Below are 115,343 nucleotides of genomic sequence, written 5' to 3' on the forward strand. Positions count from 1 at the left end.
ATTTTATGACCGGGAAACTCGTAAAATTAATAAAGTATTATTTTTGAATAATTATTCATTTCAGTCACAATATTTCTCCGGGCCGGTAAATATATAAAACAGTACGAAGCCGGAGCGCAATGACAAGCGCCATTATGCTGACACAGACACATGTGTGGCTGAATCAGAGTTTCAGACATACGGGATGAGATGCACCGGAGAGATTCAGTTGCCGGAATATTTGATAACACAGGAAGTTAACGAAGAAAACTGGAGCGGGCGAAGGGAATCGAACCCTCGTATAGAGCTTGGGAAGCTCTCGTTCTGCCATTGAACTACGCCCGCGTCAGGATGTGTGAGATTATACGCCGGTCATCTTGTTTATCAAGAGGATAGTGAAAAAAAAGCCCCACAAATTTGTGAGGCTCCGTGTTCATTTACTGCAGCAATTATTTGCCCGGACGCATCGCAGGGAACAGGATAACGTCACGGATGGTATGGCTGTCAGTAAACAGCATGACCATGCGGTCGATCCCGATACCCAGACCCGCTGTCGGCGGCAGACCGTGCTCCAGCGCGACAACATAGTCTTCGTCATAGAACATCGCTTCGTCATCACCAGCGTCTTTCTGGCGGACCTGCTCGGCAAAACGTTCTGCCTGATCTTCCGCATCGTTCAGCTCGGAGAAACCGTTACCGATTTCGCGGCCGCCGATAAAGAATTCAAAGCGGTCAGTAATAAACGGATTGTCGTCATTACGACGCGCCAGCGGAGAGACTTCTGCCGGATATTCAATGATGAATGTCGGCTGGATCAGATGGCTTTCTGCCACTTCCTCGAAGATTTCACACTGTACGCGGCCCAGACCCCATGATTTTTCAATTTTGATGTTCAGGGATTTCGCGATAGCAACCGCTTTATCCATATCATCCAGATCAGCCATGTTGGTTTCCGGACGATATTTGCAGATTGCTTCTTTCATGGTGAGTTTGGCAAACGGTTTGCCGAAATCGAATTCCTGGTCACCGTATTTCACGACCGGGTTACCCAGCACATCCTGAGCGATGGTGCGGAACAGCTCTTCGGTCAGTACAATCAGGTCTTTATAATCGGCATATGCCATATAAAGTTCCATCATGGTGAATTCCGGGTTGTGACGCGGGGAAACCCCTTCGTTACGGAAGTTACGGTTGATTTCAAACACGCGCTCAAAACCACCGACCACCAGACGCTTCAGATACAGCTCCGGCGCAATACGCAGATACATATCGATATCCAGCGCATTATGATGGGTAACAAACGGACGCGCACTTGCCCCGCCCGGAATCACCTGCATCATCGGAGTTTCCACTTCCATAAACCCTTTGTTCACCATAAACTTACGGATTTCAGCCAGAATACGTGAACGCACCGCAAAGGTATGACGGGATTCATCGTTGGCGATCAGATCCAGATAACGCTGGCGGTAGCGGGTTTCCTGGTCACTCAGACCGTGGAATTTATCCGGTAACGGACGCAGTGCTTTGGTCAGCAGACGGACTTCAGTGCAGTGGACAGTCAGTTCGCCGGTTTTGGTTTTAAATAACTTACCGCGCGCCGCGAGGATATCGCCCAGATCCCATTTTTTAAAGGATTCGTTGTACACGCCTTCAGCCAGATCATCACGGGAAACGTAAATCTGAATACGGCCCGCAGTGTCCTGTAAGGTGGCAAAAGAGGCTTTACCCATGATACGGCGGGTCATCATACGGCCGGCAATCGCCACTTCGATATTCAGGGCTTCCAGCTCTTCCGCGCTTTTTTCACCATATTTTTCATGCAGCTCACCGGATACCGCGTCACGGCGGAAATCATTCGGGAATGCAACGGCTTCTTTCTCACGCAACTGTGCCAGTTTTTCACGGCGTGTTTTTAATTCGTTATTTAAATCAGGTGCCTGCTCAGCACTGTGTTGATCTTGTGACATTTTTAATCCTTATAAACCCGCTTTTAAGCTGGCCTCAATAAATTTATCCAGATCGCCGTCTAATACAGCCTGCGTATTGCGGGTTTCCACACCGGTACGGAGATCTTTAATACGGGAATCATCAAGTACATAAGAACGGATCTGACTGCCCCAGCCGATGTCGGATTTGTTATCTTCCATTTCTTGTTTATCGGCGTTTTTCTTCTGCATTTCATATTCATAAAGTTTTGCTTTCATCTGACGGAAAGCCTGATCTTTATTCTTATGCTGCGAGCGGTCATTCTGACATTGTGTGACGATACCGGTCGGAATATGGGTAAGACGCACCGCAGATTCCGTTTTGTTCACGTGCTGACCACCGGCACCGGAGGCGCGGTAAACGTCAATACGGATATCCGCCGGATTGATTTCAATATCAATGTCATCGTCCACTTCCGGATAGATAAACGCGGAACTGAACGAGGTATGGCGGCGGCCGCCGGAGTCAAACGGGCTCTTGCGCACCAGGCGGTGAACGCCGGTTTCGGTGCGCAGCCAGCCGTAGGCGTATTCGCCCATGATCTTAACCGTTGCCGATTTCAGACCGGCCACGTCGCCGTCAGATTCTTCAATAATTTCGGTTTTAAAGCCGCGGCTTTCTGCCCAGCGCAGATACATACGCAGCAGCATGCTTGCCCAGTCCTGAGCTTCTGTACCACCGGAACCGGCCTGGAGATCAAGGTAGCAGTCAGCGCTGTCATATTCACCGGAGAACATCCGGCGGAATTCCAGCTGACCGAGTTTGTCTTCCAGTCCCTTCAGCTCTTCAACAGCTTCGTTAAAGGTCTCTTCGTCATCCGCTTCGACGGCGAGTTCCAGCAGACCGCTGACATCCTCAAGCCCCTGGTCAAGGTCATCAATGGTTTCCACGATGGCTTCCAGAGAGGCGCGTTCCTTACCGAGTGCCTGGGCACGTTCAGGTTCGTTCCAGACGTCAGGCTGTTCCAGCTCGGCGTTAACTTCTTCTAAGCGCTCTTTCTTGGCATCGTAGTCAAAGATACCCCCGAAGCACCGAAGTACGCTCAGTCAAATCCTGGATCTGATTTTTTACCGGGTTAATTTCAAACATGTCTTTTTATCTTTTGTTGATTGTCAGGTAATAATGTGAGAACTGCACATTGTAGCGAAAATCCGCTCATCATGACAGCACCGCAACCCCCTTTCGGACTAAAATTAATCCGGCCAGATATGTTCTATCAGTAACTGCACACTGCGCTGTCCACGGAACTCATTCACATCCAGTTTATACGCGAGACGAACCCGCTGCACACTGTTGTCCGGCCAGTAATTTACATCCACATTAAAGGCGATTCCGTCGAGCAGCGGACCGCCGCCTTCCGGTTCAATCATCACTTTCAGATGTTTTTCGCCGACGATGCGCTGTTGCAGCAGCCGGAATGTGCCGTCAAACAACGGCTCCGGGAACCCCTGCCCCCACGGCCCGCCTTCACGCAGCAAACCAGCGGTTTCCAGTGTCATATCCTGCGGTGACAGCACGCCGTCGCTCCAGATAACCCCGTGCAGCAAGCCGGGGTCAATCATATCATCCACCAGCGCGGCAAATTTATGCTGAAAATCAGGGAAATACGATTCCGGCAGAGAAAGCCCGGCCGCCATCGCATGGCCGCCGAATGCGGCCATCATTCCCGGATTGAGCGTATCAAGCCGCTCGAGCACATCCCGCAGATGCAGGCCGCTTACCGAGCGCCCGGAGCCTTTCAGCAGACCATCACCGCAAGGAGCAAAGGCAATCACCGGACGGTGATAACGCTCTTTGATACGCGAGGCGAGAATACCGACCACGCCCTGATGCCATTCAGGGTGATACAGAGCTATCCCTGACGGTATTTCCGTGGTGCTGTGCTCAATTTTGCTGAACAGTGTCAGGGCCTCCTGCTGCATTCCCTGCTCTATTTCGCGCCGGGTCTGGTTCAGGCCATCCAGTTCATGTGCCAGCATGCGTGCTTTCGCCATATCATCCGTCAGCAGCAGTTCAACACCGACTGACATATCATCCAGTCTGCCCGCCGCATTCAGACGCGGTCCGAGCGCAAAACCCAGGTCACTCGCCACCAGTGCGGGAGCCTGCCGTTTGGAGATCTCCAGCAGCGCGGTGATCCCGGCACAGCAGCGTCCGGCACGGATACGGTTCAGCCCCTGATGCACAAGGATACGGTTGTTCTGATCAAGCGGCACCACATCTGCCACTGTGCCCAGTGCGACCAGGTCAAGCAGTTCAGCCAGGTTCGGCTCGGCAATATTCTGTTGTGCGAACCAGTCGTCCGCCCGCAGTGATGCCCGCAGCGCGGACATCAGATAAAAGGTTACGCCGACACCGGCGAGGGATTTGGAGAGAAATCCGCAGTCTGCCAGGTTCGGGTTAATAATCGCTTCCGCCGGCGGCAGAATCTCTCCCGGCAGATGGTGGTCAGTCACAATCACGCGGATCCCGGCAGCATGAGCAGCGGCCACGCCGTCATGAGAGGAAATACCGTTATCCACTGTCATAATCAGCTCCGCCCCTTTGCGGCGGGCCTGCTCTGTCACCTGTGCGCTGAGCCCGTAGCCGTCCTCAAAACGGTTGGGGACAAGAAAATCCACCTGCCGGAATCCCATCCGGCGCAGTGCACGGACCGACAATGCCGTACTGGTCGCGCCGTCAGCATCAAAATCGCCGACAATCACAATCCGCTGATTCTGGTGCAGTGCTTCTTTCAGCAGTACAACGGCCTGGTCAATGCCATTAAGCTGACCGTAATTAAGCAGCCCGCGTGCACCGCGCTCCAGTTGCTCCGCAGAGGTAATTCCTCTGGCAGCATACAGACGGCATAACAGTTCGGGGCGATCGGGAGAAAGCAGTGCTGTGTAATCCGCCGCATCACGGCGGCGGAGTTCTGTTTTTATCATAACAACCTGATTATACTATTAATTATTTATTTACTAATTCAGCAATTTTATCCGCTGACAGGTAACCGGCAATCAGCGTTCCGTCCTCAAGGACAATCGCCGGAGTGCCGGTGATGCCGAATTTCAGGCCGAGATTATAGTGTTTACTGATATCAATGTTACAGCTGTCTATCTGCGGGATAGGTTCATTACGGAACGCGTTATCCAGCGCTTTGGTTTTGAACCCGTTACACCAGACTGACTGCATTTCCCGGCCGACAGCTGAATCCGGCCCTTTGCGCGGAAACGCCAGATAACGGACCGTAATGCCTTTATCATTCAGCGCCTTATTTTCATTATGTAACTTCAGGCAGTACGGACAGGTGATATCCGTAAAGACAGTAATAACGTGGCTGCCGCGCTGAGATTTATAAATGATCATCTCATTTTCCAGGCTGTTCAGCTCATCCAGCAGCACATTATTGGTGATATTTTTCGGGGTTTTGCCGCTCATATCAAACATCGGCCCCTGCAGCAGATAACGGCCGTCATCGCTGATATAAAAAACACCCTGCGGGGTGGCTACCGCCGAGACACCCGGCACCGGTGACGGGCGGATCATGGTGGCGGTCATATCCATTTTGCCCAGTGCCGCTTTGATTTCGCTTTCCCCGGCAACCGCGCCGTGACTGAACACAAGCAGAAGCGCCAGTGCGGATGATACAATTTTCAGCATACTGTTTCCTTATCAGCCGCGCGGATGGTGCTGCTGGTGCAGCGTGCGTAACCGCTCCGTCGCGACATGGGTATAAATTTGTGTGGTGGATAAATCACTGTGCCCCAGCAGCATCTGCACCACCCGCAGATCCGCCCCGTGATTGAGCAGATGCGTGGCAAAGGCATGGCGCAGCACATGGGGCGAGAGTTTTTCAGTCGCAATCCCGGCTACGACCGCATAGTGTTTGATGCGGTGCCAGAATGTCTGCCGCGTCATCTGCCGCCCGAGTTTGCTCGGGAACAGCACGTCCGCAGCCTGTCCGTTCAGCAGTGACGGTCTGGCCTGTGCCAGATAAACCTCCAGCCAGTACACCGCTTCTTCCCCCATCGGCACCAGACGCTCTTTATTACCTTTACCGATCACGCGGATCACGCCCTGGCGCAGACTGACATCCGGCAGCGACAGTGACACCAGCTCTGTCACGCGCAGTCCGCAGGCATAAAGCACTTCCAGCATGGCTTTATCGCGCAGTTCAAGCGGATCGGTAACATCCGGAGCCGCAAGCAGGTCATCCACCTGGCTTTCGCTCAAATCTTTCGGCAGCCGGGCAGGCAGTTTGGGTGCCGCCAGCTGAATAGTCGGGTCATCCGTCCGCAGTTTTTCACGGTAGCAATACTGGAAAAACCGGCGCAGCGAGCTGAGCATCCGCGCCGAACTGGTAGCTTTGTAACCGCGATCCAGCCGGCCGGCCAGAAAAGCCTGCAAATCAAGGGTGGTCAGCGATAACCAGTCCAGATCCTGCGGCGCCAGCCAGTCCGCCAGTGCCTGTAAATCCAGGCGATAGGATGCCAGGGTGTTTTCCGATAAATTCTGTTCCAGCCAGATAGTATCAAGAAACTGCTCTGTCAGTGCATCACTTTCGCTGTGTTGTACGGCGTCCTTCACCGCTGACCTCCCGTTTGAATTCCCGTGTCAGAATTAACTTATCTTCTGTTACAATACCGTAATCCTGTGATGAAAGCAGCGCACAGAGGCGGCGGGCTTTCATTTTTTACCCGATACACAGCAGAATAAACAGATGAAAATTGGTCTTTTTTATGGTTCCAGCACCTGCTATACCGAAATGGCAGCTGAAAAAATCCGTGATATTTTAGGTGATGATCTCGTTGAACTCCATGATGTGAAAGAGACAGATCTGCAACTGATGGAAAGCTACCCGGTGCTGATCCTCGGCATTCCGACCTGGGATTTCGGTGAAATCCAGGAAGACTGGCTGACGGTGTGGGAGCAACTGCCGCAGCTTGATTTATCGGGAAAAATTGTCGCTATGTACGGCATGGGTGATCAGGTGGATTACAGCGACTGGTTCCTGGACGCACTGGGCTATCTGCATCAGCAGCTGCAATCATCCGGGGTAAAATTTGCCGGTTACTGGCCGGTGGACGGTTATACCTTCACCAGCCCGAAAGCCCTGACCCCGGACGGCAAACACTTTGTCGGCCTGGCACTTGATGATGTCAATCAGTATGACGAAAGCGAAGAGCGCATCGCCACATGGTGTATGCAGGTACTTGAGGAAGTTCAGGAACTGCTGTAGGCCGATCAGATATCCGGGTACTGTAAAAGCAGCTGATTAAGGCTGCTCCATGCCTCTTTCGGGACACTGTCAGAGGCTATCCACAGGTATTTCTGCCGCCCGGAGGTCAGTGAGCGCAGATGCAGACGGATACCCAGCCGGGTAATATATGGCGGTTTAGTGATCTCCCACTCGCTTTTACGCCATAAAATCCGGTTTTGATTCTGCAGACTGGCGGGACCGGCGCGTTTGCTGATTTTATACTGTGTCCGCCCCCAGCCTGCGATCAGCAGCAATGTCAGCGGCAGCCAGATAAATGAGGTTCTGCCGGGCCAGGGCGCAAATAATACACTCAGCGCCAGCACACCGTAAATCAGTGTTGAGAAGACCTGAGTATTAAATGAGACACGTAATACTGATTTCCATAAAACCACCGGTCTGCCCCCTCTGTATCCTGACATAATGACAGCACCCGCTGTCCGGCTGAGAACCCGGTTATCCCGCGTCCGTCAGCCGGAAAATATACGGCATTCCTTCCCGGTTTCCTATGAAATAACTGTGACCGGTTATGACTTTTTCTGCCGCTCAGTCCGGATAATACGCTGCGTTCTGTGCTGCCATCCGTGCCTGATTACGTTCCTGAATCAGCCGGATTATCTGATACAGCGCCTCATCATCCGGACGGCCTTTATTCATCAGCCAGTTAAACAGATCCGGGTCCGGGCAGTTCAGCAACTGCACAAAATCCTGTTTCTGAGCATCGGTCAGCGTGTCATATTCATGCTGAAAAAACGGCATAATCGCAATATCCAGCTCCCGCATGCCGCGACGGCAGGCCCAGTGGATGCGGGCTTTATTTTCAATATCTAACACCGGTATATCCTTTTTATAAGAAGCGGTTTATCAGACCGGTAAACATAACTGATGATATCAGCGTAGCCTACCAAGCCCTGACAATAAAGAAAATCGTCTGCCGCACATGCCGGAGAAAAATGCGTCTCAGGCGGAAAAATAAATGAAATCCGCAGCTGAGGATTTCATTGTCACTCCGCACGTACCGCATCACACAAAGGGTCAATAATATTCTCTTGCAATGTCTGTTATCTCTTTTACCATACATTGCACAGCTCTCCGGACAGGTAAAACATCATGAACACAGAAACAAATACATTACTCCCGCAACTGAGTGATTCTCTCCCCCTGACACGCATTTCCCTCAGCGATCTGGCGCTGGTGACCATCACCGGCCCGGATAGTCAGAAGTATCTTCAGGGACAGGTCACCGCTGATATCGACGCTATGGCTGATGATCAGCATGTGCTGTGTGCCCATTGTGATGCCAAAGGGAAGATGTGGAGTGATCTGCGTCTGTTTCATTATAAAGACGGTTACGCCTACCTTATCCGCCGCAGTGCGCTGGATACCCAGCTCGCGGAACTGAAAAAATACGCGGTATTTTCCAAAGTGACGATTGCCGCTGATGATAGTGCTGTCCTGACCGGGATCGCCGGTCACGGTGCGGCAGAAGTCTTACAGGCACATTTCAGCACAGTTCCGGATGCGGACACTCAGGTTGTCAGCAGCGATGACACCACGCTGCTGTATCTGCCGCTGCCGCAGGGGCGTTTTATTCTGATCCAAACCGCTGAACAGGCCGGTGCTTTATCTGATGCCCTGTCTCTGCCGGACGCGTCTGACACTCAGTGGACCGCACTGGATATTGAAGCTGGTTACGCCGTAATTGATGCGGCAACCGTCGGTGAATTTCTGCCGCAGGCAACAAATCTGCAATCCCTTCCCCGGGGTATCTGCTTTAAGAAAGGCTGTTATACCGGCCAGGAAATGGTCGCCCGCGCCAAATTCCGCGGTGCCAACAAACGCGCCATGTTCACACTGATTGGTCACAGCCGCCATGTGCCAGTCGCCGGTGATGATGCTGAACGCCAACTGGGTGAAAACTGGCGCCGCACCGGTACCATTCTCGCGGCTGTCCGCCTGAGCGATGACCGCGTTCTGGTGCAGATTGTGATGAATAATGATACGGAGGAAGATGCTGTCTTCCGTATCCGTGAAGATGAAGAAAGCCGCCTGAGCCTTTTCCCGCTGCCGTACTCCTTTACTGAAGAAGCCTGATTTCCCGTCATCCCCGGGCGCAGAGATACCCTGTCTCTGCGCCCGGAGGTATTCTGTATAAATCCGTATTGAGGTTGTTATGTCATCAGCTGTTCCCGCACAGGAAGTCATTCCTTTTTCTCAGTTAATCACCTTTGTTATGGAGCTGGATAAGCTCAAAAGCGTTTACCGCAAAACCCGCCTGCTGAACAATGAACGTCAGGAAAACTCCGCTGAACACAGCTGGCATTTTGCCATGACAGCAATGGCGTTTGCGCCGTATGTTGAAGATGCGGATATGCTGCGGATCCTGAAAATGGCACTGCTGCATGATGTGGTGGAAATTGACGCCGGGGACGTGCTGGTCTTTGATCTGGCCGCCCGCGAAGCGATTGCGGAAAAAGAAGTGGCTGCCGCAAAACGGATTTTCGGCCTGCTGCCGCAGCCGCAGGCGGATGAGTTTCAGGCGCTGTGGAATGAGTATGACGCCGCAGAGACCCGCGAAGCCCGTATCGCCAATATGATCGACCGCGTGATGCCGGTGCTGATGAATCTGCACAACAACGGTCAGAGTTGGGTGGAAAACAACATTTCACTGGAACAGGTGATTGACCGCACGAAGTTTATTGCCGATGTGCATCCGGCATTCTGGACGTGGTTACGTGCCGAACTGGATACCGCGAAGCAGAAAGGCTGGCTGCACTGATAAAAAAGGCCGGTTGTGTTACCACAACCGGCCTTTTCTTTATCGTTTACCGTTTACTCGTAATCACTCATCGGTGCACAGGAGCACTGAAGGTGACGGTCACCGTAGACATCATCCAGCCGTTTAACCGTCGGCCAGTATTTGTTGTCACGCGTTGCCTGAGTCGGGAATACCGCCACTTCACGGCTGTACGGGTGTGACCACTCCGCTGCCAGTTCAGTCTGGATATGCGGGGCATTGACCAGCGGGTTATCTTCCGCTGTCCACTCGCCGCTGCCGACCCGCTCCATTTCCGTACGGATACCCAGCATCGCATCAATAAAGCGATCCAGCTGCGTCTGGCTTTCGGACTCTGTCGGCTCAACCATCAGTGTGCCGCCGACCGGGAAAGACATAGTCGGTGCATGGAAACCGTAGTCAATCAGACGCTTGGCAATATCCATCTCCGTAATACCAAACTTCGCTTTCAGCGGACGGATATCCAGAATACATTCATGTGCCACATACCCGTTACGGCCGGTATAAAGCACATCGTAAGCGGATTTCAGTCGTGCAGCGATATAGTTGGCATTAAGGATCGCCACCTGGCTGGCCTGACGTAGTCCCTGAGCACCCATCATGCGGATATACATCCAGCTGATCGGCAGAATGGAGGCACTGCCGAACGGTGCGGCGGATACTGCGCCCTGAGAGGTCAGCAGCTCAGAGGTAACGATGGTGTGTCCCGGCACAAACGGTGCGAGGTGTTTTTTCACACCAATCGGCCCCATGCCCGGTCCGCCGCCGCCGTGCGGAATACTGAAGGTTTTGTGCAGGTTAAGGTGAGAAACATCCGCGCCGATGAAGCCCGGTGTAGTCACACCGACCTGTGCGTTCATGTTCGCGCCGTCCAGATACACCTGGCCGCCGAATTCATGAATGATATCACAGACTTCGCGCACACCCTCTTCATACACCCCGTGGGTGGACGGATAAGTGATCATCACACAGGACAGATTCTCACTGTGCTGTTCTGCTTTCGCCCGTAAATCCGCCAGATCAATGTTACCGTCTTCATCACAGGCCACCACCACGACTTCCATCCCCGCCATATTGGCTGAGGCCGGGTTAGTGCCGTGAGCAGACTGCGGGATCAGACAGATAGTGCGGTGCCCTTCACCTTTGCTTTCCTGATAGCGGCGGATAGTCACCAGCCCGGCGTATTCCCCCTGTGCGCCGGAGTTCGGCTGCATACACATGGCGTCATAACCGGTCAGCAACACCAGCCAGCGGGAGAGCTGTTCTATCATCACATGATAGCCCTGAGCCTGCTCCGGCGGGCAGAACGGGTGCATATTACCGAATTCCGGCCAGGTGATCGGAATCATCTCCGCTGCCGCATTCAGTTTCATGGTGCAGGAGCCGAGCGGGATCATCGCCTGATCCAGCGCCAGGTCTTTGCGGGCCAGACTGTGCAGATAGCGCATCATATCCGTTTCGCTGTGATAGCGGCGGAAGTTCGGATGCTTCAGAATCTCCCCTTCGCGGCGCAGCGCGGCAGGAATGGATTCAGAAGAAGCGGCAACCTGTGCATCGAGTGCATCGATATCCCACAGTGCTTCCTGTCCGGTCAGTACCGCATACAGATTTTCCAGGCATTCACGCTGCGTGGTTTCGCTCAGGGTAACCGCAACGGCACCCGGCAGATCGGTACGCAGGTTGATACGCGCCGCTTTGGCACGGGCCAGAACGGCAGCTTTGTCCTGCACTTCAATCGTCAGAGTATCAAACCAGGTGGTGTTACGCAGACGCAGACCTGCATCTGTCAGCGCTTTCGCCAGAATATCGGTCAGGCGGTGAATGCGGCCGGCAATCCGTTTCAAACCTTCCGGCCCGTGGTAGACCGCATACATCCCGGCGATATTTGCCAGCAGAACCTGAGAGGTACAGATATTGGAGTTCGCTTTTTCACGGCGGATATGCTGTTCGCGGGTTTGCAGCGCCAGACGCAGAGCACGGTTACCGGCGGCATCAATGGATACCCCGATAAGACGGCCCGGCATCGCACGTTTGTAAGCATCACGGCAGGCAAAGAAGGCAGCATGAGGGCCGCCGTAGCCCATCGGCACACCAAAACGCTGGGCTGAGCCGAAGACGATATCCGCGCCCTGTTTGCCCGGCGCTTCCAGCAGGACCAGCGCCATAATATCGGCTGCCACACTGGTGATCACCTGACGCTGATGTAACTGTGCCAGTAATTCACGGTAATCATGGATCTGTCCGCCGGTGCCGGTCTGCTGCAACAGCACACCGAACACATCATCGTAATCAAGGGCTTTTTCCGCACTATCGATTATCAGTTCAAAACCGAAATATTCAGCGCGGGTGCGGATCACATCCAGGGTTTGCGGATGCACGTCATCCGCAATGAAAAAGCGGTTGGCATTTTTCTTTTTGCTGACGCGTTTTGCCATCGCCATCGCTTCCGCCGCAGCGGTCGCTTCATCAAGCAGTGAGGCAGATGCCAGCTCCAGACCGGTCAGGTCGATAGTCACCTGCTGGAAATTCAGCAGTGCTTCCAGGCGGCCCTGGGAGATTTCCGGCTGATACGGCGTGTACGCGGTATACCAGCCCGGATTTTCCAGCAGATTGCGTAAAATTACCGGCGGCAGAATGGTCGGTGCATAGCCCTGGCCGATGTAAGAGGTAAATTGCTGATTCAGCCCGGCAATGATTTTCAGTTCTGCCAGCGCATCCTGTTCGGTTGCCCCTTCGCCCACGGCAGGCGGGATATCCAGCTGAATATCATCAGGGACAATATGGCGGGTGAGATCTTCAAGTGATGCCGCACCGACCGTTTTCAGCATATGCTGCTGTTGTTCAGGGGATGCGCCGATATGACGGCGGACAAATTCACCCCGGTTTTCAAGCTGCGTTAAAGTTTGAGTCATTGTTCTCCGGTTCCTGACATTGTCTGATTCAATAAAAACCCGAAAAAAAACCCTGTTTACTTACAAACAGGGTTCCGCAATCCGTCAGTCTTCTTCTTCAGCCTGCAGTTCTGCGTATTTGGCTGCGTCCATCAGACCGGCAAACTCATCCGGATCCGTGATTTTAATACGGATCATCCAGCCGCCTTCATACGGCTCGCTGTTTACCAGTTCCGGGCTGTCTTCCAGTGCTTCGTTCACGGCGATAACGGTGCCGGTCACCGGCGCATACAGGTCAGATGCCGCTTTTACCGACTCAACGGTACCGAATGCCTCACCAAACGTGATTTCATCACCCACTTCCGGTAATTCAACAAAAACCACATCGCCCAGCAGTTCCTGCGCGTAGTCAGTGATCCCTGCCACATACTCATCACCACTCTCATGGCGAACCCACTCGTGATCTTCTGTATATTTCAGATTCTCAGGTATATTACTCATCGCCAACGGCTCCTGTTATCGGGTTTCTCAAAATTTAACAATAAAATACGGATGTTCAGACCAGTGCTTTGCCGTTACGGACAAATCCCGGTTTCACGACCTCAACAGGCACTTCACGGTTGCGCACCTGTACAATAGCGGTATTGCCGATCCCCTGCGGGACGCGGGCCAGCGCGATACTGAATCCCAGTGACGGGGAGAAAGTTCCGCTGGTGATAACGCCGGTCTGTAATTTGCCGAGCTCATCAGTAAAGCGGACTTCCATTCCGGCCCGCAGTACGCCTTTTTCGCGCATCACCAGACCGACCTGTTTTTCAGTGCCGTCACGGCGGAATTTTTCCAGTGCCTCACGGCCGATAAATTTCCGGTCTTCCGGCTGCCAGGCAATAGTCCAGCCCATATTCGCCGCCAGCGGATTGACGGTTTCGTCCATCTCCTGGCTGTAAAGATTCATGCCAGCTTCGAGGCGTAAGGTATCCCGCGCTCCTAACCCGGCAGGTTTCACCCCGGCGGCCAGCAGTTTTTTCCACAGGTCAGCAGCCTGCTCTGCGGGCAGCGCGATTTCATAACCTTCCTCGCCGGTGTACCCGGTAGTGGCAATGAAATAATCGCCGCTCTGCACGCCGTAAAACGGTTTCATCCCGGCGACGGCGGCTTTTTGTTCCGCACTCAGCAGTGTCGCAACTTTTTCTTTGGCATGCGGCCCCTGAACAGCAATCATCGCCAAATCATCACGGACTGTCATCTCAGCCGCAAAGTTTTTGCGATGTTCGTCAATCCACGCCAGATCTTTTTCACGGGTGGCGGAGTTCACCACCAGCCGGTAAAAATCATCCGCAAAGTAATAGACGATAAGATCATCGATCACACCGCCGGACGCATTGAGCATCCCGGTATACAGTGCTTTGCCTTTTTCGGTGAGTTTTGCCACATCGTTGGCGAGAAGATAACGGAGGAACTGCTGACATTGCGGACCATGAAAGTCCACGATTGTCATATGGGAAACATCGAACATACCGGCGTCATTGCGGACATTGTGGTGCTCTTCGATCTGGGAGCCGTAGTGCAGCGGCATCATCCAGCCGTGGAAATCCACCATTTTTGCCCCGCAGGCAACGTGCTCACCGGACAGTGGTGTGTGTTGTGCCATTCTATCCCCTTTCAGTCAGACATAGTGCGCAGCGTGTACCGCGCAAACGATACCCTTTTCCTGACGTTATCACCGAATCACAAACGTAACCATAAGAAAAAATTGTGACCGTGTACGCGGACGGAAAAATACGAGCCGTCAGTATGCAGATTTTTCATCTGCCATTCTGAGCCCTGAGGCGCAAAAAAGCATTAACAGGTGATAGTTTTGAATTAAGCGGCGGGAATGCACTAAAACACCGGCCGGATCGACCGGTTAATTTTTAGTGCATTATGAATAAAACTAATGTGAAAAAAGCCCTTAAATTAGATTTTTTCAGCTGATGCCGGCTTCGGTTCACGCAGCCAGTCCGGCATATCACTCAGTCCGCGGGCATGGCGCAGCAGCGCCGGTTTCACGCCCGGCAGTGTGTCTGCCAGCACCAGACCGACATCACGGACCAGTTTTTTCACCGGATTGCTGCCGTCGAACAGTTCACGGAAACCCTGCATTCCGGCCAGCATCATTGCGGCACTCTGCTTGCGGCGGCGCTCAAAACGGCGCAGCCAGAAATAGTTACCGATATCTTTGCCTTCAGCCGTCAGACGGCGGATTTCGCCAATCAGCTCTGCCACATCCATAAAACCGAGGTTAACACCCTGTCCGGCCAGCGGATGAATGGTGTGAGCCGCATCGCCCAGCAGCGCCAGACGCGGCGCGGCGAACTGACGGGCATAACGTCCGGTCAGCGGGATTGCCCGCCGCTCACTGACCACTTCACACAGCCCGAGGCGCAGATCAAACGCCGCTGCCAGTTTATGGTTAAACGCAGCATCATCCAGATCCAGACAGTGCTGTGCTGTCAGTCCGGGCAGAGACCAGACAATTGAGCAGTGATGTGCATCCGGCAGCGGCAGAAATGCCAGAATGCCGTCGCCGTGGAAAACCTGACGCGCCACATTCTCATGCGGCAGTTCTGTGCGGATGGTGGCGACCAGCGCGTGATGCTCATAATCCCAAAACGAAACCGGGATATCCGCATGCTGACGCAGCCAGGAATTTGCACCGTCTGCCCCGGCCACTAAGCGGGTCGTGAGCATGTCGTCATTTTCCAGGGTGATAAAGGCATCGTTTTCGCCCCACACCACCTGACGGATTTGCGTACCGGTGAGCAGTGTTACATCAGACAGCTTTTGCACCCGCTCCCAGAGCGCGTTGCGGATCACATCGTTCTCAATGATATGACCAAGGTGTTCACAATGGGCTTCCGCCGCGCTGAACGCAATACGGCCAAAGCTGTCGTTATCCCACACTTCCATGCCCTGATACGGTGCCGCGCGTTTTGCCAGAATATCCTGCCAGACACCCAGTCGCCCCAGTAAGCGCTCACTGGCACTGTTGATGGCGGAGACCCGGACAGCAAACGGCGCCTGCGGATCAAAACGGGTATCCGGCGCCTGCTTTTCAATCACGGCGATACGCAGCCCGCAGCCGTGCAGACCACAGGCCAGTGCCAGCCCGACCATGCCGCCACCGGCAATTACCACATCATATGACTGCATTGTTTATCCTCTTTCCGTGGCGGTGTTAAGCGGCTGCGCGACCCAGCCGAGAGTCTGTTTTGCCAGCCGGTTGCGCAGAAACGGCAGCATTTCCATTGCCATCAGACCGGCATTCCGTCCGGCGGCCAGCGGGAAGCAACTGTTGGAGAAAAGGCGCACCAGGCTGTCGGTCAGGGTCATTGTCGCCTGCCGGTCAGCCTCACGGGCGGCATGATATTGCATCAGCACACGGTACTGACCAATATCTTCCTGTGATAAAAACGCCTGACTGATAACCTCCGCCAGTGCCATCACGTCACGCATTCCCAGGTTAAAACCCTGGCCGGCGATCGGATGGAGTGTCTGCGAGGCGTTACCCACCAGCGCCAGGCGGTGGGAAATCTGAGAGTGCGCGGCACTCAGAGTCAGCGGATAACAGTGACGGGCACCGGCAGTGACAATTTTGCCCAGTTGCCAGCCAAAGGCTTTCTGCAATTCGCGGCAGAAAGTCTCATCATCCCATTCACGCACGGCTTCCGCATGCTCTGCACGGTGACACCAGACCAGCGAACTGCGCCCTTCTGTCATCGGCAGCATGGCCAGCGGCCCCTGCGGGGTGAAACGCTCAAACGCCCGCCCCTGCGGATCCAATTCTGTCATCACATTGGCAATCACCGCCACCTGCTCATACGGGGTGTCGCTCCACTGCATACCGCATTGTTGCGCGACCGCAGAGTGACTGCCGTCCGCCGCGATCAGAACCTGACCGTTCAGTGTTTTGCCGCTGTCCAGCTGAACACTGACCGAATCCATTGTACGGGTAATGCTTTTTACGCTGTCCGGACAATACAACGTGACATTTTCGGCTTTTGCCAGTTCGGCAAACAGGGTTTGCCCGGCATCATACAGCTCAATCACCTGTCCGAGCGCATCAATATCATAATCACCGGCGGTAATATTCACACAGCCGGTATGCCCCTGATCAGACACATGCACCCGGGTAATCGGCGCCGCATGCGCTTTCAGGGCGGACCACAGCCCGATTTTCTCCAGCCGCTGACAGGTACCGTATGCCAGGGCAATCGCCCGCGCATCAAACCCCGGATGATGGTCATCCGGTAATCTGGCTTCCGCCAGTGCAACGGGAAGCCTGCCGTGACTGAGGCGGGAAAGTGCCAGCGCCAGTGTTGCGCCGGTCATTCCGCCCCCGGTGATTATCACACTCATTAATTATTCAGCCTGTTTTGCCTGCGCCATCAGCGCCTCAATATCATCTGCGTTTTTGACCACTGATGCGGTCAGGTTTTCGTTGCCGTCCGCTGTGATGACAATATCATCCTCGATACGGACACCAATGCCGCGATATGCTTCCGGCACATCCGCATCCGGCGCAATATACAGCCCCGGTTCGATGGTCAGCACCATACCCGGTTCCAGGATGCGGTCACGTTCTGTGCCGTAATGGCCGACATCATGTACATCCAGTCCTAACCAGTGGCTGAGACTATGCATGAAAAATGCGCGGTATGCTTTGGTCTCGATCAAATGCGGCACATCCCCGGTCAGTAAGCCGAGTTTTACCAGCCCTTCCGTCATGATTTCCACCACGCGCTCTGTCACCTCTGCAATAGAAGTACCGGGGCGGTAGAGTTCGAGGGAGACATCCAGGGTTTCCAGCACCAGATCATAGATTTCGCGCTGCTCTTTGCTGAATTTGCCGTTCACCGGGAAGGTACGGGTGATATCCCCGGCATAACCCTCAATTTCACATCCGGCGTCGATCAGCACCAAATCGCCGTCTTTCATCCGGCATTCGTTTTCGGTGTAGTGCAGAATGCAGCCGTTCTCACCGCTGCCGACAATGGTGTTATAGGACGGGAAACGCGCGCCGTTACTGACAAATTCGTGTTCAATTTCGCCCTGTAACTGGTATTCGTACATACCCGGACGGCATTTTTCCATCGCGCGGGTGTGTGCCAGTGCACTGACTTTCCCGGCACGGCGCATGATGTCCAGCTCCGCCGGGGATTTAAACAGACGCATTTCGTGGACAATCGGCCGCCAGTCAATAATCGTGCCCGGCGCGGAAAGGTTACGGCGGCTGCCGCGGCGCAGTGTATCGAGGGCATTAAAGACAATGGTATCAGCATACGCCATTTCGCCCTGAGCGAAATAGAGGGTGTCGAGGCCGTTAAGCAACTGGCAGAGCTGCTCGTTGATTTCATCAAACGGCAGTGCGCGGTCAATACCCAGTTTTTCCGGCGCAGCATCCTGGCCGAGACGGCGGCCGAACCAGATTTCCGCCGTCAGATCACGAACCCGGTTAAACAGAACACTGTGGTTATGGGTTTCATCACTTTTAATCAGTACCAGTACGGCTTCCGGCTCACTGAAACCGGTCAGGTAGAGAAAATCACTGTGCTGGCGGTAGGGATACTCACTGTCCGCATTGCGCTGTGCCGGAGGTGCCGAAAAGAAAACCGCCGCGCTGGCCGGTGCCATTTTTTCCAGCAATGCCTGACGGCGTGAGATAAATTCTTGTTTATTCATACCCTCTTTCCTTGTACTGTGTGATGATTCAGGAATCTGATGGTTCAGTGTGCCGCAGATTATCTGCTGCGGACAGATTCAGATATATCAGTGTAATGTCGGTTTCTGTTCCGGCGCATCAGCCTTTTGTGCGCTGCGCGGCTTCGCCAGCGAGATATAGCACAGCTGTACCGCAACGCGGACATACTCGATCACTTCTTCCAGCGCGTCATCCAACTCTTCGGCATCTTCTGCCTCATCATAGCCCAGCATGCCGATTTCCCGCAGATCAGTCACAATTTCTTTTACTTCCTTGCGATCACTGAATTTCGGATCCGCCACACCCAGACCTAATAAGAAGTGATTGACCCAGCCGGCCAGCTCATCAGCCCGGGCAAACACACCCGCTTCATCATCCGGCAGCAGTAAATTAAACTGACATTCGGTATCATCAAGCAGTTCAAATGTGGTATTAAAGAGAGCACGCAGCGGCTGTGCCAGAACCTGTGAAAACGCCATGCCTTCGTTGGTCAGGTCGTGGATCAGTGCCAGCCAGCTGTCATCTGTGTTACCGCCGCAGAGCAGACCCGTGATCAGGCCGTGCATCTCTGACGCGGTCATGGCGACGGCCTGCTGACGCAAAAGTTCATCAAGTGTTTTAAAATCGGGCAGTGTTTTATCCGGGGTCATTATTTTGCTCACCAGTCGGGTTTCAGTTCATGATATGCTACCATCAAGAGGCGCCGCTGTACCAGATAAGGGCTGCGGCCTGCTGCTATAACGTACACAATTCACGTCACACAGGATAATATCCTGTTGCAGAACCAAAGGAAGATTTCATGTCTGCACAACCCGTTGATATCCAGATATTCGGGCGTTCCATGCGCGTTAATTGTCCACCGGAACAAAGAGAAGCTCTGCTCGCTTCTGCTGCGGAGCTTGAACAACGGTTACAGGACCTGAAAGAACGCAGCCGGGTGTCCAACACAGAACAGCTCGTTTTTATCGTCGCGTTAAACATCTGTCACGAACTGGCACAAGAAAAATTGAAAACGCGCGATTATGCCTATAACATGGAACAGAAGATAAAACTGTTACAGCAGACTATCGAGCAGGCGCTGCATGACCAAACCCGAATCACTGAGCGCCAGGTAACACCTATTGAATAAAATTGTTTAGAAATCAGTCACTAGACAAAAAAAATTTCGAAATTAGGTTGCAATATCTGCCCGATTTCATACAATGAGTTTAAGAACAACGTTACACGAAGTTCACAAAATTCTCTGAGATGTTTGTCTGCGGGTCAGTCCCCTGAGCCGATATTGATACAGACAGAATGTGGTGATTTGTCACCGGTGAGCATACCTGATTCGTTCAGGCAGCCTAATGGAAGCAACACCGCGTTCACCTTGAACCAAGGGTTCAAGGGTTACAGCCTGCGACGGCATCTTGGAGACCTCTCTCTTCTTTATCTCCTGATATTTCGCTGATTTCACTATGACTCATGACCCGTTGTTACAAGCGCGGCATCATCTGCGTCAGTTAATCCGCAACAAGCGCCGTGCGCTGACACCTCAGCAGCAAAGCACTGCCGCACAAGACCTTGTTCAGCAAATCATTCATCACCCTGATATACACCGCGCCAATAATATTGCCCTGTTTCTCTCTTTTGATGGTGAGATTGATACCCGTCCGCTGACAGAGTGGCTGTGGTCACAGGGAAAACAGGTCTTTTTACCTGTTCTTCACCCGTTCAGCCGCCATCATCTGTTATTCCTTGCTTATCGCCCTGATACACCGCTGATTAAAAACAAGTTTTCAATTTCAGAACCGGCGTTGGATGTCACACAGGTATTACCGCCGCAGGAACTGGATATGATGTTTATTCCGCTGGTCGCGTTTGATGAAAAAGGAGAGCGTCTCGGGATGGGCGGCGGTTTTTATGACCGCACACTGACAGGCTGGCAGAAGAAAGGGTTTTACCCGGTGGGGCTGGCACATGATTGTCAGCAGGTTGATGAACTTCCTGCCGCACAGTGGGATGTCCCGCTGCCGGAAGTGATCACGCCATCACGTCGCTGGCTGTGGCCGGAACATAAATAAATCAGTATAAACAATCAGATAAATAATCCATCTGCTGCTGACAGCGACAGCGGTTAACGGGCAAATGAAACGAAAAGCATGCGCGTCATGGATGACGCGCCTGAGCGCACACGGATGTGTTTACCGCGACTTTTCGTTTTTGCCCGTTATCCGCAGAGCAATCACCGCTCTCAGAACAACAGACGTGCTCTGACAGTTCCCGGCAGCGCTTTCAACTGCAGCAGAACGTCGTCAGCTTCATCTTTGTTATTCGCCACAATGTCGATAACCACATAACCCAGATCACCCGCCGTCCGCAGATACTGCGCCGCGATATTAATACCGCGATCAGTAAAGACCTGGTTGATGCTGGTCAGCAGTCCCGGGCGGTTTTCGTGGATATGCAGCAGACGGTTGGCATTCTGGCCATGCACCGGCAGTGACACTTCCGGGAAGTTGACCGCAGAGAGCGTCGAGCCGTTATCGGAATATTTCGCCAGCTTACCGCCGACCTCAAACCCGATATTTTCCTGTGCTTCCTGAGTGGAGCCGCCGATATGCGGGGTGAGAATGACATTATCAAACCCAATCAGCTCTGAAATAAACGGATCTGCCGGGTCATTGTTGGCCGCCGGTTCAGACGGGAACACATCCACTGCCGCGCCGGACAGGTGTTTTGATGCCAGTGCCTGACTCAGAGCCGGGATATCCACTACTGTGCCGCGTGAGGCGTTAATAAAAATTGCCCCAGGTTTCATCAGCTCAAACTCATGTTTACCAATCATATTTTTGGTGGATTCCGTTTCCGGCACATGCAGGCTGACCACATCACTCATATTCAGCAGCTCAGACAGATGGCGCACCTGAGTGGCATTACCGAGCGGCAGTTTGTTTTCGATATCGTAAAAATAGACATCCATACCGATGGATTCCGCCAGGATACCCAGCTGTGTCCCGATATGGCCGTAACCGATAATCCCCAGCTTTTTACCGCGCGCCTCGTAGCAGCCTTTCGCCTGTTTATCCCAGATACCGCGATGCGCTTTGGCATTCGCCTCCGGAATACGGCGCAGCAGCAGTAATAACTGGCCCAGCACCATCTCAGCCACGGAACGGGTGTTTGAGAATGGCGCGTTAAAGACCGGAATACCGCGTTTTGCCGCTGCATCGAGATCAACCTGGTTAGTCCCGATACAGAAACAACCGACGGCGACCAGTTTTTCCGCACAGGCAAAAATCTCTTCCGTCAGTTGGGTACGGGATCGGATACCGATAAAGCGTGCATCACGGATCGCTTCTTTTAATTCTTCCGTGGATAATGCGCCTTTATGATATTCAATATTTGAATAACCCGCTGCTTTCAGACTGTCTACCGCACTCTGGTGTACGCCTTCCAATAGCAGAAATTTAATTTTATCTTTTTCCAGTGATACTTTTACCATGACCCTGCCTTTTGTTAAGTTCCCGAAATGTCCTGTCCTCACATCAAAATAACAAAAAATAACGTCTCCGCAATACACGCTCCTGTACAAGTCACAGAACAAGTCACAGGGAAAAGGCAGGTTTACAGGAGAAAATGAAAAAATGCCGCTGAGAGCTGATATTTTGGCCATATCAAAGACAAAATTGTGATATATATCACCGAAATTTATGATTTTAAAAAAATAAAAAAAGGAACCGTTTCCGGTTCCTTATTCAGCATCTGAATATGACAGATATAGTACTGATTTATTTAATGGTTTTTACGCCATCCTGAGTACCCATCAGCACCACGTCGGCACCACGGTTAGCAAATAAACCAACGGTCACCACACCGGCGATACCGTTGATTTTATTTTCCAGCTCAACCGGATTCAGGATTTCCAGGTTGTAGACATCCAGAATTACGTTACCGTTATCTGTTACCACATTCTGACGGTATTCCGGCTGACCACCGAGTTTGACCAGCTCGCGCGCCACATAAGAACGCGCCATCGGGATCACTTCCACCGGCAGCGGGAATTTACCGAGAATATCAACACGCTTGCTTTCATCCACGATACAAATGAATTTCTTCGCGATAGCTGCCACGATTTTCTCGCGGGTCAGTGCTGCGCCACCGCCTTTGATCATATTCATATGGTGGTCAATTTCATCCGCGCCGTCGACATACACGTCCAGGCTGTCCACATCATTGCAGTCCAGCACAGGAATGCCGTAGCTTTTCAGTTTTTCGGTTGAGACCACAGAGCTGGATACCGCGCCGTCAATCTGGCCTTTCATGGTTGCCAGTGCATCAATAAAGTGAGATGCGGTGGACCCGGTGCCCACACCGACAATGGTGCCCGGCTTCACGAATTCTAATGCTGCCCAGCCAACCGCTTTTTTTAATTCATCCTGAGTCATGTTATTGCCTTTTCGTCGTCATCCTATGCCACCGGCATAGCCCGCAATAATTATAGCAATTATTTCTCCCCCGGAATGCGAATTGTGGCATATTGTGAATGACTTATAAAAAAGAGGAGAAAACCGCCATGAGACGACCGGATTATCGTGCCCTGCAGGCGCTGGACGCTGTTATCCGTGAACGTGGTTTTGAGCGGGCTGCACAGAAACTCTGTATTACCCAGTCTGCCGTTTCGCAGCGCATCAAACAGCTGGAAAATCTGTTCGGGCAGCCGCTGCTGGTGCGTACCGTGCCGCCGCGTCCGACTGAAGAAGGCCAGAAGCTGCTCGGCCTGCTGCATCAGGTGGAATTACTCGAAGCGGAATGGCTGGGGGATGATGCCGGGAATATTGAGCCGCCGCTGATCTCTCTGGCGGTCAACGCCGACAGCCTCGCGACCTGGCTGCTCCCGGCACTGCGTCATGTTCTGGCTGACCTGTCTATCCGTCTGAATATTCAGGTGGAAGATGAATCGCGGACTCATGAACGCCTGCGGCGCGGGGAAGTGGTCGGTGCGGTCAGTATTCAGCCGCGTCCGCTGCCCGGATGTCTGGCGGATCAACTTGGCGCGCTGGATTACCTCTTTGTCGCCTCACCGGAATTTGCCGCCCGTTATTTTCCTGACGGTGTCAGCCGCAGTGCCCTGCTGAAAGCCCCGGCTGTGGCGTTTGATTATCTCGATGACATGCACATGGCCTTTTTGCAGACCAATTTTGACCTCGCCCCCGGCAGTGTGCCGAGCCACGTACTCAATTCCTCAGAAGCCTTTGTGCAGCTGGCAAAACAGAGCTCAGCCTGTTGTATGATCCCGCATTTGCAGATTGCGGATGAACTGGAGCGGGGAGAGTTACTGGATCTGACACCGGGGCTGTTTCAGCGCCGGATGCTGTACTGGCACCGGTTTGCACCGGAAAGTGCCACCATGCGCCGGGTGACTGACGCCCTGCTGAAACACGGGCGTCAGACCTTACGGCAGGAGCAGCCTGAAACGGCTTAACGTTTCAGTTCAAACACGACATCCACCTGGTCGCGGAAATCGATAGTCTGCTGTTCATAGGTTTCATCCGCAGAGACTGCTGCCGGTGCGCCGGCGGCCAGCATCATTTTATTACGCGCCATTACCGGAACCGGCTGTGGTGCGTTGTAACCGATGCTGTAAACCGCACCCAGCTCAGTACCAAAGCCTTTTGCGACCGATTTGGCTTGTGAAATCGCATCAGAAATCGCTTTCTGGCGTACTTCTTCACGGTATTTCTCCGGATTATTCACCCCGAACTCAACGGCACTGATATCATTCAGCCCGCTTTTCAGCGCACCGTCGAGCAGTGTGTTCAGTTTGTTCAGGTCATGCACTTTCACTGTCACAGAGCGTGAGGCGTTATAACCACGGATAACGGACTCTTCTTTCTCTTTGTCATAGACATAATCCGGACTGGTACTGATATTGGCCGCATTAATGTCTTTCTTTTCAATTCCCTGTGCTTTCAGGAAATCAAAATATTGCGCCACACGTTTATCTGCCTGTGCTTTGGCGGCTGACGCATCTTTTTCCTTTACTGTCACATTGATGGACAGTGTCGCCATATCAGGCTCAGCCTGGATCACGGCGCTGCCGGAGGTTGAAATATGCGGGCCTGCCGGCGTTTCCGCTGCCTGAGCAGCTGCCGCGTAACCACCCAGGGCAACCATAGCGGCAAGAGCAAGAGATTTCAGTTTCACATATCCTCCTTCTGTTTTAAACCGGTCACATAACAGAATGTTATGCCGGAATTAGTAACACTACCACACTCTGACGAAACAATATTTCGGATTAATAAGAAATATTCAATCCTTTTAAAGCTAATTGTATCGCGATATACCACATCACCGAACCGACAAACAGATTGATAATCCGCTGTGAAACCGGTTTTTGCAGCACCGGAGAGAACCATGCCGCCAGCAGCGCCAGGCCGAAGAACCACAATATTGATGCACAGACTGCCCCGGCGGTGAACCAGATCCGCATATCAGAACCGAGTTGCCCGCCGATGCTGCCCAGCACCACAAAGGTGTCCAGATAAACATGCGGATTCAGCCAGGTAACAGCCACCAGCGTCATAATCACCCGCCAGCGACTGCGGACCACCTGTTCCTGCATGGTCAGCGCGGTATCAGCGGTAAAAACTGCCCGCAGTGCCCCCCAGCCGTACCACAGCAAAAACGCCACGCCGCCCCAGGTAACCAATGCCATCAGCCACACTGACTGGCTCAGCAGCGCACTGCCGCCGAAGACCCCGGCCGTGATCAGTAAAACATCACTCAGCGTGCATAAAAATGCACTCATCAGATGGTACTGTTTACGGCTCCCCTGCTGTAATACAAATACGTTTTGCGGCCCGAGCGGCAGTATCATTGCTGCGCCAAGTAATAACCCCTGAAAATAAGTCGATAACATGCAAAAAATCCCGATAATTATTCAATCCACGCCGGATGGAATGAATATTACCGGGATTTCAGTATTAGTGAAATTAATACCATTAATGGACCATTACTGCGGCTAATAACACACGGAAAAATGCTGTCAGATCCACTCCCAGACCAGACGCACCGGTGTACCGAGACATTCACTCACACGATGGATAATTTCGTCACGCCCGTTATCCATGCAGACAATAAAACTGTTGTTATAACGGACTGTCAGCCCGTAACACGCGAAACCACCGGTTTCATCGTAATCCATCTCCGGAATAACGACCGGCGCCCCGCAGCAGGGGGTATTACGCGGTGTCAGCGCCGCAGAAATTCGCGCCTGTCCGGTGACCGCAAAAATCGCATTCATCTGTGCGCCCCACCAGACACCGGAAACCGGCTTACGGCAGACAGGGCAAAGCGGATAACGGAAATTTTCACTGCCGGACCAGAACATAACGTCCGGATCCGCCTGATGCATAATATCGTCAGCCGCCATCCACTCACTCAGATACTGCTCCGCAGCCTGTTGCTGCTCAGCATCCGGGATATAACTCAGTGTCTCAGGAATAAAATGAAGTAAATGCTCGCTCATCATAATCTCTCACAGTACGGCAAAAAAAAGCGGCACCCGAAAGGGGCACCGCTGATAATATACACCTGTTATGCCTGTGTTTGCTGACTATTCTGATGCATATGCACATCAAGCTGCGGGAACGGAATGCCGATATTATGCTTATCGAGTGCGCGCTTGAAGTTTTCCAGCAGATCCCAGTATACATCCATGAAATCGCCGTTTTTTGTCCAGTAGCGGACAACGAAATTCAGAGAAGACGGCGCCATTTCATTGAGACGCACCACGATGCCTTTCTCTTTCTGGACACGCGGGTCAGCCGCGACGATCTCTGTCAGAATCTCTTTGACCTGATCAATATCCGCGTTGTAGGCCACACCGACAATAATGTCACGGCGGCGATCTGGTTCACGGGTCACGTTAATAATATCACCCGCAATCACTTTACCGTTCGGGATCACAATGATTTTGTCATCCGCGCTGCGCAGTGTGGTGGAAAAAATCTGCACATTCTGAACCGTCCCTTCTGACGCACCGATAACCACATATTCTCCGGCACGGATAGGACGGAAAACCACCAGCAACACGCCAGCCGCGAGGTTAGAGAGTGACCCCTGCAATGCCAGACCAACGGCCAGACCTGCCGCACCGAGCACCGCGATCACAGATGCGGTTTGTACGCCGAGACGTCCCAGCACCGCAATCAGTGTGAAGGCAATAACCGCATAGCGAACCATCGCGGACAGAAAATCAGAGACAGTGACATCCACGCCGCGCATTGCCAGCAGGCGGGAAACCGCTTTAGCAGCCATTTTTGCCACAAACAGACCAATAATCAGGGTCAGTACGGCAGCCACAATATTCACTGCATAATCCAGCAGCAATGCCTGATTATTTGCCAGCCATCCGGTTGCCTGATTCAGACCGTCCGTCAGGATTTGTTCATTCATTCATCCACCTCATAAGTTACCGGAAATAAAGAAAAACAACATTGTTGCAATAACCGACCGATTATCGCCCCGGGTAAAGAACCTCTGGTTTATATTACCGTAACAAATGAAAATTTCAGAATAAAAATTCTCATCCCTGCCCGCCGGTCACAATAAATTTACGATAGTTTTCCAGTAAAATCATAAAGTCAGCTGTGCCGCAGAATGCAATACTTTCATTATCGTAATAACTCATGCCTTCGTCCGGCTCATCTGTTTCAAAGGTAATCTGATTCGCGTTAATCATGATTTCCTCATCATCCATCAGCAAAGTGTATTCATGCCCCACACGCTGCCACTGCTGTTCCCGCCCTTTAATACTGTCAAATGCCACGGTTATCTCATCAATCACCGAGAGATCCCCTTTCACTTCTTCATTCAGCCAGTGACCGATCGCTTCGTGATCCATTGACAGCTTAACTATCACGTTCCCGTCGATCCCGAGGGAAAATTCATAATCCATCGCTGTATACCTCTTGTTAATGCTTTACCGCTGTCACGTATGCAACACCTGCTCTTATTTTAGCGGGTTATCCCGTTTCCAGGTACATTGATACCGTAATTAACCGGATAACAGGTATAAAAAACGGGAGACAGTGGTTGCTGTCTCCCGCCGGTAATAAAACTGCGGACTGATTCAGATGCTGACTATCACACCTGAGTCTGGAAAATCACGCCATCCGCGACTTTGGTATACTCATTCAGCTGGTCAAAGTTGAGGTAACGGTAGGTATCTTCCGCCGTCTCATCCACTTTATCCATAAAGGTCTGATACTCCGCCGGTGTCGGTAAACGCCCCAGCAGGGAAGCCACCGCCGCCAGTTCCGCAGAGGCCAGGTACACATCGGCACCGGTACCCAGACGGTTCGGGAAGTTACGGGTGGAGGTGGAAACGACCGTTGAGTTATCCGCCACACGCGCCTGGTTCCCCATGCACAGTGAACAGCCCGGGATCTCAACACGGGCACCGCTCTTACCGAAGATGCTGTAATAGCCCTCTTCTGTCAGCTGAGCGGCATCCATCTTGGTCGGCGGTGCCACCCACAGGCGGGTCGGCAGCTGGCCTTTATGACTGTCAAGCAGTTTACCCGCCGCGCGGAAGTGTCCGATGTTGGTCATGCAGGAGCCGATAAAGACCTCATCAATTTTACTGCCTGCCACGTCAGACAGCAGACGAGCATCATCCGGATCATTCGGCGCGCAGAGAATCGGCTCTTTGATGTCATTGAGGTCGATTTCGATCACCGCTGCGTAATCCGCATCCGCATCACCTTCCAGCAACTGCGGATCCGCCAGCCATTTTTCCATGCTCTGAATACGGCGCTCAATAGTACGGCGGTCGCCGTAACCTTCCGCAATCATCCACTTCAGCAGGACGATATTGGAATTGAGGTATTCGGTGATCGGCGCTTTATCCAGTTTGATGGTACAACCCGCCGCAGAACGCTCGGCAGAGGCATCTGCCAGCTCAAACGCCTGTTCCACTTTCAGTGTCGGCAGACCTTCAATTTCCAGGATACGGCCGGAGAAAATGTTTTTCTTCCCTTTTTTCTCCACCGTCAGCAGGCCCTGCTGAATAGCGTAATACGGGATAGCATGCACCAGGTCACGCAGTGTGATCCCCGGCTGCATTTTCCCTTTAAAGCGCACCAGCACAGATTCCGGCATATCCAGCGGCATCACGCCGGTCGCCGCTGCGAAGGCAACCAGACCGGAACCGGCCGGGAAGGAAATCCCGATAGGGAAACGGGTGTGAGAGTCACCACCGGTACCGACGGTATCCGGCAGCAGCATACGGTTCAGCCAGGAGTGGATGATACCGTCCCCCGGACGCAGAGACACACCGCCACGGTTCATAATGAAATCAGGCAGAGTGTGGTGAGTATTTACATCCACCGGCTTCGGATACGCGGCTGTGTGGCAGAAAGACTGCATCACCAGATCCGCTGAGAAACCAAGACACGCCAGGTCTTTCAGTTCATCACGGGTCATCGGCCCGGTGGTGTCCTGAGAGCCGACAGAGGTCATCTTAGGCTCGCAGTACTCGCCCGGACGAACACCTGCCACGCCGCAGGCACGACCGACCATCTTCTGTGCCAGCGAGAAACCGCGGCTGCTTTTCTCAACCGGTTTCGCCTGACGGAAAATATCCGTATGCGGCAGACCGAGAGACTCGCGGGCTTTGGCGGTCAGGCCACGGCCGATAATCAGCGGGATACGGCCACCGGCGCGGACTTCATCCAGCAGCACATCGGTTTTCAGTTCAAATGTCGCCAGCAGTTCATTGGTGTCATGATTGCGGATCTCACCTTTATACGGGTAAACGTCGATCACATCCCCCATATTCAGGTTGCTGACATCCACTTCCACCGGCAGCGCGCCCGCGTCTTCCATCGTGTTGAAGAAAATCGGGGCAATTTTACCGCCCAGCACGATACCGCCGCCGCGTTTGTTCGGCACATACGGGATATCATCCCCCATAAACCACAGCACGGAGTTGGTCGCGGATTTACGGGAAGAGCCGGTACCGACCACATCACCGACATAGGCCAGCGGGAACCCTTTTTTGCTGAGCAGATCAATCTGATTAACCGGACCGATATTGCCCGGCTCATCCGGATCAATACCGTCACGCGGGTTTTTCAGCATCGCGAGTGCATGCAGCGGGATATCCGGACGCGACCAGGCATCAGGTGCCGGTGACAGATCATCGGTATTGGTTTCACCGGAGACTTTAAAGACGGTGACGGTCAGTTTTTCCGCCAGCTGCGGACGCTCCAGGAACCAGTCTGCATCAGCCCAGGACTGAATAATTTTCTGTGCATACGGATTACCGGCTTTCGCCTTTTCTTCCACATCATAGAAATTATCGAACATCAGTAAGGTATGAGAGAGCGCTTTGGCGGCCACAGGGGCCAGTTTTTCGTTATCGAGGGATTCAATCAGGGCGTGAATATTATAACCACCCTGCATGGTTCCGAGTAATTCAACGGCTTTTTCAGCGGAGATCAGCGGTGAATGTGCTTCACCTTTTGCCAGAGCGGCCAGAAAACCGGCTTTCACATACGCGGCTTCATCAACACCCGGCGGTACACGGTTGGTAATCAGATCAACAAGAAACGCTTCTTCGCCTGCCGGCGGAGATTTCAGTAATTCGACTAACTCAGCAACCTGAGCGGCTTCCAATGGCTTAGGGGCGATCCCTTGTGCTGCACGTTCGGCAACGTGCCTGCGGTAATTTTCCAGCACGACGTACTCCTTGCTTTGTGTTTTTTATGAGTGCCCGGCAACGGGGTTTCAGCATATCAAAATTTAAACACATTGTTAATTCATTCACATTAAAGCAACATAAACAATTTGTGAGCTGAATAACATTAGTGAATTAAACTTGCTGCTTACCCGTTTCACCAGTGTTATGCCGTTTTAAACAGGAATCTGCACGATTATTGATTACGCCGGAAATGCAAAAAACGGTCGTTTGCGTAGTTCTGCTGCACCGGGAACGGCGGTCAGCACGCTGAAATTATTAATATCTGAATAATACCGGTTTGTCTATGAATACACAGGCGGGTGCTGACAGCAGGGAATAAAAAAAATCCGGCGCCAGAGGCAACCGGATTTTTATCTTCAGCCGGGTAACAACGTGGTTACCGGGTCAGCTGATTACTTTTTCTTTTTCGCTTTCGGATTCGGAAGGTCAGTGATGCTGCCTTCGTAAATCTCAGCCGCCATACCGATTGATTCGTACAGCGTCGGGTGAGCGTGGATGGTCAGTGCCAGATCTTCCGCATCACAACCCATTTCGATAGCCAGGCCGATTTCACCTAACAGCTCGCCGCCGTTAGTACCGACAATCGCACCACCGATAACACGGTGAGATTCTTTGTCGAAAATCAGTTTGGTCATACCTTCAGCGCAGTCAGACGCGATTGCACGGCCGGAAGCTGCCCACGGGAAGGTTGCTGTTTCGTAGCTGATGCCCTTCTCTTTCGCTTCTTTCTCGGTCAGACCAACCCATGCCACTTCCGGTTCGGTATAGGCAATAGATGGGATCACTTTCGGATCGAAGTAGTGTTTCAGACCGGAGATAACTTCGGCTGCCACGTGACCTTCGTGAACACCTTTGTGCGCCAGCATCGGCTGACCGACGATATCGCCGATAGCAAAGATGTGCGGCACGTTGGTGCGCATTTGTTTGTCAACGTGAATGAAACCGCGATCGTCAACTTCAACACCGGCTTTATCAGCCGCCAGCAGTTTACCGTTAGGGGTACGGCCGATAGCCACCAGAACCGCGTCGTAACGCTGTGGTTCTGCAGGGCCTTTCTTGCCTTCCATTGTGACATAGATACCATCTTCTTTGGCTTCAACGGCAGTCACTTTGGTTTCCAGCATCAGGTTAAACTTGGAGCTGATACGTTTGGTGAACAGTTTAACGATATCTTTGTCTGCCGCAGGAATGACCTGGTCAAACATTTCAACAACATCAATCTGTGAACCCAGCGCGTGGTATACGGTACCCATTTCCAGACCGATGATACCACCACCCATGACCAGCAGACGGCCCGGGACGGTTTTCAGCTGCAGTGCATCAGTTGAATCCCAGACACGCGGATCTTCGTGCGGGATAAACGGCAGCTGGATCGGGCGTGAGCCCGCAGCAATAATCGCGTTGTCAAACGTGATGGTGGTTTTACCCTTCTCACCGTTGACTTCGATAGTATTTGCGCCGGTGAACTGGCCGAGACCATTCACAACAGTCACTTTACGGCCTTTCGCCATACCGGCCAGACCGCCGGTTAACTGAGAAATAACTTTCTCTTTCCACAGACGGACTTTATCAATATCGGTCTGCGGTTCGCCGAACACGATGCCGTGAGAAGCCAGCGCTTTCGCTTCTTCGATCACTTTAGCAACATGCAGTAATGCTTTAGACGGGATACAACCTACGTTCAGGCAGACACCGCCTAAGGTTGAATAACGTTCAATCAGGACAGTTTCCAGACCTAAGTCAGCACAGCGGAAAGCCGCTGAATACCCTGCAGGGCCCGCACCAAGTACAACGACCTGGGCTTTAATTTCAGTACTCATCGTGACCTCTTAATTGTTTGTCCGGCGGGTCAGACGACATATATTCCACCGGGACGTACACACTGAGAGCAGTTTACAAAATTGTTAACAACCTGGAAAGGCGCAGTTCTGTGACCTGACTCCCGTTATCCGGGATGAGCACGTTTCAGCCTGCGCCACTGAGACCGGCTCTGCACCGGTCTCAGTGTAATTGCTTACATCGCCAGGCGGCGTAAATCGCTCATGTACTGATTAATCAGCGTGATGAAGCGGGCGCCGTCAGCACCATCGATCACACGGTGGTCGAAGGAGAGTGACATTGGCAGAATGAGACGCGGAACAAACTGTTTGCCGTCCCATACCGGTTTCATGGATGAACGTGACAGACCCATGATAGCCACTTCCGGTGCGTTAACAATCGGAGCGAAACCGGTTGTCCCGATACCGCCCAGGCTGGAGATGGTGAAACATCCGCCCTGCATATCAGAAGAAGTCAGCTTACCGTTACGGGCTTTTTTGGAGATTTCAGCCAGTTCGTAAGACAGTTCCAGAATACCTTTTTTGTTCACGTCTTTAATGACAGGAACAACCAGGCCGTTCGGGGTGTCTACCGCGATACCGATATTGACATATTTTTTCAGAATCAGACGCTGTGCATCTTCGGTGATAGAACTGTTGAAACGCGGCATTTCGACCAGCGCTTTGGCAGCAGCTTTCATCACGAAGACCAGCGGAGTGATTTTCACGCCCAGCTGTTTCTTCTCAGCTTCTTTGTTCTGCTGTTTGCGGAATTCTTCAACATCAGTGATATCCGCTTCGTCCATCAGCGTAACGTGCGGGATCATCACCCAGTTACGGCTCAGGTTAGCACCGGACAGTTTCTGAATACGGCTCAGTTCAACTTCTTCCACTTCACCGAACTTGCTGAAGTCCACTTTCGGCCATGGCAGCATGCCAGGTAAACCGCCGCCTGCTGCAGCCGGAGCTGCTTCAGCGCGTTTCACCGCATCTTTCACATAAGCCTGAACGTCTTCGCGCAGGATACGGCCTTTACGGCCTGTGCCTTTGACTTTCGCCAGGTTCACACCGAATTCACGGGCCAGACGGCGGATAACCGGGCTTGCGTGAACGTAAGCATCGTTCTCAACGAAGTCATTACCCGCAGCCGGAGCTGCTGCCGGAGCGGCTTTCGCTGCCGGTGCAGACGCCGGTGCTGCGGCCGCAGGTGCGGCGGCGGCTGGCTGTGCTGCCGGAGCAGGTGCTGCACCCGCTACTTCGAATACCATGATCAGAGAGCCGGTTTTGACTTTATCGCCAACGGCTACTTTGATTTCTTTAACTTTACCGGCCATCGGAGACGGGACTTCCATTGAGGCTTTGTCGCCTTCAACGGTGATCAGAGACTGTTCTTCAGTCACGGTATCGCCGACGCTGACCATGATTTCAGTCACGTCAACTTCATCACCGCCGATATCCGGTACATGGATTTCTTTGTCTGCTGCCACGGCAGGTGCCGCTGCTGCAGGAGCCGGAGCGGCTGCGGCAGGCTGTGCCGCCGGTGCTGCGCCCGCAACTTCAAAGACCATGATCAGGGAACCGGTGCTGACTTTATCGCCGACAGCAACTTTGATCTCTTTAACCACGCCCGCCATCGGAGACGGAACTTCCATTGACGCTTTGTCGCCTTCAACGGTGATCAGAGACTGTTCTTCAGTCACGGTATCGCCGACGCTGACCATGATTTCAGTCACGTCAACTTCGTCACCGCCGATATCCGGCACATGAACTTCTTTCAGTGCGGATGCGGCAGCCGCCGCCGGAGCAGCCGGTGCGGCAGCCTGAGCTGCCGGAGCAGGAGCCGCTGCTGCGGCCTCTGCTTCAAATACCATGATGAAAGAGCCGGTGCTGACTTTGTCGCCCACAGCCACTTTAATTTCTTTAACAACCCCTGCCTGCGGAGACGGAACTTCCATCGACGCCTTGTCACCTTCAACGGTGATGAGTGATTGTTCTGCTTCTACTTTATCGCCGACACTGACCAGAATTTCTGTTACATCAACTTCATCTGAACCGATATCGGGCACATGGATTTCAATAGACATTAATTTTTACCTCTTATGCCACACGCGGGTTAACTTTTTCAGGGTTGATGCTGAATTTCTTAATGGCTTCTTCAACCACTTTCACGTCAACTTCACCACGTTTAGCCAGCTCACCCAGAGCAGCAACAACAACGTAACCGGCATCGATTTCGAAATGATGACGCAGGTTATCACGGCTGTCTGAACGGCCGTAACCGTCAGTACCCAGTACACGGTACTGGTCAGCAGGAACATAACCGCGAACCTGTTCTGCGAACAGTTTCATCCAGTCAGTGGACGCCACAGCAGGTGCATCGTTCATCACCTGAGTGATGTAAGGCACGCGCGGGGTTTCTGACGGATGCAGCATGTTCCAGCGGTCACAATCCTGACCTTCACGGGCCAGTTCGGTGAACGAGGTTACGCTGTAGATATCAGAGCTGATACCGTACTCAGAAGACAGAATCTGACCTGCTTCACGCACGTGACGCAGAATCGCACCTGAACCCAGTAACTGTACCTTGCCTTTATCACCGGTCAGGGTTTCGAGCTTGTAGATACCTTTACGGATACCTTCCTCAACACCTTCCGGCATTGCAGGCATGTGGTAGTTTTCGTTCAGCGTGGTGATGTAGTAGTAAATGTTTTCCTGCGCTTCACCATACATACGCTCCAGACCATCCTGCATGATGACCGCAACTTCGTACGCGAATGACGGGTCATAAGACAGGCAGTTAGGGATAGTCAGAGACTGAATGTGGCTGTGGCCGTCTTCGTGCTGCAGACCTTCACCGTTCAGGGTGGTACGGCCGGAAGTACCGCCGATCAGGAAGCCGCGTGCCTGCTGATCGCCTGCCATCCACATCAGGTCACCGATACGCTGGAAACCGAACATTGAGTAGTAGATGTAGAACGGAATCATCGGCAGGTTGTTGGTGCTGTAAGAAGTCGCAGCTGCCAGCCAGGATGCGCCTGCACCCAGTTCGTTGATACCTTCCTGCAGGATCTGACCTTTCACATCTTCACGGTAGTAAGCAACCTGTTCACGGTCCTGCGGGGTATACAGCTGACCTTTGGAGTTGTAGATACCGATCTGACGGAACAGACCTTCCATACCGAATGTACGCGCTTCATCAGCAATGATTGGCACGATGCGTTCTTTGATGGATTTGTTTTTCAGCATCACGTTCAGTGCACGCACAAACGCGATAGTGGTGGAGATTTCTTTGCTCTGCTCTTCCAGTAACTGGCTGAAATCGCTCAGTGCAGGAATATCCAGTTTCTCATCGAAATGAGAACGGCGTGAAGGAACCGGACCATGCAGTGCCGCACGGCGTTCCATCATGTATTTCTGCTCTTCAGAGTTTTCGTCAAACTTGATGAACGGCAGTTTTTCCAGCTGATCATCAGCCACATCGATATTGAAACGATCACGGAGATGGCGCACGCCTTCCATGTTCATTTTCTTAACCTGGTGAGCGATGTTTTTACCTTCAGCGGTATCACCCATACCATAACCTTTAACGGTCTGGGCCAGGATCAGAGTTGGTTTACCTTTGGTGTCATGCGCTTTTTTCAGTGCAGCGAACATTTTCTTCGGATCGTGACCACCGCGGTTCAGTGCGAAGATCTGCTCATCAGTCCAGTCTTTGACTAATGCAGCAGTTTCCGGATAGCGGTTGAAGAAGTGTTCACGGACGTAAGCACCGTCTTTGGATTTGAATGTCTGATAGTCGCCATCAACGGTTTCGTTCATCAGCTGGATCAGTTTACCGCTGGTATCTTTCTTCAGCAGTTCATCCCAGCGGCCGCCCCACATGACTTTGATTACCTGCCAGCCGGCACCTGCGAACATACCTTCCATTTCGTTAACGATTTTACCGTTACCGTTTACAGGGCCGTCAAGACGCTGCAGGTTACAGTTGATAACGAAGATCAGGTTGTCCAGGCTTTCGCGGACAGCGATATTGATTGCACCTTTAGATTCCGGCTCATCCATCTCGCCATCACCCAGGAAGGCATAAACGGTTTGCTCAGAAGTGTCTTTCAGACCACGGTGTTCCAGATATTTCAGGAACTTAGCCTGATAGATAGCTGCCAGCGGCCCCAGACCCATAGAAACGGTCGGGAACTGCCAGAAGTTAGGCATCAGTTTAGGGTGCGGATAAGAAGGCAGACCTTTGCCGCCGATTTCCTGACGGAAATTGTTCAGCTGCTCTTCGGTCAGACGACCTTCCATGAATGCGCGTGCGTAGTAGCCCGGGCTTAAGTGGCCCTGGAAATAAATAACATCACCGCCGTCTTTTTCGTTCTGCGCACGGAAGAAGTGGTTGAAGCACACTTCATACATGGTAGCCGCAGACTGGTAAGATGCCATGTGACCGCCCAGATCCAGATCTTTCTTGGATGCGCGCAGGACCATCATGACAGCGTTCCAGCGGATAGCAGAACGGATACGACGTTCCAGCTCCAGGTTGCCCGGGTAGGCAGGTTCATCCTCAACAGGAATGGTGTTGATGTAGTTACGGGCCGCAGCACCTGCTGCAACACTCACACCACCCTGACGGGCAGTATTCAGAACCTGATCAATCAGGAACTGTGCACGCTCAACACCTTCTTCACGGATGACCGATTCGATCGCCTGTAGCCAGTCGCGGGTTTCGATCGGATCCACGTCATTGTTCAAAATGTCTGACATGGTGTATTCCTTATAGTTTATCTGTTTCTAATGATATTCGGAGCCTATCTTCACGTATCCCGCTTTAACGGTGACGGGCGACGTGAAGATAGGCCCGGCTATATATTGCCGCTGATGCATAGGTCAGCTTACAGACGCAGCATTCAGGGATCTGTAAGCCCCAAAACCATTACTGATTTATTCTGTATACTGCTGGAGACGGCGCAGTGAACGTTCCCGGCGGGTGTGTTCACGGCTCATATCCAGCAATACGTCTTCCAGGAATGCCAGATGGCGGTGGGATGCTTCCCGCGCAACCTCCGGCGACCGGCTCATAATGGCCCGGAATACCTGTTCCCGGTGCTCGCTGACCATCGCCAGCATCTCTTTCCGGGTATATAAGAATTCAAAGTTCTGCCGGATATTTTTTTCCAGCATCGGCACCATACAGCGCAGCAGATGTAACAGCACCACATTATGTGCGGCTTCTGTGACAATCAGCTGATATTGCAGGACAGCCTGAGATTCGGCTTCCACATCCCCGGCGTCGCGGGCATCGGCAATCGCCTGATGGCTGTTGGTGATACGGACAAAATCCGCTTCGGTTCCCCGCAGTGCGGCATAATAGGCAGCAATACCCTCGAGGGCATGACGGGTTTCCAGCAGATCAAACTGAGATTCGGGATGCCCTTCCAGCAGCTGGGCCAGCGGGTCACTGAAGCTTTGCCAGAGATTGCTCTGTACAAATGTGCCGCCACCTTGTCTGCGCAGCAGAAAGCCTTTCGCTTCAAGTTTTTGAATTGCTTCGCGCAGTGAGGGACGTGAGACGTCGAACTGTTTGGCCAGCTCGCGTTCAGGCGGCAGCTTCTCCCCCGGGCTCAGAGTGCCGTCGAGGATTAAGTGTTCCAGCCGCTGCTCGATCACGTCGGCTAATTTTGGTTGGCGGATTTTGCTGTAAGCCATATTTGCATCAGAACCATCAACATGGATAAATATTGCTTCATGGGTTTTGTAGTCAATTGGTAATACCAATTTCTTTTACAGGGTCTTAAAGTAACAAAGTATTCACCAACTGTCTATAAAGACCTTGAGCTAAATCATAAAAACCAGCAAGTTTTAACAATTTTTTTTAAATTTTAGCATAAATTGATAACTGATACGTTTAAATGCTGCATCGTGAATGTTACAGAATTTAACGTTTAAAATTCAGATAAATACGCAAACTGAACCGTTACAGTGACTAGATCGACGGATAAATAATCACTTTTTGTGCATTTTCACCGCATCTTATTGATGATTTTCCGCTTCACAGAGCCCGGCCAGATTGTTTCCGCTGTAACGATACTCACCAGACGCATTTAATCAGTAACAGGTTACCGGAATGCTAATTCTAGCAGGGAACCGGTAAACAGGAAAATTTCACGTCAGTCATATCTGCGAAATTTTACTGATCATTCAGCCGGAACGTCTGCCGGATTCAGTGAATTCCTGTATCGGTTCCAGTCGAAACAGGGACCGGGATCCGTTTTGCGCCCCGGCGCAATATCACTGTGTCCGGTGATATGCCCTTTTATTTGCGGATAGTGTGCCAGAAGCACCTGTGTCACCGCAGTCAGTGCGCGGTACTGTTCATCCGTAAAAGGTCGGGTATCCGTGCCTTCCAGCTCAATATCGACGGAAAAATCATTACACTTTTCTGTGCCCTGATAACAGGAAACCCCCGCATGCCAGGCCCGTGCATCAAAAGGCACATACTGCACAATTTCCCCGGTCCGGCGGATCAGGCAATGTGCGGAAACCCGCAGTGCCTGTATTTCCGCAAAAAAAGGATGCGCATCCGGGTCCAGCGTGCCCTGAAAAAGCTGGTCAATATACGGACCACCGAACTGTCCCGGCGGCAGACTGATATTGTGGATCACCAGTAAACGGGGAGTCACCTGTTCCGGCCGGGTATCGTGATGCGGTGAAATCACCCGGCGCGCTGTGGTCAGCCAGCCATCCTGAATATCCATTCGTTCTCCTGAGCAAAAAACCGTTATTCAATCACATAATAAATATCATTTTGTGCCGCACAGTATACGTGTCTTCCCCCCTTTCCGGGGAGTACTGATTTTTCACGACAGATTTTTGCGTGTCAGACCGAAAAAAAATCTGCATTTCTCAAATGTTACACCGCAGTTTTCCATCTGTACCGAGAAATCCGGAGACCTCTCTTTTTTGCCGATCCGTCATTGAATAAAGTGCATCACGCTAAATAAGTACCTCTTTCACAGACACAAAAAGGAGCATCTGTATGAACCAGCGCGGATTCACATTAATCGAGGTGATGGTGGTGGTTGCCATTGTGGCCGTTCTCAGTGCCATCGCGGCCGGCTATCAGAACTATATCCGGAAGGCAGCACTGATTGACGTGCTGCGCACGGTTACCGCGTTTAAAACCAGCGTGGAACTGTGCAGTTTTGATAATCCCTCTTTTGCAGGATGCAACAGCGGGTCGGGCACCATTCCGGCTGATACTCCGGGGCGCTACATCAAATCCGTCAAAGCGGAAAACGGTGTTGTGACGGTACAGGGAAACAGTTCACTGGCTGCGCTGACGGTCAGCACTACCCCGGTAAGAAATCCGCTTAACGGTATCACGGTCTGGACAACCGACTGTAACAGCGAAGAAGACGCACTGAAAAAAATCTGTCTTGACGTCATCAAGTAACTACTGACATGAAAAGGAATTCATTATGCAAACAGCTGCACCCGCCCCTGTCACCCGTACCGGCGGGGAAGAACAACTCTTACTGGCTGAAGTTCATGCACTTTGTGAGCGCAATGAACTGATGCTGATTGACTATAACCCCGATGCCGTCAGAGTTGCTGCCGCACAGCAGCCGCGCAGAGATATTGTGTCTGCTATCCGGTTTCTGGCCGGTAAGCGGGTGGACATTGAATTGTGGCACAGTGAAAAACTGGCCTACTGCCGCCGCAATACCCCGCTGCCGGAGCCGGTCCTTTTCCCCGGTGTAACACCGGAGACAAACACGCAGGTCTCGGCGGATACCGGCAATAACTGTACAGGTACCGGTTCACCACTGCCGCCGCCTGCCCCGCCTCCGGCGCAGGATCCCCGCCGGGCGCCGGAGACAGATACCTGGCCGGCAGAACAGCAATCCGCCGCTGTCCGGTTTGTTAACCAGATGATTGCGGGAGCCATTGCCAAGCGGGCCTCCGATATTCACATTGAGCCAGCACAACAGGGTTACCGGATCCGTGCCAGAATCGACGGGCAACTGCATACGCTGAATTCACCGCCACCAGAAATCAGTAGTGAGATAATTATCCGCATCAAAATCATTTCCGGCCTCGATATTGCCGAAAAACGGTTACCTCAGGACGGGCAGTTTGAGTGGCTGGAAAATAACACCCGCTATGCTGTCCGTGTTGCCACACTGCCGACAATTTATGGTGAAAAAGTCGTACTGCGCCTGCTGAGCACCACGCAGAATCTGGCGCTGGAAAAATCCGGGCTGACGGCCCGGCAACTGGAAACGCTGCATACAGGTCTGGGCAGTGCCACCGGTATTATTTTGCTCACCGGTCCCACCGGCAGCGGAAAAACTGCCACACTCTACGGCTGCCTGCAGTACCTGAATCAGAATAACCGGAATATCTGCAGTGTTGAGGATCCGGTGGAAATCCCGCTGCGGGGGATCACCCAGACGCAGATAAACCCCAAAATTGAGCTGGGCTTCGCCGCCATCCTGCGGGCCCTGCTGCGCCAGGATCCGGATGTCATTATGGTGGGGGAAATCCGGGATAAACCCACCGCCGAGATGGCAATCAAAGCAGCTCATACCGGTCACCTGGTGCTGTCCACTCTGCATACAAACTCTGCGGAGGATACATATTCACGACTGAGGCAACTGGGTATTGATGAATATTTCATGAAAACCTGCATCAAACTGATCATTGCACAGCGTCTGGTCCGCCTGTTGTGTCCGCGCTGTAAAACGCAGAAACAGAAAACAGAAACCGTGATACTGAGCAGCGGAAAAACACATCAACTCACCCCGTGGCAGGCAAACGGTTGTGATCACTGCTTTTCAGGCTATTACGGGCGTACCGCCTGCTTTGCATTTCTCACTCCGCAACACACAATGTCTTCTTCTGCCGGTGAATTACCCGGTTCACTGTTTGATGCCGGTATCGCGCTGGCGGAATCAGGGGTAACCACACTCAATGAGATTTACCATATGCAGGATATTTAACATCCGCTGACCAACAGGAGTGATGCCATGCAAATTTACCGGCTGTATGACTGGTCCGGTCTGACACCCGCTGACAAGGTGGTGACCGGAACGCTTATCTCACCTTCAGAGAATAATGCTGTCAGTCAGCTGATTTCGCAGAGCATCACACCTGTATCACTGTTTTGCCGCAAACGGCTGGTCTGCTCACAAAAAGAAAAACAGTATCTGCTGCACTTTACCCGGCAGCTGGCAACATTACTGACGTCGGGGTTACCGTTACTGAAAGCGCTCACACTACTGGCAGGTGAATGCAGTCACCCGCTCTGGAAAGAAGTAGTCCGTGCTCTTATCAGACAACTTCAGCAGGGAAAAACATTTACTCAGGGAATAATGCAGTACCCCGGTTTATTTGATTCCTTTTATTGTCAGATGGCCACAGTCGGGGAGGAAACCGGCAAATTACCTGAGTGTCTTCACACGATTGCACAGCATATTCAGAGTAACTGGGATCACCGGGCTGCATTAATTAAATCAATCCGCTATCCCGTTGCATTGTTAGTTGTCTGCTCTTTGATGATCACATTAATGTTTCTGTTTGTTATCCCTGAATTTGCAAAAATATATACCTCATTCGGTGCGGAGCTTCCGGCTCTGACACAATGGTTGATCCGGGTTTCTGGTGTTATTACCGGTTACACAATCCCGGCAATGGGTATAATGACTGCAATTATATTTATTTATCATGTATTTCGGCGAAGACATCCGGATATAAAAAAAACAGAATCAACCTGTATTCTGCGTATTCCGTTTATCGGAAACATTATTATCTTCAGCTGTGTCTCTCATATTTTCCGGATACTGGCAATAACACAACAATCAGGCATTACACTTATTTCGGGTATTAATACACTTATTATGACAACAACACATCCGTTATATAAAGAGGCATTAACTGTGATACGGGAGGACTTGCTTCACGGGAAAACATTCAGTGAATCAATTAAACAATCCGGGTTATTCCCATCTCTGTGTCATGAGCTGATTGCCACCGGTGAAGCCACCGGGAAATTCGGACACTTTTTTCTCTATACCGCAGACTGGTTTAAATCTCTCGCCTTAAACCAAATTCAGACATTTTTTAAAATACTCCAGCCGGTACTGTTTATCCTGCTGGCAATTCTTGTTGCTGTTTTATTAATTGCAATGTATTTACCTTTATTCCGGCTCGGTGAAGTTTTAGTCTGATAAAACTATTTATAATTTAAAGAAACAGATTAAAAAAATTCAAACCTGTGAAATATCTCTGTATTCATCGCTTATTTGCCATAGGCGAAATTAATTTCATCAGGTACAATTTACCCGTTGTTTCGATCAGGACAGAAATACAATGGCTTATATTGTTGCGTTAACCGGAGGTATCGGCAGCGGAAAAAGTACCGTTGCGGATATGTTTGCCCGTCTCGGGGTCCCTGTGACAGATGCGGATATTATTGCCCGTCAGGTGGTTGAACCGGGAACGCCCGCATTGCAGGCTATTGCCGATCACTTCGGTACCCGGATTCTGGCTGCAGACGGCACACTGGACAGAGCAGCACTGCGCCGGGAGATCTTTGCAGACCCCGCGGAAAAAACCTGGCTCAATCAGTTACTGCATCCGCTTATCCATCAGGAAACCCGGCGCCAGCTGAACAATATCACTGCCCCTTATGCCCTTTGGGTGGTTCCTCTTCTGGTTGAAAATAACCTTGCTTCCCTTGCGGATCGCGTGCTGGTTGTGGATGTTCATCCGCACGAACAAGTCGCCCGGACAATGCGCCGTGACGGCGTTTCCGCTGAGCATGCCGAAAATATTCTGCGGGCGCAGGCATCCCGTGAACAACGTCTGGCCGTTGCCGATGATATCCTGACAAATCATGATAACGATGAGCCGCTGATGCCCCGCGTCCTTGCACTGCACGAACTTTATACAGCATTGGCCCGTCAGCCAAAACAGGAACACCCATGAGCGAAATCCGTCAGTCTGTTATTTTTGAACACCCTTTAAACGAACGAACCCGTTCATGGCTGCGCATTGAAACATCACTTCAGCAAATGAGTACACTCTCCCCGCTGGACTCTCTGCCGTCCAGCCTGGCATTCTTCCGGGCCGTCGCGGAATTTATTGAAGTGATTGATCGCGGTGAAGTCCGTTCGGAAATTTTAAAAGAGCTGGAAAAGCAGCAAAAAAAACTGGCCATGTGGGCAGAAGCCCCCAATGCTGACCAGGCACTGATCCGGGGGTTTTCTGACGAACTGAAACAAAAGGCCGCTGAACTGAGCAAAGCGCCCCGCATCGCCCAGCACCTGAAAGAAGATAAAATAATCGGTATTGTCCGTCAGCGGCTGAGTATCCCGGGCGGATGCTGCGGGTTTGATCTGCCCTACCTTCATCTGTGGCTGAATCTGCCGCAGAGTGTCCGTGATACCACACAGGCCGCCTGGATTGAAGGCTTGCAGCCGCTGCAAAATGCACTCGGCAGCCTGCTGACCCTGCTGCGTCAGTCCGCACCATTTGTTGCGGCTGAAAGCCACAACGGTTTTTATCAGGATAACGCGGAAGGGGCGGATTTACTGCGCCTGCGTCTGCCGGTTGATTTCCAGATTTACCCGCAGGTCTCCGGCCATAAAACACGTTTTGCCATACGCTTCCTGCATACTGACAGCGAACACGGTATAATACCGGCTACTTTACCGTTTGAAATTGCCTGTTGCTGACAGGGAGGATGTTATGTCAGAAGCTATTATCGTTAACTGCCCGAATTGCAAAAAAGAAGTTGTCTGGGGACCGGAAAGTCCGTACCGCCCGTTTTGCAGTAAACGTTGTCAGTTGATTGATCTCGGGGAGTGGGCTGCGGAAGAAAAACGGATTGCCAGCCAGAGTGACCTTTCTGACAGTGAAGCCTGGAGTGAACCGGAAGACAGTTCACCGTACTGATTAATCCGGCAGCGGCTGAATTAAAACAGCCGCCGCCGTACCTCTGAATCTTATTCTGTCAGCAATGCCACAATTCCCCGGTTAACCGGCGGGAACTCCTCAGCAATCAGTGCTGTTTGTTTTACCCAGCGGGATGGCTGACCTTCGCGACCATATGGCGCATTCTGCCACTCTTCCACCAGGAAGAAATAAATGGTGATCAGGCGATCCGGAAATTCATGTTCTGCCGTCTGCAGTAGTTTACCGGGAACCGCAACAATACCCAGCTCTTCTTCCAGCTCCCGTACCAGCGCCTGCTCCGGTGACTCTCCGGATTCCAGCTTACCGCCGGGAAACTCCCAGTAACCGCCCATATGAGATTTCAGCGGACGCTGAGCAATAAATATCTCACCTTCTGCATTACGGATAACGCCGGCAGCAATATGTAAGTGTTTTTTTTCCATCATGTTCTGTCCGTTTTATTTACAGAAGAAAGGCGGGTTCCCCCGCCTTTTTATGCTAATCGTCTGTCAGGACTGATTATTTCAGTGCACCGTGGCACTGCTTGTATTTCTTACCGGAACCGCAAGGGCACGGATCGTTACGGCCGACTTTGCGGACACCGGATGCCATTTCCGCTTCAGTTTTAGTCATCAGCGCGGCATTGTCATTTTCATGGCTGAGCTGCTGGCGCTGTGCCAGACGTTCAGCTTCCTCACGACGACGCTGCTCCAGTGCTTCCACTTCTTCCGGCATGCGGACCTGAACTTTGGAAATGGTGCTGACCACTTCATATTTCAGACCTTCCAGCATGTTAGCAAACATGGAGAAAGATTCACGCTTGTATTCCTGCTTCGGATCTTTCTGTGCATAACCGCGCAGATGGATCCCCTGACGCAGATAATCCATTGCTGCCAGGTGCTCTTTCCACAGGGTATCCAGGGTTTGCAGCATCACGCCTTTCTCGAAGTGACGCATCATTTCAGCACCGACAATCTCTTCTTTGGCTTTGTAAACTTCTACTGCTTTATCAAGAATGCGCTCACGCAGGGTTTCTTCGTGCAGTTCAGGCTCTTTATCCAGCCACTCTTTGATTGGCAGATGTAAGTCGAAATCCTGTTCCAGACGTTTTTCCAGCCCCGGGATATCCCACATTTCTTCCAGAGATTGCGGCGGAATATGTGCATCGATAACGGTTGTGAATACATCACCACGGATGCTGTCGATAGTTTCGCTGATATCCCCGTTATCCAGCAGGTCATTACGCTGGGTATAGATAGCGCGGCGCTGGTCGTTAGCCACATCATCGTATTCCAGCAGCTGTTTACGGATATCAAAGTTGCGGCTTTCCACTTTACGCTGTGCGTTGGCAATCGCTTTGGTTACCCACGGATGCTCAATCGCCTCACCTTCTTTCATACCCAGTTTGCGCATCATGCCGGTAACACGGTCAGAGGCGAAAATACGCATCAGCGCATCTTCCATAGACAGGTAGAAGCGGGAAGAACCGGCATCACCCTGACGGCCTGAACGACCGCGTAACTGGTTATCGATACGGCGGGATTCATGGCGCTCAGTACCGATAATATGCAGGCCGCCTGCTGCCAGAACGGCATCGTGGCGCTCCTGCCATGCAGCTTTTGCCGCAGCGATATTCTCTTCTGTCGGCTCGTCCAGCGCCGCCAGATCCGCCTGTAAGCTGCCGCCCAGCACGATATCCGTACCACGACCCGCCATGTTGGTGGCGATAGTCACGTGACCGGAACGACCCGCCTGTTCAACGATATCCGCTTCCATGGCGTGGAATTTGGCGTTCAGTACGCTGTGTTCAATTTTGGCTTTTTTCAGTGCGTTGGAGATAAGCTCTGATTTCTCGATAGAGATAGTACCCACCAGTACCGGTTGTCCGGCTGCGGTACGCTCACGGATATCTTCAATGATGGCATTGAATTTATCAGCTTCTGTCATATAAACCAGATCCGGCAAATCTTTACGGATCATCGGACGGTTAGTCGGGATAACAATGGTATCGAGTTTATAAATTGAACTGAATTCAAAGGCTTCCGTGTCCGCTGTACCGGTCATCCCGGCCAGTTTGGTGTATAAACGGAAGTAGTTCTGGAAAGTGATGGAAGCCAGTGTCTGGTTTTCATTCTGGATTTCCACACCTTCTTTGGCTTCCACTGCCTGATGCAGACCATCAGACCAGCGGCGGCCCTGCATGGTACGGCCGGTGTGCTCATCGACGATGATAACCTCACCTTCGCTGACGATATAGTCGACATCACGGACAAACAGGGAGTGCGCACGCAGACCCGCCATAACGTGGTGCATCAGCATGATATTGGATGGTGAGTACAGTGATTCACCTTCATTCATCAGACCCGCTTCAGACAGCAGCTCTTCCACCAGCACCAGACCACGCTCGGTCAGTGTGACCTGGCGGGTTTTCTCGTCCACAGAGAAGTGACCTTCACCTTTGAAAGTGTCGGAATCTTCTTTTTCCTGGCGGACCAGACGCGGGATCAGTTTATCCACTTTCATGTACAGCTCAGAGCTGTCTTCTGCCGGACCGGAGATAATCAGCGGGGTACGGGCTTCATCGATTAAGATGGAGTCAACCTCATCCACCAGCGCGTAGTGCAGTTTGCGCTGTACACGCTCTTCCGGGCTGAACGCCATGTTGTCACGCAGATAGTCAAAACCGTATTCGTTGTTGGTACCGTAAGTGATATCCGCAGCGTACGCTTCGCGTTTGGCCGGTGCAGGCATGCCCGGCAGGTTGATACCGACGGTCATACCGAGGAATTCAAACAGCGGACGGTTGTTTTCGGCGTCACGCTGGGCGAGGTAGTCGTTCACTGTCACCACGTGAACCCCTTTGCCGGACAAGGCGTTGAGGTAAGCAGGCAGTGTTGCGGTCAGCGTTTTACCTTCACCTGTACGCATCTCAGCGATGCAGCGTTCGTTCAGCACCATGCCGCCGATCAGCTGGACATCAAAGTGACGCATACCAAATACACGTTTACTGGCTTCACGTACCGTGGCGAACGCTTCCGGTAAGATATCCTGCTCGGATTCACCTTTGGCCAGGCGATCACGGAATTCCTGTGTTTTGGCTTTTAATTCATCATCACTGAGTTTTTCGAACTCAGGTTCCATCCGGTTGATAGCTTCCACGGATTTGCGCAGGCGGCGTAAAGTACGGTCATTCCGGCTGCCGAAGATTTTGGTCAGTAATTTTACCAGCATAATAAACGTCTCTGTTCAGGCACAATCAGGCCTTGTTAATAATCAATGTGTTAATAATTTTTTTGAGGAACTACGCTGATTGTACGGGACCGGCACGGATGCCGCCGGTGCGGGCAATCCACTGAACCGAAAAAGACGGAGACGGGTTAACTACAGCAATACGCTGCGGCAGAACTGCCGGATGATAAACAGGCAGAGCCGGGGAGTCGGTCAGAATGGCATACAGTGCCGCCAGCATATTTTGTGCGGAGGCATCATGCCGGTCTTCTGCCGGGGTATTATCTTTTGAGGCATCTTCCGGACAGGAAAATGCAAAGGAAATCTGGCGGATAACATTACGGACAGCATGCTGCTGCCAGTAATTAACGTTCTGTGAGGTTCTCGCCGGCTGGCTGCTTTGCAGGAACAGGCTGTCAAAGGCGGATAATGCCTGACTCTGGCGGTTTTGTGTTGTCCCGGTACCGGCTGTGGTAACATCACCACTGTTCAGTACCGCAGGCAGGCCAAAACCGGTCGCCACAATCCCGATAAAGAGATGGCACCAGAAATAACGCCTGCCAAATTGCCGCCAAAGATTTAAAATAGTGTTTCCCTCACGAGATCCGGAGTATATGTGATGCGCGACAGTCAGCCAGTTTCCCTTGAAAGCCTGCTGGAAAGCGGGACTAAGGATAATAATACCCTTAAAAGTATTCAGCAGCGTGCTGTCGTGTTACTTAAACTCAACCGCGCCGTTCTGGCGCTGCTGCCTGCGATGCTTAAACCACACTGCCGCGTGGCTAATTATCGCAAACAACTGTTAATTCTGGAAGTCTCTAATGCGGCACAGATGACCCGGCTGCGTTACGAACTTCCCGCACTGCGTTCTGCACTGCGCCGGGAGATTTTACCATCATTATCGGCCATCGACATCAAAATCAATCCGTCATTGATGAAATCATCAGCAACAGGGTTACCGGGTGGTGATAAAAGCAGCAATTCAGATAGCAGAGGGCAAAAAACAGCGGAGCCGGGACGGAGATTAAGTGCGGAGAGTGCCAATTCACTGAAAGCGCTGGCGCAGAGAAGTCCGGAAAAACTGAGGAAGAAGCTGGAGAAATTGGCTGCACTGGCCGGAGAGAGTACCAGTGCAGCAGATTAAGCAGACGGTTATTTGGTAAATAACGTCAGTGACAGGAGTGTCAGGGTCAGAGCAACGAGCTGTGGCGCCATGACCTGATTACGCCAGTACGGTTGACGGTGCACGGAATGCAACCGGCATCTGTGCTTCGTTCTCGAATGTCACGAGTTCCCAGGCGCTCTCTTTAGCCAGAACAGCCTGAAGTAACTTGTTATTCAGTGCGTGACCGGATTTGAATGCGGTAAAGGCACCAATGATATTGTGGCCGCACATAAACAGGTCACCGATAGCATCCAACATTTTGTGACGGACAAATTCGTCTTCAAAACGCAGGCCATCTTCATTCAGTACGCGGTAATCATCCACCACGATGGCACAGTCAAAACTTCCGCCTAAACATAAGCCTTTGGACTGGAGATATTCAATATCCCGCATGAACCCGAAGGTACGTGCACGGCTGATATCCCGGACAAAGTTTTCCGCAGAGAAGTTCATCGCGTAGCGCTGAGTGCTGGAATCGATCGCCGGATGGTTGAAATCGATAGTGAAATCTAAGCTGAAACCGTTAAACGGAGAGAGTTCAGCCCACTTATCACCATCTTCAACACGGACGGTCTCTTTCAGACGCAGGAATTTCTTCGCACTGCTCAGTTCTTCAATACCGGCATCCAGTAACAGGAATACGAACGGGCTTGCGCTGCCATCCATAATCGGGATTTCAGCGGCATCGACTTCGATAACCAGGTTATCAATGCCGAGTCCGGCCAGTGCTGCGTTCAAATGCTCAACCGTGGAAATACGTACGTTGTCTTCATTTACCAGACAAGTACATAACATCGTATCACGCACGGATTTCGCATCTGCCGGAAAATCGACAGGCGGATTAAGATCAGTACGGCGATAGATGATCCCGGTATTGGCCGGTGCCGGACGCATTGTCAGCGTAACTTTTTTGCCGGTGTGTAAACCTACACCCGTAGCCTGAACAATACGCTTTAATGTTCTTTGTTTGATCATCGTTTCTGTCTCGTTTGATTAACTGTCTCCCTGTCATTATAAACTAATGACAAGGGAGATAGTTTAGCACAAAAAGCGGAGATGCAAATCTTTTCGGTTTAATCAGCCTGTTTGCGTAAGAAAGCCGGGATATCTAAATAATCCGGTTCTTTATTGCTCTGGGCTGAAGAATCGTTGACAACCTGTGCCACTGATTTGCTCTCATCCATGCTGGTCATGCTGTTTTGCATTTGTGCATAACGATGTTCCATGTTGTTGGTCTGCACCGCTTTATTGGTTACCAGCGTGATTTCAGGACGTTTGTCCATGCCGATACCGGTCGCGACCACAGTCACACGCAGTTCATCGTTCATTTCAGGGTCTAAGGAAGTACCGATAACCACAGTCGCGTTATCCGATGCAAATGCACGGATAGTGTTACCCACAGTTTCGAACTCATCCAGACGCAGGTCAAAGCCCGCGGTGATGTTAACCAGCACACCACGCGCACCTGACAGGTCGATATCTTCCAGCAGCGGGCTGGAAATCGCCATTTCGGCAGCTTCTTCCGCACGGTCTTCACCGCGCGCCACGCCGGAGCCCATCATCGCGTAACCCATTTCTGACATCACAGTACGGACGTCCGCAAAGTCAACGTTCATCAGGCCCGGACGGGTGATCAGTTCTGCGATACCCTGAACCGCGCCGCGTAACACGTCGTTGGCGGCACCGAAGGCATCCAGCAGTGAGATCCCGCGGCCTAATACTTTCAGCAGTTTGTCATTCGGGATGGTGATCAGTGAGTCAACATGCTTGGATAACTCAGTAATCCCCTGCTCGGCGAATGCCATGCGCTTTTTGCCTTCAAAGTTGAACGGCTTGGTCACCACAGCAACAGTCAGGATGCCCAGCTCTTTGGCAACTTCAGCAACAACAGGTGCCGCACCGGTTCCTGTACCGCCGCCCATACCGGCTGCGATAAAGACCATGTCCGCACCGTCGAGTGCATTGCGCAGCGCTTCGCGATCTTCTTCCGCCGCGTTACGGCCCACTTCCGGGTTTGCACCCGCACCCAGGCCTTTGGTGATTCCGTTACCAATCTGGATAGTCTGGCCGACGGCGGTTTTACGAAGCGCCTGAGCGTCCGTATTCACAGCGAAGAACTCAACGCCTTCGATGCGTTCACGGACCATATGCTCAACAGCGTTACCGCCGCCCCCGCCGACGCCGATGACTTTAATCACCGCGTCGTTGGTCAATTCCATCGGTTCAAACATAATCTCTCTCCGTTTTGTGCCTTTCTTATATGGCGGCTATTATCGCCAGCCTTAATACAAATTAAAATTCTTTTCTGAGCCAGCCAGTTAATTTTTTAAACCAACTGCCCACCGAGGCACGTTTTTCTGTCTCGGTATCGCCGACCAGGTGAGATTCTTTTCCGTAATGCAGCAACCCTACCGCTGTAGAGTAATACGGTTCCTGCGCATAATCCGTTAAGCCGGTTATATTAAGCGGTTGTCCGATACGAACCTGTGTATGGAAAACACGCTGGGCGCACTCAACCAGTCCGTTAATCTGAGCCGCACCACCTGTCAGCACGATACCAGCGGCCAAATGGTGTTTGACACCCTGCTGACGTAATTGTTCCTGCACTTTCAAAATTTCGTCATTAACCAGATTGAGTAATTCGGTGTAACGCGGCTCAATAACTTCGGCTAATGTCTGGCGCTGTAAACTGCGCGGCGGACGCCCGCCGACACTCGGTACTTCCAGGGTTTCGTCTTTGCTGACCAGAGACCCCAGCGCGCAGCCGTGACGGACTTTAATGGCTTCCGCATCATTCGGCGGCGTGCCGAAGGCGTACGCGATATCGCCGGTCACCACATTCCCTGCATACGGGATAACACGGGTGTGACGCAGTGCGCCGCCGGTGTAAATCGCCATATCCATGGTGCCGCCGCCGATATCCACGACACAGACACCCAGCTCACGCTCATCTTCCGTCAGTACCGCGAAGCTTGATGCCAGACCGGCAAAAATCAGCTGGTCAACTTTTAGTCCGCAGCGCTCAACGGCTTTGACAATATTCTTTGCCATGTCGTTATGACAGGTGATCAGATGCACTTTCGCCTGCATCCGCACACCGGATAATCCCACCGGATTTTTAATGCCTTCCTGGTAATCGATGGCATATTCCTGCGGGATCACATGCAGAACGCGGTGCTCGTCGCGGACACGGACAGATTTCGCCGTATGCACCACATTTTCCACATCTTCCTGGGTCACTTCTTCTTCTGAAATCGGCACCATACCGATTTCATTCTGGCAGCTGATGTGTTTGCCGGATAACGCCAGATAGACTGATGATATCTGGCAGTCCGCCATCAGTTCCGCCTGGTCGATGGCACGCTGAACGCATTTTACCACCGACTCCAGATCATTGACGCCGCCTTTGTCCATTCCGCGTGACGGGCAGTTACCCGCACCGATAATGTTCACCACACCGTCCGGCAGAATTTCACCAACAAGCGCAGATACTTTGGCGGTGCCTATTTCGAGGCCGACGACTAATTTTCTATCCGTTGCTTTGATCATTGTTATTCTGCCCGCCTTCTTTACCTGTTATGTCTTAATGTCCGTTTGCGAAAGGATCGATCTGCAATGGCGCCCAGCCGACCGCAGCACCGCTGTCATAGCGGAGATCGACATAATCAACCCGTTTGTCCTGTTCCTGCGTCAGGGTCGGATACAGCTCGATGAAACGCTGTAACCGGCCTTTGGTATCCAGCCGTCCGAGTTCAACCCGGACATCATTATCCAGCACAAGCTGCCAGGCATGACGCGGTGACATTGAGGCTGATTTGATTTTCAGCCCTGCCCCGCTGAGCTGCTGCGCCATTTCACGATACCCGCTCAGTACATCCTGTTCACTGCCCTGTGCTCCGTAGAGCATCGGGAAAGAATCTTTTTCTGTCAGTTCCGCCGGCAGGCTGAAAACCCGCCCGGCGTCATCAACCATCTGTGAGTCATTCCAGCGTGCATACGGCACATACTCGACCAGATGAATTTTTAATTCGTCCGGCCACTGCTTGCGCACAGTGACCTGACGTAACCACGGGATCCGTTCCAGCTGCTGCTGCACTTCATTGACATCCAGTGTCATGAACGTACCGGGCGTTCCGAGGGATAACACCGCTTTGCGCACATTGTCGTTTGTCGTGTAATGGCGCTCACCGGTTAATACCAGTTTTGACATCGGCAGGCGGTCTGCATCTTTCATCCAGTTCAGCACCATCAGCCCCCCCCAGACCAGCGTTCCCAGCACCATCAGGAAAAACAGCAGTCCGGCAAGGTATGCGCCGTTACTGGGACGTGAACCGTCATAATCCGTATCCGGATCCGGTTCACGCATATTCAGTGCAGCCTGTGACATATCAGTCCGCCAGTGCCAGAACGTCCGCCACAAAAGCGGAGAAGCTCATGCCTGCCTGACGCGCCGCCTGCGGCACCAGACTGTGGTTGGTCATACCAGGGGAAGTGTTCACTTCCAGCAGGTAGAACTGCCCGTCACTGTCGAGCATCACATCCACACGGCCCCAGCCTTCACAGCCCACGGCTTTGTAAGCAGCTTTTGCCAGCTCACGGATTTCTGTCTCGCGTGCCCCTTCGAGGCCCGGGCAGAAATATTGTGTGTCGTCAGAAATATATTTGGCTTCGTAGTCGTAGAACACCGCCGCCGGCTGAATACGGATAGACGGCAGCATCTGCTCACCGAGGAAGCCCACGGTGAATTCCGGGCCGCTCAGCCATTTTTCCACCAGCACGTCTTTGTCGTGTTTAAACGCTTCTTCCAGTGCCGGACGCAGCGCCTGCGCATTATCCACTTTGGACATACCGACACTTGAACCTTCCAGGCTTGGTTTGACAATCACCGGATAACCCAGCGGTGCCACACCCTGCTGCAATTCTTCATCGCTGATCTGCGCGAAACGGGCTGCACTGATGGCGAAATACGGCGCAATCGGCAGACCTGCGCCCGCCCACAGCTGTTTGGTGCGCAGCTTGTCCATAGAGAGTGCGGAGGCCATGACACCACTTCCGGTGTACGGCAGTCCCATCTGCTCCAGGCAACCCTGCAGTGTGCCGTCTTCCCCGCCGCGGCCGTGCAGCGCGATAAAGACTTTGGTAAAACCGTCTTCCTTCAGACGGGTAACCGGATACTCTTTGGTATCCACACCGAATGCATTAATACCGGCTTCTTTTAAACCGGCGAGCACCGCCGCACCTGAAGCCAGGGAGACTTCACGTTCTGCGGATGTACCGCCCATCAGTACCGCGACTTTTTCAGTCATTCTTAATTATCCTCACTCAAAACCGGCCGTAATTTTGTGTCAGCCAATGTACGCGCTATTTTACCGATATTTCCGGCGCCTTGAACCAGTATTAAATCATTATCTTCAAGAACCTGTGCCAGAACCGCTGCAATTTTGCCCGGTTCGGTGACCAGAATCGGATCCAGCTTACCGCGCTGGCGGATTGTGCGGCACAGCGAGCGGCTGTCCGCCCCCGGAATGACCGGCTCACCGGCGGCATACACATCCAGCATCAGCAGGATATCGACCTGATCCAGCGTGTTGGCAAAATCATCATACAGGTCACGGGTACGGGTGTAGCGGTGCGGCTGAAACACCATCACAATCCGCTTATCCGGCCAGCCTGCTCTTGCCGCTTTGATAGTCGCATCCACTTCGGTCGGGTGATGGCCGTAATCGTCCACCAGCATCACACTGCCCTCTTTCTGGTTGACGTGCTCCAGCGGGAAGTTGCCGAGGAAATCAAAACGGCGCCCGGTACCCTGGAATTCACGCAGAGAGGCCAGGATATCCTCATCCAGAATGCCTTCTTCTGTCGCGACCGCAATCGCCGCGGTGGCATTCAGGACGTTGTGACGGCCCGGTGCATTCAGTTCCACAGTCAGATCCGGCAGATTCTCCCGGTGAACGGTGAAGAAGCACTGTGAGCCGCGCTGTTCAAAATCTGTGATACGGACATCCGCATCCTCATGAAAACCGTAGGTAATCACATAACGGCCGATACGCGGTACGATTTCGCGGATAACCGCATCATCCATACACACCACAGCCAGGCCGTAGAACGGCAGGTTGTGCAGGAAATTCACAAAGGTGTCTTTCAGGGTTTCAAAATCACCGTGATAAGTATCCATGTGATCCGGCTCGATATTGGTGACCACGGCCACCATCGGCTGTAAATGCAGGAAAGAAGCATCGCTTTCATCCGCTTCCGCAATCAGGTAACGGCTTGAGCCGAGACGCGCATGCACACCGGCAGCTTTAACCAGCCCGCCGTTGACGAAGGTCGGATCCAGGCCGCCGCGGCCGTAAATACCGGAAATCATCGCCGTGGTGGTGGTTTTGCCGTGAGTACCGGCAATCGCCACACCGTGGCGGAAGCGCATCAGTTCCGCGAGCATTTCCGCGCGGCGGATCACCGGAATACGGGCTTCACGCGCCGCAACAATTTCCGGGTTATCCGCTGAAATGGCGGTGGATACCACCACCACACTGGCGTCTGCCACGTTTTCCGGACGGTGATTGAAATAAATCGTCGCGCCCAGGTTAGTCAGCTGTTTTGTTACCGCATTCGGCGCCAGATCAGACCCGCTGATCTCATAACCTTCGTTCGCCAGCACTTCCGCTATCCCGCCCATACCGGCACCGCCGATACCGACAAAGTGAATGTGCCGGACACGTTTCATTTCCGGAATGAAGGATCGTAATTTCGCCAATTGCTGTGTATTCACGTTATTTCTTCGCTATATCAATTCGTTAGTGTTTTTTCGCTGCCGCGATAATTGCATCCGCCACCCGTTTGGTGGCATCGGTAATTGCGACACTCCGTGCTTTTTCCGCCATGGTCAGCAGGCGTGGTCTGTCCCACTCGCGTAACTGCTCTGCCACCGCCTGTGCATTAAAGGACGGCTGTTCCATGATAACCGCAGCACCCGCCTGTTCCAGCGGCAGCGCATTCCAGTATTGCTGGCGGTCTTTATGCAGGAACGGCACAAAAATCGCACCCAGCCCGACCACCGCGATCTCACTGACGGTCAGCGCCCCGGAGCGGCAGATAACCACATCCGCCCAGGTATAAGCTTCAACCATGTCATCAATAAATTCTGTGACTGTCACACTGTCTGACGCATTCTGCGCGTTATACAGCGCTTGTGTGCTTTCCGCACTGCCTTTACCGGCCTGATGGCGGATACAGACTGCATCCCCCATAATCCCGGCCACTTCCGGCAGGGTCTGATTCAGGATACGCGCGCCCTGACTGCCGCCGATCACCAGAATACGGATTGGCCCTTCACGTCCGGCAAAGCGTTCTGCCGGGGACGGCAGACTGAGGATATCCTCCCGCACCGGGTTACCGACCACCGGAGCCTGCGGGAACGCTCCCGGGAATCCCTGTAATACTGTGGTGGCGATTTTCGACAGCCAGCCGTTGGTCAGCCCGGCCACACCGTTCTGCTCATGCAGGATCACCGGAATACCACAGCGCCAGGCGGCCACACCACCGGGACCGGAAACAAACCCGCCCATGCCGAGCACGGCATCAGGCTGGTAGTCACGCATAATTTTTTTCGCCTGTTTTACCGCTTTCGCGATACGGAACGGCGCGGTGAGCAGCGCTTTCACGCCTTTGCCGCGCAGACCGGTAATCTCAATAAAATCGATATCAATGCCGTGTTTCGGCACGAGCTGAGCTTCCATCCGATCACGGGTACCCAGCCAGCGGATTTCCCAGCCCTGACTCTGTAAATAGTGCGCAACCGCAAGCCCCGGAAAGACATGTCCGCCACTACCACCGGCCATCACCATCAGACGGGGGGCTTTATTACTCATCGCGCTCTCCTTGAGAATGCCTGGGCTTTTGCCAGGCGTGTTTCAAAATCAATCCGCAGCAGCAAGGCAATGGCTGTGGTCATAATCACTAAACTCGAGCCGCCGTAACTGATCAGCGGCAGCGTCAGCCCTTTGGTCGGCAGCATGCCGGAGGCTGCACCGACGTTAACCAGGGCCTGGAAGCTGAACCAGATGCCGATGGCACAGGCCAGAAAACCGGCAAAACGCTGGTCGATCATCAGTGCGCGGCGGCCGATAACCATGGCGCGGAATGCGACAAAAAAGACCATCAGCAGCACCAGGATCACACCGAAATACCCCAGTTCCTCACCGAGGATGGCAAAAATAAAGTCGGTATGCGCTTCCGGCAGGTATTCCATTTTCTGAATGGAGTTGCCCAGCCCCTGACCGAGATAATCACCGCGCCCGAAAGCCATCAGTGACTGTGTTAACTGGTAACCGCTGCCGAACGGATCTTCCCACGGGTCAAGGAAGGAGGTTACACGCCGCATACGGTAAGGTTCGGCAATAATCAGCAGCACCACTGCCGCGACACCGCCGCCGATAATCGCGATAAACTGCCACATTTTGGCACCGGCGAGGAAAAGCAGCGCCAGTGTGGTGACAAACAGTACCACCACGGTACCGAGGTCCGGCTGTAACAGCAGTAACACCGCCAGCACAAACATCACGCCCATCGGCTTGCAGAATCCCCAGAAGTTATTTCTGACTTCATCCACCTTGCGCACCAGATAGCTCGCGAGATAAACAAACAGTGCCAGTTTCGATACTTCCGCAGGCTGAATACGCATCGGCCCGATAGCTATCCAGCGTGATGCCCCGTTAACCGAGCTGCCCACGCCGAGTACCACAATCAGCCCGCCGATCGTACCAATCAGCAGTAATGTGCTGTAGCGCTGCCACATTTCCAGCGGGAACCGCATAATCACCGCAGCGATAATAAAAGCAAAAATTAAGAAGCCGCCGTCACGCTTGGCAAAATAGAAAGGATCATCCGCCAGACGCTGCCCGACAGGCATAGAGGCGGAAGTCACCATCACAAAGCCAATCGCGGCCAGTCCCAGTGCAAACCACAGCAGTGTCCGGTCATACATCACGACCGTACTGAACTCGCCGTTACGCTCGCCGATCATCCAGTTTTTAAAACGCTGTGATCCGGGGAATCTCATGCCGCTAACTCCCGTGCCAAACGGGCAAATTCACGCCCGCGCTCTTCAAAATTACGGAACTGATCCAGGCTCGCACAGGCCGGTGATAACAGCACCATATCCCCGGCGGCCAGTGACGGCGCCAGTGCCCGCATTGCCTGCTCCATGGTATCTGTCAGCAGAGAGACATCCGGACGCAGCTGCGCCAGTTGTTCGCCGTCACGCCCGAAGCAGTAAAGACGGATTTTTTCGCCGCTCAGGTACGGCAGCAGCGGAGAGAAATCCGCTGATTTACCGTCACCGCCGAGCAGCAGATGCAGACAGCCGTCCACCTGCAGGCCGTTCAGCGCCGCTTCAGTACTGCCGACGTTGGTGGCTTTGGAATCATCAATCCAGCGGATCCCGGCAGATTCATGTACCAGCTGAAAACGGTGCGGCAGACCGCTGTAAGTGCGCAGTGCTTTCAGTGCGCCTTCACGCGGGATATTGACCGCATCTGCCAGTGCCAGGGCTGCCAGGGCATTACAGTAGTTGTGCTGGCCGTGCAGGATCATCTCACTGCAGTTAATAATTTTTTCACCGCAGAAGCAGAGTGCCTGCTCATCGGTATCCAGCCAGTAATCCCCGGTTTCGACGCCGAAGCTGACATATTCTGCGCGGTCACAATCACAGCCTGGCTGTGTCAGTGCATCTTCCGCGTTATACACGCAGACGGCAGCGTCGTGATAGACACGTAGTTTTGCCGCACGGTACTGCTCCAGTCCCTGCGGGTAGCGATCCATATGATCTTCCGTGACATTCAGAACAGTGGCCGCCGCCGGTTTCAGGCTGAATGTGGTTTCCAGCTGAAAACTGGATAACTCAAGCACACAGAGCTCGTAATCGTCTTTCAGCAGTTCCAGTGCCGGCAGGCCGATATTACCGCCGACACCGGTACGCAGACCGGCACAGCGCCCCATTTCCCCCACCAGGGAGGTCACGGTGCTTTTGCCGTTTGAGCCGGTGATCGCCACAACCGGGACAGTCACTTCGCGGGCAAATAATTCAATATCGCCGATAATTTCCGCACCGGCCTGCGCCGCTGCCTGCAGTTGCGGGGTACTGACCGCCACTCCCGGGCTTGCGATAATCAGGTCTGCATCCAGCAGCCACTGCGCTTCAAGACCACCGCAGTGACACTGAACGCTGTCCGGCAGCTTATCGATGCCGGGCGGGGAGATGCGGGTATCCATCACCTTCGGCGTAACGCCGCGTGACAGAAAAAAGTCCACACAGGAAAGCCCGGTTAAACCGAGCCCGACAATCACAATGTCTTTCCCCTGATAATTCGTCATGATTAACGTACCTTGAGTGTCGCCAGACCGATCAGCACTAACATCAGGGAGATAATCCAGAAGCGGACAATCACCCGCGGCTCAGGCCAGCCTTTTAATTCATAATGGTGATGAATAGGTGCCATCCGGAAAATACGCTGACCGCGTAATTTGAAGGATCCGACCTGTAAAATCACCGACAGAGTTTCCACCACGAATACACCGCCCATAATCAGCAGCAGGAATTCCTGACGCAGCAGAACAGCAATGGTACCCAGCGCGCCGCCGAGTGCCAATGAACCGACATCACCCATAAAGACCTGTGCCGGATAGGTGTTAAACCACAGGAAGCCCAGCCCTGCCCCGACAATCGCGGTGCAGACAATCACCAGTTCCCCGGCATGCGGCAGATACGGGATATGCAGATAATGCGCGAAATTCACGTTACCGGTCGCCCACGCCACCAGCGCAAACCCGGCAGCCACAAAGACGGTCGGCATAATCGCGAGACCATCGAGGCCGTCAGTCAGGTTCACCGCGTTACTGGTGCCGACAATCACGAAATACGCCAGCAGGATATACAGCACACCCAGCTGCGGCATCACATCTTTAAAGAACGGCACCACCAGCTGGGTTGCCGGGGTATCTTTACCGATGGCATACATACTGAACGCCACAGTCAGCGCCAGCACGGACTGCCAGAAATATTTCCAGCGGGCAATCAGCCCTTTGGTGTCTTTGCGCACCACTTTGCGGTAGTCATCGATAAAGCCGACAATACCGTAGCCGATCAGCACCAGCAGCACACACCAGACATACGGGTTGTCCAGACGCGCCCACAGCAGAACAGAAATGGCGATGGAGAACAGGATCATCATGCCGCCCATGGTCGGGGTACCGCGCTTGCTGAAGTGCGATTCCGGCCCTTCGCTGCGGACAACCTGGCCAATCTGCATTCTCTGGAGATACGCAATCACATGCGGCCCCATCCATAATGCGATAATCAGCGAGGTCAGCAGGCCGACGATGGCGCGGAACGTCAGGTAAGAGAAGACGTTAAACGCGGTATGAAACTGCACCAGATACTCAGCCAGCCAAATCAGCATGGGACATTCTCCTGCAAGGCGTGCACAACTTCTTCCATTGCGGAGCTGCGTGAACCTTTAACTAAAATTGAAATTGATGAATGCTGTGCCACCAGAGGTGCCAGCGCAGCAATGAGGGTTGTTTTGTCAGCGAAATGGTGTCCCTGACACTCATCACTGATAAAATGACTGAACTGACCTGCGGTGAACACCGCATCCAGCCCGGCATCACGGGCAGCCTGCCCGACTCTGCGGTGACTCTCTTCGGCGTAACCGCCCTGCTCGCCGATATCCCCGGCAACCAGCACGCGGTAACCCGGTAATTGTGCCAGCACACGGATTGCCGCAATCATTGAGCCGTCATTAGCATTGTAAGTGTCGTCAATCATCAGCTTGCCCGGTGCCAGTTCAACCGGGTATAACCGTCCCGGTACGGCGCTGGTTTGTGCCAGACCACTGCAGATATCCACCAGTGTCGCCCCGGCAGACAGTGCCAGTGCCGCCGCCGCGAGAGCATTGGCAATATTGTGACGGCCCGGCAGCGGCAGGGTGACAGCGGTGCTGCCTGCCGGTGTGTGCAGGGTAAAGTCAGTGGTCAGCGGGTTCATCACCACATCTGCCGCGTAAAAATCGGCCTGCGGGTGCGGATCAACGGAGAAACTCCAGCGGGTCTGACGCGGGGTCAGATGTGCCTGCCAGTGAGTGACATCATTGCTTTCCAGATTGATGACAGCGGTGCCTTCGTCAGTCAGTCCGGTGAAAATTTCCCCTTTTGCCTGCGCGATGGCTTCTGCGGAACCGAACTCGCCGATATGGGCGGCAAACAGGTTATTCACCAGTGCGGTCTGCGGGTGTGTCATGGCAGCGGTATAGGCGATTTCGCCGGTGTGGTTGGCACCCAGCTCAATCACCGCAAACTGATGTTTTTCTGTCAGGCGCAGCAATGTCAGCGGTACGCCGATATCATTATTAAAGTTCCCGGCGGTAAACAGGGTTTCGCCAGCCTGCTGTAAAATCGCCGCCGTCATCTCTTTGACAGACGTTTTGCCGGACGAACCGGTCAGCGCCACCACTTTCGCCTGACTGCGGTCACGGTTGCCTTTCGCCACCGCCCCCAGCGCAAGGCGGGTATCTTTAACAATAATCTGCGGACAGTTCACGTCCATCCGGCGGTTCACCAGGACGGCGGCAACACCTTTCGCTGCCACATCCGCAATAAAATCATGAGCATCAAAACGTTCACCGGCCAGGGCGATAAACAGCGCACGTTCACCGATAGTGCGGCTGTCCGTGGTGACACTCTCAATCCGTTCTGATGCCGCGTGGCCGCTGAGGATAAGCTCCCCGGCGGTCAGTTGTGCGATATCAGCGAGGGAGAACGGGATCATGCCATTACTCCCAGCAGGCGGGCGACGGTCAGGCGGTCGGAGTAGTCCAGACGGCGGTTGCCGACCAGCTGATAATCCTCATGCCCTTTTCCGGCCACCAGCACCACGTCATCCGGTTTTGCCTGCATCACCGCAAAGGTGACGGCTTCCGCACGGCCCGGGATCGGCAGTGCACGGGAGGTATCAACCAGCCCGGCCATAATGTCATTGATAATCGCCTGCGGCTCTTCGCTGCGCGGGTTATCGTCGGTGATCACCACCACATCGGATTCCTGCTCGGCAATTGCGCCCATCAGCGGACGTTTACCTTTGTCGCGATCACCGCCGCAGCCGAAGACACACCACAGTTTGCCTTTGGTATGCAGACGCGCCGCACTCAGTGCTTTTTCCAGCGCATCCGGGGTGTGAGCATAATCGACAACAACTGTCGGGCGGTTATCCGCGGTGAAAACTTCCATCCGGCCGCAGACCGGGGTTAACGCGGTTGCAGCGCGCAGCAGTGTATTCAGGTCATAATCCAGTGCCAGCAGGGTTGCCGCAGCCACCAGCAGGTTACTGACGTTAAAGGCGCCCATCAGCGGGCTGTCCAGCTCACCATTGCCCCAGCTTGAGGTAAAGGTGATGTGCGCACCGCTGTCATGATAATCCACAGAAACCGCTTTCAGGAAACGCCCCTGCCAGCCGGCCGGCAGATTATCATCCATCGTGACCGCGACCGCTTCCGGTAGTTTTGCCAGCCATTTCAGCCCTGTCTCATCATCCGCATTAATAATTTTTTGTTCGCTGTGATGGGTTGAGAACAGCAGCCATTTGGCGGCTTCGTAGTTGGCCATATCACCGTGGTAATCGAGGTGATCACGGCTTAAGTTAGTAAAGACCGCAGCCCGGAACGGCAGTGCCGCCACACGGCTTTGTACCAGTCCGTGAGAGGAGACTTCCATCGCCGCCACTGTGGCACCTTTCTTCGCCAGTTTGTCCAGCTCGAGCTGGATATCAACAGCTGAACCGGTGGTGTTTTCAGTCGGGATCACATGCCCGAGCAGCCCGTTACCCACCGTTCCCATCACGGCACTGGTTTCGCCCATCGCCTGAGTCCACTGCGCCAGCAACTGGGTGGTGGTGGTTTTACCGTTAGTGCCGGTCACGCCGATCAGTTTCAGGCGTTCCGCCGGGTGGTGATAAAACTCTCCGGCCAGGCGGGATAATTTTTCATTCAGGTGGCTGAGATACACCACCGGTACACCATGCAGAACCTGCACACTGCCGTCTTCCGCCGCACCATCCGCTTCCGCGACCACAGCAGCCACACCCTGGGCAATGGCCTGAGGAATGTAGTGACGTCCGTCGGACTGGTGGCCTTTAACCGCCAGGAACAGATCACCGGCAGCCGCTTTGCGGCTGTCCAGGGTCATATCACGTAACGCCTTAGCCGGTGCATCAACACCGAGCGGCGCGAGTAAATCGCGCAAATTACGATCTGCCACTTGTACCCTCTTTTGGTTTATTAATAACCACTTCATTAGTTTGTTCTTCCGGTGTCAGCGCATCGGGTTCCACGTTCATTGTCCGCAGAACACCGCCCATGATGGCACCGAATACCGGTGCAGAGATCGCACCCCCGTAATACTTGCCGCCCTGCGGGTCGTTGATAATCACAACCAGTGCAAAACGCGGACGGCTTGCCGGTGCAACCCCGGCGGTGTAAGCGATATAACGGTTCACGTATTTGCCGTCATCGCCCACTTTTTTCGCGGTCCCGGTTTTAATGGCCACGCGGTACCCTTTAATCGCAGCGCGCGTTCCGCCGCCGCCCGGTAACGCAACGCTTTCCATCATCTGAACCACGGTTTTCATCACCGGCTCAGGGAAGACGCGGGTGCCCGGCACCGGCGGATCCACTTTTGTGATGGACAGCGGGCGGTAAATCCCGAAACTGCCGATTGTTGCATAGGCCCGTGCTAACTGTAACGGTGTTACCATCAGCCCGTAACCGAAAGAAAAGGTGGCCCTTTCAAGCTCAGACCACCGTGTTTTTTTACTTGGGTATATGCCACTGCTTTCTCCGACCAGCCCCAGATTGGTCGGTTTTCCCAGCCCGAAACGCGAATAGACGTCCACGAGTTCCTGAGCGGGCATCGCTAACGCAAGTCTTGAGACACCTACGTTACTCGACTTCTGTAAAATACCGGTGATGGTCAGTTCGGCATAACGCGCCACGTCTTTGATTTCATGACCACTGATCCGGTACGGATAAGTATTCACCACGCTGTTCGGTTTGATGATGTTGTTGTGCAGTGCTGTCATCACCACCAACGGTTTTACCGTCGAGCCCGGTTCAAAAATATCGGTGATAGCGCGGTTACGCATAGCATCTTTCGGCGTGCCCTGGAGGTTGTTCGGGTTATAGGACGGGCTGTTCGCCATCGCCAGAATTTCCCCGGTGTTCACATCCACCAGAATCGCCGTGCCGGATTCCGCTTTGTTCAGTGCCACCGCACTGCTGATTTCGCGGTATACCAGCGCCTGTAAACGCTCATCAATACTGAGTGTCAGGTTGTGCCCGGCCTGACTTTCGCGGGCGATAGTATCTTCAATAACACGGCCGCCGCGATCTTTACGGACTGTCCGCTGCCCCGGAACCCCGGTCAGCCAGCGGTCAAAGCTTTTCTCAACCCCTTCAATCCCTTCATCATCAATATTGGTGACACCAATAATGTGAGCAGTCACAGAGCCGGACGGGTAATACCGTTTTGATTCCGCCTGTAAATAAATCCCCGGCAGATTCAGTTTTTTCACATAATCGCCGATAGTCGGGTTCACCTGACGCGCCAGATAGACAAAGCGGCCTTTCGGGTTCGCCGTGACTTTGCTTTTCACCTGTTCGAGCGGGATATTCAGCGCTTCGGACAGTGCGCGCCAGCGGGTGTCATCCCCTACCCCGCCTTTGTCGGCTAACTCTTTCGGATCAGCCCAGACGGCGTTTACCGGCACACTGACCGCCAGCGGACGCCCCATACGGTCGCTGATCATACCGCGTGCGGTCGGGATCTCCTGGACGCGCAGCGAGCGCATATCGCCCTCTTTGACCAGCATGTCCGGGTTGATAATCTGTAAATACGCGACCCGGATCAGCAGGGCGGCCAGGGCAAGCCCGATACCGCCGCATAACAACGCAAAACGCCAGCTGATAAAACTGGCTTTTTCTTCCGGACGTTTGATACGGGCTCCGCCCTGCGTTTTGCCTGCTGATTTTCTGCTTTTCATGCCTTCGTCATTTTGTTACGACAATTTTTTCGTTTGCCGGATCCACATGCTGCATACTGAGACGCTCAACGGACAGGCGCTCAACACGGCTGTGATCCCCCAGGGCGTTCTCTTCCAGAATCAGGTTACGCCATTCGATATCCAGCGAGTTACGCTCCAGCACAAGATGTTCCCGCTCTGCGGTCAGCAGACGTGTTTTATGTGCCGTGATGACTACAAAAATCGCGCTGACGATCACTGCGATAAATAAAATCGCAGGGATAAATCCGTGGCGCAGCAGGTCACGACAAATAACGCGGGCTAAATTGTGCCGTTCTGTGGTCATGCTTTCTCCGCAAAGCGCAGTACCGAACTGCGGGCACGCGGGTTAACACTGATTTCCTGCTCTGACGGTTTCATTTTTCCGGCCAGTTTCAGTGCCGGTGTGCCGTGCGCTTTCAGTTGTTCTTCCGTCAGCGGTAATCCGTGCGGCACCTGTGGTCCGCGGCTTTCATCACGCATAAACTGCTTCACAATCCGGTCTTCCAGCGAGTGGAAGCTGATAACCGATAACCGGCCGCCCTGAGCCAGAATGCCCAGTGCGCCGGTCAGCGCCTGGCGGATCTCATCCAGCTCGCTGTTGACATAAATGCGGATAGCCTGGAAGCTGCGGGTCGCCGGATGCTTGTGCTTTTCTTTCACCGGAGACACAGCGGCAATTAAATCCGCCAGCTGTTTTGTCCGCGTCAGCGGCTCTTCGGTTTTATTGCGTTCAACAATCGCGCGGGCAATCCGTTTCGAAAAACGCTCTTCGCCGAAATTTTTCAGCACCCACGCAATATCTTCTTCTTTGGCTTCAGTCAGCCACTGTGCAGCGGAGATCCCGCGGGTCGGATCCATCCGCATATCCAGCGGCCCGTCACGCATAAAGGAGAATCCGCGTTCCGCGTCGTCCAGCTGCGGGGAGGACACACCCAGATCCAGCAGAACGCCATTAATCTGTCCGCCCAGTTCCAGATCATTCACATAACCGGCGATACCGGAAAACGGGCCGTGAATAATGGAAAAACGCGGGTCGTCAATCTGTGCCGCAGCGGCAATCGCCTGCGGATCCCGGTCGATGGCGATCAGACGCCCCTGCGGACCGAGTTTTGATAAAATCAGGCGGGAGTGCCCGCCGCGGCCGAATGTGCCGTCGATATAAATGCCGTCTTCGCGGATCTGTAATCCGTTGACGGCTTCATCCAGTAAAACACTGGTATGCTGAAACTGACTCTCTGCCATTTAAAGTGATAAATCCTGTAACCGGGCGGATAAAGGTCCGGATGCCGTCTGCCCGGCAGCAATATCATCCTGTACCTGCTGATACCACGTCTGCTCATCCCACAGCTCAAACTTGTTGAACTGCCCGACCAGCATGACTTCTTTGGTTAACCGCGCATGTGTGCGCAGTGTACCGGCTAACAAAAGACGTCCCGCACTGTCCATCTGACATTCCGTGGCATGGCCCAGCAACAGGCGCTGAACACGGCGCTCTGTGGGATCCATGGTGGACAATTGTGCCAGTTTCAGTTCGATCAGTTCCCACTCCGGTAAGGTGTAAAGCAGCAGGCACGGCTGGTAGAGATCGATAGTGCAGACCATCTGACCTTCCGACTTTTCAGCAAGCAGCGACCGGTACCGTGCCGGTACGGTTATGCGCCCTTTGCTGTCAAGATTAACCAGTGTTGCCCCGCGAAACATTCGTTTCTCCGCTCAGTTTTGCCCTGAATTACCACTTTCACCCACAATTCCCCACCAACAGAGTTTACGAATGGTAGGAAAAGCTTGTCAAGCCAGAGCTGACAAGGTTTCGTTTCCGCTGTCGGGGAATAAAGGGGTGAGAAAATATGGGATTTTTTGCTTCAGGGAACAGAAGTGAGGTAACACACTGATTCAAATCAGAAAAAAATTCACATAATACGCACTCGGCTAACCGGGGCAAATTATACCGAATCTGGCGAAAGAAAGATGCATTTTTGCGAGGTGTCCCTCACTTTCAGGATAAAAATTCACCATCACCGCAAAGACCCCGGGATTTTTGTTCCGGTCATCTGTGCTGTTACTTTCTGTTACACAGCGTGATTATTTGATATTTGAAAATTTAATATTCAGTTTATCAATAGCATAACTGTCACAAAACCGGGCTAATGATATTCTGCGGCATATACCCTTAATTGGAGTAAGTGAATTTCCGGGGAATGAAAGGTGTAGTGTGAAAATTGTCAATTTCTGTCAATCAGCAGAATTGAAAAAAATTCTTAGGATTCCTCTCAAAAAGGGTTTTTCATCTGTTTCCGGACAAACCAAACAAAAATACCTATACGTTTCCGTACAGGTATCGGTAAAAATAATGATTTTACTGCCTGAATATTACCGGCGGCTCAGACTTCCGCGACGGCACAGATCACGACGGATCCGGGTGATACCCGCAGCCGGTTTCTGTTTTTCATCCAGACTGGCCAGTACCAGCTCCAGCACACGCTCCGCAATATCGCGGTGACGCTGCGCCACGGACAGTACCGGACACTCAAGGAAATCAAGCAGTTCATGATCACCGAAGGTCGCGATCACCAGTTGCCCCGGCAGACGGCCGCTGCGGGCCAGCGTGGCATCCATCACCCCCTGTAACAGGGCAAATGAGGTGGTAAACAGCGCATCCGGCATCGGATTGCTTTCCAGCCAGGTATCAAACGCTTTGGCGGCGGCATCACGCTCATAGCTGTCGGCATAGAGGAAATTCACGTTACGTGCATCCCCTTCCCAGGCTTCGCGGAATCCCTGTTCACGCAGGAAACTGACGGAAAGTTCCGGCAACGCGCCGAGATATACCACCGATTCTGCCGGGAACTGACGCAATTCGGATGCCAGCATTTTGGCGTCCTCAAAGTCATCCCCGACCACACTGATAAAGTGCTCATTTTCCAGTGCGCGGTCAAGCGCGACAATCGGCAGGGAGCGGTTTGCCCAGCGCTGATAGAACGGATGCTCCGGCGGCAGTGCGGTGGAAACGATAATCGCATCCACCTGACGCTGTAACAGGTGTTCCACACAACGGATTTCGTTGTCAGGCTGGTCTTCAGAGCAGGCAATCAGCAACTGATAACCACGGCTGCGCGCCTGGCGCTCCAGATAATTTGCGATGCGGGTGTAGCTGGTGTTCTCCAAATCCGGGATCACCAGTCCGATAGAGCGGGTACGGCCTGCACGCAGACCGGCAGCCACCGCATTCGGATGGTAATTATGTTCACGAACCACCGCCATCACTTTTTCGACAGTTTTGTCACTCACACGATATTGTTTTGCTTTTCCGTTGATGACATAACTGGCCGTCGTGCGCGACACACCGGCAAGGCGGGCGATTTCATCCAGTTTCACGTTAACCCCTTACAAATCAGGAAACGGCCCGAACAACGGGCCAAATAAGAAGAGTAATCAGTTTACCCTTTCACCGCGAATATTTCACCGCATTATTTTATCGCCGCGCGACATCCCGACGATGCCGGAGCGGGCAATTTCCACAATTTCCGCGAAGCCGCGCACCGCATCCAGGAAGGCATCCAGCTTTTCACTGGTGCCGGTCAGTTGCACGGTATAAAGCGTCGCGGTCACATCGACAATCTGTCCGCGGAAGATATCCGTACTGCGTTTGACCTCATCCCGCCCGTAGCCGCTGGCCTGTAATTTTACCAGCATCACCTCGCGCTCAATGTGAGTGGCAGAGGTCAGTTCTGTGACACGGAACACATCCACCAGCTTATTGAGCTGCTTTTCAATCTGCTCCAGCACCCGCGCATCGCCTTTGGTCTGGATGGTCAGACGGAACAGTGACGGGTCATCGGTCGGGGCGGCGGTGATACTTTCGATATTATACCCGCGCTGGGAAAAAAGCCCTGCCACACGGGACAGCGCCCCTGTTTCGTTTTCTAATAAAATTGACAGAATCCGGCGCATGATCAGGTCCTCTCCGTTTTGCTTAACCACATTTCATCCATTCCGCCATTGCGGATCTGCATCGGATAAACATGCTCTTTCTCATCCACCATCACATCGGCGAACACCAGTCGTTTCTCTTCGCGGACAATGCGCAGTGCCTCCGCAAGCTGTTCACGCAGCGTGGCTTTATCACTGATACTGATACCGACATGCCCGTAAGCCTCTGCCAGGCGGACAAAATCAGGCAGCGATTCCATATAGGAGTGTGAGTGACGGCCGTGATAAACCATATCCTGCCACTGCTTCACCATACCGAGAAAGCGGTTGTTAAGATTAAGCACCAGTACCGGCAGCCCGAACTGTAATGCCGTGGAAAGTTCCTGAATATTCATCTGGATACTACCGTCCCCGGTGACACACACCACCATATCATCCGGTTTCGCCAGCCGGACACCCAGTGCCGCCGGTAACCCGAAGCCCATCGTGCCCAGCCCGCCGGAATTGATCCAGCGGCGCGGTTCATCAAACGGATAATAGAGTGCGGCAAACATCTGATGCTGACCGACATCGGAGGTAACATACGCCTTCCCTTCCGTCAGTTCCCACAGGGTGCGGATCACAGTCTGCGGCTTGATTTTCTCACCGCTCTCATCAATGGCCAGACACTGTTTCGCTTTCCACTGATCAATGCGCCGCCACCAGTCGCATAGTGCATCCGGATCCTGTTCATCGGTCAGAGATTCAAGCTGTAACAGCATCTGCGCGAGACACAGTTTCGCATCACCGACGATCGGAATATCCGCTGCCACGGTTTTGGAGATAGACGCCGGATCGACATCGATATGAATGATGGTTGCCTGCGGGCAGTACTTCGCCAGGTTATTGGTGGTCCGGTCATCGAAACGGACACCGACGGCAAAAATCACATCACTGTGATGCATGGTATTGTTTGCTTCATATGTCCCGTGCATACCCAGCATGCCGACACACTGCGGATGAGTGCCCGGAAACGCGCCCAGCCCCATCAGGGAGAGCGCCACCGGCAGACGCAGTTTATCCGCAAGGGTGAAAATCTCCGGACTGCATCCGGCACTGACAGCACCGCCGCCGATATACATTACCGGGCGTTTCGCCTGCATCAGTGTGATAAGCGCGCGTTTGATCTGCCCTTTATGACCGGCTCCGGTCGGGTTATAGGAGCGCAGGCTGACCCGTGACGGGTAGCTGTACTCATGCTGCTGCTGGACAATATCTTTCGGAAAATCGATGACCACAGGTCCCGGACGGCCGCTCTGTGCCAGATAGAATGCTTTTTTGATGGTGGCCGGAATATCCGCGACATCATGGACCAGGTAACTGTGTTTCACGACCGGGCGGGAAATGCCCACCATATCCACTTCCTGGAAGGCATCGTTGCCGATCAGCGCGCTCGCCACCTGGCCGGACAGCACCACCAGCGGCACCGAATCCATATACGCGGTGGCGATACCGGTAATGGCGTTAGTCGCACCCGGACCGGAAGTGACCAGCACCACGCCGGTTTTACCGGTCGCGCGGGCATAGCCGTCCGCCATATGCACGGCGGCCTGCTCGTGACGCACCAGAATGTGCCCGACACCGCCCACCGTATGCAGTGCATCATAAATATCCAGAACAGCACCGCCCGGATAGCCGAATACGTGTGACACGCCCTCATCAATTAAGGAGCGCACGATCATTTCTGCCCCTGTCAACCTCTCCATAAATGCTCTCCTGCCCGTGATTGCGGGTTGTAACTGCAAGTGATGTGTTTGTCTGTTTTTAGTTATCTGAGGATTAACATAACGATAAAATGACAGTGCTGGCAAATGCGTTTTTCGGGACGCAAAAAGCGGAAAACCACAGGAATAAAGGAAATGACAGGATCCGCAGACGATCATACCTGCGGCGGCAAATCACAAAGCAGAGTTCACTGAGAGCGGGGGAAAAACCGGCGGGATATAAAAACGGCACTGCACAGGAAACAGGCAGTGCCGTCAGGGACAGCAATCAGTCCGTGTACATGGACTCAATTTCGCGTTGATAGCGCTGGGCTATCACTTTACGGCGCAGTTTCAGGGTCGGTGTCAGTTCGCCGAGCTCCATGGAGAAATTCTGCGGCAGCAGTGTAAAACGCTTAACCTGATGAAAGGCTGCGATATTTTTCTGCAACTCTTTCAGACGGCTTTCAAACAGCGCCACAATCTGGCTGTTTTTCAGCAGTTCCATCCGGTCATGGTATTTCAGATTCAGTGCCCGGGCGTGCTCTTCCAGAGTATCAAAGCACGGCACAATCAGTGCGGAGACAAACTTACGTGCATCCGCCACCACCGCGATATGTTCGATAAAGCGATCCTGACCCAGCGTGCCTTCCAGCATCTGCGGCGCAATATATTTGCCGTTCGAGGTTTTCATCAGATCTTTCAGGCGTTCGGTGATAAACAAATTGCCCTGCTCATCCAGCGCACCGGCGTCACCGGTCCGCAGCCAGCCATCAGCCGTAAAGGCCTGACGGGTCTCTTCCGGCTTATTGTAATAGCCGCGCATCACCACCGGCCCGCGTACCTGAATCTCATTTTCCTCACCGATACGCACTTCCACATCCGGCAGCGGCACACCGATAGAGCCGAGCTGATAACCGCTGTTTTCCCAGCAGGATACCGTGGCACAGGTTTCTGTCATGCCGTAGCCGTATTTGATGTTAATGCCGATGGCGAGGAAAAAGCGGATAATTTCATCATCCAGCCGCGCACCCGCCGCCGGTAAGAAACGGACATTACCGCCGAGCACATCACGCAGTTTGCCGAGCACTTTTTTCTGTGCGAACTGATCACACCGCGCAGCCAGCCACGACTGTTTTTCACCGCGCTGCTGTGCATCAAGGGTCTTTTTACCGGTCCGTACCGCCCAGTGGAATAACGCCCGTTTATACCACGGCGCCTGTGCCACTTTTTCGTAAATACCGCTGAATACTTTTTCATAGAAACGCGGCACCGCACACATCACGGTCGGTTTCACCGATACCATCGCTTTGCGCACCAGATTGGTATCACTGAGATAGACATTCAGTGCGCCGGTGTGCATCACATAGAAACTCCAGGCGCGCTCAAAAACATGCGTCAGCGGCAGGAAGCAGAGTGAGACATCATCTTCGGTCAGTGTCAGCCGCTCATCATGCAGATAAAGCTGGGCGGCCATGTTGCGGTAATCCAGCATCACGCCTTTCGGCTCGCCGGTGGTCCCGGAGGTGTAAATCAGGGTGAAAAGATCGTCAAGGGAACAATCAGCGATGCGCTGGCGCAGCTCTGCGGCGTAACTGCCGTCGTGGCCGTTCATAAACTGACGCAGTGTGCAGACCGCCGGATGCGACGGGATTGCCGTGTTTTCCGGGTTCATTATGATGATTTTCTGCAGCGACGGGCAGAGAGAAAGCAGTGACAGCGCGATTTCCGCCTGCTTCTGACCGTCCACAAACAGGATGCGCACCTGCGCATCATTAAGAATATAGGCCGCCTGGTCATCACTGCTGGTGGCATAGAGCGGCACCACAATGGCACGGCACTGAAGAATCGCCAGGTCGGTTAATGTCCACAGAGCGCTGTTGTGCGAGAAAACGGCGACATTCTCCTGCACTTCAACCCCTTCTGCCAGCAGGGCTTCCGCCAGATTTTCACTGAACGTCCCGGCCTGCTGCCAGGTAAAATCGATATGCTGACCTTGTTCACACCACTGTCGCAGTGCGATTTTGTCACCCCGGCGCTGTTTTTGCTGTTGCAGCCGCGTCACTAAATGATAGTGATGCAAATTTGTTGTTGTCACACGCGTTTCCTTTACTGAGCCGTCAGACTGTACGGTTTCACGTTATGTAATAATTTTTCAGCTTACAGTTGTAAGCTTAAATTTTTCCGCAAGTGTAGCCTGTTGTCTCCGGGAACAAAAGCAAATTTAGTTATCTTTGCAATGACGGGATCACAAAAAAGCCCCGGCAGGTACATTTGCCTGACGGGGCGTGAAATAAATTAAATGATCGATTACATATGATGTGTGAACTGCGTCAGCAGTGCCTTCATCCACTGATGCCCTTTATCGCGGGTACACGCCTCGTGCCAGATCAGAAACGCCGGACGGCTGACTTTATCCCACGGCAGCTGCACTTCCTGAATCGGCAGCACATGAGAATAGAGCTGAATCAGCCATTTCGGTGCAATCGCCACCAGCTCTGTTTTAGAGACAATATTCAGTACACTGACTAAATTGGTTCCCTGATAAACAATAGCCCGGAGTAATTCATTATTTTCATAATACGGTGAACTGAATGAATCAATTAAATCCAGCGACACCACGGCATGCTGCTCGGTAAATATTTGTTTCTCTGTTACCGTATATTGTATACGTGGGTGATTGCGGGCGGCGACCAGTGATAACTGGTCATTAAATAATAAGTGATGACTGTAATCCGGTTTATCGAAACGATTATAACTGACAGCAAAATCGGTTTCCTGGTATTTCAGGTTATTCTCGATATGTGAATTCATATAAGACTGAATATTAACATCGATATTTTCACTGTGAAGTTTAACCTGTTCGATTATTTTGTCTGTCAGGCGGATATCCAGCGGACTGGAGATGGCCAGATTAAATGTCCGCTCGCTGCTGCCCGGTTCAAAACCGGCACCCGGCAGCTCATTATGCACCAGCTGCAATGCCTGCCTGACCGGCCCGAACAGCTGTTTGGCGCGCGCTGTCGGCTGAATTCCCCGTCCGAAACGGACAAATAATTCATCATTAAACATAACTTTAAGTCTTGACACCGCATTGCTGACAGCCGGTTGCGACATACCTAAAAGTTCAGCAGCCCGGGTCACATTCTGCATCTGCATAACCGCATCAAAAACAGTCAGCAGATTAAGATCCACATTACGCAGCTGTGTTTCACCGGATTCTTTTTTTACATCTGCCACTGAGGTGTATTCAGTCATCTTAAACTCCAATAAATGATTATAATGACTTCAATAAGCCACCTGCCGCCATGATGAAACGGCAGATCAATACAAAATTGAAATCTATTATCTCAATTGATTATCCAATTAATAATTGAGTCTCTTCCTTGTATGGTTCTGAATACGCGGGTGCGCATCATCATCACAATGCATACTATTTAAATATTTAAAGCCAGTAAATTATTCATGCCAGTAATAAATCAATACCGCTTTATTCATTTAGTTTCCATGCAGTGAGATAATAAAACAAAGATTGTGTTTATTCATAATAAAATTGTCTTCTGTCAGCATAAAAAATCCGATTTTTTTTACTGACATAACGGAAAGAATAAACTGTTCAATGAATATCTCACCGGTTACCGGTGGCTGCCTGACCGCCGGCCCCCCTGTTACCCGCCTACTCAACTGATTCTGATTCTCCGTAAAAAAATCTGCAAAAATATTAGCCCAATTATTTAGCTGGCTTATAGATGAAAACGCTGATTAATTTTTATAAATTAGTCAGTTTATCTGCTTTTTGTGCTTTTTTTATCCTTTGACCGGAATCTCCGGCGAACCTCGTGAGTTGACAGGGCATTTTATATTCAGTATCAATAATACATCGCCACGGATAAGCCCTGTGCTCCGTGCCACTGAATTTACTGAGAAGGTTATTACTATGTCTTTCACTTTCCGCCTAAACAGCCTGCTAATTATCGCCTTAACTGCGCGTGGCGGGTTCGTGGCCGGAAGTTCCTCATAACTTTCTCCCTGAGACCTGAAAAACCCGCGCAATGTCGCGGGTTTTTTTATACCTGCAAACCGGAAAACAGAACAAGAAATAACCGAGAGGATCACAACATGAGCGATAACGTCATCATTTTTGATACCACACTGCGTGACGGGGAGCAGGCATTACAGGCCAGTCTCAGTGTCAAAGAGAAGTTACAGATTGCTTTCCAGCTCGAACGCATGGGGGTTGATATTATTGAGGCCGGTTTCCCTGTCTCCTCTCCCGGTGATTTTCAGTCAGTGCAGACTATCGCCCGCGAAATCAAAAACAGCCGTATCGCGGCATTATCCCGCTGTGTGATCGGCGATATTGATGCCGCAGCGGAATCCCTGAAAGTCGCGGAAGCCTTCCGGTTGCATATGGTGCTCGCCACCTCCGGTATTCACGTCAAAACCAAACTGCGCAAGACCTTTGCTGACATCATCGATATGGCGGTCGGCTCGATTAAACATGCCCGCCGCTTTACCGATGACGTTGAGTTTTCCTGCGAAGATGCCGGGCGCACCGATATCGATGATTTATGCCGTATTGTGGAAGCCGCGATTAACGCAGGAGCCACCACGGTCAATATTCCGGACACCGTCGGTTACACCACACCGTACCAGTTCGGCGGCATTATCAGTGAATTGTTCAACCGCGTGCCGAATATCGACAAAACCATCATTTCTGTCCACTGCCATGATGATTTGGGCATGTCCGTTGCCAACTCCATCACCGCCGTACAGGCCGGTGCCCGCCAGATTGAAGGTACGATCAACGGGTTAGGCGAACGCGCCGGGAACTGTGCGCTGGAAGAAGTGATTATGGCGATTAAAGTGCGGGAAAAAATGCTGGGCGTGCGCACCGGGATCAATCACAAAGAGATTTACCGCACCAGCCAGCTGGTCAGCCAGTTATGCAACACCCCGGTACCGCCGAACAAGGCCGTGGTCGGCAGCAATGCCTTCTCCCACTCCTCCGGTATTCACCAGGACGGCGTGATTAAAAACCGCGAAACCTACGAAATCATGACGCCGGACAGCATCGGCCTGAAAGATAACTTAATCAACCTGACCTCCCGTTCCGGCCGCGCGGCGGTGAAACACCGGATGGCGGAAATGGGTTATCAGGAAGGTGACTATAACCTGGATGAATTATACGCCGACTTCCTGCAACTGGCGGACAAGAAAGGTCAGGTTTTCGATTACGACCTGGAAGCGCTGGTGTTTATGAAGCAGCAGCACCAGGAGCCGGAACATTTCTCGCTGGCGTTCCTCAACACCCAGTCAGGTACCGGTGTCAAAGCCTCCGCGATGGTCAGAATGCAGGCCGGGGATGACATTATCTCGGAATCCGCCCAGGGGAACGGCCCGGTGGATGCGGCTTATGAAGCCATCCGCCGTATCGCGGGTTACCCGCTGACCCTCACCGCCTATCAGCTGACTGCCAAAGGTCAGGGAACGGATGCACTGGGTCAGGTGAATATCGTGGTGGAGTATGAAGGCCGTAAATTCCACGGTATGGGGCTGGCGACCGATATTGTTGAATCCTCCGCCCAGGCCATGATCCACGCCATCAACAGCATCTGGCGCGCCGGACAGGTAAAAGAAGAAAAACGGCGTATACAGTCAGATAACAACATGCACAACGATACTCATAACAACAATACAGAGACAAAGGAAGCGGTGTAATTATGTCGGAACAATTTCATATTGCAGTTTTACCGGGCGACGGAATCGGCCCTGAAATTATGGCGCAGGCGATTAAAGTGCTGGATGCGGTGCGCACCCGCTTTAACCTGACCATCACCACCAGTGAATATGATGTCGGCGGCATTGCCATCGACAACCATGGCCACCCGCTGCCGCCGGCCACACTGAAAGGCTGCGAACAGGCCGATGCGGTACTGTTCGGCTCTGTCGGCGGCCCGAAATGGGAAAAACTGCCGCCGGACTCCCAGCCGGAGCGCGGCGCTCTGCTCCCGCTGCGGGCACATTTCAAATTATTCAGTAACCTGCGCCCGGCACGGCTCTATCCTGCGCTGGAAGCGTTCTGCCCGCTGCGCAGTGATATCGCCGCACGCGGATTCGATATCCTGTGTGTCCGCGAACTGACCGGCGGGATCTATTTCGGGCAGCCTAAAGGCCGTGAAGGCGAAGGTAAATATGAGCGTGCTTATGATACCGAGGTGTATCACCGCTTTGAAATCGAGCGTATTGCCCGTATCGCCTTTGCCTCCGCCCAAAAACGCCGTGGCCAGGTAACATCGATTGATAAGGCCAACGTACTGCAAAGTTCCGTATTATGGCGCGAAGTGGTAACAGAAATCGCCAAAGAGTATCCGGATGTCGCGCTGTCACACATGTATATCGATAACGCCGCCATGCAGATGGTCAAAGATCCGTCGCAGTTTGATGTGATCCTCTGCTCCAACCTGTTCGGCGACATTATCTCCGACGAGTGCGCCATGATCACCGGCTCCATGGGCATGCTGCCGTCCGCCAGCCTGAATGAGAAAAAATTCGGTCTGTATGAACCGGCAGGCGGCTCTGCGCCGGATATCGCCGGGCAGAATATTGCCAACCCGGTGGCCCAGATTTTATCCGCTGCCATGATGCTGCGCTTCAGCTGCGGGCAGGATGCAGCGGCGGACAGCATCGAAAATGCGGTCAATCAGGCACTGAATGCCGGATACCGCACCCGGGATGTGGCCGGAAACGGCAAGAGTGTGACCACAGACGAAATGGGCGACATTATCGCGCGTTTGATTACAGAAGGGGCTTAAGATGAGCACAGGAAAAACTTTATATCAGAAATTATATGATGCCCATGTGGTTCGTGAAGAAGCAAACGAAACACCGATCCTGTATATCGACCGCCACCTGGTGCATGAGGTGACCTCTCCGCAGGCGTTTGACGGATTACGGGCAAAAAACCGCCCGGTGCGCCGCCCGGAAAAAACCTTCGCCACCATGGATCACAACGTTTCCACGCAGACCAAAGATATCAATGCCTGTGGTGAAATGGCCCGTAACCAGATGCAGGAGCTGATCAAAAACTGTGAGGCCTTTGGTGTCCGTCTCTATGATCTGAACCATCCGTTTCAGGGTATTGTGCATGTGATGGGGCCGGAACAGGGCATCACCCTGCCTGGCATGACCATTGTCTGTGGTGACTCCCACACCGCCACCCACGGCGCATTCGGCTCGCTGGCCTTCGGTATCGGCACCTCCGAGGTGGAACATGTGTTAGCTACCCAGACACTGAAACAGGCACGGGCCAAAACCCTGAAAATTGAAGTGCGCGGCAAAGTTGCCCCCGGTATCACCGCCAAGGATATTGTACTGGCGATTATCGGTCACACCGGCAGCGCGGGCGGCACCGGTTATATCGCGGAATTCTGCGGCGACGCCATTGAAGCGCTCTCCATGGAAGGCCGGATGACGGTTTGTAATATGGCGATAGAAATGGGTGCCAAAGGCGGAATGATTGCGCCGGATCAGACCACCTTTGATTACCTGAAAGGCCGCCAGTTCTCCCCGCAGGGCACGGACTGGGATGCAGCTGTGGCTTACTGGCAGACCCTGAAAAGTGATCCGGATGCGAAATATGACGCGGAAATTATTATCAATGCCGCCGATATCGCCCCGCAGGTCACCTGGGGCACCAATCCCGGTCAGGTGATTGATATCAGCCGGGCCATTCCCGCACCGGAGAGCTTTACCGACCCGGTGGAAAGAGCCTCGGCAGAAAAAGCGCTGGCGTATATGGATTTAACGCCGGGCAAAAAATTAACCGATGTGAAAATCGACAAGGTATTTATCGGCTCCTGCACCAACTCACGGATTGAGGATTTACGCGCGGCTGCTGCCGTCGCCAAAGGGCGCAAAGTCGCGCCGGGTGTGCAGGCGATAGTGGTTCCGGGCTCCGGGCCGGTGAAATCCCAGGCGGAAGCGGAAGGTCTGGATAAAATCTTCACCGATGCCGGGTTTGAATGGCGTTTACCGGGCTGCTCTATGTGTCTGGCGATGAACAATGACCGTCTGGCACCGGGGGAGCGCTGTGCCTCCACCAGCAACCGCAACTTTGAAGGCCGCCAGGGGCGCGGCGGACGCACGCATCTGGTCAGCCCGGCCATGGCCGCCGCAGCCGCTGTCACCGGCAGTTTCGCCGATATCCGTACCATTGAGATGCGCTGAGGGAGAAAACCATGGAAAAATTTATTGTACATCAGGGCATTGCCGCACCGCTGGATGCCGCCAACGTGGATACCGATGCCATTATCCCGAAACAGTTTTTGCAGAAAGTGACCCGCACCGGCTTCGGACAGCATTTATTCAATGACTGGCGTTTTCTCGATGATGACGGACAGGTGCCGAACCCGGATTTTATCCTCAATGCCCCGCGTTATCAGGGCGCATCCATTCTGCTGGCCCGTGAAAACTTCGGCTGCGGCTCCTCCCGTGAGCACGCGCCGTGGGCCTTAACAGATTACGGCTTCAGAGTGGTGATTGCGCCAAGCTTTGCGGATATTTTTTACGGTAACTCATTCAACAACCAATTATTGCCGGTGAAATTACCCGAAGACGCGATTGATGCGCTCTTTGACTGGGTACAAAAAACAGAAGGTGCACAGATTATTGTTGATCTGGAGAACCAGAAAGTGATCGCCGGTGAGCTGGAATATCCGTTCAGTGTTGATACCTTCCGTCGTCACTGCATGATGAACGGCCTCGACAGTATCGGCCTCACCTTACAGCATGACGACATGATTTCCCGTTTTGAGGAAAAACTGCCTGCATTTATGAACTGATAACCGGATCCATTTCCACCATTGAACCCCTGCCATCACCCCTTTTGTGATGGCAGCTTTTTTCCCCGTTTTCCCCACCTCTTTTTCCGGATCACCGGACAGAAAAAAACCAGCCTTTCGGCTGGCGGTAAAAGTCACCATTACTCAAGAATCGGGAGTGAGTCAGGTATCACACTGACGTCATGAGCTGCTTTAATGACATTGAGTATGGACGTAATATACGGAAATAAAAATGGACAGAAAACCGACCGGAGTTCCTCTTTTATGAGCACACCACGCCTCCAGCACCAGTTTATCCGCCTGTGGCAGTATCATCAGGGAAAGGAGACCGAAACCACCCTTCAGGAGATCGCCGATATCCTGCATTGTTCCCGCCGTCATGTCCGCTCTCTGCTCAGCAGTATGCAGACAGCGGGCTGGCTCAGCTGGCAGGCGGAAACCGGACGGGGTAAGCGCTCACGTCTTTGTTTCCTGCAGAGCGGACGGGATTTACAGCACGCCCGTGCCGAACTGCTGATCGAGCAGGATAATATCGAAAAACTGGTGGCGATGGTCAATGATAAGGACGCGATGCGTCAGATGGTATTATCCCAGCTGGAGCGCAGCTTCCGGCAGGGAAAAAGCCTGCTGCGTATTGTCTATTACCGCCCTTTTTATAATTTACTGCCCGGTTCGCCGCTACGCCGCTCGGAAGTTCATCTGCTGAGCCAGATTTTTAACGGACTTACCGCAATAAATGAGGAAAACGGGGAAGCTGTCCCGGCGCTGGCGCATCACTGGCAGCAGACCGGTGACAAACAGTGGCGTTTCTGGCTGCGTCCGGCGATATTTTTCCATCACGGCCGTGAGTTGCAGATGGTGGATATCATTTCCTCTTTTGAGCGCCTGCGTGACACACACCCGCTGTTCAGCCATATCCGCACTGTCCGTTCCGATATGCCTTACATCATCGATATCACACTGAATGAAGCCGACAGCTGGTTCCCGGTACTGACCGGCAGCCCGCACGCCGCCATTCTGCCCCATGAGTGGCAGGAACTGCCGGATTTCGCCCGCCGCCCTGTCGGCACCGGTCCGTATCAGGTGGTCTGTAACAATGACCGTAAACTGACGATCCGCGCCTTTGACCATTATTACGGCTTCCGCGCCCTGCTCGACGAAGTTTCGGTGCTGGTGGTGCCGGAGCTGGAAGAAAAAATGGTCTGCACCACCCTGCATATCGGCGCGGACGGGCCGGAGCGGGATTCTCTCGACAGCCGGATGGAGGAAGGCTGCTATTTCCTGCTGCACGACACGCGTTCAGCAAAAGGAGAGCGGGAAGATATCCGCCGCTGGCTCAACAGCCTGATGACCCCCGTCAATCTGCTGTATCACTGCGAACCCCTGTATCAGCGCCACTGGTGGCCGGCTTACGGGCTGCTGCTGCGCTGGCATCACAGCAAACTTATCCCGCCCTGTGAAAAACCGGCTGACCTGACAGAGCTGACACTGACCTATTATCAGGATCATCACGAATACCATGCTATCGGCAAATTATTGCAGCAGTTACTGGCAGAACAGGGTGTAAAACTGACGATTAATATCACGGATTACGACACCTGGTTTAACGGCGATTGTGACAGTGATTTCTGGCTGGCGACCGCCAACTTTTATAAGCCGCTGGATTTTTCGGTTTTCGCCACCCTGTACGAGCTGCCGCTGCTGCGCCGCTGTCTGGGCGATGACCTGCGTGCGCCGCTGAAGCAATGGCGGCAGCGTTCCCTGTCTCTGGCGGCATGGTGTGAGCAGGTCATTGACAGACAGATGCTGTTCCCGCTGTTCCATCACTGGCTTGAATTACAGGGGCAGCGCAGTATGCGGGGCGTCAAAATGAATACCTTCGGCTGGTTTGATTTTAAATCCGCCTGGTTTATCCCCCCGGAAAGTTAATTCACAGAAAAAGGCAAAGTTATAAACACCCTCTGATAAAAAACCGGCTTTTATTCACGTTTTCTGTGGATATAGTTGTGAAAAACGCAAGGGTAATGGGGGTATAGTTTTTAACTGCCCCCTGTTGATAAAATCACAATCTTTAAATAAACCCTGTTAAATCATATCAGTACGGAAATAAAAACAGAGAATCATCTGAAAAAAACACCGGCATTTTTTTTCACAGACTTACACAGCACAAAAAATAACCACACCCGGTGTTATCCACAGATTGTGACTTATCCGTGAGCAAAACCCCTGCTGAAACGCGAAAACAGGCGGAAGTCAAGCCTGTAAATCAAACCAGTAGTGAGGCTGTTTTTCACTTATCCCATAAAGCTGTGGATAACTCAGTGTAAGATCCTGTTTATTGTCTGAGGATGCTGGTGCACAACCTTCTGTACTTGTTGCGGTGGCGAAAATTAATAGCTATATATCAATAAATTAGATAATATTTATTTTTCATTCATGCCTATGTATTATTTTACCTGATAACACTGTTCAACTTTTAAGCATATAACATGACACAACTTTTTCAGCCGCCGTTACCCCCGGCCAGCGAATCTGAGCTGCTCAGCCGCGCCCAATCCCTGGCCGGAGCCACTTTCGGTGAGCTGGCGGACTGTGCCGGTATACCGGTGCCGCCGGATCTGCGCCGCGATAAAGGCTGGGTCGGCATGCTGCTGGAATACTGGCTGGGCGCGGATGCGGGAAGCAAGGCTGAACAGGATTTTGCCCACCTCGGGGTGGAGCTGAAAACCATTCCGGTGGATGAATCCGGCGTGCCGCTGGAAACCACCTTTGTCTGTGTCGCCCCGCTGACCGGCAACAGCGGCGTTACCTGGGCGGAGTGTCATGTGCGTCATAAGCTCTCCCGCGTGCTGTGGGTGCCGGTGGAAGGTGCGCGTCATATCCCGCTGGCAGAGCGCCGTGTCGGTTCACCACTGCTGTGGTCACCGTCGGAGGAGGAGGAACGCCTGCTGCGCGCGGACTGGGAAGAGCTGATGGATATGATTGTGCTGGGGAAAGTGGAGCAGATCACCGCCCGTCATGGTCAGGTAATGCAGATCCGCCCGAAAGCAGCCAACAGCCGGGCACTCACAGAAGCTATCGGTCCGCACGGGCAACCGATACAAACACTGCCCAGAGGCTTTTATCTGAAGAAAAATTTCACCGCACCTTTACTTAAGCGCTATTTCTGGTGCTGATCACTGTTTTGGGAGTTTGCTCCCGGTAAATATGAATCGCTTCAGTCATTAATATCGGTTCGAAAATAATGACAACAGGAGTGTTCCGGATGAAAAAAACCTTACTGACGCTTTCACTTGCAGCCGCATTACTGACTCCCGCCCTGCCCGCTTTTGCTGATACATCCTCCGCTGATATGACACTGGAACAGGTTCTGGTGATGAGCCGCCACAACCTGCGCACGCCGATTGTGAATACCGGTATTCTGACCGAAATCACCGATAAAACCTGGCCTGCGTGGGATGCGCAGAGCGGTTATCTGACCACCAAAGGCGGCGCACTGGAAGTCTATATGGGCCACTATTTCCGCGAGTGGCTGGATGAGAACAAACTGCTGCCGGACACCCTGTGCCCGACCGGTGAAAAAGAGCTGAATGTCTACGCCAACAGCCTTCAGCGCACGATTGCCACCGCGCAGTTCTTTACCGCCGGTGCTTTCCCGGGCTGTACCGTCACCGTGAACCACCAGCCGGAAATCGGCACCATGGATCCGGTGTTTAACCCGATCATCACCAATGACAGCGCAGAGTTTAAACAGACTGCCCTCGCTGCAATGGAGAGTCATTATAAAGGGCTGGATCTGACACCGGGTTATCAGGCACTGAATAAGGTGCTGAATATCAAAGACTCAGAACAGTGCAAAACCAACAAACTCTGTTCACTGGCCGACGGCAAAAACAGCTTTATTATTGAAGCCGGCAAAGAGCCGGGCGTGAAAGGCCCGCTGAAAATGGCAAACTCTGCGGTGGATGCCATCGACCTGCAATATTATGAAGGTTTCCCGGCAGACCAGGTCGCCTGGGGCGAAGTCACCACGCCGGAGCAGTGGACTGCGCTGAATACCCTGAAAAACGGCTATCAGGAATCTCTGTTTACCCCGCGTATTATCGCGAAAAACGTGGCACATCCGCTGCTGAACTATATTAATCAGCACTTTGCCGCCGCTGCGCCGGGCAGTGAAGCGAAATTTACCTTCCTGGCCGGACATGATTCCAATATCGCCTCCCTGCTCTCCGCTCTGGAATTTAAACCGTATCAGTTGCCGGAACAGTATGAACATACGCCAATCGGCGGCAAATTAGTGTTCCAGCGCTGGACAAATAAAGCGGATAATAAATCCTATGTGAAGATTGATTATATTTACCAGTCATCTGATCAGCTGCGGAATAACAGTTATCTGTCCTTAAAAACACCGCCGCAAAAAGTCACACTGGAACTGAAAAATTGTCCGGTTGATAAAAACGGCTATTGCGGATGGGAAACGTTCCAAAAAGTAATGAAAGACAGTTTATCCGAATAAACATTTTATGTTCATATTCCTGCCCGGCGCACCTTTGCCGGGCTTTTTATTTCTATCCCTGTCACGCTTCGGATAACACTAATAGATTAAGGCACTGTAAGCCGTACCTGCTGAGCCGCGAAAGTGTCGCGCAACGGCAGCCGCACAGTGACCCGGGATGGTTTCCGGTGCACCGTCTGACGGCACAATGGTGAATAAAGAGACCGGTGCGGAACAGTTCAGGCCGGATAACGGTCAGATGCGCAGACCGGATGCACAACTGGTCGCCGGGGGACAGAGCGGACAAACCGCCCCGCAGGGACAACAAAGCACACCGGTTTCCTCTGATCGTAACGGGAAAGTGCCTCCGGCACGCCCGCAGGCTGAAAACAGCCGGATGTCATCCGTGAAAAAAGAGATAACGTCAGCGGCAGAATCCGCCATGCCGTCCGTGGATATTGATGCACCGTCAATCACGGCCCCGGAAGTGGGCATCTCCGTTCCGGGAACCTCCGCGCCAACGCTTGATATCAAAGCCCCGGCAGTCAGTTTACCGGGAGCGGAAGTCCCGGTCCCTGCACTGAAAAATCCGTTCTGATGATCTCAGCCGCACAAAAACCCGCCCCCGGCGGGTTTTTTAATGCCTGAACCGCCGCATATTCTGTGCCCTGCTTCAGACTGCCCATGTAACAATCCATCCCGTCGGTAAACAAATGGAACAGGCAGCCGACTGCCACTGCCCGTACTTTCCATGACGGGATCAGCAGCAGAATAAGATACACAATCGCCGCCCACACAGTATGCAGCGGATGAAAACCGACACTGCATCTGTCCGGGTCAAAGACAGGATCTGCCAGCAGGTGATCCGCATCCATCACCATAGTGGCAATCATAATCATCGCCGCCGCTTTCCAGTGCTGCCGCCAGAACAGCCGGGCAAACAGAACCGGCACCAGAAAATGGCAGCCGTAATGCAGGATATTCCGGAAAATGTCAAATGCCACAGTAACTCCGCTGACGGGTTGTCCGTTATGATGACGGCTATCATAGCGGAAATACCGGAGGCTATCCGGCAGAAAATGGATCAGTCCGTCACAATAATAAAATACACCGCATTCCGGATAACAAAGCGGGAATTAACTGGTCTGCTCTGCGGGTTTATCGCTGCATTGTCTTAAGTAAACTGAGAAGATCAGGTATATTACCCCCTGATTGTTGGCTACCAAGAAAAAATAACTATGATTATCAAACCTAAAATTCGTGGTTTTATCTGCACTACTGCTCACCCGGCGGGCTGTGAAGCCCATGTTCGTGAGCAAATCGCCCGTGTGAAATCCTGCGGCGAACTGAAAAACGGGCCTAAAAAGGTTCTGGTGATTGGTGCATCCACCGGTTACGGTCTGGCTTCCCGTATCAATGCCGCTTTCGGCAGCGGTGCAGCGACTATCGGTGTATTTTTTGAAAAGCCGGGCAGTGAAAACAAAACCGGTTCTGCCGGCTGGTACAACGCAGCCGCTTTTGATAAAGCCGCCAAAGAAGAAGGCCTGTATGCAAAAAGCATTAACGGTGATGCCTTCTCTGATGAATGCCGTCAGAACGTTATTGATTTAATTAAACAGGATCTGGGTCAGATCGATCTGGTTGTTTATTCTCTGGCATCTCCGGTCCGCAAAATGCCGGAAACCGGTGAAATTGTCCGTTCCGCCCTGAAACCTATCGGCGAACCGTACAAATCTGTCGCGCTCGATACCAACAAAGACGTGCTGATCGAAGCTGTTGTTGAACCGGCCAATGAGCAGGAAATCGCAGACACCGTTAAAGTCATGGGCGGCCAGGACTGGGAACTGTGGATGAATGCATTAGAGGAAGCCGGTGTTCTGGCGGATAATGCACAGTCTGTTGCCTACTCCTATATCGGTACCGATTTAACATGGCCGATTTACTGGCACGGTACGCTGGGCAAAGCAAAAGAAGATTTGGATCGCGCAGCAGCAGCGATCAATCAGAAACTGCAGGCCAAAGGCGGCGCAGCGTATGTTGCCGTTCTGAAATCTGTCGTGACTCAGGCCTCTTCCGCTATTCCTGTTATGCCGTTATATATCTCTATCGTGTTTAAGATCATGAAAGAGAAAGGTATTCACGAAGGTTGTATTGAACAGACTCAGCGCTTATTTGCTACTAAACTGTTTAACGGTTCTGCGCCGGAAACCGATGAAAAACAGCGTCTGCGCCTGGATGACTGGGAATTACGCGATGATGTGCAGAACACCTGCCGTGAAATCTGGCAGCAGCTGACAGATGATAATATCAACGACTTAACCGACTATCAGGGCTATAAAGCGGAGTTCCTCCGTTTATTCGGCTTTGGTCTGGACGGCGTTGATTATGATGCTGATTTAAGCGGCGAAGTTAACTTCGACGTGAAAGAATTAGTGTAATCATCTCTGAAAAACCCGCCGCAGCCCTGATTATTCAGCGGCTGCGGCGGGTTTCTTATTTTTCCGGACTGTTCAGCGGGTTTCGCAGACCAGCCAGTAATAATGGTTATTATTGAATCCGAACTCATCCAGCACCGTCAGCCCGAGCTTGCGGGTGTGGGCTGCATAAGAGCGCGGGTTAACCTTGTTGATAAAGGTCACCAGGATATCAAACCGCTGCGACATTTTTTCCAGCGCAAAAGCAAACAGCCCTTCCAGCACGCCCTGCCCGCGCAGTGATGCATCAATACAGACCGGGCCGTACTGATACGAGTTCTCTGTGGTCAGCGTCTGACCGGCAAACTCATAATCACCCAGTTTATCAATCATATGGGCAAACAGCGGCCACGGTGACCAGTACTGCCAGGATGCCGCCATCACAAACGCCACCACCTTTCCGTCCTGTTTGGCGACAAATAATCCCTGCTCGTTTTCAATCAGATCCGTCATCTGTTCATCACTCATCTGTGTGGTGACAAAACCGTCCGGCTTGTCTTCATCACTGATGGTGGTCAGATGATAACGTTTTAATAAGGCTTTTACCTGATCCATATCCGTCAGTTCAGCAACACAATATTCCATCGTTATTCTCCGTTATCATTGTTATTCTGCGGCGGGAGGTACCGCAATATCCGCAATGCGATCATGACCGATCACACTGAAATAGTCATCCGCTGCCAGAGACACCGATCTCACCAGTTCACCGGCATTAAAAAATACCCGTCCGGCACCGGTCAGACGCTTATCAACATACAGCGTCAGTTCGTCATTAAAGCTGAACGGCGGGACCGCACCCATCGGGCAGCCGGTCAGTGCCTGTGCCGTTTCCGGCGCGGCAAATGAGGCTTTCTTCCCGCCCGCCAGTTTCGCGGCATTTTTAAAATTGACTTTGCAGTCTCCCGGCACAATCGCCAGCACATAGCGGATGTCCGGTGTGCTGCCGGTAACCTGTAAGACCATCGCTTTCGCCGCCTGGCTCAGTTTATTTCCCCTGATTTTACTTATCGCATCAGAACGGCCTTCCGCCGGATGTTCGATCACCTCAAAGGAAACCGCCCGTGAATCCAGTAAACGGGTGATTTTGTCAAATGTTGTCATATAAACCTCACAGTCAGCCGGAGAAACTCTTGCGTCATAATTTACTCTCAACGTACTCTTACAGAAACACACAGAACCCGTAAGAATGAGGCAGAACAGATGGTACAGCTTCCGCGCTACCGGCAGATGGCCGATCAGATAAAACAGGCTGTCCGCGAGGGCGTTTTACCGCCGGACAGCCGTCTGCCGTCCGTCCGTGTTCTGGCCGCACAGTACAATGTCAGCCTGACCACCGCCCTGAAAGTGCTGCGCACGCTGGAAGATGAGCATGTTGCGGTGGCGCGGCCGAAATCCGGCTTTTTTGTCGCCCCGGTTCAGCCTGCCGCTGCGGAAAGCCGCAGTACAGAGACACACACCGCCGATTTTGCCCCGCTGGATGAACAGACGGAACTGCATATGTCGATGGTCGGCGAAGAGTGCCGTGTCCGGCTCGATCTGGCTAACGGGCGGCGGGAACTCTATCCGGTCAGAAAACTGAGTCTTATCATGCGTCAGCTCAGTTACAGCAAGCCGTTCCTGCTGGGGGATTCGGTCAAAGGCACCGGCTATGCACCGCTGAAAGAGGAAATTGCCCGCCGTGCAGTCAGTTACGGTTGCCATATCACACCGGAAACCCTGCTTATCACCAACGGCTGTATTGAAGCCTTATCACTGGCACTGCGCGCCACGCTCAGCCCCGGGGATGCGGTGGCAGTGGAATCCCCCTGTTACTTTGTACTGCTGCAGATGCTGCGTAATCTCAATCTGCGGCTGACCGAAGTGGATGCCTGTGAAAACGGTTATGTCGATTGCGATAAACTCACCGCCCTGTTCCGCCGCAAAGCGGTAAAAGCTTTTGTGACACTCGCCAACGTCAATAATCCGCTGGGCAAAACGATTCCGGATGAAGTCAAAGCGGAGATAACCCGTCAGGCGGATGAAAACGGTGTGATCATTATTGAGGATGATACTTTCGGTGATGCCGCATTCGGCGGGCAGCGCCCGTTCCCGATGCGGGCATTCAGTCACAATGTCATTCTGTGCAGCGGATTTTCCAAAACCATCGCACCCGGCGTGCGTATCGGCTGGGTTCACAGTCAGCATTACATGCGCAAAATCACCTCCCTCAAATACACCTCCTCGATGGGCTCTCAGGTCCTGCCGCAGGCAGCTATCAGCGAACTGCTGAGCAACGGTGGCTATGATGCTCATCTGCGCCGCCTGCGCCGTGAACTGGCGGCACAGGTGCAGAACATCCGCCGTGTTGTGCTGCGGGAATTTCCGCCGGGCACCACCGTGACCGAACCGGAAGGCGGTTATGTTCTGTGGGTCACCATGCCGGAAGGCAGCCTGAATGTGCGGGAGCTGTTTCTCAATGCACGGGCGGAGGGGATCGGCATTGCGCCGGGCCATATCTTTGCCACCGACAACCGCTATGACCGCTGTTTCCGGCTCAACGCCGGGTTCGGCTGTGATAAGGACGTGGAGGATGCGATCGCCCGGCTGGCTCAGTGGTGCCGGGAATCATTACACACCGGATAACCCGGGGCTGACTGTTCTGTTTCTGCAACAGTGAAACCCGTTTTCATGACTACTCCTTGATAGTTCGCGCCCTTATTATCTGTTTATACATAATTATCAGGAGAGACATCATGAGAAACATTATCGGCACCTACCGCGCACCGAAAGGCCATTGGGTCGGCGACGGATTTCCGGTCAGCCAGATGTTTTCCTACAGCAATCACGGCAAACATCTGAACCCGTTTATTCTGCTCGACCGTGCCGGTCCTGCGGATTTCCCGCCATCAGAAGGCGCCAACCGGGGAGTTGGTGAGCACCCGCACCGCGGCTTTGAAACCGTAACTATCGTCTATGACGGCGAGGTGGCTCACCATGACTCCACCGGTCAGGGCGGCGTGATCGGTAAAGGTGATGTGCAGTGGATGACTGCGGCATCCGGTATTCTGCATCAGGAATACCATTCTGACCGCTTTATGCGGGAAGGCGGCACGCTGGATATGGTGCAGTTGTGGGTGAATCTGCCTGCTTCCGCAAAATCCGCCGCACCGGGTTATCAGTTACTGGGAAATAACGCCATTCCGGCAGTGGCACTGCCGAATGACGCCGGGACATTACGGGTGATCGCCGGAGAATATGCCGGAGCACGCGGTCCGGCCCGGACCTTCACGGAAATGGATGTGTGGGATCTGCGCCTGAAAGCCGGAAAAGTCACCGGACTGGCGGCAAAAGCCAGCCGCAACGCCGGACTGATCGTTCTGCACGGCAGTATTTATGTCGACAGCCGCGCACCACTGCACACCGGCGAGCTGATGATCCTGGACGGCACTGACAGCACCATTCTGCTGGAAGCCACCGAAGATGCGGTTGTCCTGTTCCTCAGCGGCGAGCCGATTGATGAGCCGGTTGTCGGTTACGGCCCGTTTGTGATGAACAGCGAGCAGGAAATCCGCGAAGCCATTGAGGATTTCAACAGCGGCCGTTTCGGACATATCCCCGCTGAGTAAGGCAGACGAGGCAAATACGATTGTTATTTGCCTCACAAAATGAGGCGAATAGCGTGATTATTTGCCTCATTATCTTATTATCCCTTATTCAGACAATAGCGGCTGCTGCGCCCGCCACTTTCACTTTCCGTCAGATAACCAGACTCAACCAAGTCAGCCAGATGCCGTGTTGCACTGGCGCGGCTGACTTTTGCTACTGACATATACTGCCGGTTATTAATACCGTCAGCAAAATCACCGTCCAGCATCCGGTTCAGTACTTTAGCCTGCTCAGGTTTCAGCCGGTTCTGATCAAACCGGTGCCAGTATCTGTTTTTTTCCAGTGTCCGCCTGATTTGCGCCAGCGTTGCGCCGACAGACACAACCAGCATTTTCACAAACCACTCCAGCCACGGCGTAATGTCCGTTCCCTGCCGTTGTGTCTGCTCCAGCACATTATAATATTCTTTGCGGTGCTCATTGATGGTCTGTGACATTGCATACAACCGCACAGTGCTGTTTTCTGCCTGAGCCAGTGCCAGATCCATAATAAGACGCCCAATCCGGCCATTCCCGTCTTCAAAAGGATGAATAGTCAGAAACCACAAATGGGCAATGCCTGCCCGTAAAACGGGGTCAATACCGGCGTTATCTCTGCTTTCATTAAACCAGGCGATAAATGCGTTTATTTCTGACTCCACCCGTTCCGCCGGAGGGGCCTCAAAATGAATGACCGGTTTATCCAGCCTGCCGGATACCACCTGAACAGCCCCGGAACGGAAACACCCGCCGGTTGTCCGGTTAAAAAGGGTGTCATTTTCGGGGAATAACCAGGTATGCCATTTCAGAAGGCGAGCCGCAGAAAGCGGTTCACCGGGATTATTGATTGCATCCAGCGCTGACTCCACCAGACCTTCCGTACGTTTGTCCGCCGGATAAGAGACCTCCTCAGAAATACCAAGGTGATTAGCCAGTGATGATCTGACAGAACGGGCATCCGGTTTTTCCCCCTCAATATCACTTGAGTAGATAATATTTGCCAGAATCGTATCCAGTGTCTTATCTTCAGCAAGCTCAAGCGCTTTATTACTGCCGTATAAATCACCCTGAAGAAAAGCAGCCTCCCGCAGCAGCGGCAATAACTGCGGTAAATCATACGTAAATCCGGGCCAGCTATGATGCTCCCATATCCACATACTGCCTCCGATGAGTAGAATAACATCGCTATTCTACTCACTAACTGAGGCGAATAGAATGATTATTTGCCTCACTATTCCCCCGTCCCCGAAAACGCCGCCGTCTGCGGCACACGTTCCGCCAGATAATTCAGCAGTGCCTGCACCGCAGGTAACAGCCCTTTGCGGGACGGGAAAACCGCGTGGATCACATCCTGCGGGAACTGCCAGCCCGGCAGAACACGGACAAGCCGTCCGGCAGTCAAATCATTGAGAACCACACCTTCCGGCAGACGGGCAATGCCCAGCCCTTTGCATGCCGCGCGGTGCAGTGTCATGACATCAGTGGTGGCGAGGCGTGCTGTGAGGTGTTTGGTGATGCTGCTGCCGTCTTCGCCGGTCAGTGTCAGCGTGTAGTTTTGTTTTTGTTCGCTGTTGGCGAGGATCGGGAATTCTGTCAGTTCGTCCGGATGCTGAGGTGCCGCTTTTCCGGTAAATAACAGCGGTGAAGCAACCAGGATACGCCGCGAATAGCCCAGCACTTTCATGGTCAGCCCGGAATCATCCAGCGGGAGGGAGCGCACCCGCAGTGCGAGATCAAACCCTTCGCTGATCACATCCACCGGACGGTTAACTGCCAGGATCTGCACATCAATATCGGGGTATTTCACCATAAAATCTGTCAGCAGATCCTGAAGATAAGCCTGTAACAGCGCGACCGGACAGGAAAACTTCACGCTGCCGCGCGGATGCCCCTGTACCGAGCAGATAATCTCTTCGGCGATCTCCGCCTCATCAATCACATTTTTACACTGCTGGTAGAAGGTCCGGCCGATCTCAGTGACATGAAACTGCCGGGTGGAGCGGTAGATCAGTGAAATATTCAGCTTCTGCTCCAGGTCAGCAATACGGCGGCTGAGCCGGGATTTCGGAATACCCAGCGCCTCACCCGCCGGGGAAAATCCGCCGTATTCTACCACTTTCACAAAATAATAAAGGTCATTCAGATCGTATTTCATGCCTGTCACCCGCAGCGTTATCCTGCGGATCAGTATACATAAAAAAATCCGCCGCATTCAGCATGCGGCGGATGTCTGTGAATATAAACGCAATAAGTTAGCGGTAAACAATACCGCCGTCGGTCAGAATCGCCTGGCCGGTGATGTAATCCGAGTCATCGCTTGCCAGGAAGGCAACCAGTGCCGCCACGTCATCCGGAGTCTGGGCGCGGCCCAGCGCAATACCATCGACATATTTTTTGTAGGTTTCCCCTTTCGGTGCGCCGGTGATTTCAGAGAAACGCTCATCAATTTCCACCCACATATCCGTGCCGACAATCCCCGGACAGTAAGCATTCACGGTGATCCCGCTGCTGGCAAATTCTTTGGCCGCCGCCTGTGTCAGTGCACGGACCGCAAATTTAGTGGCGGAATAGACGCCGAGTAAGGCAAAACCATCATGTCCGGCAATGGATGAGGCGTTAATGATTTTCCCTTTCTGTCCGCGTGCTTTGAATTTGGCCGCTGCGGCCTGAATTCCCCACATCGTGCCATCGACGTTAATGCGGAAAATACGATCCATATCCTCCGGCAGCACATCTTCAATGGCTTTAACCTGTGCAATACCGGCGTTATTGACGATAACATCAAAACCGCCCAATGCTTGTTCTGCTTTATCAACAACCGCAAAAACCTGATCGCGCTGACTGATATCTGCGGTGAATACCGCCGCTTTGCGGCCCAGGGCTTCCACTTCTTTTTTGACTTTCGCCAGCCCTTCTTCTTTCAGATCCACCAGCGCGATATCCGCCCCTTCTTTGGCTAAGCGCAGTGCAATACCACGACCAATCCCCTGTGCAGCGCCGGTAACCAGAACCACTTTACCCGTTAGTGCCATGATGTGCTCCTTATGAGTGAGGTATTTCGTTATGATATTAATACTCATTTAAAAACATACGCGTTTTTACCCGGGTTGCAAGCCGGTAAGCACATAATGAGCAACTGTCCTGCCATGTGACAACACATCGCTGTAACAAAATTCATCGGAGTCTCATTCCGTAACATTCCCTGTCCTGCATAACCCACCCGCCGGAAACAAAACAATTAGTATCATTTATATATTAATAATTTCAGTGAATGTAACCCAAAACGCTGTTACAGACTCTGGTGAAGGGATTCAGCTTCCCGTTACAGGCGGATAATCCGAAAAAATAAATGTAAACGCTTTCTTTTGCTGTGAGATGAATCACACGGTCATCACGCACTCCGGGTTAAGATGGCAACATGTTTCATTACCTCTGACCTGTAATTTCTGATGACATCTATACACCCCGTAACTATCCGTGATGTTGCAAAACGCGCCGGTGTCTCCGTTGCCACGGTATCCCGTGTGCTGAACAATACGGCGGCCACCCGCTCAGAGACCCGGGAACTGGTGATGAACGCCGTGACTGAGCTGGATTACCGGCCAAACGCCAATGCACAGGCACTGGCCAGCCAGAGCAGTGATATTCTCGGCGTGGTGGTGATGGATGTGGCCGACCCGTTTTTCGGCGCGCTGGTCAAAGCGGTGGACACAGTCGCCCAGCAGCACAGCAAGCATGTGCTGATCGGCAACGGCTACCATCAGGCCGAACAGGAGCGCCATGCGATAGAGGTTCTGATCCGCCAGCGCTGCAACGCACTGGTGGTGCATTCCAAAGCGCTCAGTGATGCGGAACTGAGTGATTTTCTCCGTCAGGTGCCCGGCATGACCGTTATTAACCGCGTTATTCCCGGTTTTGAGCACCGCTGTGTCGGGCTGGATAACCTGTCCGGCGGGGAAATGGCGACCCGTCTGCTGATCTCTCAGGGGCATCAGCGCATTGGTTATCTCGGCTCCACCCATGAGATAGAAGATAATACCCTGCGTTATCAGGGTTATACCCGTGCCATGAAAGCCGCCGGACTGACAACTGGTGCAGCCTGGTATGCCGCCGGTTCGCCGGATTCTGACGGCGGTGAGGCCGCCATGATAGAGCTGCTGAGCCGTAATCAGGCACTCTCCGCTGTGTTTGCCTATAACGATGCCATGGCGGCCGGCGCTATGTCGGTGCTGAATGAAAACGGTATCCGCGTGCCGCAGCAGTTTTCCCTGATCGGCTTTGATGATATTCCCGCCGCCCGTTTCACCACTCCGAAGCTGACCACAGTACGCTACCCGGTGGTCTCCATGGCCATGCTGGCGACAGAACTTGCCTTAGCGGGCGCCGCCGGAACCTTGCCGCCGCCGGAGCCCCATGTGTTTATGCCAACCCTGGTTATCCGTCACTCTTCTGCCTACCGGTGATATTTCTCTATGTAAACGTTTTCAATCTGTGAGTCTATTCACAGACGGATAACAACTCTCATTTTATGATCCGGGCGTTTCCTGACGTTATCGTCATGTCCCAGGTTCTGCCATCTTCTTACCGGCATGCCGTTTTATTTATAAATTATTATTATCATTTGCCGGAAGAATGATAAACACCGCCCCTGCCTTTCCTCTGAATAACAGGTGGCGTCATAAATAAAAACTGTACCCTATCCCCCGACCCGGAGGCAGAGAATGAAGAAGCATTTTGTCCTGGCAGGCGTTGCCGCCGCCATGCTGTTTGGTGCTGCGGCACAGGCACAGGCTGATACCCGTATTGGTGTGACCATCTACAAATACGATGACAACTTTATGTCTATCGTTCGTAAAGCCCTTGAAAAAGATGCAAAAAATTCACCGGAAATCACCCTTCTGATGAATGATTCACAAAACGACCAGTCCAAACAGAATGATCAGATTGATGTGTTACTGGCCAAGGGCGTTAAAGTACTGGCGATCAACCTGGTTGACCCTGCCGCCGCCCCGGTGATCATCGACAAAGCAAAATCCAATGATATTCCGGTGGTGTTCTTCAACAAAGAGCCTTCCCGCAAAGCCCTCGACAGCTACGACAAAGCCTGGTTTGTCGGTACCGACTCCAAAGAATCCGGGGTTATCCAGGGTGAGCTGATTGCCAAACACTGGGCAGCCAACCCGGCGTGGGATCTGAACAAAGACGGCAAAATTCAGTATGTGCTGATTAAAGGTGAGCCGGGTCACCCGGATGCGGAAGCCCGTACCACCTATTCGGTCAAAACCCTGAATGAGAAAGGCATCCCGACAGAGCAGCTTCAGCTCGATACCGCAATGTGGGATACCGCACAGGCCAAAGATAAAATGGATGCATGGCTTTCCGGCCCGAATGCAGACAAAATCGAAGTGGTCATTGCCAACAATGACGCGATGGCAATGGGTGCGGTTGAAGCCCTGAAAGCACACAACAAAACCAATATCCCGGTCTTTGGTGTGGATGCCCTGCCGGAAGCCCTCTCCATGGTGAAATCCGGGGCAATGGCCGGTACGGTGCTGAATGACGCGGAAAACCAGGCGAAAGCCACCATGGCTATCACCAAAAACCTGGCGGAAGGCAAACCGGCAGCGGAAGGCACAAACTACAAAATTGAGAACAATGTTATCCGTGTGCCGTATGTCGGCGTGGATAAAGAGAACCTGTCACAGTTTATAAAATAAGCAGTGATTCTTTCCGCCCGCAGCATCCGTGCTGCGGGCGTGTCCGGAACGATAACATTAGCCAGGTGTATGTATGGCCGACAGCTCAGGCGAATATCTGCTGGAAATGATGCATATCAATAAATCATTTCCCGGCGTTAAGGCACTCGATAATGTCAATTTACGGGTACGACCGCACTCCGTTCATGCCCTGATGGGCGAAAACGGTGCCGGTAAATCCACATTATTAAAATGCCTTTTCGGGATTTATAAAAAAGACAGCGGCAGCATCCTGTTTCAGGGACAGGAAATCGATTTTAAAGGCTCAAAAGAGGCACTGGAACACGGCGTGTCCATGGTGCATCAGGAGCTGAACCTGGTGCTTCAGCGCTCGGTGATGGACAACATGTGGCTGGGACGGTATCCCGCCAAAGGTTTTTTTGTCGATCAGAACAAGATGCTGAAAGACACCCAGGCCATCTTTGATGAGCTGGATATCGATATCGATCCGCGGGAAAAAGTCCGCAATCTGTCCGTCTCGCAAATGCAGATGATCGAAATCGCCAAGGCGTTTTCCTATAACGCAAAAATTGTGATCATGGATGAGCCGACCTCCTCCCTGACCGAAAAAGAAGTCAATCATCTGTTTACCATTATCCGCAAGCTGAAAGATCGCGGCTGCGGCATCGTCTATATCTCCCACAAAATGGAAGAAATTTTCCGTCTCTGTGATGAGATAACCATTCTGCGTGACGGCCAGTGGATCTCCACACAGCCCCTCGAAGGGCTGACGATGGATAATATTATTGCCGCCATGGTCGGGCGCACACTCAGCCAGCGTTTCCCGGAAAAACAGAGCACGCCGGGAGATGTCATGCTGGAAGTCAGAAACCTGACGTCTCTGCGCCAGCCGTCTATCCGCGATATCAGTTTCGATCTGCATCAGGGGGAAATCCTCGGTATCGCCGGTCTGGTCGGTGCCAAGCGGACGGATATTCTCGAAACCCTGTTCGGGATCCGCGAGAAATCCTCCGGCACCATCACGCTGAGGGGGAAAACCATTAAGAACAACAGTGCGAATGAAGCCATTAATCACGGTTTCGCACTGGTCACCGAAGAGCGCCGCGCCACGGGAATCTATGCCTGGTTAAATATCAGCTTTAACTCGCTGATTTCAAACATGGGCAAATATAAAAATAAACTGGGTCTGCTGGATAACAGCAAAATGAAAAGTGATACCCAGTGGGTGATTGATGCCATGCGGGTGAAAACCCCCGGCCATCACACCCAGATAGGCTCGCTGTCCGGCGGAAATCAGCAGAAGGTAATTATCGGCCGCTGGCTGCTGACACAACCGGAAGTGTTAATGCTGGATGAACCGACGCGGGGTATTGATGTCGGGGCAAAATTTGAGATTTATCAGCTGATTACTGAACTGGCCAAAAAAGGAAAAGGGATCATTATCGTTTCCTCCGAAATGCCGGAACTGCTGGGGATCACAGACCGGATTCTGGTGATGAGCAACGGTGAGGTCGCCGGTATCGTCAACACCCGGGACACCTCGCAGAGTGAGATTCTACGTCTCGCCTCCCTTCACCTTTAAGGATATTAACAATGAGCGCAGCATTAAATAAAAAAAGCTTCCTGTCCTATCTGAAGGACGGGGGGATTTATGTGGTTCTGCTGGTCTTACTGGCGATTATTATCATTCAGGATCCGACATTCCTCAGCCTGATGAACCTGAGTAATATCCTCACCCAATCCTCGGTGCGGATTATTATCGCGCTGGGTGTCGCGGGGCTGATTGTCACCCAGGGTACGGATTTATCCGCCGGGCGCCAGGTCGGGCTGGCGGCGGTGATTGCGGCGACATTGCTGCAATCCATGGAAAACGTGAACAAAGTTTTCCCGCAGATGGAAACCTGGTCTATTCCGATGGTGATCCTGCTGGTGTGTGCGGTCGGAGCAGTTATCGGTCTGGTTAACGGCCTGATTATTGCCTATCTCAATGTCACGCCGTTTATTACCACACTCGGTACCATGATCATCGTCTACGGTATCAACTCCCTGTATTACGACTCTGTCGGTGCTTCACCGGTAGCGGGGTTTGATCCGAAATTCTCTGAATTTGCCCAGGGATTTATCCGTTTCGGTGATTTTAAGCTGTCATATATTACGTTCTATGCCGCGATAGCCGTCTTTTTTGTCTGGATCCTGTGGAATAAAACCCGCTTCGGCAAAAACATTTTTGCCATCGGCGGTAACCCGGAAGCGGCTAAAGTGTCCGGCGTGAATGTCGGCCTGAACCTGATTATGATTTACGCCTTATCCGGCGTGTTCTATGCCTTCGGCGGGTTGCTGGAAGCCGGACGTATCGGCAGTGCAACCAACAACCTCGGCTTTATGTATGAGCTGGATGCCATCGCGGCCTGTGTGGTGGGCGGCGTGTCCTTCTCCGGCGGGGTCGGGACTGTGCTGGGTGTGGTGACCGGGGTGCTGATTTTTACCCTGATAAACTACGGCCTGACCTATATCGGCATCAACCCGTACTGGCAGTATATTATCAAGGGCAGCATCATTATTTTTGCCGTCGCGCTGGATTCACTGAAATACGCGAAGAAAAAATAATTTCACTGAAATGCAAAAAGACCCGCAGTGCGGGTCTTTTGTTTTAACGGTGGTGAAACCGGTTTCAGCCTTTTTTCGCGGCCTGGAGATAGAGCATTTCCAGTGCGATAGTTGCGCCGGCCAGTGCCGTGATATCGGACTGATCATACGCCGGTGCCACTTCCACCAGATCCATGCCGACGATATTGAGCGGCTGAAGGCCGCGCAGCAGTTTCAGCGCACGATCTGTTGTCAGCCCGCCGATAACCGGTGTGCCGGTGCCCGGGGCAAATGCCGGGTCCAGACAGTCGATATCGAAGGTCAGATAAACCGGCATATCACCGACAATCGCTTTCACCTGAGCAATCACATCATCCACGGTGCGGTCATTGACCTGCGCCGCATCGATCACGGTGAAACCGTTATCTGTTTCATGCTCGGTACGGATACCAATCTGCACGGAATGCGCCGGGTCAATCAGTCCCTCATTCGGGGCGTGATAGAACATGGTGCCGTGGTCAAACTTGCTGCCGTTGCCGTAAGTGTCGGTATGGGCATCGAAATGCACCAGCGCCATCTTACCGAAATGTTTGGCATGCGCGCGCAGCAGCGGCAGCGTCACAAAGTGATCGCCCCCGAAAGAGAGACATTTTTTACCGGACGCCAGCACTTTTTCTGTGTGCGCCTGTAACTTATCACTCATGTCCTGTGCATCACCGAACGCGAACACCAGATCACCGCAATCCACCACATTCAGGCGCTCGCGCATATCGAATGTCCACGGCCAGCGGTTACCTTCCCAGGCCAGATTGGTTGAAATCTGACGGATGGCTGCCGGTCCGTGACGGGAACCGGCACGGCCGGAGGTCGCCATATCAAACGGAACACCGGTGATCACCCAGTCAGCGTCACTGGTGTACGGCTGGAAATTCAGCGGCAGGCGGAGAAAACCAAACGCATTAGAGACCAGTGAGTTATCGGTCTGATTACCTAATGTGCTGTTAATCATAATGATTCCTTTATTAATGTCTTACTGACACAAAGCCGGACGTATTATCCCGCCGGGTATTATTCATCTTCTAAATAGGTATAACCGTACAGGCCGCTCTCGAACTCTTCGGTAAAGGCCTTTTGCTCCTCTTCATCCAGATCAGAGATTTTCACCTGATCACGGAAGCGTTCGAGCAGAATTTTCGGATCCAGCTTCACATACTGAAGCATATCCGCCACGGAATCGCCCTCTTCACTTTCCAGATAGCGCACCTGACCGTTTTCGCCGACATACACATCCAGTGCAGCGGTATCGCCGAACAGGTTATGCATATTGCCGAGGATTTCCTGGTAAGCACCAATCATGAAAAAGCCCATCATCGGCGGATTTTCCGGGTCATAAGATGGCATCGGCATGGTGGTCGCCACCCCGTCACCATCCACATAGTGGTCGATAATACCGTCGGAGTCACAGGTGATATCCAGCAGCACCGCGCGGCGATCCAGCGGCTTATCCAGCCCTTCAATCGGCAGTACCGGGAACAGCTGATCAATCCCCCACGCATCCGGCAGTGACTGGAACAGCGAGAAATTCACATAGAATTTATCCGCCATGCGTTCCTGCAGTTCATCGATAATCGGACGGTGTGCGCGGTTACCCGGATCGAGATCCTGCTGGATACGGCGGCAGATATTCAGATACAGCCCTTCTGCCCAGGCGCGTTCAGTCAGGGACAGCATGCCCTGCGCGTACTGGGTGTGAATATCATGCAGGTCGAGCTGGCTGTCGTGCAGCCATTCGCGCAGAGAGCGGGTATTGCCCTTGCTCTGCATCTCTTCCCAGGTTTCCCACAGGCTGGCAACCGGACGCGGTGCGTCTTCGGCAGGCGCCGCCACCGGGGAGAACTCGTTGCGCTCCACACCGATCACATTGGATACCAGTACGGTATGGTGCGCCGTCAGGGCGCGGCCGGATTCGGTAATAACTGTCGGGTGCGGCAGGCCGTGCTCTTCACAGGCATCGCCGATAGCCCAGATCACATTATTGGCATACTCATTCAGCCCGTAGTTCACAGAGCAGTCAGACTGCGAACGGGTACCTTCATAATCCACCCCGAGGCCGCCGCCGACATCAAAGCACTGAATATTGACACCCAGCTGATGCAGTTCAACATAAAAACGGGCGGATTCACGGACACCGGTCGCGATATCGCGGATATTCGCCATCTGCGAACCGAGGTGGAAATGCAGCAGCTGCAGGCTCTCCAGGCTGTCAGCCTGACGCAGCATATCAATCAGCTGCAGTACCTGGGTGGCCGCCAGACCGAACTTGGATTTCTCGCCGCCGCTGGCCTGCCATTTACCGGATCCCTGAGACGCCAGACGCGCCCGCACGCCCAGGCGCGGTACCACATCCAGATTTTTGGCTTCTTCAAGCACCACGGCGATTTCAGACATTTTTTCAATCACAAGATACACTTTGTGACCGAGTTTCTCGCCCATCAGGGCAAGACGGATATACTCGCGGTCTTTATAGCCGTTGCAGACGATCACACTGCGGGTCATACCGGCGTGCGCCAGTACCGCCATCAGCTCTGCTTTGGAACCGGCTTCCAGTCCCAGCGGCTCCCCGGCATTGACCAGGGTTTCAATCACGCGCCGCTGCTGGTTGACCTTAATCGGGTAAACCAGAAAATAATCACCTTTGTAACCATAGGATTCGCGGGCACGGCGGAACGCGGCATTAATCGAACGCAGACGATGCTGCAAAATCTGCGGAAAGCAGAATAATGCAGGCAGACGGATGTGCTCCCGCTCTTTCTGCACACGGTTAACCAGCTCAGCCAGATCAACGGCGGCCTGCGGCATCTCCGGATTCGGGCAGACGGTGACATGACCGAGGTCATTCACACCGTAATAGCTGCCGCCCCAGTATGCGATGTTATAGGTCTGCTGCATCTTCAGCGCGATATTATCATTCATTAGTCATCTCCTGATTCTGGAGTGAAACTTACCTGTATGGCTGACATACGCCTATCCCCCTTCACCGTGGGATAAATCTGTCCTGTTGACAAGTAAAAATTCAAAATGGATTACATCATCCGGCAAAAACCGGACACAGATTTACGGGCTTACCGCAGAGTGACCCGCCTGCTTGCGTTATCCGGTCTGTTTGAGTGTAACGGATACGGAAAACACCGTGCAGAGCACGTGTCAGTCAGAGAGGAAGAGAGAACAGAAAAAGACGCGGACACATGCTGTAAAGCACGTGGCTGTTGAACGTCAACAAGCAGCAGATAATGGTTCATTAACCCATTTACCCCCACACAGGATTACACACCGTAACCCCCGCCTGAATCATACAGAAAACCTGAGTTTCTGCCGTTTATAACTGAAGAAAAATTCACAGCTACTGGCCGCAGTTTATACCGGTTATGACACAAAAATGCAAAATCAAAATGACGGATAAGTGTAAAAAATAAAAACAGTCACGTAACACATTCTGAAAAGTGAAAAAAACCAGCGGAAAAACCGGAGGCACTATAAAATTTCTGGAACCACTGCCGATTATACATTAGAATAGCCGTCTAGAAGTTAATACATCCATCAATGTACCGAAAGTTCACTTCACTTAAGGTAGAGAAAAATAATGACTACACATCTTTTCACTTCTGAGTCCGTATCTGAAGGACACCCGGATAAAATTGCCGACCAAATTTCGGATGCAGTCCTTGATGCGATTTTAGAACAAGATCCCAAAGCGCGTGTTGCCTGCGAAACCTATGTCAAAACCGGTATGGTTCTGGTCGGCGGTGAAATCACCACCAGGGCATGGGTTGATATTGAGGAAATCACGCGCCGTACTGTCCGTGAGATTGGCTATACCAGCTCATCCATGGGCTTCGATGCTGATTCCTGTGCGGTAATCAGTGCTATCGGCAAACAATCTGCCGACATCAACCAGGGCGTTGACCGCGCTGACCCGCTTGAGCAGGGTGCCGGTGACCAGGGTCTGATGTTTGGTTATGCCTCAAACGAAACTGACGTGCTGATGCCGGCACCAATCACCTATGCTCACCGTCTGGTCGAGCGTCAGGCTCAGGTACGTAAAAGCGGTACGCTGCCGTGGCTGCGTCCGGATGCGAAAAGCCAGATCACCTTCCGTTACGATGACAACAAAATCGCCGGGATTGATGCGGTTGTGCTGTCAACCCAGCATTCTGAAGATATCTCACAGAAAGATCTGCATGAAGCGGTGATGGAAGAGATCATCAAACCGGTTCTGCCGGTTGAGTGGCTGGATCCGACCACCAAATATTTCATCAACCCGACCGGCCGTTTTGTTATCGGCGGACCAATGGGTGACTGCGGTCTGACCGGCCGTAAAATCATCGTCGATACCTACGGCGGCATGGCACGTCACGGCGGCGGCGCATTCTCCGGTAAGGATCCGTCAAAAGTTGACCGTTCCGCAGCCTATGCGGCCCGTTATGTGGCAAAAAATATTGTCGCTGCCGGTCTTGCTGACCGCTGTGAAATCCAGGTCTCCTACGCAATTGGCGTGGCAGAGCCGACGTCCATTATGGTAGAAACCTTCGGTACCGGTAAAGTTTCCAACCAGCAACTGACGCTGCTGGTGCGCGAGTTCTTCGACCTGCGTCCGTACGGTCTGATTCAGATGCTGGATCTGCTGCACCCGATTTATCAGGAAACCGCAGCATACGGTCACTTCGGGCGTCCTCAGTTCCCGTGGGAAAAAACCGACAAAGCAGAGCAGCTGCGCGAAGCCGCTGGTCTGAAATAATTCCCTGTTATATTAACAGGCACAAAAAACCGGCTTTTCAGCCGGTTTTTTTATGTTCTGAATCCGTAAATACATTATGATTTACTGCACTGCCGTGATGAATACAGTGCAAAAATCACCATCCCGGCAATCATTGACGCAGTAAATACCAGCCCTTTGATACTGAGCATCCCGGATAAAACAATCCCCGGTCCCGGGCAGATCCCCGCCAGCCCCCAGCCGATACCAAACAGCAGTGCGCCGGTCAGCAGCCGTTTATCAATTTTACTGTTCGCCGGTAACTCAAGCGGCGTGCCGCATACGGTCTTTTTACGTTTTTTAGCCACCGTAAAGGCAACCATACTGACCGCCATCGCCACCGCCATGGTGATCAGCAGAGAAGGATCCCAGTTGCCGGTAATATCCAGAAACGCCAGAATTTTCTGCGGATTACCCATCCCGGCCACCAGCAAACCGAGGCCGAACAAAATCCCGCTGATTAATGCAGTGATAACAGGCATAGCGTATCCTTATTTCATCAGCCAGACAGTCAGAAAAGCACTGACCATAAACACCGCCACGGCAGCAAATGATCGTTTTGATAACCGCGCCATACCGCAGATACCGTGTCCGCTGGTACAGCCGTTACCCAGCCGCGTGCCGAAACCGACCAGCAGACCGGCCGCAATCAGCAGCGGATAATCCGCAGCGATCACCACATCCGGCTGACCGGCAAACAACCTGTAAACCCACGGTGCCCCTGCCAGCCCGGCAATAAACGCTATCCGCCAGCCGCTCTGCTTTGTGAACATATTGGCGAAGATCCCGCTGATCCCGGCAATCCGCCCGTTAAACAGTAACAGTACAGCAACCGCAATGCCGATCATCAGTCCGCCCAGTGCCGCACTGACCGGCGTAAAAGCCGCGCTATCAATAATCATATTATTTTCCTTGTTTTTCAGGACAATAAAGCTGATACAGCGTGGTGAGCAATATCAGGACTTTTTCATCTGCCACGGAATAATAGATACGTTTTCCCTCACGCCGGGTGTGCACCAGTCCTTCATTGCGCAGAACCGTCAGTTGCTGTGACAGCGTCGGCTGATTGATGCCGGTCCGCTCCTCCAGTTCGCTGACATTGCATTCCCCCTGACTCAGCTGACAGAGCAGCAGCAGACGATCCGGATTCCCCAGTGTTTTCAGCAGGGCAGCAACGCCGGTGGCGGCTTCCTGCATATCGGTAAGCAGTGTTGGTGTCATGAATTTATTCCTTACGACATTATATAATTAAATATAATATTATTTTGCAATATATACAACATGCTGATAACGGTTGCAGCTTTACGTCAGTATCGCTAAGCTTCCGGCTATGAAACCGACCCGAGTCCCCACCGCATTACAGCAGGCCTGCATGCAGACCCTGCGTGATTATCTGGCCCGCGCCTGCCGGGTGCTGAAGACGGATTATCCGGAGCCTGAACTGAACTATCGTCAGCGCGGCACCACCGCCGGCAGCGCCTGCCTGCAAACATGGGAAATCCGCCTCAATCCGGTGTTACTGACCGAAAACGGCCCCGGATTTATACAGGATGTGGTTCCCCACGAGCTGGCGCATCTGCTGGTTTACCGCCGTTTCGGACGCGTGGCGCCTCACGGGCGGGAATGGCAGTGGATGATGACAGAGGTGCTGGGTGTTCCGGCCGTCCGTACACACCGCTTTGATGTGACGTCTGTCCGCGCCCGGACATTCACTTACCGCTGCCAATGCAAAACGGCACATGAACTGACTGTCCGCCGCCATAACAAAGTGTTGCGCGGGGAAAGTCAGTACCTGTGCCGTCACTGTAAAAGTACGCTGGTGTGGGATAACAGTGCAGCTGCAATATCATCCCCGTGCGACCTTACACCAGATCAGTCATAATCAGTTTGGCCATCTCGAAGTAGATAATCAGCCCGGTGCCGTCAATCAGTGTGGCAATAAACGGCGCGGAAACCACTGCCGGATCCACTTTCAGACGCTTGAGCACCATCGGGATAATGGAAGACACCACCGCACTCCAGACTGTGATACACACCAGTGTCAGACTGACCACCATCATCACTTCCGGCCCGACCCCCAGGAACCAGGCACGGATCATCCCGGCACATCCCATGGTAAAGGCGACCAGCAGTGACGTGGACAGCTCTTTGCGCAGCACCGCGCCGATATTGCGCAGGCTCACTTCCCCGAGTGCCATGGCACGGACGAGGGTTGAGGTGATCTGAGTACCGCTGTTACCGCCGGTGCCGATCAGCAGCGGGATAAAGAAAGCCAGCGAGATAGCGGCTTCCAGCTGCTCCTCGAATGCCTTGAGCACCGTACCGGTATAGGCTTCCGCCACAAACAGCATCAGCAGCCAGACTGCGCGCTTACGCCACAGCGTGAACGGACTGGTGCTCAGATAAGGCTCATCCAGCGGCTGGGAGCCGCCCTGTAATGCCGCATCCTGGGTGTTTTCATCCTCAATCAGCTCCGCGATATCCTGCGGACGCAGAATACCGGCCAGCTTGCCGAACTGCACCACCGGCACAGTATCAATCCCGCTGTTGTTGATAAGCTCATACACGTCGTGCCGGGACTGCTCCGGTGACACCGAAAAATACGTCTGGCGCATAACATCGGCGACAAACATATCTTCCGCTGCGGTCAGCAGGGCTTTGACCGGCAGGATACCATTCAGGTAATTATCCTCATCCAGTACATATAAATAAGTGGGGATCTGCTCACCTTCCAGTTCCTCACGCAGGGTGCGTTTGACGGCAGCAATCGTGTCTGACACGGTCACGCGGATATACGCCTGACTCATGTAAGCACTGACTGCGTCTTCATCATTACGCTGCGGACGATCGGTATGGTGTGGCGGATTAACGGATGGCGCGGAAATGACCAGCGCGTCCGCTTTTTCGTAGTTGGTTAACTTCATGATGTGTGACCCTAATGTCTGTTATGGACTTCAAACAGCACTCCAATAGGGGCGAAACCAGATGAGAGAATGCGTAGGCTATCTCACGTCTCGGTTTTAGCACTATACAACGTATCCCGCAGACTGCGGGAAGTTACTTCGGGTTATACCTTCTGTTCGATATAACCTGTCCTAATCTTGGGCGTCTCTCGACGTCGTCAGATCAGCAACCTTTGTTTGTATAGGAGCCTCGCCTAACGAGATACTGCACCTTAAATGCGGCGCGAATTATAACTCTCAGAAATTATATGGCGAGGACTATTACTATTTCGTTTAGAAACCATTGAGGTTACAAATCAGGTCCGGGAACCCAGATCATTATCGCTCTCATCACCGGTCAGCTGCCGTGTCACTTCCTCACAGCGGACAATTTTACCGTCTGCCAGACGGAAACAGGCGAAAACCTCAAAGGCGGCATGCTCACCACTGACTTTTTCTGCCTTAGCGATATGCTGAGTGTGCACACAGGACCCGCCTTCAGCGATGGATTTAATCTCAATGGTAATACTGCGGGTTGCCATTTTCAGGGCATTAAGATGGGCAAGAAATGCGGGGAATTCAATTGTCTGACCATTCACCACCTGAACATAATCACGGGAAAAATACTGTTCAACCAGGGATTCATCACCGATATGTTCACCGAGAACGTCAGTCAGGGCGCGGGCTACAAACTCTGTCTTATTCATTGCTGAAAATCCTTTTTTATTATGATCACATTTACAGCATAGCGGAAACCCGGCGTTTATCCGCCGGAAACAGAAAAAGCGCCGCTGAAAACGGCGCTTTTTTGCAATTATACAGAATGATTCTCAATCAGGCTAATTCAACATTGCCCTGAATCTGACAGCTGCACGCCAGAACATAACCCTGTTCAATCTCTTCCGGGGTCAGCGTCATGGTGCTGGTGGTGGTGTATTCACCGCTGCGGACGCGGGTTTTACAGCTGCCGCAGACACCGGCGCGGCATGCCGCCATCACCGGCACACTGTTCGCTTCCATCGCCGCCAGCAGGGTCATACCGACAGGCACTTTCACCTGACGCAGCGGGGACTGAATGGTCATGGTGACCATCTGCTCTCCGGCTTCTGCTTCCGGCTCCGGCCCGAAACGCTCCATAAAGAAGCTGCCCGGATCCACATTCAGCGCCTGACAGAATGTCTGCACATTCTTCATATACGGCGCCGGACCACAGGTCATCACCGTATGCTGTGCGATATCCGGGATCAGTGCTTTCAGTTTTTCTTCTGACAGGCGGCCGGATAACAATTCATCCGTCTCATCACTGTTTTCCACCATCAGGATCAGGCGCAGACGGGCCGGGAATGCAGTCAGCAACTGCTGCCATTCCTGAGCAAAAATCACCTGCTGTTTATCACGCACGTTGAAAATCACCGTCACCTGACTTTCCGGCTGACGGTGCAGGATCCAGCGGGTCATCGACATCACCGGTGTCACGCCGCAACCGGCGGCCAGCATCAGATAGCGCTCTGCCGGGCGGGCATCACAGGTAAATTCACCCTGTGCATCAGACAGCCACAGGTAATCACCCGGTTTCACCTCGCCGGTCAGCCAGCCGGAACCCTGTCCGTCATCCAGACGGCGCACCGTCAGGCTCAGGAACGGGCTCAGTCCCGGTGTGGAGGATAAGGTATAAGCACGCAGTGTCTCATCACTGTTGCGGATACTCACCAGCGCATACTGCCCTGCGTGATACTGATAAAAATCGTGGTTAATCAGATTGATAGTCCACACATCCGGGGTTTCCTGCCTGACAGAATGGACCTGCATGCGGTTCGGACATAAAGACGTCGGCATTGTCATCGGGCTCTCCTGACTCCGTGCCGGAGAAGGCGTGACCGCCCTCTCCGGTGCTAACAGTTACAGCAATTACGCGCCTAACACAGCGTGTAAATCATTTTCAACAGTGGTAATCGGACGCATACCGAATTTTTCATTCAGTACATTCAGCAGATTGTCAGTCAGGAATGCCGGAGCAGTCGGGCCGGTGAAGATATCCTTCACACCCAGCGCCAGCAGGGTCAGCAGAATCACAATCGCTTTCTGTTCAAACCAGGAGAGCACCAGTGTCAGCGGCAGATCATTGACGCCGCAGCCCAGTTTCTCAGCCAGTTTCACCGCCAGCATAATCGCGGAGTACGCATCGTTGCACTGACCGACATCAAGCAGGCGCGGTAATCCTTCCAGGGTACCGAAATCCAGTTTGTTGAAACGGTATTTACCGCAGGCCAGAGTCATAATCAGGCAGTCCTGAGGAACCTGACGGGCGAAATCGGTGTAGTAGCTGCGTTCACCGCGGCTGCCGTCGCATCCGCCGACGAGGAACACATGACGCAGTTTGCCGGTCGCCACCAGGTCAATCACTGTATCGGCGGCATTGAGCAGCGTTTCACGGCCGAAACCGACGGTGATCAGGTGCTCGATTTCGCTGTACGGGAAGCCGTCCATCGCCTGAGCCTGCGCAATAATATCGCTGAAATCATCACCGGTCAGGTGTTTCGCGCCCGGCCAGCCGACAATACTGCGGGTCCAGATACGGTCGGTATAACTGCCCGGATTCGGATCCAGAATACAGTTGGAGGTCATCAGAATCGGGCCCGGGAATTTGGCAAACTCAGTCTGCTGGTTCTGCCAGCCGCTGCCGTAGTTACCGACCAGATGCTTGTATTTTTTCAGTTCCGGATAGCCGTGTGCAGGCAGCATTTCACCGTGAGTGTAAATGTTCACACCGGTGCCTTCTGTCTGTTGCAGCAGCATATGCAGATCTTTGAGGTCATGACCGGAGATCAGAATCGCTTTACCTGCCACCGGACGGACGTTCACGGAAGACGGCGTCGGGTGACCGTAAGCTTCGGTTTCACCGGCATCCAGCATTTCCATGATTTTAAAGTTCATCATACCAATCGCCATGGACTGGTTGAGCAGCTCACCCATATCAGACGGATCAGTACCGAGCCACGCCATGATTTCATGGTACTGGCCGTAAATTTCATCGCTGTATTTGCCCAGCACATGGGCGTGCTCCATATATGCCGCCGCCCCTTTCAGGCCGTACAGGCAGAGCATACGCAGACCGTGGATATCATCACCGATAGCCTGCTTATCTTTATTCAGGGCAAATTCATCCGCCTGTTTCACCAGTGACGCAATATCCGTGCCCTTCAGTTGCAGGTTTGCTAACGGGTGATTCAGAACCAGTGCCGGGTTTTTCGCCAGGCAGCGTTTCATCAGGCTGTCACGCATCACAATCGCTTCCTGCGCATAACCGATGATGCGCTCAGAATCGAAGTTAACGTTAGTTAATGTGGAGAAAAATGCACGCGGCGCAAAGCTGTCTGTGTCGTGATCGATGATACCTGATTCACGCGCAGCAACCGCCCACGCTGAAAGACTTTCCAGTACTGCCACCAGCAGATCCTGTAAGTCAGATGTTTCTGCGGTTTTACCGCACATGCCCTGGGCATAGGCACAGCCATTACCCACCGGTGTACGCATCGTTTGTTCACATTGCACACAGTACATGCTCTTGCTTCCTTATAAGTTGTATTTTATATGCAACATAAGAATACGCCATTTCAGACCGGTGAAAAGGGGTTTTCCTGACTATCATTCCTTTGCTTGATCTAAAGCAAAAATTAACCGGCACGACACATCACTATCGCGAATGATTAACATTTACATTATTTACAGATGCAATATGGAGTAAGGAATTATCCGGTATTTTGGGGTAAGGTGGCGTGATATAAACCGGTAAGGCAACTGACCAGAAGATGGATAAATGCACTTGCATCCAGATGTGGAACGAAAGAATAAAACAGGCGGATTAATCCATAAAACCGCCCTTTCCCCGCTAAAACAGCAAGATCACATTCACACCAAAAATAATTCTCACGACTATCATTTAACCCCCGAATTTCGAACCAAAAAATCAGCATATTAGTAACTTTCCGTTAAAAAATTATTGCGCACAGGTAATAGTTATTATTATCATTTGTCTTCTTAAATTCTCACGGAAAACTGAGTGATGACTGATTCCTGTAACGCATCCTGCCGCCCTGCCCGCCTCACGCCGCTGGCACTGGCGCTCGCTGTTATCAGCGGTGGCAGTATCGCCGCCACCGCAGATACCGAAGACCCGGTTGTGGTTGTCGGCAACTGGCTGGATAACACTGATAACAGCGATACGCTGCTGAACCACGGCGGCGCACGGACCATCAAAACCAAAAAACAAATCGATGAGTCAGGGGCGGAAACCATAGCGGACGCCCTGCGTGGTATTCCGGGTGTTCAGGTGCGGGACAGTAACGGTACCGGCGGCAGTGACGTTTCACTCAATGTCGGTATCCGCGGGCTTCCGGCACGGTTGTCCCCGCGCTCTACCATTCTGCTCGACGGTATTCCGCTGGCCGCTGCCCCCTACGGGCAGCCGCAGTTATCGATGTCACCACTCTCATTAGGCTCAATCAGCAGCATTGATGTGATGCGTGGTGCCACCTCTGTCCGCTACGGACCGCAAAACGTCGGCGGCGTGATTAACTTTGTCACTAAACCTATTCCGGAAACCTTCAGCGGTTCCGCGTCCGTCAAAACACAGGGTGCACGCACCGGCGGGCTGAAAACCCTGACCGATGCCTCTGTCGGTGGCTCAAAAGAAGACGGTTCTGCAGGTGCGCTGCTGCTCTACTCCGGTCTGCACGGCCAGGGCTACCGCAAGAATAATGACAATACCGATATTGATGACATCATCCTGAAAACCCGCTATGCCTTCAGTGACACTGATGAGTTGCTGGCAAACTTTCACTATTACCATGCGCAATCCGGGATGCCGGGCGGCCTGACAGAGGCACAGTACAAAGCCGATCCTTACCAGTCTGTCCGTCCGTTTGACCGTTTTGAAGGCAACCGTCAGGATATGTCCTTTAAATACCGCCACCAGGAAGATGATAAACAGTTTGAATTACTGACCTGGTTCAGCAAAAGTTACCGGGGCAGTTATATTGAAAGTGAGGGAACAAATGCGAGTGCCGGTAAGAGCCGCCTTGTTTCCTATCCGCGTCACTACACAGCTTACGCCATTGAACCGAGCTATTCACAGCTGTTCCGCTTTGATAACCAGTCCCACGAAATCACCCTGGGTTACCGCTATCTGAATGAAACGGCGGATGAAAAAGCCTACCGCTCCGGCTGGTATCCGACCGGTTCTCAAAGCTCACGCCCTCAGACCGACAGCTACTATCAGCACACCTCCGGCGGTACAGAGGCCCATGCCATCTATATCGATGACACCATTAATGTTGGTAACTGGACGGTTATTCCCGGCCTGCGTTATGAAAATATAAAAATTCATCTCGATGACGGTTTCCGTAACCAGTTCCGCAGCAAGAGCTACAGCGAACCGTTACCGGCACTGTCGGTGATTTATCATATTGATGATCAGTGGAAACTGTTCGCCAACGCCGGCAGCTCATTCGGCAGCCTGCAATATTTCCAGCTCAATACCGGCGGCGCGGGTAATGATCCGGCAAACGGCCTGAGTGCAGAAAAAGCCCATAACTATGAAGCCGGTACACGGTTTGATGATGGTCTGCTGTCTGCGGAAATGACCCTGTTCTATATCGATTTCAATGATCAGCTGCAATACATTGAAAACTCGACCGGCTGGACCAACCTCGGTGCGACCACCCATCAGGGGGTAGAACTGGCACTGAATTATGACCTGAGTGAAACCGCGAAATGGCTCGACGGCGTCAGTATCTACAGCACTTATACCTACACAAAAGCAGTGAGCAAACGCGGTAATTTTGCGGATAAAGATCTGCCGTTCTACTCCCGCCAGCTCTTTACTGCCGGTGCCCGCTATGAAACCGGAAACTGGGTGTGGAATCTCAACACCTATGCGCAGTCAAAACAGCAGTCACCGGGAACCGGGAAAAATTACATTACCGAAGGCAGTGCTGACGGGCGTTACGGCATTATTCCGGGCTATATGATGTGGGATGCGCGTGCGGAGTATCATTTCGGCCCGCAATGGTCAGATCTGACACTTGCCGCCGGGGTGAAAAACCTGTTTGATCAGGCCAGCTTTACCCGTTCAACAGATAATAACTACGGCATTTACGCCGGGCAGCCGCGCACCTTCTTTGCGCAGGCTTCCGTGAAGTTTTAAAGGTCATTCATATAATGAAACGCATATTCCACGCTGCCGGACGTTTTCCGGCCCTTATCATCACCCTTTGTGCCGCACTCGCGGCACTGTTTCCGCTCAATGCAACAGCGGAACTGATAACGGTGACGGATATTGCCGGGCGGACAGTCACCGTCAATGCCCCGGTATCCCGTATCATGCTGGCAGACAGCCGGGTACTGGTTGCGCTGAATATTCTGCATCCGTCTGAACCGCTGAAAGGTATTGCGGCATGGGATGATGCACTGACCAAAAAAGCGCCGGACCTGCGTATTGCTTATGAAAAACAATTTCCGCAGCTGAAAGATATTCCGGTATTTCCGAACCCTTACACATCGGATTTCAGTGTCGAAAAAGCGCTGACTTATCAGCCGGATTTGGTGATTTTTGATACCGGACTGCAAAGTAAACTGACCGAAAGCGGCACCCTGGATTTGCTGGAGAAAAGCGGTATTCCGGTGATATTTATCGATTTCCGTCAGTATCCGCTGCAAAACACCATGCCAAGCATGACGCTTTTGGGGCAGGTCTTCGGGCAGGAAAAACAGGCGGCAGCATTTAATGATTTTTACCGCGAGCGGCTGGATCTTATCCGCTCGCGGGTTGCAAATATTCCGGAAGACAAAAAGCCTACCGTCTTTATTGAACGAGCGGCGGGTCTTGCCGGGGAAAACAGCTGTTGTAAAACCTTTGGTAACGGTAACTTCGGGGAGTTTGTTGCCGCTGCGGGAGGTCATAACCTCGGTGCAGACTGGTTTAAAAACGGTATGGGCGGTGAGGTGAGTGAAGAACAGATTATTGCCGCTGACCCGCAGTTTTATCTGATGACCGTCGCCGACTGGGAAAATACCCGCAAAGGCAGTGCTTCAGTACCGCTCGGCTATACCGGCTCTGAGGAGCGGGCTGTACCGGCACTGGAAAAACTGATGGCACGGCCGAAACTGCAGTATCTCACGGCGTATCAGCAGAAACAGGTACTGGCACTGTATCAGCAATACTATGACACCCCGTTCAATATTATTGCGGTGGAAGCTATCGCCAAAATGCTGCATCCGGCACTGTTTCCCGGGCTCGATCCGCAGGCGGACAGCCTGATGCTGCATAAAACCTTTACCGCTCTGGACGGCAGCGGCCTGTTCTGGCTGCAACCCTGATAATCACATCAGTTGCTGCAACCGGAAACTAACGGGCAGTTTTCTGCCCGTTAGTTACATTTCCGGCCACTATTTCTTCTGATATAACTCATTCGCCATATCAATACTGTCCGCATTAACATCCCGGATGTGGTCACGCGTCAGACGATATACCACCGGGCTTAATAAGATCAGTGCGATCAGGTTCGGGATCGCCATCATGGCATTCAGGGTATCCGCCAGCAGCCAGACAAACTCCAGAGACTGTGTGGCGCCAATCGGTAGTGCTATCAGCCACAGCACACGGAAAACCTTAATCGCCTTCACGCCGAACAGATACTGGACGCACTTCTCACCGTAAAAACTCCAGCCGAGGATTGTAGTGAAGGCAAAAATCGTCAGTGCAATCGCCACAATATAGTTTCCGCCCGGAATCGCCGCTTTGAAAGAGGAAGCGGTCAGTGTGGCACCGGTTTCCGCTGTCAGCCAGCCGCCCATAATGACAATGGTCAGGCCGGTTACCGAGCAGACAATAATGGTGTCAATAAAGGTACCGAGCATGGCGATCAGCCCCTGACGGATCGGGTTCTGGGTTTTCGCGGCAGCATGCGCTATCGGTGCACTGCCCAGACCCGCCTCGTTGGAGAATACGCCGCGCGCCACCCCGAAACGGATAGCCGCCCAGACGGTCGCCCCGGCAAACCCGCCCTGTGCCGCCACCGGTGTAAAGGCAGAAGTAATAATGAGGGAAAACGCCGCCGGAATTTCACTGATATTCAGCGCGAGCACCACAAGACCGGCACCAAAGTAGCCGACGGTCATAAACGGTACCAGTTTACCGGCCACGTCTGAGATACGGCGGATCCCGCCAATCAGTACCGCACCGACCAGCAGCACCAGCGCCACGCTGGTCACCCATTTGTTGATGCCGAAGTTACTCTCCAGCACATCAGCCACGGAGTTGGCCTGAACCGTGTTCCCGATACCGAACCCGGCACAGGCACCAAATACCGCAAACAGTGTTCCCAGCCAGACCCATTTCGGGCCGAGGCCGTTTTTGATGTAATACATCGGGCCGCCGACATACTGCCCGTATTTATCCACTTCACGATAACGAACCGCCAGCACGGCTTCTGAGTATTTTGTCGCCATACCCACCAGTGCCGTCATCCACATCCAGAACAGCGCCCCCGGCCCGCCCATCACCACTGCTGTTGCCACACCGGCAATATTGCCGGTGCCGATAGTGGCGGATAATGCCGTCATCAGGGCGTTAAACGGGGAGATCTGCCCTTCCCCGCGTGATTCATTGCGCTGAAATAATAATCTGAACCCGGTTCCCAGTTTACGAATCGGCAAAAAACCCAGCCGAATCTGCATATATAAGCCAACACCCAGTATTCCCACCAGCATCGGCACACCCCATACCACGCCGTTCAGCGCGCCCAGCCACTCTGTTATCAAATCCATTCACCCCTCCTGACCGGCCCTGTTACTTTTTTATTTTACGCGTCACATATAAATAACATTTATTTATCATTTATTAATAAAGCGGAAAAATGCCGGGAATGCGAACAAAAAATGTCCGGATTTGCGTTGGATTTTTGAATCTGTGAAGGGTGTCACTTGTCACAAATTGAATTAAAATAGTGATTAATTTTTATTTAGAATGGATCATGTTCAGCCATGTCAGATGCTTTACCGCATACGACAGCCACGCTTAAACGCCGTTATCGTGTGCTCAAACGCCTTAAAGAACGCAATCTCGCCCCTGTTACTGTCCTGCTGCTGGCGGCTGCCGTCGGCGCACTCGCCGGTTTTACCGGTGTGCTGTTTGAACGCGGGGTCAATTGGGTTGGTGAATACCGGGTCAGCTCTCTGTCTTCACTGACAGATAATAAAGAAATACTTATCCCGCTGATGTTCATTGTTTCCGCCCTGCTGGCCATGTCAGGTTACTGGCTGGTGCGCCGTTTTTCACCGGAATCCGGCGGGTCGGGGATCCCGGAAATTGAAGGGGCATTGCAGGATGTCCGCCCGGTACGCTGGTGGCGGGTGCTGCCGGTAAAATTTATCGGCGGGCTGGGTACTCTCGGCTCCGGTATGGTGCTGGGGCGTGAAGGCCCGACCGTGCAGTTAGGGGCAAATATCAGCGGGCTGGT

At 52.8% G+C, this 115,343-nt stretch carries 100 protein-coding genes, 1 tRNA gene, 1 other RNA gene and 1 riboswitch (1 of these 103 running past the window's edge); of the genes, 34 read left to right on the forward strand and 68 right to left on the reverse strand.

Features of this window, described 5'->3' with window-relative positions; translation table 11 throughout:
• Window positions 1–250 precede the first annotated feature (250 nt).
• The 6 genes from GN208_RS07140 to xerD form a co-directional block, all read right to left on the reverse strand.
• Window positions 251–324: transfer RNA gene (locus tag GN208_RS07140), tRNA-Gly, on the reverse strand.
• Window positions 325–428: 104 nt separating this feature from the next.
• Window positions 429–1,946, reverse strand: coding sequence for a lysine--tRNA ligase (lysS, locus tag GN208_RS07145; protein ID WP_004238325.1), 1,518 nt, complete (start codon window positions 1,944–1,946; stop codon window positions 429–431).
• A gap of 9 nt (window positions 1,947–1,955) precedes the next feature.
• A protein-coding gene (gene prfB / locus GN208_RS07150; protein ID WP_096862115.1) for a peptide chain release factor 2 occupies window positions 1,956–3,054 on the reverse strand; the annotation gives its coding sequence in 2 pieces (ribosomal slippage) (window positions 1,956–2,978 and window positions 2,980–3,054; 1,098 coding nt in all).
• A 104-nt stretch (window positions 3,055–3,158) separates the two neighbouring features.
• Window positions 3,159–4,892 carry a single-stranded-DNA-specific exonuclease RecJ gene (gene recJ / locus GN208_RS07155; protein ID WP_004238327.1) on the reverse strand — a complete coding sequence of 578 codons (1,734 nt, stop codon included), beginning with the start codon at window positions 4,890–4,892 and terminating at the stop codon, window positions 3,159–3,161.
• 22 nt (window positions 4,893–4,914) lie between these two features.
• Entirely contained in the window at window positions 4,915–5,607 is a 693-nt protein-coding gene (gene dsbC, locus GN208_RS07160; protein WP_004238330.1) for a bifunctional protein-disulfide isomerase/oxidoreductase DsbC, read from the reverse strand.
• 12 nt (window positions 5,608–5,619) lie between these two features.
• A complete protein-coding gene (gene xerD, locus GN208_RS07165) occupies window positions 5,620–6,534 on the reverse strand; it encodes a site-specific tyrosine recombinase XerD (protein WP_004240901.1) in 915 nt (304 codons plus the stop codon).
• 133 nt (window positions 6,535–6,667) lie between these two features.
• On the opposite strand from xerD, the gene fldB reads away from it, so the two are divergent.
• Entirely contained in the window at window positions 6,668–7,186 is a 519-nt protein-coding gene (gene fldB, locus GN208_RS07170; RefSeq protein WP_243828321.1) for a flavodoxin FldB, read from the forward strand.
• A gap of 5 nt (window positions 7,187–7,191) precedes the next feature.
• Here the strand turns inward: fldB and GN208_RS07175 are convergent, their stop codons facing one another.
• A complete protein-coding gene (locus tag GN208_RS07175; RefSeq protein WP_004240903.1) occupies window positions 7,192–7,599 on the reverse strand; it encodes a protein YgfX in 408 nt (135 codons plus the stop codon).
• 151 nt (window positions 7,600–7,750) lie between these two features.
• The gene (sdhE, locus tag GN208_RS07180; protein WP_004240904.1) at window positions 7,751–8,038 is read right to left on the reverse strand and encodes an FAD assembly factor SdhE; all 288 of its coding nucleotides are present in this window, start codon (window positions 8,036–8,038) and stop codon (window positions 7,751–7,753) included.
• 276 nt (window positions 8,039–8,314) lie between these two features.
• Here sdhE and ygfZ point away from each other — a divergent pair, with 276 nt between their 5' ends.
• Both ygfZ and GN208_RS07190 read left to right on the forward strand, forming a co-directional pair.
• Complete coding sequence (gene ygfZ / locus GN208_RS07185) at window positions 8,315–9,298, forward strand: tRNA-modifying protein YgfZ (RefSeq protein WP_004238336.1); 984 nt, start codon at window positions 8,315–8,317, stop codon at window positions 9,296–9,298.
• Between the two features lie 79 nt (window positions 9,299–9,377).
• The gene (locus GN208_RS07190; protein WP_004238337.1) at window positions 9,378–9,983 is read left to right on the forward strand and encodes an HD domain-containing protein; all 606 of its coding nucleotides are present in this window, start codon (window positions 9,378–9,380) and stop codon (window positions 9,981–9,983) included.
• A gap of 53 nt (window positions 9,984–10,036) precedes the next feature.
• Here the strand turns inward: GN208_RS07190 and gcvP are convergent, their stop codons facing one another.
• From gcvP to GN208_RS07225, 7 genes are all read right to left on the reverse strand, one after another.
• The gene (gcvP, locus tag GN208_RS07195) at window positions 10,037–12,913 is read right to left on the reverse strand and encodes an aminomethyl-transferring glycine dehydrogenase (RefSeq protein WP_243828322.1); all 2,877 of its coding nucleotides are present in this window, start codon (window positions 12,911–12,913) and stop codon (window positions 10,037–10,039) included.
• Window positions 12,914–12,997: 84 nt separating this feature from the next.
• Entirely contained in the window at window positions 12,998–13,393 is a 396-nt protein-coding gene (gcvH, locus tag GN208_RS07200) for a glycine cleavage system protein GcvH (protein ID WP_004238339.1), read from the reverse strand.
• A 55-nt stretch (window positions 13,394–13,448) separates the two neighbouring features.
• Complete coding sequence (gene gcvT, locus GN208_RS07205; RefSeq protein WP_004238341.1) at window positions 13,449–14,543, reverse strand: glycine cleavage system aminomethyltransferase GcvT; 1,095 nt, start codon at window positions 14,541–14,543, stop codon at window positions 13,449–13,451.
• A 305-nt stretch (window positions 14,544–14,848) separates the two neighbouring features.
• Window positions 14,849–16,084, reverse strand: coding sequence for an FAD-dependent 2-octaprenylphenol hydroxylase (gene ubiI, locus GN208_RS07210; protein WP_004238342.1), 1,236 nt, complete (start codon window positions 16,082–16,084; stop codon window positions 14,849–14,851).
• Between the two features lie 3 nt (window positions 16,085–16,087).
• Entirely contained in the window at window positions 16,088–17,290 is a 1,203-nt protein-coding gene (ubiH, locus tag GN208_RS07215) for a 2-octaprenyl-6-methoxyphenyl hydroxylase (RefSeq protein ID WP_004238343.1), read from the reverse strand.
• A gap of 3 nt (window positions 17,291–17,293) precedes the next feature.
• Window positions 17,294–18,613: a Xaa-Pro aminopeptidase gene (gene pepP, locus GN208_RS07220; protein ID WP_036416807.1), complete on the reverse strand. Its 1,320-nt coding sequence runs from the start codon at window positions 18,611–18,613 to the stop codon at window positions 17,294–17,296.
• A gap of 87 nt (window positions 18,614–18,700) precedes the next feature.
• Complete coding sequence (locus GN208_RS07225; RefSeq protein WP_004238345.1) at window positions 18,701–19,282, reverse strand: YecA family protein; 582 nt, start codon at window positions 19,280–19,282, stop codon at window positions 18,701–18,703.
• 149 nt (window positions 19,283–19,431) lie between these two features.
• Here GN208_RS07225 and zapA point away from each other — a divergent pair, with 149 nt between their 5' ends.
• From zapA to GN208_RS07240, 3 genes are all read left to right on the forward strand, one after another.
• Complete coding sequence (gene zapA / locus GN208_RS07230; protein ID WP_004238346.1) at window positions 19,432–19,761, forward strand: cell division protein ZapA; 330 nt, start codon at window positions 19,432–19,434, stop codon at window positions 19,759–19,761.
• 108 nt (window positions 19,762–19,869) lie between these two features.
• Window positions 19,870–20,052: non-coding RNA, 6S RNA (ssrS, locus tag GN208_RS07235), on the forward strand.
• 37 nt (window positions 20,053–20,089) lie between these two features.
• Complete coding sequence (locus tag GN208_RS07240; RefSeq protein ID WP_004238347.1) at window positions 20,090–20,695, forward strand: 5-formyltetrahydrofolate cyclo-ligase; 606 nt, start codon at window positions 20,090–20,092, stop codon at window positions 20,693–20,695.
• 170 nt (window positions 20,696–20,865) lie between these two features.
• On the opposite strand, the gene serA is transcribed toward GN208_RS07240, so the two are convergent.
• The gene (gene serA / locus GN208_RS07245) at window positions 20,866–22,116 is read right to left on the reverse strand and encodes a phosphoglycerate dehydrogenase (protein WP_004238348.1); all 1,251 of its coding nucleotides are present in this window, start codon (window positions 22,114–22,116) and stop codon (window positions 20,866–20,868) included.
• A gap of 286 nt (window positions 22,117–22,402) precedes the next feature.
• The gene (gene rpiA / locus GN208_RS07250; protein ID WP_004238350.1) at window positions 22,403–23,059 is read right to left on the reverse strand and encodes a ribose-5-phosphate isomerase RpiA; all 657 of its coding nucleotides are present in this window, start codon (window positions 23,057–23,059) and stop codon (window positions 22,403–22,405) included.
• Window positions 23,060–23,187: 128 nt separating this feature from the next.
• Here rpiA and GN208_RS07255 point away from each other — a divergent pair, with 128 nt between their 5' ends.
• Window positions 23,188–24,096, forward strand: a complete 909-nt coding sequence (locus GN208_RS07255; RefSeq protein WP_015422913.1) for a LysR family transcriptional regulator ArgP — start codon at window positions 23,188–23,190, stop codon at window positions 24,094–24,096.
• Here GN208_RS07255 and GN208_RS07260 read toward each other — a convergent pair.
• From GN208_RS07260 to ampD, 11 genes are all read right to left on the reverse strand, one after another.
• Entirely contained in the window at window positions 24,093–24,818 is a 726-nt protein-coding gene (locus GN208_RS07260; RefSeq protein WP_015422914.1) for an oxidative stress defense protein, read from the reverse strand. The two genes, GN208_RS07255 and GN208_RS07260, sit on opposite strands and share 4 nt — an antisense overlap.
• A gap of 91 nt (window positions 24,819–24,909) precedes the next feature.
• Window positions 24,910–25,533, reverse strand: coding sequence for an arginine exporter ArgO (gene argO, locus GN208_RS07265; RefSeq protein WP_004238353.1), 624 nt, complete (start codon window positions 25,531–25,533; stop codon window positions 24,910–24,912).
• 126 nt (window positions 25,534–25,659) lie between these two features.
• A complete protein-coding gene (locus GN208_RS07270) occupies window positions 25,660–26,145 on the reverse strand; it encodes a hypothetical protein (RefSeq protein ID WP_004238356.1) in 486 nt (161 codons plus the stop codon).
• 65 nt (window positions 26,146–26,210) lie between these two features.
• Window positions 26,211–27,071, reverse strand: coding sequence for a small-conductance mechanosensitive channel MscS (gene mscS, locus GN208_RS07275; protein ID WP_004238357.1), 861 nt, complete (start codon window positions 27,069–27,071; stop codon window positions 26,211–26,213).
• Between the two features lie 130 nt (window positions 27,072–27,201).
• Window positions 27,202–27,573 (reverse strand): YacL family protein, encoded by a 372-nt coding sequence (locus GN208_RS07280; protein ID WP_004238358.1) that lies wholly within the window; start codon window positions 27,571–27,573, stop codon window positions 27,202–27,204.
• A gap of 188 nt (window positions 27,574–27,761) precedes the next feature.
• Window positions 27,762–30,359, reverse strand: coding sequence for a bifunctional aconitate hydratase 2/2-methylisocitrate dehydratase (gene acnB / locus GN208_RS07285; RefSeq protein WP_015422915.1), 2,598 nt, complete (start codon window positions 30,357–30,359; stop codon window positions 27,762–27,764).
• A gap of 414 nt (window positions 30,360–30,773) precedes the next feature.
• Window positions 30,774–32,201 carry a dihydrolipoyl dehydrogenase gene (gene lpdA, locus GN208_RS07290; RefSeq protein WP_004238360.1) on the reverse strand — a complete coding sequence of 476 codons (1,428 nt, stop codon included), beginning with the start codon at window positions 32,199–32,201 and terminating at the stop codon, window positions 30,774–30,776.
• A 194-nt stretch (window positions 32,202–32,395) separates the two neighbouring features.
• The gene (gene aceF, locus GN208_RS07295; protein ID WP_004238361.1) at window positions 32,396–34,282 is read right to left on the reverse strand and encodes a pyruvate dehydrogenase complex dihydrolipoyllysine-residue acetyltransferase; all 1,887 of its coding nucleotides are present in this window, start codon (window positions 34,280–34,282) and stop codon (window positions 32,396–32,398) included.
• 13 nt (window positions 34,283–34,295) lie between these two features.
• Complete coding sequence (gene aceE / locus GN208_RS07300; protein WP_004238362.1) at window positions 34,296–36,959, reverse strand: pyruvate dehydrogenase (acetyl-transferring), homodimeric type; 2,664 nt, start codon at window positions 36,957–36,959, stop codon at window positions 34,296–34,298.
• Between the two features lie 177 nt (window positions 36,960–37,136).
• Entirely contained in the window at window positions 37,137–37,901 is a 765-nt protein-coding gene (gene pdhR / locus GN208_RS07305) for a pyruvate dehydrogenase complex transcriptional repressor PdhR (protein ID WP_015422916.1), read from the reverse strand.
• Window positions 37,902–38,389: 488 nt separating this feature from the next.
• Window positions 38,390–38,950 carry a 1,6-anhydro-N-acetylmuramyl-L-alanine amidase AmpD gene (ampD, locus tag GN208_RS07310; RefSeq protein ID WP_243828323.1) on the reverse strand — a complete coding sequence of 187 codons (561 nt, stop codon included), beginning with the start codon at window positions 38,948–38,950 and terminating at the stop codon, window positions 38,390–38,392.
• A 281-nt stretch (window positions 38,951–39,231) separates the two neighbouring features.
• Between ampD and ppdD the strand changes: the two genes are divergently transcribed.
• The 6 genes from ppdD to yacG all read left to right on the forward strand — a co-directional run bounded on the left by ppdD (window position 39,232) and on the right by yacG (window position 44,153).
• Window positions 39,232–39,648, forward strand: a complete 417-nt coding sequence (gene ppdD, locus GN208_RS07315) for a prepilin peptidase-dependent pilin (RefSeq protein WP_004238478.1) — start codon at window positions 39,232–39,234, stop codon at window positions 39,646–39,648.
• Between the two features lie 25 nt (window positions 39,649–39,673).
• Window positions 39,674–41,197, forward strand: a complete 1,524-nt coding sequence (locus GN208_RS07320) for an ATPase, T2SS/T4P/T4SS family (RefSeq protein WP_004238477.1) — start codon at window positions 39,674–39,676, stop codon at window positions 41,195–41,197.
• A gap of 27 nt (window positions 41,198–41,224) precedes the next feature.
• The gene (locus GN208_RS07325) at window positions 41,225–42,424 is read left to right on the forward strand and encodes a type II secretion system F family protein (protein WP_004238476.1); all 1,200 of its coding nucleotides are present in this window, start codon (window positions 41,225–41,227) and stop codon (window positions 42,422–42,424) included.
• 142 nt (window positions 42,425–42,566) lie between these two features.
• On the forward strand, window positions 42,567–43,184 hold the full coding sequence (gene coaE / locus GN208_RS07330) for a dephospho-CoA kinase (RefSeq protein ID WP_004238475.1): 618 nt from the start codon (window positions 42,567–42,569) through the stop codon (window positions 43,182–43,184).
• The gene (zapD, locus tag GN208_RS07335) at window positions 43,181–43,933 is read left to right on the forward strand and encodes a cell division protein ZapD (RefSeq protein ID WP_004238473.1); all 753 of its coding nucleotides are present in this window, start codon (window positions 43,181–43,183) and stop codon (window positions 43,931–43,933) included. Before coaE ends, zapD begins: the two co-directional genes overlap by 4 nt.
• A gap of 13 nt (window positions 43,934–43,946) precedes the next feature.
• Window positions 43,947–44,153 (forward strand): DNA gyrase inhibitor YacG, encoded by a 207-nt coding sequence (gene yacG, locus GN208_RS07340; RefSeq protein ID WP_004238472.1) that lies wholly within the window; start codon window positions 43,947–43,949, stop codon window positions 44,151–44,153.
• Between the two features lie 50 nt (window positions 44,154–44,203).
• Here the strand turns inward: yacG and mutT are convergent, their stop codons facing one another.
• The 3 genes from mutT to secM all read right to left on the reverse strand — a co-directional run bounded on the left by mutT (window position 44,204) and on the right by secM (window position 47,997).
• On the reverse strand, window positions 44,204–44,596 hold the full coding sequence (gene mutT, locus GN208_RS07345; protein ID WP_015422917.1) for an 8-oxo-dGTP diphosphatase MutT: 393 nt from the start codon (window positions 44,594–44,596) through the stop codon (window positions 44,204–44,206).
• Window positions 44,597–44,672: 76 nt separating this feature from the next.
• On the reverse strand, window positions 44,673–47,384 hold the full coding sequence (gene secA, locus GN208_RS07350) for a preprotein translocase subunit SecA (protein WP_004238470.1): 2,712 nt from the start codon (window positions 47,382–47,384) through the stop codon (window positions 44,673–44,675).
• Between the two features lie 70 nt (window positions 47,385–47,454).
• Window positions 47,455–47,997 (reverse strand): secA translation cis-regulator SecM, encoded by a 543-nt coding sequence (secM, locus tag GN208_RS07355; protein ID WP_036415476.1) that lies wholly within the window; start codon window positions 47,995–47,997, stop codon window positions 47,455–47,457.
• A 3-nt stretch (window positions 47,998–48,000) separates the two neighbouring features.
• Here secM and GN208_RS07360 point away from each other — a divergent pair, with 3 nt between their 5' ends.
• On the forward strand, window positions 48,001–48,525 hold the full coding sequence (locus tag GN208_RS07360; protein WP_004238468.1) for a DciA family protein: 525 nt from the start codon (window positions 48,001–48,003) through the stop codon (window positions 48,523–48,525).
• 78 nt (window positions 48,526–48,603) lie between these two features.
• Here the strand turns inward: GN208_RS07360 and lpxC are convergent, their stop codons facing one another.
• The 21 genes from lpxC to leuO form a co-directional block, all read right to left on the reverse strand.
• Window positions 48,604–49,521, reverse strand: coding sequence for a UDP-3-O-acyl-N-acetylglucosamine deacetylase (gene lpxC / locus GN208_RS07365; protein WP_004238467.1), 918 nt, complete (start codon window positions 49,519–49,521; stop codon window positions 48,604–48,606).
• A gap of 98 nt (window positions 49,522–49,619) precedes the next feature.
• The gene (gene ftsZ, locus GN208_RS07370; RefSeq protein WP_004238466.1) at window positions 49,620–50,777 is read right to left on the reverse strand and encodes a cell division protein FtsZ; all 1,158 of its coding nucleotides are present in this window, start codon (window positions 50,775–50,777) and stop codon (window positions 49,620–49,622) included.
• Window positions 50,778–50,838: 61 nt separating this feature from the next.
• Window positions 50,839–52,095, reverse strand: a complete 1,257-nt coding sequence (ftsA, locus tag GN208_RS07375; RefSeq protein ID WP_004238465.1) for a cell division protein FtsA — start codon at window positions 52,093–52,095, stop codon at window positions 50,839–50,841.
• A 34-nt stretch (window positions 52,096–52,129) separates the two neighbouring features.
• The gene (gene ftsQ / locus GN208_RS07380; protein WP_004238464.1) at window positions 52,130–52,933 is read right to left on the reverse strand and encodes a cell division protein FtsQ; all 804 of its coding nucleotides are present in this window, start codon (window positions 52,931–52,933) and stop codon (window positions 52,130–52,132) included.
• Between the two features lies 1 nt (window position 52,934).
• Window positions 52,935–53,852 (reverse strand): D-alanine--D-alanine ligase, encoded by a 918-nt coding sequence (locus GN208_RS07385; RefSeq protein ID WP_004238463.1) that lies wholly within the window; start codon window positions 53,850–53,852, stop codon window positions 52,935–52,937.
• A 2-nt stretch (window positions 53,853–53,854) separates the two neighbouring features.
• Window positions 53,855–55,321: a UDP-N-acetylmuramate--L-alanine ligase gene (gene murC / locus GN208_RS07390; RefSeq protein WP_048884199.1), complete on the reverse strand. Its 1,467-nt coding sequence runs from the start codon at window positions 55,319–55,321 to the stop codon at window positions 53,855–53,857.
• A 25-nt stretch (window positions 55,322–55,346) separates the two neighbouring features.
• Window positions 55,347–56,420, reverse strand: a complete 1,074-nt coding sequence (gene murG / locus GN208_RS07395) for an undecaprenyldiphospho-muramoylpentapeptide beta-N-acetylglucosaminyltransferase (protein WP_004238461.1) — start codon at window positions 56,418–56,420, stop codon at window positions 55,347–55,349.
• Window positions 56,417–57,610, reverse strand: a complete 1,194-nt coding sequence (gene ftsW / locus GN208_RS07400; RefSeq protein ID WP_004238460.1) for a cell division protein FtsW — start codon at window positions 57,608–57,610, stop codon at window positions 56,417–56,419. Before ftsW ends, murG begins: the two co-directional genes overlap by 4 nt.
• A complete protein-coding gene (murD, locus tag GN208_RS07405; protein ID WP_004238459.1) occupies window positions 57,607–58,923 on the reverse strand; it encodes a UDP-N-acetylmuramoyl-L-alanine--D-glutamate ligase in 1,317 nt (438 codons plus the stop codon). The genes ftsW and murD overlap by 4 nt, the downstream gene beginning before the upstream one ends.
• A gap of 2 nt (window positions 58,924–58,925) precedes the next feature.
• On the reverse strand, window positions 58,926–60,008 hold the full coding sequence (mraY, locus tag GN208_RS07410; protein WP_004238458.1) for a phospho-N-acetylmuramoyl-pentapeptide-transferase: 1,083 nt from the start codon (window positions 60,006–60,008) through the stop codon (window positions 58,926–58,928).
• The gene (gene murF, locus GN208_RS07415) at window positions 60,002–61,375 is read right to left on the reverse strand and encodes a UDP-N-acetylmuramoyl-tripeptide--D-alanyl-D-alanine ligase (RefSeq protein WP_004238457.1); all 1,374 of its coding nucleotides are present in this window, start codon (window positions 61,373–61,375) and stop codon (window positions 60,002–60,004) included. Before murF ends, mraY begins: the two co-directional genes overlap by 7 nt.
• Window positions 61,372–62,859: a UDP-N-acetylmuramoyl-L-alanyl-D-glutamate--2,6-diaminopimelate ligase gene (gene murE / locus GN208_RS07420; protein WP_015422919.1), complete on the reverse strand. Its 1,488-nt coding sequence runs from the start codon at window positions 62,857–62,859 to the stop codon at window positions 61,372–61,374. The genes murF and murE overlap by 4 nt, the downstream gene beginning before the upstream one ends.
• Window positions 62,846–64,639, reverse strand: a complete 1,794-nt coding sequence (ftsI, locus tag GN208_RS07425) for a peptidoglycan glycosyltransferase FtsI (RefSeq protein ID WP_046024167.1) — start codon at window positions 64,637–64,639, stop codon at window positions 62,846–62,848. Before ftsI ends, murE begins: the two co-directional genes overlap by 14 nt.
• A gap of 7 nt (window positions 64,640–64,646) precedes the next feature.
• Window positions 64,647–64,964 carry a cell division protein FtsL gene (gene ftsL / locus GN208_RS07430; RefSeq protein WP_004238454.1) on the reverse strand — a complete coding sequence of 106 codons (318 nt, stop codon included), beginning with the start codon at window positions 64,962–64,964 and terminating at the stop codon, window positions 64,647–64,649.
• On the reverse strand, window positions 64,961–65,902 hold the full coding sequence (gene rsmH / locus GN208_RS07435; protein ID WP_004238453.1) for a 16S rRNA (cytosine(1402)-N(4))-methyltransferase RsmH: 942 nt from the start codon (window positions 65,900–65,902) through the stop codon (window positions 64,961–64,963). The genes ftsL and rsmH overlap by 4 nt, the downstream gene beginning before the upstream one ends.
• Entirely contained in the window at window positions 65,903–66,361 is a 459-nt protein-coding gene (gene mraZ / locus GN208_RS07440) for a division/cell wall cluster transcriptional repressor MraZ (RefSeq protein ID WP_243828324.1), read from the reverse strand. It lies immediately after the preceding gene.
• 669 nt (window positions 66,362–67,030) lie between these two features.
• Window positions 67,031–68,035 (reverse strand): catabolite repressor/activator, encoded by a 1,005-nt coding sequence (gene cra, locus GN208_RS07445; protein ID WP_004242044.1) that lies wholly within the window; start codon window positions 68,033–68,035, stop codon window positions 67,031–67,033.
• An 84-nt stretch (window positions 68,036–68,119) separates the two neighbouring features.
• Entirely contained in the window at window positions 68,120–68,611 is a 492-nt protein-coding gene (gene ilvN, locus GN208_RS07450; protein WP_004238450.1) for an acetolactate synthase small subunit, read from the reverse strand.
• Window positions 68,612–68,613: 2 nt separating this feature from the next.
• Window positions 68,614–70,335, reverse strand: coding sequence for an acetolactate synthase 3 large subunit (ilvI, locus tag GN208_RS07455; RefSeq protein WP_015422920.1), 1,722 nt, complete (start codon window positions 70,333–70,335; stop codon window positions 68,614–68,616).
• 286 nt (window positions 70,336–70,621) lie between these two features.
• On the reverse strand, window positions 70,622–72,430 hold the full coding sequence (locus tag GN208_RS07460; protein WP_004242048.1) for a long-chain fatty acid--CoA ligase: 1,809 nt from the start codon (window positions 72,428–72,430) through the stop codon (window positions 70,622–70,624).
• Between the two features lie 212 nt (window positions 72,431–72,642).
• Entirely contained in the window at window positions 72,643–73,590 is a 948-nt protein-coding gene (leuO, locus tag GN208_RS07465; RefSeq protein WP_004238446.1) for a transcriptional regulator LeuO, read from the reverse strand.
• Window positions 73,591–74,451: 861 nt separating this feature from the next.
• Here leuO and leuA point away from each other — a divergent pair.
• The 8 genes from leuA to GN208_RS07505 all read left to right on the forward strand — a co-directional run bounded on the left by leuA (window position 74,452) and on the right by GN208_RS07505 (window position 84,268).
• A complete protein-coding gene (leuA, locus tag GN208_RS07470; RefSeq protein ID WP_004238444.1) occupies window positions 74,452–76,053 on the forward strand; it encodes a 2-isopropylmalate synthase in 1,602 nt (533 codons plus the stop codon).
• Between the two features lie 2 nt (window positions 76,054–76,055).
• Entirely contained in the window at window positions 76,056–77,147 is a 1,092-nt protein-coding gene (gene leuB, locus GN208_RS07475) for a 3-isopropylmalate dehydrogenase (RefSeq protein ID WP_004238443.1), read from the forward strand.
• Window position 77,148: 1 nt separating this feature from the next.
• Entirely contained in the window at window positions 77,149–78,561 is a 1,413-nt protein-coding gene (gene leuC, locus GN208_RS07480; protein ID WP_004238442.1) for a 3-isopropylmalate dehydratase large subunit, read from the forward strand.
• 11 nt (window positions 78,562–78,572) lie between these two features.
• Entirely contained in the window at window positions 78,573–79,175 is a 603-nt protein-coding gene (gene leuD, locus GN208_RS07485) for a 3-isopropylmalate dehydratase small subunit (RefSeq protein WP_004238441.1), read from the forward strand.
• 264 nt (window positions 79,176–79,439) lie between these two features.
• On the forward strand, window positions 79,440–81,104 hold the full coding sequence (sgrR, locus tag GN208_RS07490) for an HTH-type transcriptional regulator SgrR (protein WP_004238440.1): 1,665 nt from the start codon (window positions 79,440–79,442) through the stop codon (window positions 81,102–81,104).
• A 560-nt stretch (window positions 81,105–81,664) separates the two neighbouring features.
• Window positions 81,665–82,351, forward strand: a complete 687-nt coding sequence (mutH, locus tag GN208_RS07495) for a DNA mismatch repair endonuclease MutH (protein ID WP_004238439.1) — start codon at window positions 81,665–81,667, stop codon at window positions 82,349–82,351.
• 89 nt (window positions 82,352–82,440) lie between these two features.
• On the forward strand, window positions 82,441–83,691 hold the full coding sequence (agp, locus tag GN208_RS07500; RefSeq protein WP_015422921.1) for a bifunctional glucose-1-phosphatase/inositol phosphatase: 1,251 nt from the start codon (window positions 82,441–82,443) through the stop codon (window positions 83,689–83,691).
• A 157-nt stretch (window positions 83,692–83,848) separates the two neighbouring features.
• Window positions 83,849–84,268, forward strand: coding sequence for a hypothetical protein (locus tag GN208_RS07505; protein ID WP_015422922.1), 420 nt, complete (start codon window positions 83,849–83,851; stop codon window positions 84,266–84,268).
• On the opposite strand, the gene GN208_RS07510 is transcribed toward GN208_RS07505, so the two are convergent.
• Window positions 84,216–84,674, reverse strand: coding sequence for a DUF6122 family protein (locus GN208_RS07510; protein WP_004242057.1), 459 nt, complete (start codon window positions 84,672–84,674; stop codon window positions 84,216–84,218). The genes GN208_RS07505 and GN208_RS07510 overlap by 53 nt on opposite strands.
• 234 nt (window positions 84,675–84,908) lie before the next feature.
• On the opposite strand from GN208_RS07510, the gene fabV reads away from it, so the two are divergent.
• Window positions 84,909–86,108 (forward strand): enoyl-ACP reductase FabV, encoded by a 1,200-nt coding sequence (fabV, locus tag GN208_RS07515; protein ID WP_004238434.1) that lies wholly within the window; start codon window positions 84,909–84,911, stop codon window positions 86,106–86,108.
• Between the two features lie 72 nt (window positions 86,109–86,180).
• Here the strand turns inward: fabV and GN208_RS07520 are convergent, their stop codons facing one another.
• Both GN208_RS07520 and GN208_RS07525 read right to left on the reverse strand, forming a co-directional pair.
• A complete protein-coding gene (locus GN208_RS07520; RefSeq protein ID WP_004237786.1) occupies window positions 86,181–86,729 on the reverse strand; it encodes a GNAT family N-acetyltransferase in 549 nt (182 codons plus the stop codon).
• A gap of 21 nt (window positions 86,730–86,750) precedes the next feature.
• Entirely contained in the window at window positions 86,751–87,245 is a 495-nt protein-coding gene (locus GN208_RS07525; RefSeq protein WP_004237785.1) for a YbaK/EbsC family protein, read from the reverse strand.
• A gap of 99 nt (window positions 87,246–87,344) precedes the next feature.
• Here GN208_RS07525 and GN208_RS07530 point away from each other — a divergent pair, with 99 nt between their 5' ends.
• Complete coding sequence (locus tag GN208_RS07530) at window positions 87,345–88,766, forward strand: PLP-dependent aminotransferase family protein (RefSeq protein WP_004237783.1); 1,422 nt, start codon at window positions 87,345–87,347, stop codon at window positions 88,764–88,766.
• A 110-nt stretch (window positions 88,767–88,876) separates the two neighbouring features.
• Complete coding sequence (locus GN208_RS07535; RefSeq protein ID WP_004237782.1) at window positions 88,877–89,749, forward strand: pirin family protein; 873 nt, start codon at window positions 88,877–88,879, stop codon at window positions 89,747–89,749.
• Between the two features lie 77 nt (window positions 89,750–89,826).
• On the opposite strand, the gene GN208_RS07540 is transcribed toward GN208_RS07535, so the two are convergent.
• From GN208_RS07540 to GN208_RS07550, 3 genes are all read right to left on the reverse strand, one after another.
• A complete protein-coding gene (locus GN208_RS07540; protein ID WP_004237781.1) occupies window positions 89,827–90,924 on the reverse strand; it encodes a Fic family protein in 1,098 nt (365 codons plus the stop codon).
• 74 nt (window positions 90,925–90,998) lie between these two features.
• Complete coding sequence (locus GN208_RS07545; protein WP_036416766.1) at window positions 90,999–91,922, reverse strand: LysR substrate-binding domain-containing protein; 924 nt, start codon at window positions 91,920–91,922, stop codon at window positions 90,999–91,001.
• A gap of 97 nt (window positions 91,923–92,019) precedes the next feature.
• The gene (locus GN208_RS07550) at window positions 92,020–92,799 is read right to left on the reverse strand and encodes an acetoin reductase (protein ID WP_004237779.1); all 780 of its coding nucleotides are present in this window, start codon (window positions 92,797–92,799) and stop codon (window positions 92,020–92,022) included.
• 417 nt (window positions 92,800–93,216) lie between these two features.
• Between GN208_RS07550 and galS the strand changes: the two genes are divergently transcribed.
• The 4 genes from galS (at window position 93,217) to mglC (ending at window position 98,091) form a co-directional block, all read left to right on the forward strand.
• Complete coding sequence (gene galS / locus GN208_RS07555; RefSeq protein ID WP_004237778.1) at window positions 93,217–94,230, forward strand: HTH-type transcriptional regulator GalS; 1,014 nt, start codon at window positions 93,217–93,219, stop codon at window positions 94,228–94,230.
• A gap of 258 nt (window positions 94,231–94,488) precedes the next feature.
• Window positions 94,489–95,484, forward strand: a complete 996-nt coding sequence (gene mglB / locus GN208_RS07560; protein WP_004237777.1) for a galactose/glucose ABC transporter substrate-binding protein MglB — start codon at window positions 94,489–94,491, stop codon at window positions 95,482–95,484.
• A gap of 73 nt (window positions 95,485–95,557) precedes the next feature.
• Window positions 95,558–97,066 (forward strand): galactose/methyl galactoside ABC transporter ATP-binding protein MglA, encoded by a 1,509-nt coding sequence (gene mglA, locus GN208_RS07565; protein ID WP_004237775.1) that lies wholly within the window; start codon window positions 95,558–95,560, stop codon window positions 97,064–97,066.
• Between the two features lie 11 nt (window positions 97,067–97,077).
• Window positions 97,078–98,091, forward strand: coding sequence for a galactose/methyl galactoside ABC transporter permease MglC (gene mglC, locus GN208_RS07570; RefSeq protein ID WP_004237773.1), 1,014 nt, complete (start codon window positions 97,078–97,080; stop codon window positions 98,089–98,091).
• Between the two features lie 64 nt (window positions 98,092–98,155).
• Here mglC and speB read toward each other — a convergent pair whose 3' ends face one another.
• Both speB and speA read right to left on the reverse strand, forming a co-directional pair.
• Window positions 98,156–99,079, reverse strand: coding sequence for an agmatinase (speB, locus tag GN208_RS07575; RefSeq protein ID WP_004237772.1), 924 nt, complete (start codon window positions 99,077–99,079; stop codon window positions 98,156–98,158).
• A gap of 59 nt (window positions 99,080–99,138) precedes the next feature.
• Window positions 99,139–101,043, reverse strand: a complete 1,905-nt coding sequence (speA, locus tag GN208_RS07580; protein ID WP_004237771.1) for a biosynthetic arginine decarboxylase — start codon at window positions 101,041–101,043, stop codon at window positions 99,139–99,141.
• Window positions 101,044–101,710: 667 nt separating this feature from the next.
• Between speA and metK the strand changes: the two genes are divergently transcribed.
• Complete coding sequence (gene metK, locus GN208_RS07585) at window positions 101,711–102,865, forward strand: methionine adenosyltransferase (RefSeq protein ID WP_004237769.1); 1,155 nt, start codon at window positions 101,711–101,713, stop codon at window positions 102,863–102,865.
• Between the two features lie 74 nt (window positions 102,866–102,939).
• Here metK and GN208_RS07590 read toward each other — a convergent pair whose 3' ends face one another.
• Genes GN208_RS07590 through GN208_RS07600 form a run of 3 tightly spaced genes read right to left on the reverse strand, consistent with a single transcriptional unit; the run spans window position 102,940 to window position 104,104 of the window.
• Window positions 102,940–103,365, reverse strand: coding sequence for a DUF6691 family protein (locus GN208_RS07590; RefSeq protein ID WP_004237767.1), 426 nt, complete (start codon window positions 103,363–103,365; stop codon window positions 102,940–102,942).
• A 9-nt stretch (window positions 103,366–103,374) separates the two neighbouring features.
• A complete protein-coding gene (locus tag GN208_RS07595) occupies window positions 103,375–103,785 on the reverse strand; it encodes a YeeE/YedE thiosulfate transporter family protein (protein WP_004237765.1) in 411 nt (136 codons plus the stop codon).
• A gap of 1 nt (window position 103,786) precedes the next feature.
• Window positions 103,787–104,104 (reverse strand): metalloregulator ArsR/SmtB family transcription factor, encoded by a 318-nt coding sequence (locus tag GN208_RS07600; protein WP_004237764.1) that lies wholly within the window; start codon window positions 104,102–104,104, stop codon window positions 103,787–103,789.
• Window positions 104,105–104,213: 109 nt separating this feature from the next.
• Here GN208_RS07600 and GN208_RS07605 point away from each other — a divergent pair, with 109 nt between their 5' ends.
• Window positions 104,214–104,765 carry a SprT family zinc-dependent metalloprotease gene (locus tag GN208_RS07605; protein ID WP_004237763.1) on the forward strand — a complete coding sequence of 184 codons (552 nt, stop codon included), beginning with the start codon at window positions 104,214–104,216 and terminating at the stop codon, window positions 104,763–104,765.
• On the opposite strand, the gene GN208_RS07610 is transcribed toward GN208_RS07605, so the two are convergent.
• The 4 genes from GN208_RS07610 to hcp form a co-directional block, all read right to left on the reverse strand.
• Window positions 104,746–105,807: a magnesium transporter gene (locus tag GN208_RS07610; RefSeq protein WP_004237762.1), complete on the reverse strand. Its 1,062-nt coding sequence runs from the start codon at window positions 105,805–105,807 to the stop codon at window positions 104,746–104,748. The two genes, GN208_RS07605 and GN208_RS07610, sit on opposite strands and share 20 nt — an antisense overlap.
• A gap of 75 nt (window positions 105,808–105,882) precedes the next feature.
• Window positions 105,883–106,055, reverse strand: a riboswitch (M-box (ykoK) riboswitch).
• An 87-nt stretch (window positions 106,056–106,142) separates the two neighbouring features.
• Complete coding sequence (locus GN208_RS07615) at window positions 106,143–106,532, reverse strand: nuclear transport factor 2 family protein (protein WP_004237761.1); 390 nt, start codon at window positions 106,530–106,532, stop codon at window positions 106,143–106,145.
• A gap of 127 nt (window positions 106,533–106,659) precedes the next feature.
• The gene (gene hcr, locus GN208_RS07620; RefSeq protein WP_015422923.1) at window positions 106,660–107,667 is read right to left on the reverse strand and encodes an NADH oxidoreductase; all 1,008 of its coding nucleotides are present in this window, start codon (window positions 107,665–107,667) and stop codon (window positions 106,660–106,662) included.
• Between the two features lie 66 nt (window positions 107,668–107,733).
• Entirely contained in the window at window positions 107,734–109,386 is a 1,653-nt protein-coding gene (gene hcp / locus GN208_RS07625; protein ID WP_015422924.1) for a hydroxylamine reductase, read from the reverse strand.
• 502 nt (window positions 109,387–109,888) lie between these two features.
• Here hcp and GN208_RS07630 point away from each other — a divergent pair.
• Window positions 109,889–112,030, forward strand: a complete 2,142-nt coding sequence (locus GN208_RS07630) for a TonB-dependent siderophore receptor (protein WP_004237757.1) — start codon at window positions 109,889–109,891, stop codon at window positions 112,028–112,030.
• Window positions 112,031–112,044: 14 nt separating this feature from the next.
• On the forward strand, window positions 112,045–113,202 hold the full coding sequence (locus GN208_RS07635) for an ABC transporter substrate-binding protein (protein ID WP_004237756.1): 1,158 nt from the start codon (window positions 112,045–112,047) through the stop codon (window positions 113,200–113,202).
• A gap of 69 nt (window positions 113,203–113,271) precedes the next feature.
• Here the strand turns inward: GN208_RS07635 and GN208_RS07640 are convergent, their stop codons facing one another.
• Window positions 113,272–114,651, reverse strand: coding sequence for a sodium:alanine symporter family protein (locus GN208_RS07640; RefSeq protein WP_024474815.1), 1,380 nt, complete (start codon window positions 114,649–114,651; stop codon window positions 113,272–113,274).
• Window positions 114,652–114,867: 216 nt separating this feature from the next.
• Between GN208_RS07640 and clcA the strand changes: the two genes are divergently transcribed.
• Window positions 114,868–115,343 carry the beginning of a H(+)/Cl(-) exchange transporter ClcA gene (gene clcA / locus GN208_RS07645; RefSeq protein ID WP_004237754.1) on the forward strand. Its footprint extends 925 nt past the window's final position, so the window shows 476 of its 1,401 coding nt (coding positions 1–476); its start codon is at window positions 114,868–114,870; its stop codon lies beyond the right edge, outside the window.

This window comes from Morganella sp. HSTU-ASny43 (assembly GCF_022819185.1).
Classification (GTDB): domain Bacteria; phylum Pseudomonadota; class Gammaproteobacteria; order Enterobacterales; family Enterobacteriaceae; genus Morganella; species Morganella morganii.

Bases quoted from the DNA above. Each gene is read 5' to 3' on its own strand.
- lysS (WP_004238325.1), bottom strand. From the start codon at position 1,946: ATGTCACAAGATCAACACAGTGCTGAGCAGGCACCTGATTTAAATAAC.
- recJ (WP_004238327.1), bottom strand. From the start codon at position 4,892: ATGATAAAAACAGAACTCCGCCGCCGTGATGCGGCGGATTACACAGCA.
- dsbC (WP_004238330.1), bottom strand. From the start codon at position 5,607: ATGCTGAAAATTGTATCATCCGCACTGGCGCTTCTGCTTGTGTTCAGT.
- fldB (WP_243828321.1), top strand. From the start codon at position 6,668: ATGAAAATTGGTCTTTTTTATGGTTCCAGCACCTGCTATACCGAAATG.
- ygfZ (WP_004238336.1), top strand. From the start codon at position 8,315: ATGAACACAGAAACAAATACATTACTCCCGCAACTGAGTGATTCTCTC.
- GN208_RS07190 (WP_004238337.1), top strand. From the start codon at position 9,378: ATGTCATCAGCTGTTCCCGCACAGGAAGTCATTCCTTTTTCTCAGTTA.
- gcvP (WP_243828322.1), bottom strand. From the start codon at position 12,913: ATGACTCAAACTTTAACGCAGCTTGAAAACCGGGGTGAATTTGTCCGC.
- gcvH (WP_004238339.1), bottom strand. From the start codon at position 13,393: ATGAGTAATATACCTGAGAATCTGAAATATACAGAAGATCACGAGTGG.
- gcvT (WP_004238341.1), bottom strand. From the start codon at position 14,543: ATGGCACAACACACACCACTGTCCGGTGAGCACGTTGCCTGCGGGGCA.
- ubiI (WP_004238342.1), bottom strand. From the start codon at position 16,084: ATGCAGTCATATGATGTGGTAATTGCCGGTGGCGGCATGGTCGGGCTG.
- ubiH (WP_004238343.1), bottom strand. From the start codon at position 17,290: ATGAGTGTGATAATCACCGGGGGCGGAATGACCGGCGCAACACTGGCG.
- pepP (WP_036416807.1), bottom strand. From the start codon at position 18,613: ATGAATAAACAAGAATTTATCTCACGCCGTCAGGCATTGCTGGAAAAA.
- GN208_RS07225 (WP_004238345.1), bottom strand. From the start codon at position 19,282: ATGACCCCGGATAAAACACTGCCCGATTTTAAAACACTTGATGAACTT.
- zapA (WP_004238346.1), top strand. From the start codon at position 19,432: ATGTCTGCACAACCCGTTGATATCCAGATATTCGGGCGTTCCATGCGC.
- GN208_RS07240 (WP_004238347.1), top strand. From the start codon at position 20,090: ATGACTCATGACCCGTTGTTACAAGCGCGGCATCATCTGCGTCAGTTA.
- serA (WP_004238348.1), bottom strand. From the start codon at position 22,116: ATGGTAAAAGTATCACTGGAAAAAGATAAAATTAAATTTCTGCTATTG.
- rpiA (WP_004238350.1), bottom strand. From the start codon at position 23,059: ATGACTCAGGATGAATTAAAAAAAGCGGTTGGCTGGGCAGCATTAGAA.
- GN208_RS07255 (WP_015422913.1), top strand. From the start codon at position 23,188: ATGAGACGACCGGATTATCGTGCCCTGCAGGCGCTGGACGCTGTTATC.
- argO (WP_004238353.1), bottom strand. From the start codon at position 25,533: ATGTTATCGACTTATTTTCAGGGGTTATTACTTGGCGCAGCAATGATA.
- GN208_RS07270 (WP_004238356.1), bottom strand. From the start codon at position 26,145: ATGATGAGCGAGCATTTACTTCATTTTATTCCTGAGACACTGAGTTAT.
- mscS (WP_004238357.1), bottom strand. From the start codon at position 27,071: ATGAATGAACAAATCCTGACGGACGGTCTGAATCAGGCAACCGGATGG.
- GN208_RS07280 (WP_004238358.1), bottom strand. From the start codon at position 27,573: ATGGATTATGAATTTTCCCTCGGGATCGACGGGAACGTGATAGTTAAG.
- lpdA (WP_004238360.1), bottom strand. From the start codon at position 32,201: ATGAGTACTGAAATTAAAGCCCAGGTCGTTGTACTTGGTGCGGGCCCT.
- aceF (WP_004238361.1), bottom strand. From the start codon at position 34,282: ATGTCTATTGAAATCCATGTGCCCGATATCGGTTCAGATGAAGTTGAT.
- aceE (WP_004238362.1), bottom strand. From the start codon at position 36,959: ATGTCAGACATTTTGAACAATGACGTGGATCCGATCGAAACCCGCGAC.
- pdhR (WP_015422916.1), bottom strand. From the start codon at position 37,901: ATGGCTTACAGCAAAATCCGCCAACCAAAATTAGCCGACGTGATCGAG.
- ampD (WP_243828323.1), bottom strand. From the start codon at position 38,950: ATGGATATTCAGGATGGCTGGCTGACCACAGCGCGCCGGGTGATTTCA.
- ppdD (WP_004238478.1), top strand. From the start codon at position 39,232: ATGAACCAGCGCGGATTCACATTAATCGAGGTGATGGTGGTGGTTGCC.
- GN208_RS07320 (WP_004238477.1), top strand. From the start codon at position 39,674: ATGCAAACAGCTGCACCCGCCCCTGTCACCCGTACCGGCGGGGAAGAA.
- GN208_RS07325 (WP_004238476.1), top strand. From the start codon at position 41,225: ATGCAAATTTACCGGCTGTATGACTGGTCCGGTCTGACACCCGCTGAC.
- coaE (WP_004238475.1), top strand. From the start codon at position 42,567: ATGGCTTATATTGTTGCGTTAACCGGAGGTATCGGCAGCGGAAAAAGT.
- zapD (WP_004238473.1), top strand. From the start codon at position 43,181: ATGAGCGAAATCCGTCAGTCTGTTATTTTTGAACACCCTTTAAACGAA.
- yacG (WP_004238472.1), top strand. From the start codon at position 43,947: ATGTCAGAAGCTATTATCGTTAACTGCCCGAATTGCAAAAAAGAAGTT.
- mutT (WP_015422917.1), bottom strand. From the start codon at position 44,596: ATGGAAAAAAAACACTTACATATTGCTGCCGGCGTTATCCGTAATGCA.
- secA (WP_004238470.1), bottom strand. From the start codon at position 47,384: ATGCTGGTAAAATTACTGACCAAAATCTTCGGCAGCCGGAATGACCGT.
- GN208_RS07360 (WP_004238468.1), top strand. From the start codon at position 48,001: ATGCGCGACAGTCAGCCAGTTTCCCTTGAAAGCCTGCTGGAAAGCGGG.
- lpxC (WP_004238467.1), bottom strand. From the start codon at position 49,521: ATGATCAAACAAAGAACATTAAAGCGTATTGTTCAGGCTACGGGTGTA.
- ftsZ (WP_004238466.1), bottom strand. From the start codon at position 50,777: ATGTTTGAACCGATGGAATTGACCAACGACGCGGTGATTAAAGTCATC.
- ftsA (WP_004238465.1), bottom strand. From the start codon at position 52,095: ATGATCAAAGCAACGGATAGAAAATTAGTCGTCGGCCTCGAAATAGGC.
- ftsQ (WP_004238464.1), bottom strand. From the start codon at position 52,933: ATGTCACAGGCTGCACTGAATATGCGTGAACCGGATCCGGATACGGAT.
- GN208_RS07385 (WP_004238463.1), bottom strand. From the start codon at position 53,852: ATGACTGAAAAAGTCGCGGTACTGATGGGCGGTACATCCGCAGAACGT.
- murG (WP_004238461.1), bottom strand. From the start codon at position 56,420: ATGAGTAATAAAGCCCCCCGTCTGATGGTGATGGCCGGTGGTAGTGGC.
- ftsW (WP_004238460.1), bottom strand. From the start codon at position 57,610: ATGAGATTCCCCGGATCACAGCGTTTTAAAAACTGGATGATCGGCGAG.
- murD (WP_004238459.1), bottom strand. From the start codon at position 58,923: ATGACGAATTATCAGGGGAAAGACATTGTGATTGTCGGGCTCGGTTTA.
- mraY (WP_004238458.1), bottom strand. From the start codon at position 60,008: ATGCTGATTTGGCTGGCTGAGTATCTGGTGCAGTTTCATACCGCGTTT.
- murF (WP_004238457.1), bottom strand. From the start codon at position 61,375: ATGATCCCGTTCTCCCTCGCTGATATCGCACAACTGACCGCCGGGGAG.
- ftsI (WP_046024167.1), bottom strand. From the start codon at position 64,639: ATGAAAAGCAGAAAATCAGCAGGCAAAACGCAGGGCGGAGCCCGTATC.
- ftsL (WP_004238454.1), bottom strand. From the start codon at position 64,964: ATGACCACAGAACGGCACAATTTAGCCCGCGTTATTTGTCGTGACCTG.
- rsmH (WP_004238453.1), bottom strand. From the start codon at position 65,902: ATGGCAGAGAGTCAGTTTCAGCATACCAGTGTTTTACTGGATGAAGCC.
- mraZ (WP_243828324.1), bottom strand. From the start codon at position 66,361: ATGTTTCGCGGGGCAACACTGGTTAATCTTGACAGCAAAGGGCGCATA.
- ilvN (WP_004238450.1), bottom strand. From the start codon at position 68,611: ATGCGCCGGATTCTGTCAATTTTATTAGAAAACGAAACAGGGGCGCTG.
- ilvI (WP_015422920.1), bottom strand. From the start codon at position 70,335: ATGGAGAGGTTGACAGGGGCAGAAATGATCGTGCGCTCCTTAATTGAT.
- leuO (WP_004238446.1), bottom strand. From the start codon at position 73,590: ATGACTGAATACACCTCAGTGGCAGATGTAAAAAAAGAATCCGGTGAA.
- leuA (WP_004238444.1), top strand. From the start codon at position 74,452: ATGAGCGATAACGTCATCATTTTTGATACCACACTGCGTGACGGGGAG.
- leuB (WP_004238443.1), top strand. From the start codon at position 76,056: ATGTCGGAACAATTTCATATTGCAGTTTTACCGGGCGACGGAATCGGC.
- leuC (WP_004238442.1), top strand. From the start codon at position 77,149: ATGAGCACAGGAAAAACTTTATATCAGAAATTATATGATGCCCATGTG.
- leuD (WP_004238441.1), top strand. From the start codon at position 78,573: ATGGAAAAATTTATTGTACATCAGGGCATTGCCGCACCGCTGGATGCC.
- sgrR (WP_004238440.1), top strand. From the start codon at position 79,440: ATGAGCACACCACGCCTCCAGCACCAGTTTATCCGCCTGTGGCAGTAT.
- mutH (WP_004238439.1), top strand. From the start codon at position 81,665: ATGACACAACTTTTTCAGCCGCCGTTACCCCCGGCCAGCGAATCTGAG.
- agp (WP_015422921.1), top strand. From the start codon at position 82,441: ATGAAAAAAACCTTACTGACGCTTTCACTTGCAGCCGCATTACTGACT.
- GN208_RS07505 (WP_015422922.1), top strand. From the start codon at position 83,849: ATGGTTTCCGGTGCACCGTCTGACGGCACAATGGTGAATAAAGAGACC.
- fabV (WP_004238434.1), top strand. From the start codon at position 84,909: ATGATTATCAAACCTAAAATTCGTGGTTTTATCTGCACTACTGCTCAC.
- GN208_RS07520 (WP_004237786.1), bottom strand. From the start codon at position 86,729: ATGGAATATTGTGTTGCTGAACTGACGGATATGGATCAGGTAAAAGCC.
- GN208_RS07525 (WP_004237785.1), bottom strand. From the start codon at position 87,245: ATGACAACATTTGACAAAATCACCCGTTTACTGGATTCACGGGCGGTT.
- GN208_RS07530 (WP_004237783.1), top strand. From the start codon at position 87,345: ATGGTACAGCTTCCGCGCTACCGGCAGATGGCCGATCAGATAAAACAG.
- GN208_RS07535 (WP_004237782.1), top strand. From the start codon at position 88,877: ATGAGAAACATTATCGGCACCTACCGCGCACCGAAAGGCCATTGGGTC.
- GN208_RS07540 (WP_004237781.1), bottom strand. From the start codon at position 90,924: ATGTGGATATGGGAGCATCATAGCTGGCCCGGATTTACGTATGATTTA.
- GN208_RS07545 (WP_036416766.1), bottom strand. From the start codon at position 91,922: ATGAAATACGATCTGAATGACCTTTATTATTTTGTGAAAGTGGTAGAA.
- GN208_RS07550 (WP_004237779.1), bottom strand. From the start codon at position 92,799: ATGGCACTAACGGGTAAAGTGGTTCTGGTTACCGGCGCTGCACAGGGG.
- galS (WP_004237778.1), top strand. From the start codon at position 93,217: ATGACATCTATACACCCCGTAACTATCCGTGATGTTGCAAAACGCGCC.
- mglB (WP_004237777.1), top strand. From the start codon at position 94,489: ATGAAGAAGCATTTTGTCCTGGCAGGCGTTGCCGCCGCCATGCTGTTT.
- mglA (WP_004237775.1), top strand. From the start codon at position 95,558: ATGGCCGACAGCTCAGGCGAATATCTGCTGGAAATGATGCATATCAAT.
- mglC (WP_004237773.1), top strand. From the start codon at position 97,078: ATGAGCGCAGCATTAAATAAAAAAAGCTTCCTGTCCTATCTGAAGGAC.
- speB (WP_004237772.1), bottom strand. From the start codon at position 99,079: ATGATTAACAGCACATTAGGTAATCAGACCGATAACTCACTGGTCTCT.
- speA (WP_004237771.1), bottom strand. From the start codon at position 101,043: ATGAATGATAATATCGCGCTGAAGATGCAGCAGACCTATAACATCGCA.
- metK (WP_004237769.1), top strand. From the start codon at position 101,711: ATGACTACACATCTTTTCACTTCTGAGTCCGTATCTGAAGGACACCCG.
- GN208_RS07590 (WP_004237767.1), bottom strand. From the start codon at position 103,365: ATGCCTGTTATCACTGCATTAATCAGCGGGATTTTGTTCGGCCTCGGT.
- GN208_RS07595 (WP_004237765.1), bottom strand. From the start codon at position 103,785: ATGATTATTGATAGCGCGGCTTTTACGCCGGTCAGTGCGGCACTGGGC.
- GN208_RS07600 (WP_004237764.1), bottom strand. From the start codon at position 104,104: ATGACACCAACACTGCTTACCGATATGCAGGAAGCCGCCACCGGCGTT.
- GN208_RS07605 (WP_004237763.1), top strand. From the start codon at position 104,214: ATGAAACCGACCCGAGTCCCCACCGCATTACAGCAGGCCTGCATGCAG.
- GN208_RS07610 (WP_004237762.1), bottom strand. From the start codon at position 105,807: ATGAAGTTAACCAACTACGAAAAAGCGGACGCGCTGGTCATTTCCGCG.
- GN208_RS07615 (WP_004237761.1), bottom strand. From the start codon at position 106,532: ATGAATAAGACAGAGTTTGTAGCCCGCGCCCTGACTGACGTTCTCGGT.
- hcr (WP_015422923.1), bottom strand. From the start codon at position 107,667: ATGACAATGCCGACGTCTTTATGTCCGAACCGCATGCAGGTCCATTCT.
- hcp (WP_015422924.1), bottom strand. From the start codon at position 109,386: ATGTACTGTGTGCAATGTGAACAAACGATGCGTACACCGGTGGGTAAT.
- GN208_RS07630 (WP_004237757.1), top strand. From the start codon at position 109,889: ATGACTGATTCCTGTAACGCATCCTGCCGCCCTGCCCGCCTCACGCCG.
- GN208_RS07635 (WP_004237756.1), top strand. From the start codon at position 112,045: ATGAAACGCATATTCCACGCTGCCGGACGTTTTCCGGCCCTTATCATC.
- GN208_RS07640 (WP_024474815.1), bottom strand. From the start codon at position 114,651: ATGGATTTGATAACAGAGTGGCTGGGCGCGCTGAACGGCGTGGTATGG.